The 115,343-nt window shown below is 36.7% G+C and carries 118 protein-coding genes (1 of these 118 cut by a window edge); 76 read left to right on the top strand and 42 right to left on the bottom strand.

Features of this window, described 5'->3' with window-relative positions; genetic code table 11:
• The 3 genes from LK994_RS00950 to LK994_RS00940 all read left to right on the top strand — a co-directional run.
• On the top strand, positions 1-1,337 hold the 3' portion of the coding sequence (locus tag LK994_RS00950) for a phospho-sugar mutase (protein WP_229761006.1). Its footprint begins 382 nt before the window's first position; only the last 1,337 of its 1,719 coding nucleotides appear in the window; its start codon lies beyond the left edge, outside the window; it ends in the stop codon at positions 1,335-1,337.
• A 33-nt stretch (positions 1,338-1,370) separates the two neighbouring features.
• Complete coding sequence (locus tag LK994_RS00945) at positions 1,371-3,449, top strand: carboxy terminal-processing peptidase (protein WP_229761005.1); 2,079 nt, start codon at positions 1,371-1,373, stop codon at positions 3,447-3,449.
• Positions 3,450-3,519: 70 nt separating this feature from the next.
• Entirely contained in the window at positions 3,520-4,521 is a 1,002-nt protein-coding gene (locus LK994_RS00940; RefSeq protein ID WP_229761004.1) for an LIC11966 family surface protein, read from the top strand.
• A gap of 18 nt (positions 4,522-4,539) precedes the next feature.
• Here the strand turns inward: LK994_RS00940 and LK994_RS00935 are convergent, their stop codons facing one another.
• The 7 genes from LK994_RS00935 to LK994_RS00905 form a co-directional block, all read right to left on the bottom strand.
• Complete coding sequence (locus LK994_RS00935) at positions 4,540-6,054, bottom strand: NAD(P)H-hydrate dehydratase (protein WP_229761003.1); 1,515 nt, start codon at positions 6,052-6,054, stop codon at positions 4,540-4,542.
• A 5-nt stretch (positions 6,055-6,059) separates the two neighbouring features.
• Positions 6,060-6,947: a S1 family peptidase gene (locus LK994_RS00930; protein ID WP_229761002.1), complete on the bottom strand. Its 888-nt coding sequence runs from the start codon at positions 6,945-6,947 to the stop codon at positions 6,060-6,062.
• A 208-nt stretch (positions 6,948-7,155) separates the two neighbouring features.
• On the bottom strand, positions 7,156-7,377 hold the full coding sequence (locus LK994_RS00925; protein ID WP_229761001.1) for a hypothetical protein: 222 nt from the start codon (positions 7,375-7,377) through the stop codon (positions 7,156-7,158).
• A gap of 286 nt (positions 7,378-7,663) precedes the next feature.
• Positions 7,664-7,885 carry a hypothetical protein gene (locus LK994_RS00920; RefSeq protein WP_229761000.1) on the bottom strand — a complete coding sequence of 74 codons (222 nt, stop codon included), beginning with the start codon at positions 7,883-7,885 and terminating at the stop codon, positions 7,664-7,666.
• A gap of 230 nt (positions 7,886-8,115) precedes the next feature.
• The gene (locus LK994_RS00915) at positions 8,116-10,254 is read right to left on the bottom strand and encodes a prolyl oligopeptidase family serine peptidase (RefSeq protein ID WP_229760999.1); all 2,139 of its coding nucleotides are present in this window, start codon (positions 10,252-10,254) and stop codon (positions 8,116-8,118) included.
• Positions 10,255-10,379: 125 nt separating this feature from the next.
• On the bottom strand, positions 10,380-11,681 hold the full coding sequence (locus tag LK994_RS00910; protein ID WP_229760998.1) for a hemolysin family protein: 1,302 nt from the start codon (positions 11,679-11,681) through the stop codon (positions 10,380-10,382).
• 6 nt (positions 11,682-11,687) lie between these two features.
• The gene (locus tag LK994_RS00905; RefSeq protein ID WP_229760997.1) at positions 11,688-12,254 is read right to left on the bottom strand and encodes a phosphatase PAP2 family protein; all 567 of its coding nucleotides are present in this window, start codon (positions 12,252-12,254) and stop codon (positions 11,688-11,690) included.
• 62 nt (positions 12,255-12,316) lie between these two features.
• Between LK994_RS00905 and LK994_RS00900 the strand changes: the two genes are divergently transcribed.
• Positions 12,317-14,302, top strand: coding sequence for an LTA synthase family protein (locus tag LK994_RS00900; RefSeq protein WP_229760996.1), 1,986 nt, complete (start codon positions 12,317-12,319; stop codon positions 14,300-14,302).
• Here the strand turns inward: LK994_RS00900 and LK994_RS00895 are convergent.
• The 6 genes from LK994_RS00895 to LK994_RS00870 form a co-directional block, all read right to left on the bottom strand.
• Complete coding sequence (locus LK994_RS00895; protein WP_229760995.1) at positions 14,299-15,045, bottom strand: RluA family pseudouridine synthase; 747 nt, start codon at positions 15,043-15,045, stop codon at positions 14,299-14,301. The genes LK994_RS00900 and LK994_RS00895 overlap by 4 nt on opposite strands.
• Positions 15,045-16,190: a pseudouridine synthase gene (locus LK994_RS00890; RefSeq protein WP_229760994.1), complete on the bottom strand. Its 1,146-nt coding sequence runs from the start codon at positions 16,188-16,190 to the stop codon at positions 15,045-15,047. The genes LK994_RS00895 and LK994_RS00890 overlap by 1 nt, the downstream gene beginning before the upstream one ends.
• Positions 16,191-16,198: 8 nt before the next feature.
• The gene (locus tag LK994_RS00885; RefSeq protein ID WP_229760993.1) at positions 16,199-16,831 is read right to left on the bottom strand and encodes a hypothetical protein; all 633 of its coding nucleotides are present in this window, start codon (positions 16,829-16,831) and stop codon (positions 16,199-16,201) included.
• A gap of 92 nt (positions 16,832-16,923) precedes the next feature.
• A complete protein-coding gene (gene rlmN, locus LK994_RS00880; RefSeq protein WP_229760992.1) occupies positions 16,924-17,973 on the bottom strand; it encodes a 23S rRNA (adenine(2503)-C(2))-methyltransferase RlmN in 1,050 nt (349 codons plus the stop codon).
• Positions 17,974-18,008: 35 nt separating this feature from the next.
• Positions 18,009-19,379, bottom strand: a complete 1,371-nt coding sequence (gene hisS, locus LK994_RS00875) for a histidine--tRNA ligase (protein WP_229760991.1) — start codon at positions 19,377-19,379, stop codon at positions 18,009-18,011.
• Between the two features lie 20 nt (positions 19,380-19,399).
• On the bottom strand, positions 19,400-19,864 hold the full coding sequence (locus LK994_RS00870) for a low molecular weight protein-tyrosine-phosphatase (protein WP_229760990.1): 465 nt from the start codon (positions 19,862-19,864) through the stop codon (positions 19,400-19,402).
• 121 nt (positions 19,865-19,985) lie between these two features.
• On the opposite strand from LK994_RS00870, the gene LK994_RS00865 reads away from it, so the two are divergent.
• The 27 genes from LK994_RS00865 (at position 19,986) to mnmE (ending at position 45,202) form a co-directional block, all read left to right on the top strand.
• On the top strand, positions 19,986-20,798 hold the full coding sequence (locus LK994_RS00865) for an energy transducer TonB (protein ID WP_229760989.1): 813 nt from the start codon (positions 19,986-19,988) through the stop codon (positions 20,796-20,798).
• Between the two features lie 47 nt (positions 20,799-20,845).
• Entirely contained in the window at positions 20,846-21,106 is a 261-nt protein-coding gene (locus LK994_RS00860) for a hypothetical protein (protein WP_229760988.1), read from the top strand.
• On the top strand, positions 21,106-22,059 hold the full coding sequence (locus tag LK994_RS00855; RefSeq protein WP_229760987.1) for a PstS family phosphate ABC transporter substrate-binding protein: 954 nt from the start codon (positions 21,106-21,108) through the stop codon (positions 22,057-22,059). Before LK994_RS00860 ends, LK994_RS00855 begins: the two co-directional genes overlap by 1 nt.
• A 62-nt stretch (positions 22,060-22,121) precedes the next feature.
• On the top strand, positions 22,122-23,804 hold the full coding sequence (locus LK994_RS00850) for a tetratricopeptide repeat protein (RefSeq protein ID WP_229760986.1): 1,683 nt from the start codon (positions 22,122-22,124) through the stop codon (positions 23,802-23,804).
• A 114-nt stretch (positions 23,805-23,918) separates the two neighbouring features.
• On the top strand, positions 23,919-24,314 hold the full coding sequence (locus LK994_RS00845) for an NADH-quinone oxidoreductase subunit A (protein WP_229760985.1): 396 nt from the start codon (positions 23,919-23,921) through the stop codon (positions 24,312-24,314).
• 128 nt (positions 24,315-24,442) lie between these two features.
• Positions 24,443-25,006, top strand: coding sequence for an NADH-quinone oxidoreductase subunit B (locus LK994_RS00840; protein WP_229760984.1), 564 nt, complete (start codon positions 24,443-24,445; stop codon positions 25,004-25,006).
• A gap of 64 nt (positions 25,007-25,070) precedes the next feature.
• Positions 25,071-25,574 (top strand): NADH-quinone oxidoreductase subunit C, encoded by a 504-nt coding sequence (locus LK994_RS00835; protein ID WP_229760983.1) that lies wholly within the window; start codon positions 25,071-25,073, stop codon positions 25,572-25,574.
• Between the two features lie 183 nt (positions 25,575-25,757).
• Positions 25,758-26,987 (top strand): NADH-quinone oxidoreductase subunit D, encoded by a 1,230-nt coding sequence (locus LK994_RS00830; RefSeq protein WP_229760982.1) that lies wholly within the window; start codon positions 25,758-25,760, stop codon positions 26,985-26,987.
• A gap of 89 nt (positions 26,988-27,076) precedes the next feature.
• Positions 27,077-27,568, top strand: a complete 492-nt coding sequence (locus LK994_RS00825; protein ID WP_229760981.1) for an NADH-quinone oxidoreductase subunit NuoE family protein — start codon at positions 27,077-27,079, stop codon at positions 27,566-27,568.
• 5 nt (positions 27,569-27,573) lie between these two features.
• On the top strand, positions 27,574-28,014 hold the full coding sequence (locus LK994_RS00820) for a nuclear transport factor 2 family protein (RefSeq protein WP_229760980.1): 441 nt from the start codon (positions 27,574-27,576) through the stop codon (positions 28,012-28,014).
• A gap of 20 nt (positions 28,015-28,034) precedes the next feature.
• Positions 28,035-29,390 (top strand): NADH-quinone oxidoreductase subunit NuoF, encoded by a 1,356-nt coding sequence (gene nuoF, locus LK994_RS00815; RefSeq protein WP_229760979.1) that lies wholly within the window; start codon positions 28,035-28,037, stop codon positions 29,388-29,390.
• Positions 29,391-29,420: 30 nt separating this feature from the next.
• Positions 29,421-30,488, top strand: coding sequence for a 2Fe-2S iron-sulfur cluster-binding protein (locus tag LK994_RS00810; RefSeq protein WP_229760978.1), 1,068 nt, complete (start codon positions 29,421-29,423; stop codon positions 30,486-30,488).
• An 18-nt stretch (positions 30,489-30,506) separates the two neighbouring features.
• The gene (nuoH, locus tag LK994_RS00805; protein WP_229760977.1) at positions 30,507-31,571 is read left to right on the top strand and encodes an NADH-quinone oxidoreductase subunit NuoH; all 1,065 of its coding nucleotides are present in this window, start codon (positions 30,507-30,509) and stop codon (positions 31,569-31,571) included.
• A 51-nt stretch (positions 31,572-31,622) separates the two neighbouring features.
• Complete coding sequence (locus LK994_RS00800; RefSeq protein WP_229760976.1) at positions 31,623-32,168, top strand: NuoI/complex I 23 kDa subunit family protein; 546 nt, start codon at positions 31,623-31,625, stop codon at positions 32,166-32,168.
• A 34-nt stretch (positions 32,169-32,202) separates the two neighbouring features.
• On the top strand, positions 32,203-32,718 hold the full coding sequence (locus LK994_RS00795; RefSeq protein WP_229760975.1) for an NADH-quinone oxidoreductase subunit J family protein: 516 nt from the start codon (positions 32,203-32,205) through the stop codon (positions 32,716-32,718).
• 1 nt (position 32,719) lies between these two features.
• A complete protein-coding gene (locus LK994_RS00790; RefSeq protein WP_229760974.1) occupies positions 32,720-33,250 on the top strand; it encodes a hypothetical protein in 531 nt (176 codons plus the stop codon).
• An 8-nt stretch (positions 33,251-33,258) separates the two neighbouring features.
• Complete coding sequence (nuoK, locus tag LK994_RS00785) at positions 33,259-33,588, top strand: NADH-quinone oxidoreductase subunit NuoK (RefSeq protein WP_229760973.1); 330 nt, start codon at positions 33,259-33,261, stop codon at positions 33,586-33,588.
• Positions 33,589-33,672: 84 nt separating this feature from the next.
• The gene (gene nuoL / locus LK994_RS00780) at positions 33,673-35,577 is read left to right on the top strand and encodes an NADH-quinone oxidoreductase subunit L (RefSeq protein ID WP_229760972.1); all 1,905 of its coding nucleotides are present in this window, start codon (positions 33,673-33,675) and stop codon (positions 35,575-35,577) included.
• A gap of 6 nt (positions 35,578-35,583) precedes the next feature.
• Positions 35,584-37,062, top strand: coding sequence for a complex I subunit 4 family protein (locus LK994_RS00775; protein WP_229760971.1), 1,479 nt, complete (start codon positions 35,584-35,586; stop codon positions 37,060-37,062).
• 37 nt (positions 37,063-37,099) lie between these two features.
• Entirely contained in the window at positions 37,100-38,491 is a 1,392-nt protein-coding gene (locus tag LK994_RS00770; protein WP_229760970.1) for an NADH-quinone oxidoreductase subunit N, read from the top strand.
• An 80-nt stretch (positions 38,492-38,571) separates the two neighbouring features.
• Positions 38,572-39,855: an ABC transporter permease gene (locus tag LK994_RS00765; protein WP_229760969.1), complete on the top strand. Its 1,284-nt coding sequence runs from the start codon at positions 38,572-38,574 to the stop codon at positions 39,853-39,855.
• A gap of 214 nt (positions 39,856-40,069) precedes the next feature.
• Entirely contained in the window at positions 40,070-40,918 is an 849-nt protein-coding gene (locus tag LK994_RS00760; RefSeq protein ID WP_229760968.1) for a MotA/TolQ/ExbB proton channel family protein, read from the top strand.
• Positions 40,919-40,973: 55 nt separating this feature from the next.
• Positions 40,974-41,648, top strand: coding sequence for an ExbD/TolR family protein (locus LK994_RS00755; RefSeq protein ID WP_229760967.1), 675 nt, complete (start codon positions 40,974-40,976; stop codon positions 41,646-41,648).
• A gap of 25 nt (positions 41,649-41,673) precedes the next feature.
• A complete protein-coding gene (locus tag LK994_RS00750; RefSeq protein ID WP_229760966.1) occupies positions 41,674-42,225 on the top strand; it encodes an ExbD/TolR family protein in 552 nt (183 codons plus the stop codon).
• A 46-nt stretch (positions 42,226-42,271) separates the two neighbouring features.
• On the top strand, positions 42,272-43,099 hold the full coding sequence (locus LK994_RS00745) for an energy transducer TonB (RefSeq protein ID WP_229760965.1): 828 nt from the start codon (positions 42,272-42,274) through the stop codon (positions 43,097-43,099).
• Between the two features lie 131 nt (positions 43,100-43,230).
• A complete protein-coding gene (locus LK994_RS00740; protein WP_229760964.1) occupies positions 43,231-43,746 on the top strand; it encodes an ExbD/TolR family protein in 516 nt (171 codons plus the stop codon).
• Between the two features lie 49 nt (positions 43,747-43,795).
• On the top strand, positions 43,796-45,202 hold the full coding sequence (mnmE, locus tag LK994_RS00735; protein ID WP_229760963.1) for a tRNA uridine-5-carboxymethylaminomethyl(34) synthesis GTPase MnmE: 1,407 nt from the start codon (positions 43,796-43,798) through the stop codon (positions 45,200-45,202).
• Between the two features lie 4 nt (positions 45,203-45,206).
• On the opposite strand, the gene LK994_RS00730 is transcribed toward mnmE, so the two are convergent.
• Positions 45,207-47,756, bottom strand: a complete 2,550-nt coding sequence (locus LK994_RS00730; protein WP_229760962.1) for a T9SS type A sorting domain-containing protein — start codon at positions 47,754-47,756, stop codon at positions 45,207-45,209.
• Between the two features lie 380 nt (positions 47,757-48,136).
• Complete coding sequence (locus LK994_RS00725) at positions 48,137-48,652, bottom strand: hypothetical protein (RefSeq protein ID WP_229760961.1); 516 nt, start codon at positions 48,650-48,652, stop codon at positions 48,137-48,139.
• Between the two features lie 184 nt (positions 48,653-48,836).
• Here LK994_RS00725 and LK994_RS00720 point away from each other — a divergent pair, with 184 nt between their 5' ends.
• From LK994_RS00720 to LK994_RS00690, 7 genes are all read left to right on the top strand, one after another.
• On the top strand, positions 48,837-50,072 hold the full coding sequence (locus tag LK994_RS00720; RefSeq protein WP_229760960.1) for a DEAD/DEAH box helicase: 1,236 nt from the start codon (positions 48,837-48,839) through the stop codon (positions 50,070-50,072).
• Positions 50,073-50,429: 357 nt separating this feature from the next.
• Positions 50,430-52,580: an elongation factor G gene (gene fusA, locus LK994_RS00715; RefSeq protein WP_229760959.1), complete on the top strand. Its 2,151-nt coding sequence runs from the start codon at positions 50,430-50,432 to the stop codon at positions 52,578-52,580.
• Positions 52,581-52,710: 130 nt separating this feature from the next.
• Entirely contained in the window at positions 52,711-53,337 is a 627-nt protein-coding gene (locus LK994_RS00710; protein WP_229760958.1) for a porin family protein, read from the top strand.
• 404 nt (positions 53,338-53,741) lie between these two features.
• Positions 53,742-55,595, top strand: a complete 1,854-nt coding sequence (locus LK994_RS00705; RefSeq protein ID WP_229760957.1) for a DUF6923 family protein — start codon at positions 53,742-53,744, stop codon at positions 55,593-55,595.
• A 314-nt stretch (positions 55,596-55,909) separates the two neighbouring features.
• Positions 55,910-56,383 (top strand): DUF6923 family protein, encoded by a 474-nt coding sequence (locus LK994_RS00700; RefSeq protein WP_229760956.1) that lies wholly within the window; start codon positions 55,910-55,912, stop codon positions 56,381-56,383.
• Complete coding sequence (locus LK994_RS00695) at positions 56,337-57,728, top strand: T9SS type A sorting domain-containing protein (RefSeq protein WP_229760955.1); 1,392 nt, start codon at positions 56,337-56,339, stop codon at positions 57,726-57,728. The genes LK994_RS00700 and LK994_RS00695 overlap by 47 nt, the downstream gene beginning before the upstream one ends.
• Positions 57,729-57,901: 173 nt before the next feature.
• The gene (locus tag LK994_RS00690) at positions 57,902-58,618 is read left to right on the top strand and encodes a ribonuclease H-like domain-containing protein (RefSeq protein WP_229760954.1); all 717 of its coding nucleotides are present in this window, start codon (positions 57,902-57,904) and stop codon (positions 58,616-58,618) included.
• 72 nt (positions 58,619-58,690) lie between these two features.
• Here the strand turns inward: LK994_RS00690 and LK994_RS00685 are convergent, their stop codons facing one another.
• Positions 58,691-59,077 (bottom strand): hypothetical protein, encoded by a 387-nt coding sequence (locus LK994_RS00685; protein ID WP_229760953.1) that lies wholly within the window; start codon positions 59,075-59,077, stop codon positions 58,691-58,693.
• Between the two features lie 74 nt (positions 59,078-59,151).
• Here LK994_RS00685 and LK994_RS00680 point away from each other — a divergent pair, with 74 nt between their 5' ends.
• The 25 genes from LK994_RS00680 (at position 59,152) to map (ending at position 73,019) form a co-directional block, all read left to right on the top strand.
• On the top strand, positions 59,152-59,517 hold the full coding sequence (locus LK994_RS00680; protein ID WP_229760952.1) for a VOC family protein: 366 nt from the start codon (positions 59,152-59,154) through the stop codon (positions 59,515-59,517).
• A 108-nt stretch (positions 59,518-59,625) separates the two neighbouring features.
• A complete protein-coding gene (locus LK994_RS00675) occupies positions 59,626-59,814 on the top strand; it encodes a hypothetical protein (RefSeq protein ID WP_229760951.1) in 189 nt (62 codons plus the stop codon).
• Positions 59,815-60,180: 366 nt separating this feature from the next.
• Positions 60,181-60,486, top strand: coding sequence for a 30S ribosomal protein S10 (gene rpsJ, locus LK994_RS00670; RefSeq protein WP_123122649.1), 306 nt, complete (start codon positions 60,181-60,183; stop codon positions 60,484-60,486).
• A 107-nt stretch (positions 60,487-60,593) separates the two neighbouring features.
• A complete protein-coding gene (gene rplC / locus LK994_RS00665) occupies positions 60,594-61,211 on the top strand; it encodes a 50S ribosomal protein L3 (RefSeq protein ID WP_229760950.1) in 618 nt (205 codons plus the stop codon).
• A gap of 87 nt (positions 61,212-61,298) precedes the next feature.
• Entirely contained in the window at positions 61,299-61,928 is a 630-nt protein-coding gene (rplD, locus tag LK994_RS00660) for a 50S ribosomal protein L4 (protein WP_229760949.1), read from the top strand.
• Positions 61,929-62,004: 76 nt separating this feature from the next.
• A complete protein-coding gene (gene rplW, locus LK994_RS00655; protein ID WP_229760948.1) occupies positions 62,005-62,304 on the top strand; it encodes a 50S ribosomal protein L23 in 300 nt (99 codons plus the stop codon).
• Between the two features lie 59 nt (positions 62,305-62,363).
• On the top strand, positions 62,364-63,206 hold the full coding sequence (gene rplB / locus LK994_RS00650) for a 50S ribosomal protein L2 (protein ID WP_229760947.1): 843 nt from the start codon (positions 62,364-62,366) through the stop codon (positions 63,204-63,206).
• Between the two features lie 103 nt (positions 63,207-63,309).
• Complete coding sequence (gene rpsS / locus LK994_RS00645; RefSeq protein ID WP_229760946.1) at positions 63,310-63,582, top strand: 30S ribosomal protein S19; 273 nt, start codon at positions 63,310-63,312, stop codon at positions 63,580-63,582.
• A gap of 85 nt (positions 63,583-63,667) precedes the next feature.
• On the top strand, positions 63,668-64,012 hold the full coding sequence (gene rplV / locus LK994_RS00640; RefSeq protein ID WP_229760945.1) for a 50S ribosomal protein L22: 345 nt from the start codon (positions 63,668-63,670) through the stop codon (positions 64,010-64,012).
• A gap of 59 nt (positions 64,013-64,071) precedes the next feature.
• Positions 64,072-64,881 (top strand): 30S ribosomal protein S3, encoded by an 810-nt coding sequence (rpsC, locus tag LK994_RS00635; RefSeq protein ID WP_229760944.1) that lies wholly within the window; start codon positions 64,072-64,074, stop codon positions 64,879-64,881.
• 122 nt (positions 64,882-65,003) lie between these two features.
• On the top strand, positions 65,004-65,423 hold the full coding sequence (gene rplP, locus LK994_RS00630; protein ID WP_229760943.1) for a 50S ribosomal protein L16: 420 nt from the start codon (positions 65,004-65,006) through the stop codon (positions 65,421-65,423).
• An 82-nt stretch (positions 65,424-65,505) separates the two neighbouring features.
• Positions 65,506-65,715, top strand: coding sequence for a 50S ribosomal protein L29 (gene rpmC, locus LK994_RS00625; RefSeq protein WP_229760942.1), 210 nt, complete (start codon positions 65,506-65,508; stop codon positions 65,713-65,715).
• Positions 65,716-65,737: 22 nt separating this feature from the next.
• Positions 65,738-66,010 carry a 30S ribosomal protein S17 gene (rpsQ, locus tag LK994_RS00620; protein ID WP_229760941.1) on the top strand — a complete coding sequence of 91 codons (273 nt, stop codon included), beginning with the start codon at positions 65,738-65,740 and terminating at the stop codon, positions 66,008-66,010.
• 93 nt (positions 66,011-66,103) lie between these two features.
• Complete coding sequence (gene rplN / locus LK994_RS00615; RefSeq protein WP_229760940.1) at positions 66,104-66,472, top strand: 50S ribosomal protein L14; 369 nt, start codon at positions 66,104-66,106, stop codon at positions 66,470-66,472.
• Between the two features lie 69 nt (positions 66,473-66,541).
• Entirely contained in the window at positions 66,542-66,877 is a 336-nt protein-coding gene (rplX, locus tag LK994_RS00610; protein WP_229760939.1) for a 50S ribosomal protein L24, read from the top strand.
• Position 66,878: 1 nt separating this feature from the next.
• Positions 66,879-67,445, top strand: a complete 567-nt coding sequence (gene rplE, locus LK994_RS00605; RefSeq protein ID WP_229760938.1) for a 50S ribosomal protein L5 — start codon at positions 66,879-66,881, stop codon at positions 67,443-67,445.
• Between the two features lie 18 nt (positions 67,446-67,463).
• Positions 67,464-67,733 (top strand): 30S ribosomal protein S14, encoded by a 270-nt coding sequence (gene rpsN, locus LK994_RS00600; protein WP_229760937.1) that lies wholly within the window; start codon positions 67,464-67,466, stop codon positions 67,731-67,733.
• Positions 67,734-67,771: 38 nt separating this feature from the next.
• Positions 67,772-68,170 carry a 30S ribosomal protein S8 gene (gene rpsH / locus LK994_RS00595; protein ID WP_229760936.1) on the top strand — a complete coding sequence of 133 codons (399 nt, stop codon included), beginning with the start codon at positions 67,772-67,774 and terminating at the stop codon, positions 68,168-68,170.
• Between the two features lie 127 nt (positions 68,171-68,297).
• Positions 68,298-68,852 (top strand): 50S ribosomal protein L6, encoded by a 555-nt coding sequence (gene rplF / locus LK994_RS00590; protein ID WP_229760935.1) that lies wholly within the window; start codon positions 68,298-68,300, stop codon positions 68,850-68,852.
• Positions 68,853-68,977: 125 nt separating this feature from the next.
• Positions 68,978-69,331 carry a 50S ribosomal protein L18 gene (gene rplR, locus LK994_RS00585; protein WP_229760934.1) on the top strand — a complete coding sequence of 118 codons (354 nt, stop codon included), beginning with the start codon at positions 68,978-68,980 and terminating at the stop codon, positions 69,329-69,331.
• Between the two features lie 26 nt (positions 69,332-69,357).
• Positions 69,358-69,876, top strand: a complete 519-nt coding sequence (rpsE, locus tag LK994_RS00580) for a 30S ribosomal protein S5 (protein ID WP_229760933.1) — start codon at positions 69,358-69,360, stop codon at positions 69,874-69,876.
• A 30-nt stretch (positions 69,877-69,906) separates the two neighbouring features.
• Positions 69,907-70,089: a 50S ribosomal protein L30 gene (gene rpmD / locus LK994_RS00575; protein WP_229760932.1), complete on the top strand. Its 183-nt coding sequence runs from the start codon at positions 69,907-69,909 to the stop codon at positions 70,087-70,089.
• A 133-nt stretch (positions 70,090-70,222) separates the two neighbouring features.
• Positions 70,223-70,672: a 50S ribosomal protein L15 gene (gene rplO / locus LK994_RS00570; RefSeq protein ID WP_229760931.1), complete on the top strand. Its 450-nt coding sequence runs from the start codon at positions 70,223-70,225 to the stop codon at positions 70,670-70,672.
• 100 nt (positions 70,673-70,772) lie between these two features.
• Positions 70,773-72,113, top strand: a complete 1,341-nt coding sequence (secY, locus tag LK994_RS00565; RefSeq protein WP_229760930.1) for a preprotein translocase subunit SecY — start codon at positions 70,773-70,775, stop codon at positions 72,111-72,113.
• 99 nt (positions 72,114-72,212) lie between these two features.
• Positions 72,213-73,019 (top strand): type I methionyl aminopeptidase, encoded by an 807-nt coding sequence (map, locus tag LK994_RS00560; RefSeq protein ID WP_229760929.1) that lies wholly within the window; start codon positions 72,213-72,215, stop codon positions 73,017-73,019.
• Between the two features lie 9 nt (positions 73,020-73,028).
• Here the strand turns inward: map and LK994_RS00555 are convergent, their stop codons facing one another.
• Positions 73,029-73,619 carry a YiiX/YebB-like N1pC/P60 family cysteine hydrolase gene (locus LK994_RS00555; protein WP_229760928.1) on the bottom strand — a complete coding sequence of 197 codons (591 nt, stop codon included), beginning with the start codon at positions 73,617-73,619 and terminating at the stop codon, positions 73,029-73,031.
• A 59-nt stretch (positions 73,620-73,678) separates the two neighbouring features.
• Between LK994_RS00555 and LK994_RS00550 the strand changes: the two genes are divergently transcribed.
• A complete protein-coding gene (locus LK994_RS00550; protein ID WP_229760927.1) occupies positions 73,679-74,914 on the top strand; it encodes a BaiN/RdsA family NAD(P)/FAD-dependent oxidoreductase in 1,236 nt (411 codons plus the stop codon).
• Positions 74,915-74,936: 22 nt separating this feature from the next.
• Here the strand turns inward: LK994_RS00550 and gcvP are convergent, their stop codons facing one another.
• The gene (gcvP, locus tag LK994_RS00545) at positions 74,937-77,807 is read right to left on the bottom strand and encodes an aminomethyl-transferring glycine dehydrogenase (protein WP_229760926.1); all 2,871 of its coding nucleotides are present in this window, start codon (positions 77,805-77,807) and stop codon (positions 74,937-74,939) included.
• A 240-nt stretch (positions 77,808-78,047) separates the two neighbouring features.
• Between gcvP and LK994_RS00540 the strand changes: the two genes are divergently transcribed.
• The gene (locus LK994_RS00540) at positions 78,048-78,530 is read left to right on the top strand and encodes a YkgJ family cysteine cluster protein (RefSeq protein WP_229760925.1); all 483 of its coding nucleotides are present in this window, start codon (positions 78,048-78,050) and stop codon (positions 78,528-78,530) included.
• Between the two features lies 1 nt (position 78,531).
• Here the strand turns inward: LK994_RS00540 and LK994_RS00535 are convergent, their stop codons facing one another.
• The 7 genes from LK994_RS00535 to parS form a co-directional block, all read right to left on the bottom strand.
• Positions 78,532-79,800, bottom strand: a complete 1,269-nt coding sequence (locus tag LK994_RS00535; RefSeq protein ID WP_229760924.1) for an MFS transporter — start codon at positions 79,798-79,800, stop codon at positions 78,532-78,534.
• Between the two features lie 106 nt (positions 79,801-79,906).
• Positions 79,907-81,100 (bottom strand): S1/P1 nuclease, encoded by a 1,194-nt coding sequence (locus LK994_RS00530; RefSeq protein WP_229760923.1) that lies wholly within the window; start codon positions 81,098-81,100, stop codon positions 79,907-79,909.
• Positions 81,101-81,204: 104 nt separating this feature from the next.
• The gene (locus LK994_RS00525; RefSeq protein ID WP_262907845.1) at positions 81,205-82,434 is read right to left on the bottom strand and encodes an MFS transporter; all 1,230 of its coding nucleotides are present in this window, start codon (positions 82,432-82,434) and stop codon (positions 81,205-81,207) included.
• A 61-nt stretch (positions 82,435-82,495) separates the two neighbouring features.
• Positions 82,496-83,128: a deoxynucleoside kinase gene (locus LK994_RS00520; RefSeq protein WP_229760921.1), complete on the bottom strand. Its 633-nt coding sequence runs from the start codon at positions 83,126-83,128 to the stop codon at positions 82,496-82,498.
• Between the two features lie 40 nt (positions 83,129-83,168).
• A complete protein-coding gene (gene folK, locus LK994_RS00515) occupies positions 83,169-83,648 on the bottom strand; it encodes a 2-amino-4-hydroxy-6-hydroxymethyldihydropteridine diphosphokinase (RefSeq protein ID WP_229760920.1) in 480 nt (159 codons plus the stop codon).
• Positions 83,645-84,100 carry an RES family NAD+ phosphorylase gene (locus tag LK994_RS00510; RefSeq protein ID WP_229760919.1) on the bottom strand — a complete coding sequence of 152 codons (456 nt, stop codon included), beginning with the start codon at positions 84,098-84,100 and terminating at the stop codon, positions 83,645-83,647. The genes folK and LK994_RS00510 overlap by 4 nt, the downstream gene beginning before the upstream one ends.
• Positions 84,097-84,555: a type II RES/Xre toxin-antitoxin system antitoxin gene (gene parS, locus LK994_RS00505; RefSeq protein WP_229760918.1), complete on the bottom strand. Its 459-nt coding sequence runs from the start codon at positions 84,553-84,555 to the stop codon at positions 84,097-84,099. The genes LK994_RS00510 and parS overlap by 4 nt, the downstream gene beginning before the upstream one ends.
• 105 nt (positions 84,556-84,660) lie before the next feature.
• Here parS and LK994_RS00500 point away from each other — a divergent pair, with 105 nt between their 5' ends.
• On the top strand, positions 84,661-85,770 hold the full coding sequence (locus LK994_RS00500) for an ABC transporter permease (protein ID WP_229760917.1): 1,110 nt from the start codon (positions 84,661-84,663) through the stop codon (positions 85,768-85,770).
• Between the two features lie 4 nt (positions 85,771-85,774).
• Positions 85,775-86,284, top strand: a complete 510-nt coding sequence (locus tag LK994_RS00495) for an SRPBCC family protein (protein WP_229760916.1) — start codon at positions 85,775-85,777, stop codon at positions 86,282-86,284.
• Position 86,285: 1 nt separating this feature from the next.
• Here the strand turns inward: LK994_RS00495 and queG are convergent, their stop codons facing one another.
• The 3 genes from queG to LK994_RS00480 are packed head-to-tail and all read right to left on the bottom strand — an operon-like array spanning position 86,286 to position 88,715.
• Positions 86,286-87,218, bottom strand: coding sequence for a tRNA epoxyqueuosine(34) reductase QueG (gene queG / locus LK994_RS00490; RefSeq protein WP_229760915.1), 933 nt, complete (start codon positions 87,216-87,218; stop codon positions 86,286-86,288).
• Positions 87,208-87,564 carry a hypothetical protein gene (locus tag LK994_RS00485; protein ID WP_229760914.1) on the bottom strand — a complete coding sequence of 119 codons (357 nt, stop codon included), beginning with the start codon at positions 87,562-87,564 and terminating at the stop codon, positions 87,208-87,210. Before LK994_RS00485 ends, queG begins: the two co-directional genes overlap by 11 nt.
• 35 nt (positions 87,565-87,599) lie before the next feature.
• A complete protein-coding gene (locus LK994_RS00480; RefSeq protein WP_229760913.1) occupies positions 87,600-88,715 on the bottom strand; it encodes a serine hydrolase domain-containing protein in 1,116 nt (371 codons plus the stop codon).
• A gap of 71 nt (positions 88,716-88,786) precedes the next feature.
• Between LK994_RS00480 and clpB the strand changes: the two genes are divergently transcribed.
• Together clpB and LK994_RS00470 are read left to right on the top strand one after the other, a co-directional pair.
• Positions 88,787-91,423 (top strand): ATP-dependent chaperone ClpB, encoded by a 2,637-nt coding sequence (gene clpB / locus LK994_RS00475; RefSeq protein WP_229760912.1) that lies wholly within the window; start codon positions 88,787-88,789, stop codon positions 91,421-91,423.
• 252 nt (positions 91,424-91,675) lie between these two features.
• Positions 91,676-92,245, top strand: a complete 570-nt coding sequence (locus LK994_RS00470) for a DsbA family protein (protein ID WP_229760911.1) — start codon at positions 91,676-91,678, stop codon at positions 92,243-92,245.
• A 33-nt stretch (positions 92,246-92,278) separates the two neighbouring features.
• On the opposite strand, the gene LK994_RS00465 is transcribed toward LK994_RS00470, so the two are convergent.
• The 3 genes from LK994_RS00465 to LK994_RS00455 form a co-directional block, all read right to left on the bottom strand.
• Positions 92,279-93,226, bottom strand: a complete 948-nt coding sequence (locus LK994_RS00465; RefSeq protein ID WP_229760910.1) for a transglutaminase domain-containing protein — start codon at positions 93,224-93,226, stop codon at positions 92,279-92,281.
• A 183-nt stretch (positions 93,227-93,409) separates the two neighbouring features.
• Positions 93,410-94,498: an agmatine deiminase family protein gene (locus LK994_RS00460; protein WP_229760909.1), complete on the bottom strand. Its 1,089-nt coding sequence runs from the start codon at positions 94,496-94,498 to the stop codon at positions 93,410-93,412.
• A gap of 75 nt (positions 94,499-94,573) precedes the next feature.
• Positions 94,574-95,449 carry a carbon-nitrogen hydrolase gene (locus LK994_RS00455; RefSeq protein WP_229760908.1) on the bottom strand — a complete coding sequence of 292 codons (876 nt, stop codon included), beginning with the start codon at positions 95,447-95,449 and terminating at the stop codon, positions 94,574-94,576.
• A gap of 65 nt (positions 95,450-95,514) precedes the next feature.
• Between LK994_RS00455 and LK994_RS00450 the strand changes: the two genes are divergently transcribed.
• A complete protein-coding gene (locus LK994_RS00450; protein ID WP_229760907.1) occupies positions 95,515-96,036 on the top strand; it encodes a YdeI/OmpD-associated family protein in 522 nt (173 codons plus the stop codon).
• Positions 96,037-96,159: 123 nt separating this feature from the next.
• On the opposite strand, the gene LK994_RS00445 is transcribed toward LK994_RS00450, so the two are convergent.
• The 7 genes from LK994_RS00445 to mgtE all read right to left on the bottom strand — a co-directional run bounded on the left by LK994_RS00445 (position 96,160) and on the right by mgtE (position 105,643).
• On the bottom strand, positions 96,160-96,792 hold the full coding sequence (locus tag LK994_RS00445) for a peptidylprolyl isomerase (protein WP_229760906.1): 633 nt from the start codon (positions 96,790-96,792) through the stop codon (positions 96,160-96,162).
• Between the two features lies 1 nt (position 96,793).
• A complete protein-coding gene (locus LK994_RS00440; RefSeq protein ID WP_229760905.1) occupies positions 96,794-98,911 on the bottom strand; it encodes a DUF4954 family protein in 2,118 nt (705 codons plus the stop codon).
• 141 nt (positions 98,912-99,052) lie between these two features.
• Positions 99,053-99,601: an HPP family protein gene (locus LK994_RS00435; RefSeq protein ID WP_229760904.1), complete on the bottom strand. Its 549-nt coding sequence runs from the start codon at positions 99,599-99,601 to the stop codon at positions 99,053-99,055.
• On the bottom strand, positions 99,585-101,507 hold the full coding sequence (locus tag LK994_RS00430; protein WP_229760903.1) for a chloride channel protein: 1,923 nt from the start codon (positions 101,505-101,507) through the stop codon (positions 99,585-99,587). The genes LK994_RS00435 and LK994_RS00430 overlap by 17 nt, the downstream gene beginning before the upstream one ends.
• Positions 101,508-101,585: 78 nt before the next feature.
• Positions 101,586-102,176 (bottom strand): Crp/Fnr family transcriptional regulator, encoded by a 591-nt coding sequence (locus LK994_RS00425; RefSeq protein ID WP_229760902.1) that lies wholly within the window; start codon positions 102,174-102,176, stop codon positions 101,586-101,588.
• A 128-nt stretch (positions 102,177-102,304) separates the two neighbouring features.
• Positions 102,305-104,140, bottom strand: coding sequence for a glutamine--fructose-6-phosphate transaminase (isomerizing) (gene glmS, locus LK994_RS00420; RefSeq protein WP_229760901.1), 1,836 nt, complete (start codon positions 104,138-104,140; stop codon positions 102,305-102,307).
• A gap of 96 nt (positions 104,141-104,236) precedes the next feature.
• Entirely contained in the window at positions 104,237-105,643 is a 1,407-nt protein-coding gene (gene mgtE, locus LK994_RS00415) for a magnesium transporter (protein WP_229760900.1), read from the bottom strand.
• Positions 105,644-105,714: 71 nt separating this feature from the next.
• Between mgtE and LK994_RS00410 the strand changes: the two genes are divergently transcribed.
• The gene (locus LK994_RS00410) at positions 105,715-106,098 is read left to right on the top strand and encodes an SET domain-containing protein-lysine N-methyltransferase (RefSeq protein ID WP_229760899.1); all 384 of its coding nucleotides are present in this window, start codon (positions 105,715-105,717) and stop codon (positions 106,096-106,098) included.
• A gap of 52 nt (positions 106,099-106,150) precedes the next feature.
• On the opposite strand, the gene LK994_RS00405 is transcribed toward LK994_RS00410, so the two are convergent.
• On the bottom strand, positions 106,151-106,687 hold the full coding sequence (locus LK994_RS00405; RefSeq protein WP_229760898.1) for a YceI family protein: 537 nt from the start codon (positions 106,685-106,687) through the stop codon (positions 106,151-106,153).
• Between the two features lie 93 nt (positions 106,688-106,780).
• Positions 106,781-107,830, bottom strand: a complete 1,050-nt coding sequence (locus tag LK994_RS00400) for a Gfo/Idh/MocA family oxidoreductase (RefSeq protein ID WP_229760897.1) — start codon at positions 107,828-107,830, stop codon at positions 106,781-106,783.
• A gap of 269 nt (positions 107,831-108,099) precedes the next feature.
• Between LK994_RS00400 and LK994_RS00395 the strand changes: the two genes are divergently transcribed.
• Entirely contained in the window at positions 108,100-108,522 is a 423-nt protein-coding gene (locus tag LK994_RS00395; protein WP_229760896.1) for a DoxX family protein, read from the top strand.
• Between the two features lie 68 nt (positions 108,523-108,590).
• On the opposite strand, the gene LK994_RS00390 is transcribed toward LK994_RS00395, so the two are convergent.
• Complete coding sequence (locus LK994_RS00390; protein ID WP_229760895.1) at positions 108,591-110,867, bottom strand: aconitate hydratase; 2,277 nt, start codon at positions 110,865-110,867, stop codon at positions 108,591-108,593.
• A gap of 168 nt (positions 110,868-111,035) precedes the next feature.
• On the opposite strand from LK994_RS00390, the gene LK994_RS14580 reads away from it, so the two are divergent.
• The 3 genes from LK994_RS14580 to LK994_RS00380 are packed head-to-tail and all read left to right on the top strand — an operon-like array spanning position 111,036 to position 113,310.
• Positions 111,036-111,257 carry a PspC domain-containing protein gene (locus LK994_RS14580; protein ID WP_394799434.1) on the top strand — a complete coding sequence of 74 codons (222 nt, stop codon included), beginning with the start codon at positions 111,036-111,038 and terminating at the stop codon, positions 111,255-111,257.
• A 53-nt stretch (positions 111,258-111,310) separates the two neighbouring features.
• Entirely contained in the window at positions 111,311-112,312 is a 1,002-nt protein-coding gene (locus tag LK994_RS00385) for a helix-turn-helix transcriptional regulator (RefSeq protein ID WP_229760894.1), read from the top strand.
• A gap of 11 nt (positions 112,313-112,323) precedes the next feature.
• Positions 112,324-113,310, top strand: a complete 987-nt coding sequence (locus tag LK994_RS00380; RefSeq protein WP_229760893.1) for a helix-turn-helix transcriptional regulator — start codon at positions 112,324-112,326, stop codon at positions 113,308-113,310.
• 240 nt (positions 113,311-113,550) lie between these two features.
• On the opposite strand, the gene kdsA is transcribed toward LK994_RS00380, so the two are convergent.
• On the bottom strand, positions 113,551-114,372 hold the full coding sequence (gene kdsA, locus LK994_RS00375) for a 3-deoxy-8-phosphooctulonate synthase (RefSeq protein ID WP_229760892.1): 822 nt from the start codon (positions 114,370-114,372) through the stop codon (positions 113,551-113,553).
• Positions 114,373-114,728: 356 nt separating this feature from the next.
• On the opposite strand from kdsA, the gene LK994_RS00370 reads away from it, so the two are divergent.
• Positions 114,729-115,247, top strand: coding sequence for an outer membrane beta-barrel protein (locus tag LK994_RS00370; RefSeq protein ID WP_229760891.1), 519 nt, complete (start codon positions 114,729-114,731; stop codon positions 115,245-115,247).
• Positions 115,248-115,343 lie beyond the last annotated feature (96 nt).

Raw genomic sequence — 115,343 nt, 5'->3', positions numbered from 1 at the left:
CGATCAGGCATTTTGGTTGTAAAGGTGGTGTGGTTTGTACGGCATCTCACAATCCTAAAGAATACAATGGGTACAAAGCATATTGGAATGATGGCTCTCAATTGGTGCCACCGCATGATAAAAATGTAATTATTGAGGTAGATAAAATTGCTTCTGTTGATGATGTGAAATGGAGTGGTGGCGAATCTAATATCATCCCCGTTGGAAAAGAGTTTGATGCTATTTATATCGACATGGTAAAAGGATTAAGTGTGTATCCTGAAGCATGTGCGGCACAACATGATCTGAAAATTGTATACACTTCTATTCATGGTACAGGTATTGTGTTAGTACCGGATGTGTTGAAAAAATTTGGGTTCACCAATATCAATGTTGTTGAAGAGCAAATGGTACCTGATGGAAACTTCCCTACTGTAGTATATCCTAATCCTGAGGAAACAGAGGCAATGAGCATGGGGTTGGCAAAGGCAAAAGCTATCAATGCAGATATCTTATTAGGCACTGATCCGGATGCCGACAGAGTTGCGATCGGTGTAAAAAATCATAAAGGAGAATGGGTATTGCTGAATGGTAACCAAACAGCCATGATCGCATTTAACTATATGATAGAAGCCCGTAAAGCGAAAGGCATTGCACAACCGAATGATATGGTAGTGAAAACAATTGTTACTACTGATATGATCGATATTATTGCTAAGGAAAATAATGTGGCCTGTTATAATGTACTGACCGGATTTAAATGGATCGCTGCTGCTATCCGTGAAAAAGAAGGTAAAGAAAATTATATCATTGGTGGAGAAGAAAGCTTTGGTTTAATGATCGGAGATAAGATCAGGGATAAAGATGGTATCAGTGCGGTGGCATTGGCTTGTGAGATGGCTGCATATGAAAAAAATAAAGGTCGTAGTTTGTTCGATAAATTAATTGACCTGTATCTTCAATATGGTTTTTATAAAGAAAGCCTGGTGAACATTGTTCGCAAAGGAATGAACGGGGCTAAAGAAATTGCAGAGATGATGGAAGGCTACAGAAAAAATCCGCCAACAACAATTGATGGAGCTCCTGTTGCTAAATTGTATGATTATGAATTGCAGGTAGGTAAAAATTTACAAACTGGCGAAAGCTTTAAAATTGATCTGCCAAAAAGTAATGTGTTACAATTTGAATTAGCAGATGGAACAAAGATCAGCGCAAGACCAAGTGGTACAGAGCCTAAAATAAAATTCTATTTCAGTGTAAATACAAAATTGCTTGCTGCTGCAGAGTTTGATGCAACAGAAAAAATATTGGATGATAAAATTGAAAGAATAATCGGAGAGATGAAATTGAGAGGATAATAAGCATCAATCAAGAAATTCATCCTGCCCTTTATGAAAATATTTTTTATAATTTTTCTATCGTTGGTTACGAAAGTTTCTTTTTCGCAATCGGTTCGTGCTGATGTACTCAGACAGAAAGTGGTTACATTAAGGAGGTTTTTAGAACAAAATCATTATCAACCAATAACATGGAATGATTCTTCTTCTATGATGTTATATGATCGTTGGATAAATGAACTAGATGATGATAAATTATTGTTTTCAAAATCAGCTACCAACCAATTAGCGGGGTTTCGTACAAAGTTGGATGATGAGTTGTTGGGCAATGGCTGGGGATTTTTTGATAAGAGCATCCAATTATACCGAACGGGTTTATTGAAAGCAGATAGTGCGATCAAATTACTTACAGATAAACCTTTTGATTATACAAAGCCAGATAATATTGTCTGGCCTTACACAGACTATACAGATAATGTCTCCCAGGGATGGCAGTCATATTTAAAATGGCAAACACTCCAGGCCATTGTTGATCTTGTTTCATCAGACAGTACTAGATATAAGATGATGTCTGCGGCTAAAGCACCTGCAGATTTTGCCGCATTGGAAATTAAAGCAAGAGCAAAAGTTAAAAACAGGGAATTGCTTTGGGTGAAAAAAAATCTGGCAGAGATCGATAGTTCGATGTCGGATGTTGAAAATAATTATCTGAATGCTGTTACTTATTGTTATGATCCTCATACTGCATACATGGATATGAGTGATAAGAATGATTTTGAAACAGAGATGAGTGCACTTGAATTTTCTGTAGGTTTTGAAATTGAGAAGGATGATAAAGGAGATTGGGTAGTATCTTATTTAGTACCGGGAGGTGCTGCATGGAAAAATGGTGAATTGCATAAAGGTGATGTGTTGATAAAAATAAAACCCGAAGGCAAACCCGAAGTTACATTAGATGAATTATCGGAATACCAGGTCAGCAGTGCATTAACGGCTGGTAGTAAAGGGAAAATAACTGTTACCGTTAAAACTCCTGAAGGAACACAAAAATCAATATCTCTTTCTCCGCAGAAAGTAACGAATGAAGAGGAGATCGTAAAAAGCTATGTAATAAAAGGAGCGAAAAAAATAGGGTATATCAATTTGCCTGGTTTTTATGTAAAAGAAGGAGAGGAAGAAAATGCGAACGGTTGTTCAAATGATGTGGCTAAAGAAGTGGTTAAATTAAAGAGAGATAGTATAGCAGGTTTAATATTAGACCTCAGGTATAACGGAGGAGGTTCTTTAGGAGAGGCATTAGAATTGGCCGGAATATTTATTGATGAGGGTACACTTACTTCAACAAAGAATAAAGCAGGGAAAGTGCACTTTTTGAAAGACCCTAACAGAGGTACAATTTATGATGGCCCGATGATCGTTTTGGTAAACACTATGAGTGCTTCTGCTTCTGAATTGGTGAGTGCTGCATTGCAGGATTATCACAGGGCATTGATAGTGGGTAGCCCAACCTACGGCAAAGGGTCTGCCCAACAGATCCTTCCTATGGATACAACAGGAGTTTTCTCCAAAAATCTTACGTATGATAGTTATGTAAAGGTTACAGATCAGAAATTTTATAGGGTCGATGGTTCTACGGTACAGTGGAAAGGAGTAATACCTGATATTATACTGCCTGATTATTATGCAATAGACAGATTAAGAGAGAAAGCTAATGTATCGGCATTGAAGCCTGATAATGCCAAGCAAGCTATCTATCAACCAATGCCTGCAATTCCGGTTTCAGCTCTACAGGAAAAAAGTAAGGCCAGGGTGGATGCTAATGTGGGTTTTAAACTGGTGAACAAGTTTACCGAATGGTATAAAAATAAAAATGCCTCCAAAACTATTCCGTTGCAATGGCAAGGATACATGAACTACACTAGAAATATCAAAGATCTGTATGATGAAATTGATGCGATAAAAGATAGTAAAGAAGATGCAACCATAGAAGTAGATAATAACGTCATGGATAAAGAAAGGAATCGGGTAATAACAGAAGAGAGTAAGGCCATAAATGACGATAACCTGGAAGATCTGAGTAAGAATGAATATGTAAAAGAAGCATATAGAATTATGCTGGATTGGGTTAAATAGTTTTTAATTTTCACAATAAATAAAAATGCAAATGAGAAAAGGCTATCTTTTTTTAATTACAATGGTTTTTATGACCATTACCGAAACTTTACATGCACAGGATTTTGACAATGTGATCACTTACATGGATTATATTGGTAAGCAACACCAAACAATTGCAAAAAGATTTCTGACATATAACAGTGCTGCTTCACACGGAAAGAGGGCAAAAAAAGTAGAAAATTTAAGGAATAAAGTATTGAATGAGATTGATGAAAGCAGAATGAATATCAGCGGCATGCCTTCATTTAAAGGCGATAAGGAATACAGAGATTCCGCTGTTTCTTTTATGAAACTTTACTACAATGTAATGAATGGCGATTTCAGCAAAATTGTAGATATGGAAGAAATTTCAGAGCAGTCTTACGATATGATGGAAGCCTATTTACTGGCAAAAGAGATGGCCAATAAAAAACTAGATGATGCCAGTGAGGCACTGCATCTTGCAGAAAAAAGATTTGCATTGGCACATAACGTTAATCTTATCGATGGTAAAGATGAAATAGGTAAATTAATGGAAGAAGTAAGTGAAGTAAATCATTATTATAATCCGATCTATCTCATCTTTTTTAAAAGCTATAAACAAGAGGCTTATTTAATGGATGCAATAGAAAAAAAGAATATTAATGGGATAGAGCAAAGTAAAAACACACTTTTAAAAAATGCAGAAGAAGGATTGGCTAAGTTAGATACGATGAAAGGATTTAAAGGTGGTGACAGGAGTTTGATCATCAGTTGTAAAAAGGTATTGGAGTTTTATATAAAAGAAGTAAAAGAAAAAATACCGGTTATTGCAGATTTCTTTTTGAAGAATGAAGCTTTTGAAAAAATGAAAATTGAGTACGGGAAAAAATCTCAGCCAACGCAAGCTGATGTGGATCTGTACAACAAAGGGGTGAAAGAAACCAACAATGCAGTAAATGCATATAACGAAGCGAATAATTTTTTAAATAATTATAGGAAAGATCTGGTCAATAACTGGAACCAGACGGTAGATGCTTATTTTGATAATCACATGCCAAGTTATAAATAGAGTAAAAAGAAACAGGACCTAGTGTCCTGTTTCTTTTTTAAATGCCTGACCGATATGATCTATCATATCGGAGGCCAATAAAGAATATTCTCCGGTAGTTTGTACGGCTATATCTGCGGCCAGTCCATGTAAATACACCCCGGTAATACATGTATCCTTAGATGAGTAACCTTGCGATAGTAAACCGGTAAGCATTCCGGTCAATGTATCTCCGCTACCGCCTTTTGCCATTCCCGGATTTCCGGTGGGATTAAAATAACAAGAGCCATCCGGACAACTGATGCAAGTGTAACGGCCTTTTAATACAATAAATACATTGTGTTTTGTAGAAAATTCAATTTGTAATTTATTTCTTTCGAAATGATCGTTGGTTTTACCAACCAATCGTTCAAACTCTTTAGGATGGGGAGTGAAAATACTCTCGGGTGGAATGAGATCCATCAATTCTTTATTCGCAGCAATGATGTTGATGGCATCCGCATCAATTACAATTGGTTGCTTATAATGTTGAAGTATTTGTTTAAAAACATTCACGGTTTCATTAGCAGTGCCTATGCCAGGGCCAATGCCAATTGTATCGAATGTGTCGAGTGAATATTCTGATGAGATCATTGTATCATTTTCATCACAGATCACCATTGATTCGGGTACAGTAGTCTGCAGAATATCATACCCACATTTTGGAATGATCATCGTCAGTAATCCGCATCCCGTTCTCAGGCAGGCTTTTGCTGCTAATACGGCAGCTCCCATTTTTCCATAACTGCCTGCAATGATTGCAGCTTTTCCATAATTTCCTTTATGTGAAAAAAAGGGCCTTGGTTTAATGATGTGTTGAATATGTGTTGTTTCAATCAGCTCATAATTGCTTTGGCAGGAATCAATGAACTGCTCATTTAATCCGATTGGGAGAATGATCACTTCGCCGGTGTATGGTGCATTTTCTGCAAAGAAAAAAGCCAGTTTATGTAATTGAAAAGAAAGGGTATAAGTGGCTTTAATGATTTGATTAGATGATACGCCTGATGGTTGGTCTGCAAATAAGCCTGATGGCATATCTATAGCGATCACTATTGACCTACTATGATTGATGTATTGTATTAGGTCTGCAGCAACTCCTTTTATAGGCTTATTTAAACCGGTGCCAAATAATGCATCAATAATAATATCATTTGTTGAAATTAGCGGAAGTTCAGTGATAGACGTAATATCGATACATATTGCTTCGTCAATATTTTTTAACCTGGTTTCATTGGTCAAAAAGTCCGCCGATGCTTTTGATTCGGAATGAACAATATATGTTGTGACCGGGCATCCGAATTGATGCAACATTCTTGCAATAGCCAATCCATCGCCACCATTATTTCCTGTTCCGCAAAAGATGGTGAATCGAACTCCGGGGTTAGTGTTTTCAATGATCCATTTAAAACAGTTTGCTGCAGCTCTTTCCATCAAATCGATTGAAGCAATAGGTTCATGCGCTATGGTATAGGCATCTGCTTCTTTGATCTGTTTTGCTGAAAGGATCTTCATGATATTTAGTTTTCTTCGTAATACTTCACATTCATTTCCTTTAAAAATTCTTTGATGATATCAGCATGTATGCATTGTCCTAAATGAATGAAGGAATAGTCCGAAACTTTTTTGGCTTCGTTATTTATCATGATCTCTTTATCCATAATGTCAAAACCGAGGTGCAGATGTTTGGTAGAAAACTGCATACCGCATACAACACCTGTTTTGTCAAATAGAGGTCCGCCGCTCTGGCCTTTTAATCCCGGCGTGCTAAGCTCTATTCCATATAGTCTATTATCTTCTGCCAGGAATCTTGTTACCATTCCTTCAATTGGAAATCTGGGAGAGCCTATTATTCCTGTACTTGTCCACTCTATATCATCAGTTGATTCATTATATGTAAAATTGGTGAATTCAGGAAAAGGAAATCCCAGCCTGCATAAAAATTCACCTTGCTTTATCTGTGTAGTATCTTTCTTAAATACAGCATGGCCTTTGTAACTGATATTTTTATAATTATTAAATTTCAAAATAGCGAGGTCATATTTCGGATGCACATTCCATGTAAATCCCGACATAGAATCTACGCAATCGAGAAATGAATTTTTTATTTGAATGATCGTGTCGCTGTTGAATTTATATTTTAGTTCAAGACCTTTAAGATTGGTTTTGTATTTGCCGTCTTTTGGCAGCCTGTCTCTTTCAGCTTTGAAATTAGTAAAGTTGTTCATTATGTTATCTGAATGTGACAATAACTCGATCACATGTTTACAGGTTATAGCATAGCCTTCCTCATTCACAAAAAAGATAGTAGATGAACCGGGGATGATTTGTTTTCCTCCATATGTTCTAAGTATTGTATGAATCGGTCTGGTGTAATTGGCTGTTTTTTCAATTGCTTCTATGAACATATGTTTCTTGTTTCTATTGTCTTAAATGTAAACACTAAATGCCTGTGTTGTTATCAACTATGAAGTTAATTTAAAAAGATCAACTTATGGAGAGTAACTCTAATATTGGGACAAAGATTGAGGGGATTATTATCAGTACAATGACAATACGCAAACAGGAATCTACATCAGCAGATACGCTGAAGTTGAAGAGGATAAAATAAAAGGTCTATACCCTGGTATCATCAAAATCGAGGTCACGTTGGTCGCCATTAGACCATTCTTGTAAAGCTTCCTTGATCTTTTTAAAAATTGACTTGTGCTCTTCTTTTTTGTTTGGAGGATTTTGCTCTGTCTTGTCTTTTATTTCATCTTTTACACCCGAAGACTTATTGCTGCTTTCATTTTCACCCCATGGGTTATATATGAAATGGTTTTTTACGTGTATCATTTTGTTTCTTTTAAAGGTTAAAAACAGAATTGAATGACAACGGAACTGGTACTTAAATTTACTGATTTTTTTTTAAAAAATATCAATAAATAACCATCAACCACACCCTCAAAATGTGTATGAACAGGAAATATTTTTTCTTAATTTGTTACTGTATGATCAATAGTTGATTCGGGAGAAATATACAAACTACTGCTTTCCTTTCTGCAGCTAAAAATCAGCAGAAAGGAGTATATCGGCTTCTTATACTAAGATAAGAGCTCAATCAGTTTACGATGTTAATTGACTATACCTTAGTATCGTCATATTCAAGATCACGTTGATCGGAGTTTGACCAATCCTGTAAAGCTTCTCTTATTTTTTGCCAAAGGGTCTTTTTTTGTTTGGTCTTTTCTGTATGTTCAGCATCGGATACATCTACTTTTGTTTTTTGTTGATCATTGTTTTCGCTGCTGCCTCCGTTTTCGCCATCCGGACTATATGCAAAGTGATTGATTACGTGTATCATCTTATTTGTTTTAAATTAAAAATTGATTATGATTGATATAAGCCTGATCCGTATATTTTATTAATACAATGAAACTCATTGCTGTTTTTCAAAATTGCTTTTTATATGGAGCAAAAAAAATGACATTAATCATCTTTCGAAATGATAGATATTGCAGGTGAGTTATGGGATAAAAAAATCAGTGAAGGATCGCTCCTCCACTGATACAGCATTAGTTATAGGAAATAGATCTATTTAGATTGCGTTTGCCATAAAATGAAAGCCCATTTTTTTGCTTCTTTTTTCATGCCTGCAAACTTATCTTCACTATCTCCGTGGCCACCATTGTAATCTACCTGCAATAGGGTTGGTTTGCCAGATGTGTTAGCTTTTTGTACGGCCGCAGCAAATTTTGCAGGCTGCCAACTGATCACACGAGGATCGTTCCAGCCGGTGGTGATCAGCATTGAAGGATACTTTGTGTCTGGTTGAACATGTAATGTGGCATCCATTTCCATCAGAGCAAAAAATTCGTTGATGTTTTTTACGCTACCGAATTCAGGAGTATTGATCGGACCGTTTGGTGCAAATTCTTGTCTGATCATACTCAAACAACCTACCTGAGGAACGGCACATGCCCATAGATCCGGTCTTTCAGTTATTGCTCTGCCAATCAAGATGCCGCCGGCGCTTCCTCCTTCACAGGATAAATGCTCAGGGCTTGTTAGTCCTTTGTTTACCAGGTATTCTGCACAGCTATTCAGGTCTTTCCATGTATTAGGTTTGCTTTGTTTATAGCCAGCCAAGTGCCAATTTTCTCCCTTCTCACCACCACCACGAACGTGGGCAATAGCTATGATCATTCCTTTGTGTGCCATTAAAAGGAAGTCGGAACTGAAGCCTGCACCTGTGCTATATCCGTAAGCGCCATAACTATATACGTACGCAGGATTTTTTCCGTTCAACTTCAGGTCTTTTCTGTATACAAGAGATAAAGGGATCATCACGCCGTCGTGACCCGGTATCTCAATTTCTTCAACTTTTAATTCATTTACGTATGGATAGGCAACAGTTTTTCTGAAAGAGAATTTCTTTTCGCCTTTTGCAGGTTCTGCAAGGTTAGCATAAGTAAATTGCAATGGAGTGATCCAGCCTGTACGTGCAATATGTATATCGTCGTTGTCTTTATTGAATGGAGTTAAGTAGGTTAAATTAGTACTCTCTGCAAATGGATTTTTTGATACTTTGTTTGAACGCATATCTATAATGCTATGCGACATCAATACACCATTTTTTATATAAGTGGCAATCAAAAAATTCTTAGACTGAGTAAGAGATCCTTCACCTTCAAGGGGTATATCTTTTTCAGGAATAATTGTCTTTGCTTTTTTTATATCAGGGTTATTCAGGTCCATTACCAGGATCTTGCCGTTGGGTGCATTTTTTTTAGAACCCATATATACTTTATTGCCGTAAATGTTCAGCATATATATATCGTCTTCTTCCATACTGATTATCTTTTTCCATGCTGCTTTAGAATGTAGAGGACGATAATAGAAATCGCTGTAAGGAGATACACTCGATCTTACTATAAATTCATATTTACAGGCCGGATCATCTGACCAAAAAGGAGAAACATATTTTGAGTTATCTAAAGTGTATAACTCTGGATTAGTTTTGTAAGAAAGATAAATATTGTCTTGTAAAGTATCAGAACCCAGCAAGTGTGTTTTAAATACTTTGTCTTTATCCTCTATGGCTACATGTACATCATAACTCGGTTGCTGCATGTATAAAATTTCATAAGGCTTAGCGGTAAATCCGGCGAATAGTCCGGGGATGCTATCAGGTAGAAATTTGTTTTTTGCGATATCGTAAAATTTCACCACATTTTTTTCTTTACCACCTTCTCCTGCACTGATAGCGAGGTATTTTTGAAATGGTTCAATATAATAATCTGCTATGTTATAGTTGTTGCCCCACATAGCAGGTTCAGCAACTAATTCTTCTTTACCGAACTCTCCGTTTCTTTTAAATAGTTTTGCTTTAGGTTCTCCTAATTTGAGGTTAAAATAAAAAAGTGTTTTTCCTACCTGACGGATTTTATAAATTTTGTCAGGTTGTATAGAGTCCAGCATCAGCATTTGCTTATACAGCTCATCTGTTTGCGGCAAATTGTCTACAATGCTGTTGGTATAATCCGATTGTTCTTTAAACCATTTGGTCACGGAAGAATCTTTTAAATTTTCCAACCAACGGTAAGGGTCATGAACAGTAATTCCGTGCCAGGTGTCGCTACTGTCAACAGTTTTGGTAGCAGGGTAATTGTATTGAGCCCTTGCTGAAAATGCAAGAAGCAAACATAAGTTTGCAATGAGTATTTTTTTCATAAAATTATTTACAAAGAAGTGAATGTAAAAGCAACAATATTGCATGCAAGGGGTATTAAGATTACCTCACAGTATATTAGTTGCTGATTTTCCAAGACCGATATTGAAGATAATTAAAAAATTAATTACTCTTCATCCATATTGTCTTTAATTTCTTCGGAGATCTTAACAAGGAGTTTGTCGATCCGTTGGCTATCCATATCAATTATTTCAAATTGAAAGCCACGCCAATCAAATGTTTCGCCTGTGGTGGGGATATGTTCTAATTCATGTAATACAAATCCTGCAAGGGTATCAAATTCATGCTCGCCTTCGTTCATCCATTCTGTTTTTTCAAAACGGCTAAGGAAATCATAAAATGGTATTTGTGCATCTACCAGATAAGTGCCGTCAGCTCTCTCTACTACTTCGTATTCGTCCTGTCCGGTTTGCGGTACGTCACCAACAATGGCCTCTAAAATATCGTTGAGGGTAATCAAACCTTCCAATGTACCATATTCATTTACAATAAAACAACTGTGAATTTTTGTTTCTTTTATTTTTTCTAAGAGCTGGTACGGATTATTATTTTCAGGAACAAACAATGCAGGTTTAATTAGATCTTTCAATGGTGTATTTGCTTCAGCTTTTAACAGATCTTTTATATAAATGAGTCCCTTAATATCATCAACTTGTTTTTCACAAACAGGATAAGTTGAATAGGTGATTGCATCAAATTTATCTTTTACAGTTTGTACAGTATCATCAATATCAAACCATTCAATATCTGTTCGGTGTGTCATCAACGATGTAATGTTTCTATCACCCAGATGAAAGACCCTTTCAATAATTTCCTTTTCTTCTTCTTCAATTGTTCCATGTTCACTTCCTTCGGTTATCATGGCTTTGATCTCCTCTTCCGTTACCGCACTGTCCGGAGATTTTTTTACATTAAATAATCGGAACAAAAAGCCACTGATCGTTGTCAAGAGCCAAACGATGGGGCCGGTGAGTTTTGAAAAAAGATCCATCGGCCCAGCAACTAATCTTGCAATCTTTTCTGCTTGCATCATACCCAATCTTTTTGGCATTAGTTCTCCAAAAATGATTGATAGAAAAGTTACGATGATAACAATGATAGTGGTGGAGAGAGTAGAGGCATATGGTCTCAGTGAATCGAATTTTTCTACATATGGCCTCAGGTCATCACTGAATTTTTCTCCCGAATACAAACCCGTTACAATTGCGATCAACGTAATGCCTATTTGAGCTGCGGATAAAAAAACTTCGGGATTCTCAGCTAATTCTAATGCTTTTTTTGCTTTGAGATCACCTTTATTGGCCATTGATTCCAGCCTGGATTTTCTGGCACTAACCAGCGCTATCTCACTCATCACAAAAAGCCCGTTAACAATAATAAGCAGTAATAATATAAAAACTTCTGTCATGATAAGTTATTCCAAACCGAATTGTTTGTTGAACGATTTTCCTGACAAATATCCGATAAGTATTCCAATTATAGCACCTCCGGCCACATCAAGTGGATAATGTACACCTACATACACCTGTGCATATGAAATAGCAAAGGCCCAAATGAAGAATAAAATGGACACCCATTTGGGAGAATATGGTTTTAAACTAAGGTATAAATACATAGCTAATGCAAAATGATTAGCAGCATGCGAAGAAGTAAAACTTGAACTTTGAGGTCTGTAACCAACCAAAACCCTTACCCAGCTTGCAATTGAAGGGTCGTTGCATGGCCTTAGTCGATAGATATTTTCTTTAATCAAGTTGCTGCTGACATAATTGCTTAAAATGACGGTTAACGTGCCTATACCAATCCACCACCAAACGTTTTTTTTAAAATTTACAATGATCAATAAAAGTAAAAATAAATAAAAAGGATACCACATTACGCTGTTTCGCAACAAGGGCATTAGCCAATCCATCGCGGAATTGTGCCATTTACTATTGATCAGGTGAAAAAATTGCTTATCCCATTCAATTAAAGTGTGCATGTTGCAGTAGTGATTTTAGCAAAAATAATTAATCTAACTTTGCCACACATTAAATAATTGCTATGCAGTTTTATAGTAAAATACCTCGTTTGATCCGCTGGATAATAAGTGTGATGATAAGTTTCTTGGTTGTAATGAGTGTATTAAGGCTCCTTTTTTATTTTCAGTTCAATCCTCCCAAAAAAGCATTTTCCGGAGGAACCTTTTTAATGGGTCTACGATTTGATCTGAAGTCGATTTGCATATTAGCCCTTTCTATATTTCTTTTATGTAGCATTCCATGGATCAATCCTTTCAAAAAGATGTATGCCAAAAGAATTTGGAATATTTTACTGACTGTTGTATTTGCAATTTTGATCATTTTTTATGCAGCTGATCATTATTATTATGATTACTTACATCAACGATTAAACGCAAATATTTTGAGTTATACAGAAGATGCAGGAATTTCTGCAACAATGGCCTGGCAGTCGTACCCGATAATAAGTTTTTTAATAGGTTTCATAGTACTTGTATTTGTTGCAGCAATATTTTTTAGAAAGAGATTGGCCAAATATGTGCAGGAGGATGCAGCAGTTGTAAAGAGAGCATGGTTATATAAGCTAGTGTTTTTTTTACTTTTAGGGTTGGGTATTTTTGGTAAGATCGGTCAGTTCCCGTTAAGATGGAGTGATGCATTTACTTTAAGTGATGATTTTAAAGCAAATCTTGCATTGAACCCATTTGAAAGTTTTGTGAGTACACTAAAGTTTTCTGATCTGCAAATTGATGTAAAAAAAGTTAGAAGGCATTATCCGTTTATGTCTGCCTATATGGGAGTACAGCAACCGGATAGCAACAAATTGAATTACAAAAGATATTATTCTTTCAACGATTCATTGGTTAATAAACCAAATGTGGTATTAGTGATCTGCGAAAGTTTCAGCATGTATAAAAGTAGTATGAGTGGCAATCCTTTAAATACTACTCCCTATTTTAATCAATTGTGTAAGAACGGGATCTTTTTTGATAGATGTTTTACTCCGGCATACGGAACTGCAAGAGGCGTGTGGGCAACGATTACAGGCTTGCCGGATGTATTAGGTTCCAGTAAACAAACGGCAAGTAGAAACCCAGCTGCTGTAGATCAGCGTGTGATCATCAATGATTTTAAAGGGTATGATAAATTTTATTTTTTAGGAGGGGATCCTACCTGGGCAAATATTCAGGGATTATTAAAAAATAATATTGAGGGGTTACGTATTTATAGTCAGGATGATTTTAAAGCAAAAAAAATAGATGTTTGGGGAATAAGCGATAAGAATTTATTCTTAGAGGCCAATAAGACGTTGGCAGAAAAGAAGATGCCTTTTTTTGCTATCATTCAGACAGCAGATAATCATCGTCCATATACCATTCCTTCAGAAGATCAGGCAGTATTTAAAAAAGTGTCTTTTCCTAAAGATTCTATAAAAAAATACGGCTTTGAAAGTGAGGAAGAAATGAATGCATTCAGGTATACTGATTTTAGCTATCAACAATTTATCGAAGCAGCTAAAAAGGAGAAATATTTTGACAATACCATTTTTATTTTTGTTGGTGATCACGGAATTAATGGGAATGCAGATAATATATACCCAAAAAGCTGGACCAATCAGCGGCTTACCGGTGAACATGTGCCATTATTATTTTATGCACCCAAATTGATACAACCTAAATGGGTAAACAGCATTTGTTCACAAATTGATATTTTTCCAACCATTGCAACTATGCTAAGAATTCCTTACACCAATAATGCGTTGGGAAGAAATATAATTGACACTGTTGCGGCAACCAATAAATGTGCTTTTGTGATGGATCATGACCTAAAGACAATAGGTGTTGTTACTGATCAATATTGTTTTCAAACAAATTTACAATCAGGAAAACAAATTTTTGTATCAGTTCTTAATAATGAACCGATACAACCATCTGCAGAAACAGACAGCATGAAAAACTACCTTAGTGAATTGACAAGCGCTTATTACGAAACAGCGAAGTATCTGATCCTTAACAACAAAAAAAATTAATGTATTTTTTTTAATTGTTGCATCAGTGCTCTGATGTCTTTTGGCAATTCGGCAGTAAGATCAAACGGTTTGCCTGCCGCATCTTTAAATTTTAACTGGTAGGAGTGTAGCGCAACCCTGTTAAGAATTGGTCTTTCTTCTTCATCATGTTTACTTAGTTTGAATTTCTTTTTGAAAGAAGAAAGTAATACGGGCTTTCCATCGCCATATAAGGGGTCGCAAACAATGGGATGGCCAATATTTTTTGCATGTACTCTAATTTGATGAGTACGTCCTGTATGAATTTGGAATTTGACTAAACTGTATTTTCCCAATTCTTCAATTACTTCATAATCTGTTACAGAAGGTTTCCCTTTTTTATTGATCACCATTTGTCCTTTGAAAACTGGGTTCTCCATGATAGCGGCATCAATTGTACCGGTTTTATGAATGGGGGTTCCGTGTACAAGGCCCATATAGAATTTTTCTACACCTCGTTCTTCAAACTGCTTAGAAAAATATTTGTGAGCCGTTTCATTTTTGGCAAATAAAATAATACCGCTTGTTTCTCTGTCAAGTCGATGAACGGTAAGGATGCTGCCGTATTTTTCAATCAGCATATCTTTTAACGATGGCTCTGATTGGGTTCTGTCGGGTATTGACAATACGCCGGCCGGTTTATTGAGGATAACAAAATCTTCATTCTCAAAAATAGTGATGTCTGATATCCCCTTAAAAGATTTAGTAGTTCTTAGCGGTTCCATTATTTATCAGCAGGCTTTTTTTTGTCTTTCGGAGTTGCTTTCTTAAGCGATGCATTTAAATATTTAAGCAGACGAACTTCTTTTTCGCTGAGATAACGCCATTTACCTCTGTCTACATTCTTCTTTGTTAATGTGGCATACATCACCCTGTCTAATCCTTTTACATCATAGCCCATACTCTCAAAGATCCTGCGGACAACACGATTACGACCACTATGTATTTCAATGCCAATTACCGATTTATCTTTTGGGTCTACATAACCAAGAGAGTCGGCTTTGATTTCACCATCTTCTAATTTTATACCTGTTAAGATCTTGTCGAAATCGGCTTTTAATAAAGGCTTATCTAATTTAGCTTCATATAGTTTTGTGATATTATAACTAGGGTGAGATAACTTTTGCGTAAGTTCACCATCATTCGTTAATAATAAGACACCAGAAGTATTTCTATCTAATCTTCCAACAGGGTATATCCTTTCAGTAGTAGCTTGTTTTACCAATTGCAAAACAGTTTTTCTTCCCTGAGGATCATCGGTTGTAGTGATATAATCTTTCGGTTTATTTAGTAAGATGTATACCAGGTTTTTAGCAATGAATAATTTTTTTCCGTTAAAGATCACCTCGTCTTTCTCCGTAACTTTAAAAGCAGGTTCAAGTATAACGTTGCCATTTACTTTTATTTTTCCTCCTTTAACTATCTCCACAGCGTCTCTGCGACTGCATACGCCACAATGAGCCAAGAATTTATTCAAAGGCATTTCAGCGAATTTTTTTACGGCTACCTCTTTATTTTCTTTATCTGCTGTTTTTACAGGTGATGCAACTCCGGCAGCTTTTGGTTTGCTAACAGCTACTTTAGCTTCCTTAGGATGCAGGTTTTGGTTAGTAGGTAAACGACCTTCAGCCTTCATTCTTCTCTTTTCTTCAAAGCGTTGATTAATAGCTGCGGCACGTTCTTTTTTTGCTTTCTTTTTTGCTTGTTTGAACTCTTCCTTTATGGCGCTGTTCTTTTTCTTCTTGGCAAATTTTTGGAAATGCTGATTGCTCATGGTTGTAGTAGTTTGCTGTTTTTTCAACAGTAGTGAGGTATAAAGGTAAAACAAAAAAGGCGAACCATGAGGATTCGCCTTTTTATCTGAGATCATAGAGAATATTATCTTACTGTCTTTTTGCCTTTATGCTGCTTCATTTCTTCCATTTTCTTTATCTGTTCAGGAGTAAGGTATTTTTTGATGCTTTCTTTGTTTTGTTCTTTCAGTGCCATTAATTGCTCTTTTCTTTCTGTACGACTAAGTTTTTCATTATCTCTGATCGCCTGCATTTTAGCATGATTAGCAGTTCTTTCTGCCTTTATTTTAGCAAATTGATCGTCCGAAAGACCAAGATTGGTTCTCATTTTCTCCATTTTTTGTGCAAATTTCAATTCACGTTGAGCCTGCTTATCTTTCTTCATCTGTTCCATTTTAGCTTTCTGATCGGGAGTCAATATTGCCATCATTTTAGCTTTCTGCTCTTTTTTCAATGCTTCTTTTCTGTCACGTTGCTCTTTTACAGTAATGTTTTCATTTTTGTTCAATTCCTGCATTTGCTTTTTGAACGCTTCACGATTAGCTTTCATTTGTTGTTGTTGCGTATCAGAAAGATTCAATTCTTTCATCATCATTTGTTTGTTGTTTTTTTCGTGATGACGATCTACACCCTTCATCATTTTTCTGCCTTCCTGTTGAGCGTTAGCTGATAATGTAATAGCAGCAAATGCAAATAAGCTTAATAATATCTTTTTCATTTTCAATATTTTTTTTGTTCAGGTATATAGACGATAACATAGGTTCATAGTTTAACTATGAACCTAAAATTATTTTTAAAGAAAAATTTTTGTTATTTACCCTTGTTGGCTAATTGTCCGCAGGCGGCATCGATGTCCTTGCCACGACTACGTCTTACTCTTACATTGACTCTGTTCTTAGCCAGATGATCGGTAAAGCTTTGTGTAGTGTCTTCATCTGGTTTTACAAACTTTTCGCCTTCGATAGAATTGTATTCTATCACATTAACCAAATGTGTAGGCACTTTTCTATAGATCTTGATCAGGTCATCTGCATCTTCAATAGTGTCGTTAACACCCTTTAAAAGAATATATTCCAGTGTGATATCGTTCTTTGTTTTTTCGTAGAAATAATTCAAAGCATCTACCAATTCAGCAATATTGTTTGTTTCATTGATAGGCATTATTTCATTTCGTTTCTTGTCGTTGGCTGCATGAAGTGATAAGGCTAAATTGAATTTCACGCCATCATCTCCCAGTTGCTTGATCATCTTTGCCACACCCGCTGTAGAAACGGTAATACGTTTAGGGCTCATTCCAAATCCATCAGGAGCAGTTATTTTTTCAATGGCTCTTAGTACATTTTTATAGTTGAGCAAAGGCTCCCCCATACCCATAAAAACAATGTTTGATAATTTTTTATCAAAAGTTTTTTCCGACTGCTGATTGATCAATGTTACCTGGCTGTAGATCTCATCAAAATCAAGGTTTCTTTTTCGTTCCATTTTTCCGGTAGCACAAAACTTACAGGATAGACTGCAACCGATCTGTGAAGAGATACAAGCTGTATTTCTTTTTTCAGTTGGAATTAAAACACCTTCGATCATATGACCATCTACGGTTATGAACCTTGATTTAATAGTGCCATCGCTACTGAATTGAGTTGCATTTACTTTTAATGGAGTAAGGGTGAATTTTTCAGCTAATGTTAGTCTTAGTTCTTTAGAAAGGTTGGTCATTTCATCAAAACTCTGCACATTCACTTTCCACAACCAATCATATACCTGAATGGCTCTGAATTTCTTATCTCCCATTTTTTCAAAATATTCTTTCAGTTCGGGAAGTGAGAAGTGACGAATGTTGGGCTTAACTGCTGTTTTCATGTTATTGCAAAGATACGAACGTTACCGCTTGTTATTTATTTAGTACTCAAATAGTCAAATAGGTTATCCAATATTACCAGCTCCTGAACACCAGTAGCCAGTTGTTTAACCTGGCAGTAATTTTGTTCAATTTCTTTACTTCCGATAATGACAGCGTATTCAATATTTTTCTTTTCCGCATAGCTGAATTGCTTACTGATCTTTGCAGATTCATAAAAAAGTTCACATGCAATGCCTTTACTACGAAGTTGTTGCATGATGCCGAACGAAAAATTGGCCTCCTGTTCGCCCATGTTAAAAAATATAGCTTTTACAGATTTTCCTATGTTTTCAGGGAAAAGATTCAGCTCTTCCATCACATCATAAATTCTGTCAACACCAAAACTGATACCCACACCCGGCATACTTTCTTTTACACCAAAAAGGCTGGTAAGGTCATCATATCTTCCTCCACCACCGATACTGCCTATCGATACCTCTGCCGGAGCTTTGGCTTCAAAAATGATTCCAGTATAGTAGTTGAGACCTCTGGCCAAAGAGAAATCTACTGTAATATTCGCATCCGTTGCTTTTTTTACTACGTTGGTTATTTCTTCCAGCCCTCTGTTAGCTTCGGCACTGTCGCCAAATAATGCAATTGCTTGTGCTATTTTTTCATCATTGCTTCCGGATATGTTCAGGTATTTTTCAACAGTGTCGATCTGCTCCTGAGTAAGCCCTCTCTCAGACAATTCTATCTTTACTTTATCAATACCAATCTTATCGATCTTGTCAATAGCAACTGTGATATCAGTCATTTTATCGGCCCCGCCACAAAGTTTTGCTAAAGCAGATAGGATTTTTCTGCTATTGATCTTAAGTTCGTAGTTTTTAATACCAAGTTGTACAAATGCCTCGTGATAAATATTTGCCAATTCTACTTCTATCAAAAGAGAATGACTACCTACAATATCCGCATCACATTGTGTAAACTCTCTGTAGCGACCTTTCTGCGGTCTGTCTGCACGCCACACAGGTTGTATCTGATAGCGTTTATACGGAAATGTTAGTTTCCCTATATTCATAGCCACATATCTGGCAAAAGGGATAGTAAGGTCATATTTCAAAGCCCTTTCAGTCAATTCATTGGAACTTTTTCCTTCTAATAATTTTTCAAATCCAATTTTAGCTTTGTCGATATTCTTAGGATCACTTAATCCGTTGTTTAAAATTTTAAAGATCAATCTGTCTCCCTCCTCGCCATATTTTCCCATCAATGTATCCAGGTTTTCCATTGCCGGCGTTTCTAATGGTTCAAAAGCATATTTTTCAAATACATTTTTTATTGCAGAAAATATATAGTTGCGTTTACGCAATACTGTTGCATCAAAATCTCTCGTTCCTTGCGGAATGCTTGGCTTACTCATTATCTAATTTGTATTGTAGGTTAAATTGTTTTTTTGTATTTGGCGATGATAGCATCACACGCTTTGTCAATCAGGTCAAATGCTTTGTGGTATTCAGCTTCAGGCCTGCTCCACGGATCGGGTACATCTACGTTTTGGTTTGGATAAATTTCATCCAGTAAGAGAACAGCTCTGTCAGCATCGAACTTTTCTCTTGCAATATATCTAATGTCACCCAGCACATCATCTGCCATCGCATATATTTTATCAAAATTATCAAAATCTTCTTTTACGAAGGATCTGGATATTTGTTTGCTGATATCTATTCCGTTTTGCATAGCTACCTTTTGCGATAACTGATGCGGATGTTCACCGATATGATAACCATTTGTTCCGGCGCTGTCAATAATCCAGTTCAATCCTGCCTTAGCAGCTTTGTCTTTCAGAATTCCTTCTGCAAGAGGACTGCGACATATATTTCCCAGACAAACCATCAGAATTTTCATGTGGCAAAGATAAGATACGGATAGTAAGCTGCAAGTGGCTTTATGGAATTTATGTAATGCAGCATCTTAATACAAACGGCGCCGGTTTTGAAAATTATTGATTAACTCAAAACCAACTAAAATGAATAGCGATCAAATTATGAAAAGCGATATCCTGGATATCCTTTTCGAAAAGCGTAATAAATTATACGGTGCGTATATACTTCGCAAATTTTATACGAGCCGTTTAACCGTGTCATTAGGTATTATGCTGATGCTGGCAACCGTTCTATGCGCCTTTACCTTTTTACCCGGAGAAAAATTTATGCAGACATCGGGTGTATTTGCAATAGAAGACATCCGAACAGGAAAGATTGACGTTAGAAAACCAGTGGTACAGGAATTTAAGCAAAAGATAAAAACGACGGCGGCTCCTGCATCGAGTATTCCCTCAAGTAAGTTTACCAATAACATAGTGATCACAAAAAACGATGTTGGAGATAAGTTACCTGACAATTTAGATCAATCATTGATTAGTAGCGTTACAACACCAGGAGTCTCTGGAGGTAAAATCTCTTCTGTGGATTCAGGGAAAGGGGCTTATAAACCCATTGAAAGTACAAAACCTATGGATGTAACAACGGCATTGGATGAGGCGGAAATTATGCCTTCTTTTCCCGGTGGTACGGAAGGACTTAGAAGATTTTTGGAAAAAAACCTTACAAATCCTGCTTCCATGGAGGCGGGAGAGGAGATTAGTGTTAAGGTGAGATTCGTAGTTGGGTTTGATGGAAAATTAAAAAGCTTTGTGATCGTCCAAAATGGAGGAGAAGAATTTAATAATGAAGTAATTAGGGTGTTGAAAAAAATGCCGCAATGGATACCCGGGAAATCAAACGGGCAAAATGTATCTGTTTACACAACTATTCCGGTAAAATTTGTTGGTGCCGACTAAATAAACGATAATATTTGAGTAATTTGCCAACCCAATAAATAAGTGATATGGCTTTAGAAGAATTTGAAAATAAAGAACTCAGCGAAAGAGATAAAGGGATCATTCAGATGCGTACCATTACCAATTATGGTATGGGAGCGTTTATGATCATTGCCGGCTTCTTTTTTATGTTTCCGATCAAAGGATATACCGCTTCATTTGTAAATCAATACGACCCGGTGCTTATTAAGATATTTGCCGCAGTTTGTTGGTTGTATGGTGCCTTCAGAATTTACAGAGGGTATAAGAAAAATTATTTCAGAAATTAATGAAACATAAAAAATATTCTTCGGTATTGCAGAAGCTTTTATGTTTTCTGTTAGTGTTATTGCTGAACGCTTGTAATAATGAAGGGAAAAATAAACCTGCAGATGATACACCTACATCAGGAACTATACATATCAGTGTAGATGAGAGTTTTAAGCCAATCATTGATGAGCAGATAAAAGTGTATGAAGCCTCTTATCCCGGAACAAGAATTATTGCTCATTATAAGCCTGAGGCTGAATGTTTCAGGGATCTTTATTCAGATACAGCCAATAGGATGATCATAGTTACCAGAGGGTTAAATACCAAAGAGGATAGATTTTATAATGACTCACTTAGTTATTCTCCTGTAAGTGATAAGATAGCCTCTGATGCTATTTCTATTGTGGTAAACAAAAATAGTAACGATACGTTATTTACTATTGAGGGGTTAAAGAAGCTATTGGCAGGTGAGATGGGGAAAAATAGATCTGTAGTTTTTGATGGGTTGAATGCAACCAGTACGGTACGTTTTGCTATCGATAGTATTTTGAAAGGTCAGAAGTTTGATACAGCGGTAGTAAAAGCAGTAAAAAATAGCCAGGAGGTACTTGATTATATTGCCAATAGTCAAGATGCGATCGGGTTGGTAGGGATCAGTTGGATTGGGAATCCTGAAGATACAGCACAGGTGAATATGTTAAAGAAGGTGAAAATTGGTTATGTGCAATGTAGTATATGCAAGGATTCTCCATATATAAAGCCCACGCAATATAGCATTCAGACCAGAAGATACCCTTTGGTACGTGGTTTGTATTATATACTGAAAGAAAATTACAGTGGGCTAGGGTCGGGATTTGCGTCGTTTATGAAATATGAAAGAGGGCAGTTGATTTTTAGAAGAGCATATCTGGCACCTGTAATGGATTTCGACATCAGAAATGTTAAGGTTAACGAAAAATTAAAAAAAGAATAAGACTTTTTTAAAACAATACAGTCAATATTAAATATCATTGCAAAGCTTAAAAAGTACGAAAGATGAATACAATTAAAACAGGATTTTTGATTTTAACGGCGTTTTTATTTACAACTACAGTAAAGGCGCAAAACCTGGAAGACGGAAAAAAATTATTCTTTTACGAAAAATATAAAAGTGCAAAGGATTTTTTCAGTCAAATGACCAATAATGTTGATGCAACTTATTGGCTGGGCCAAACATTACTTGCTACTGAGGATATTACAGGTGCAAAAACCTTGTATCAGCAAACACTTTCGGCAAACCCCAACAGTCCTTTGTTAATAGCAGGTATGGGGCATATTGAATTGCTGGAAGGTAAAACACAGGATGCTCGTCAACGTTTCGAAACAGCTATCAGTCTTTCGCAGGGCAAAAATGCGGCTGTGTTGAATGCTATCGGTTTTGCCAATGTGGACGTAAAAAATGGAGATGCGGATTATGCCATAGATAAATTGAAACAAGCAACTGCATTAAAAGGAATGAAAGACCCTGATGTTTATATTAACTTAGGGGACGCCTATAAAAAGAATGTTGATGGAGGGTTAGCGCAAACAGCGTATGAATCTGCACTTGCGTTGAATAAGAATTATGCAAGGGCATCTTATAAAATTGGCAAGATCTATCAAACACAAGGAGCTTCTCAGGAAGATATTTTTATGAAGTACTACAATGAGGCTATCGCAAAAGACCCTTCATTTGCTCCGGTTTACTACAACCTATACGATTACTACTACAAGATCAATGTTTTAAAATCCGGTGAATATTTAGAAAAATACCTTACAGCTAAAGGAGATGATGAACCTAATGCATGTTACTATAGAGTATCTATGAAATATGCCCAAGGTCAATTCGCAGATGCTATCAGCGGAGCAGATGCTTGTATTGCTGCATCAGCAAGCCCTTATCCTAATCTGTATGGATTGAAAGCATATGCATATAGTCGTTTACAAGATTCTGCGAAAGCAAAAGCATCATTTGATGAATATTTTATCCATCAAAAAGCTGACAAGATAGGAGCTGGTGATTATGCGGCTTATGCGGCTGTTTTACTTAAGTTTCCTGGAAATGATAGTTTAGCAGGTACTTATACCGACAAAGCAGTTAGTTTGGATAGCACAGAGGCTGGCAAAGTTGCCTTACTAAAGGGAGCGGCTGAATATTATGAGTCCAGAAAGAAATTTGATGTAGCTGCTATTTGGTACAATAAGATACTATCTGTAAAGAAGAATTTGACAAAAACAGACATTTACAATGCTGGGTATAACAGTTTCCGTTCAGGAAATTATCAATCTGCCATCAGTGCTTTTAATACCTATTCTCAGAAATTCCCTGAAGATGCTTTTGGTTATTACATGAACGGGAAAGCTAATTGGGCAATAGATTCAACTATGGCTCTGGGAGCCGCCAATCCTTTCTTTGAGAAAGCGATAGCGGTCGGAATGGCTGATTCAGTAAAGTACAAGAACCAGATAATAGGCAGTTGCAGATATTTTGTGGCCTATTATGCAAATATTAAAAAAGATAAGGCCAGTGCTATCGCTTATTGCGACAAGATCTTATCAATTGAGCCAACCGATGCAGAGGCCTTGGCAAACAAAACAGCTATTGCAAACATGAACATGAGTGCACCTGCTACAAAACCGGCAACGAAACCTGCAGCACCTAAGACAACAGGAGCGAAAACACCGCCAAAAAAAAAGTAAACACTAAAACAAAATAATTTCAATCCCCGTCTTTTAAGAAGTACGGGGATTTTCTTTTAAATTCTAAGTTGTTTTTTGACCTACCTGCCTTATTTTTGCGTATCAATTACATATATGGATTTTTTCTTGCTCCAATCATCTCAGGCGAATAGTGCAGCAAATTATTTGCCCATCGGTATACAGTTAATTTTTGCAATAGGATTTATTGCAACAATGATGGGGCTTACGCATTATTTTGGCCCTAAAAGAAAGACATCTGATAAGCTTCAAAATTTTGAAAGCGGAATAGAAATAAAGGGTAATGCCCGACAACCTATGGCTATTAAATATTTTTTGGTAGCCATTTTGTTTGTGTTGTTTGATGTGGAGGTTATTTTCTTCTATCCTTATGCTGTAAATTTCAGAGAATTGGGCTGGCACGGTTTTACGGCTGTATTATTGTTTGTAGGACTGTTTGTGTCAGGACTGATCTACATCTTTAAAAAAGGGGCTTTGGATTGGGAGGATTAAGGAATTGAGCCGATTTATGAATGTGCTTATTTGTAGATCGTGGAAATGCTAATTATAAAAGTGTTAACCAATTAATAATAATGTTCACCAATTAGCACATTGGCGCATTGGTAAATTTTAAAATTATTATGTCACGTCCGGTACAATATAATACTAAACTTAAAATGGTTGAAGCTCCTGAGGGCTTCATGGGTGATGGGTTTATGGCAACTTCATTAGAAAAAGTTGTTGGCCTTGCCCGTAAAAATTCTATCTGGCCTCTGCCATTTGCTACTTCCTGCTGTGGTATCGAATTTATGGCTACCGCCGCCAGTCATTACGATATTGCCCGATTTGGTGCAGAGCGTATGAGCTTTTCCCCCCGTCAGTGTGACCTGTTGATGGTAATGGGAACTATTTCTAAAAAAATGGGGCCCGTTTTACGTCAGGTATATCTGCAAATGTCAGAGCCACGTTGGGTACTGTCTGTAGGTGCATGCGCCTGCAGTGGAGGTATTTTTGATACATATTCTGTTTTACAGGGTATAGATCAGGTAATTCCGGTGGATGTTTATGTGCCAGGCTGTCCCCCAAGACCGGAAGCTATTTTAGATGGTTTTTTAAAGATCCAGGACCTGATCGGTAATGAAAGTTTAAGAAGAAGAAACGGTGAAAAGTATAAGGATATGTTGGCAGAGTATGGAATACAGTAACAATGAATAACTTAAAATTAAAAATCTTCGTCAAGTGAAGTTTTTACTTTTTACTTTTTAATTTATGGGATTGACTAACGAGATAATTAAATCAAAACTAACCGAAAAATTCGGTGATCAGTTAACAGATTGGGAAGAGCCGTACGGTATGCTTACGTTTACTGCTGCAAAGGATCTTAACCTGAAAGTATTACAGTTTTTATATGATGATCCCGAATTAAGATTTCAATTTTTGACCGACCTGCAGGCAGTACATTATCCTGATAGAAAAGGAGAGGAATTGGCTGTGGTATATCATTTGCATAATTTGGTAGATAATGTGAGGGTCAGGTTGAAAGTGTTTGTTAGCATTGAAAAACCTGATGTGTTTAGTGCAACAGCATTATTTCAGTCGGCTAATTTTATGGAAAGAGAAACCTATGACTTTTTTGGTGTAAACTTTTTAGGTCATCCGAACTTAATCAGAATATTGAATGTTGATGAGATGGATTATTTTCCAATGAGAAAAGAATTCCCGTTAGAAGATCAGACAAGAATTGATAAGGATGATGATATGTTTGGAAGATAATGAGGCGATCTGAAAATTTGGTGATGAGTAGGAGAAAGAAGTTCAATGAAGGGATGAGGTACAAGAGAGTGACACAACGATCCCCAATTAGTGGGGGATGAAAAACAAATGTTGGCAAAATAACAACAGCAAAACATAATCAATTTTCCGCCACGGCGGAGATAGGTAAAAAATAAAAAATTAATGTCAGATATCGGAAATCATATTTTATTACCTGAAGGCTCGATAGAGAAACAAACTAATACATTAAACCTTGGACCAACGCACCCTGCTACGCATGGCGTTTTTCAAAATATTTTGGAATTAGATGGAGAACGTATCCTTAAAGCTACGTCTACTGTTGGTTACATACACAGAGCCTTTGAGAAATTGGCCGAACGCCGACCATTATATCAGATCACTCCCATCACAGACAGGTTAAATTATTGTTCATCTCCACTAAACAATATGGGATGGCACCTTACCTGCGAAAAATTATTAGGCGTTAAAACTCCCAAAAGAGTTGATTACTTACGTATCATCATTATGGAGTTGGCTCGTATCAGCGATCATTTAATTTGTAATTCAATTGTTGGTGTAGATACCGGAGCGTTCTCCGGCTTTTTGTACTTGATGCAATACAGAGAATTGATCTACGAAATTTATGAAGAAGTATGCGGAAGCCGCTTAACAACAAATATTGGTCGTATCGGTGGATTTGAAAGAAATTTCACCAACACCGCTTTTGAAAAATTGGAAAAATTCCTGAAAGAATATCCGGCAACTTTGAAAGAGTTTGAAAAACTATTCAATCGTAACCGTATTTTCATGGAACGTACTATTGGCTGCGGCCCTATAAGTGCAGAAAGAGCGTTGAACTATGGTTTTACTGGTCCTAACTTACGTGCAGCCGGTGTAGACTATGATGTACGTGTTCATACGCCTTACAGCAGTTATGAAGATTTTGATTTTACTGTGCCTGTTGGTACAACCGGAGATTGTTATGATAGGTTCCTGGTGCGTAATGAAGAAATGTGGCAAAGTTTAAGCATCATCAATCAGGCGTATAAAAAAGTGAAGGAATTCAAAGGAGCTGAAGCTGAAGTGTATCATGCAGATTCTCCTGCATATTATTTACCGGAGAAAAAGGATGTGTATACAAAAATGGAGGCACTCATATATCACTTTAAAATTGTGATGGGTGAAACGGATATTCCTGCAGGAGAAGTATACAGTAGTGTTGAAGGAGCAAATGGTGAATTAGGTTTTTATCTGATCAGCGATGGTGGTAGAACACCGTACAGACTTCATTTCCGCAGACCTTGCTTCATATATTATCAGGCATACCCTGAGTTGATAAAAGATGGAATGTTGAGTGATGCAATTATAACAATGAGTAGTCTGAATTTGATTGCAGGAGAACTTGATGCGTAAAATAAAAAGTAAAAGCTCAAAAGAAAGCAGTGCTTTAAACTTTTGAATTTCTTTTTTGAATTTTAATTTTTGACTTTTGATTTTAAAACATGATTCAGTTTAGTAATAAAAGTTTAGAAAAAGTAGCAGAGATAATTAAACGTTATCCTGAAGGCAAACAGAAGAGTGCATTGTTGCCTGTGTTACATATGGCCCAGGATGAGTTTGGCGGATGGTTAGATACACCTGTAATGGATTATGTAGCCTCTTTATTGAGTATAGAACCAATTGAAGTGTATGAGGTGGCAAGTTTTTATAGCATGTATAATTTGAAACCTGTTGGCAAGTATTTATTTGAAGTGTGTCAGACAGGACCTTGTATGTTGAACGGAAGCGATAATATTATTGACTATATCAAACAAAAACTAAATATTGGTGTTGGTGAAACAACGGCTGATGGTATGTTTACGTTGAAGACAGTTGAGTGTTTAGGAGCTTGCGGGTATGCGCCTATGATGCAGTTGGGTAAACATTACAGAGAACATCTAACCAAAGAAAAGGTTGATGCGATCATTGAAGAATGCAGAAGTAAAGCAAATTAAAAATTATGTGTAAGAAAATATTTTTCACGTTTCTTTTCTCGGCAATAATGGTTGTAGCTTTTGCGCAATCATCAGTAGAAGCAAAAGTTTGGAAAAATGTAGAAGCTTTAAATAAAGCAATTTTTGTAGATAAAGATAGTGTTGCATTAGAGAGTCTTGTTAACAGTGATGTTACTTATGGTCACTCTGGCGGTAATGTGGAAGATAAAAAGTTAATGATCAAAAAAGCATTAGCTAATATTTCAACTTACAAAGATGTAAAAACAGAAAGAATCAGTATTAAAATTGTTGGTAATACAGCTGTAGCAAGGCATATTATATCAGCAACAGAAAATAGAGAAGGGAAAGAATCTTTGTTGAAATTAAATGTGTTGCAGGTTTGGCAAAAATTATATGGTAAATGGAAATTGATTGCCAGACAAAGTGCAAAAGTTCCAACAACATAAATAAATAATTATCAGGATCAATGGGTAGAAAATTATTGTTAGATAAAGCAAATGTTCCGGGTATCCGCAGCTTCGAAGTATATCGTCGTGAGGGTGGTTATCGTAGTGTTGAGAAGGCGTTGAAAATGTCTGAGGCAGATATAGTTGAAGAAGTGAAGAAAAGTGGCTTGCGTGGTAGAGGAGGTGCAGGTTTCCCTACAGGAATGAAATGGAGTTTCATTGCAAAACCTGAAGGTGTACCTCGTCATTTAGTGGTGAATGCAGATGAAAGTGAACCGGGAACTTTTAAGGATAGGTATCTGATGGAATTCATTCCTCATATCCTGATTGAAGGAATGATCGTTTCTTCGTTTGCGCTTGGCAGTAATGTTAGTTATATTTATATCCGTGGAGAATATGCATGGATCGTAGATATTTTAGAAGAAGCCATTGCAGAGGCAAAACAACATGGATTCTTGGGTAATAATATTTTAGGGTCAGGGTTTAATTGTGAAATTTACGTACAACGTGGAGCCGGTGCTTATATCTGTGGTGAAGAAACTGCACTGATAGAAAGTTTGGAAGGTAAAAGAGGTAATCCAAGAATTAAACCTCCGTTTCCTGCGGTAAAAGGTGTTTGGGAAAGACCAACAGTGGTAAATAATGTAGAAACTATTGCGGCAGTTGTACCGATCATCAATGAAGGAGGAGAAGAATATGCGAAGATTGGCGTGGGTAAGTCAACAGGGACAAAATTGATCTCTGCCTGTGGTAATATCAATAAACCGGGTATTTACGAAATAGATATGACCATCTCTGTAGAGGAATTTATTTACAGTGATGAATATTGTGGAGGAATACCTAATGGTAAAAAATTAAAAGCTTGTATTCCGGGAGGATCATCAGTACCTATTTTACCAGCTAATTTGTTGTTGACTACAGCGAAAGGCGAGAAAAGAATGATGAACTACGAAAGTTTGGCTGATGGTGGTTTTGCGACTGGTACAATGATGGGTAGTGGCGGATTTATTGTAATGGATGAAGATCAATGTATCGTTCGTCATACATTAAGTTTGGCAAGATTCTATCATCATGAAAGTTGCGGACAGTGTAGCCCTTGCCGTGAGGGTACAGGCTGGATGGAAAAGATATTGAAGAAGATCGAATACGGAAAAGGAGAAATAAAAGACATTGATCTGTTGTGGGATATTCAACGGAAAATAGAAGGTAATACAATCTGTCCTTTAGGAGATGCGGCGGCCTGGCCGGTTGCAGCTGCTATCAGGCATTTCAGGGATGAGTTTGAATGGCATGTGTTGAATCCGGAAGAATCACAAAAAAGGAATTATGGATTGGCGCATTATGCAGATCCGATTCATGTTCCGAGTGCAGTATAATAAAATTGACAAGATTTTTAATTTATAAAAATGGCTGAAGAAGTAAAAGCACCACCGGCAAACTTTAAAGTAACGATCGATAATATCACTATCGAAGTGGCACCTGGTACAACGGTGTTGAATGCTGCAAGACAAATAGGCGGAGATGTAGCACCTCCTGCAATGTGCTACTATAGTAAGTTGCAGGGCAGTGGGGGTAAATGTCGTACTTGTTTGGTTGAAGTAGCTGCAGGTTCAACTGCTGATCCAAGACCAATGCCGAAATTAGTTCCATCATGCAGAACCAATGTGATGGATGGGATGGTGGTAAAAAATATTACCAGCGAAAGAGTAATTGATGCAAGAAACGGAGTGGTTGAATTTTTATTATTGAATCATCCGTTAGATTGTCCGATCTGTGATCAGGCAGGAGAATGTCATTTACAGGATCTGGGATATAGCCATGGTAAAGAGGGTACTCGTTACGAATTTGAAAGAAGAACATTTGAGAAAGAAGATATTGGTCCATATATTCAGTTACACATGACAAGATGTATACTTTGTTATCGTTGTACTTATGTGGCAGACCAATTAACCGATAAGAGAGTGCATGGTATTTTGGACAGAGGTGATCATGCAGAGATATCTACTTATATTTCCAAAGCAATCGATAATGATTTCAGTGGTAATATGATAGATGTATGTCCTGTAGGTGCATTAACAGATAAAACATTCAGATTTAAAAACAGGGTTTGGTTTACAAAACCAATAGATGCTCATAGAGATTGCGACAATCCTAAATGTTGTGGTAAAGCAACTTTATGGTTACGTGGTGATGATGTTTACAGAGTAACAACACGTAAAGATGAGTGGGGTGAAGTACAAAGTTATGATGGTAAGCCCGGCTGGATATGCAATACCTGTCGCTTTGATAAAAAGAAAACAAGTGATTGGGTAATTGAAGGACCGACCAAGATCAATCGTCATTCTGTGATCGCTCAGGGACATTATGAGAATGGAGTAATACCTAAAGACACAACCAAAGAAGTAATGGGGGGCAGAGCACCTAAATTATTGATGGACATCCATAGTGTAAGTGAAGTTAACCCCAATAAATAAAATTCGAACAAAAGGAACATGTTATTGAATATAGATATCGCTTTAATAATTGAAAAATTAGCACTGATTGTAATTGTGGTTATGTCTTCTTTAGTGATAGCCATGTATGCGACTTTTATGGAACGTAAAGTGGCTGCCAGTTTGCAGGATAGACGTGGACCCAACAGGGCAGGTCCTTTTGGATTGCTGCAACCATTGGCAGATGGGTTGAAATTGTTTTTTAAAGAAGAGATCATTCCTAATTTTTCTTCTAAATTTTTATTCATCCTGGGACCATGTTTGGCTATGTTAACAGCAATGATGACAGGAGCTGTCATTCCATGGGGAGATAAAGTGCACTTTTTTGATAGGGATATTTCTTTACAGATTGCAGATGTTAATATCGGTATATTATATGTTTTTGGTGTAGTAAGTATGGGTGTATACGGTATCATGATCGGTAGCTGGGCAAGTAATAATAAATACTCTTTGATGGGTGGTTTAAGAGCTGCTTCGCAAATAATCAGTTATGAGTTGGCAATGGGTATTGCATTGATCGCTTTACTGATGGTAACGGGAACGCTTAGCCTGAAAACAATGGTGGGCTATCAGGTAGATGGCTGGTGGAATATATGTAAACAACCACTCGGATTTTTGATTTTTTTAATTTGCGTTTTTGCAGAATGTAACCGTACACCGTTTGATCTGGCAGAGGCAGAAAATGAATTGATTGGTGGTTATCATACAGAGTATTCTTCTATGAAACTGGGCTTTTATCTATTTGCAGAATACATTAATATGTTTATCAGCAGTTCGGTAATGATCAGTTTGTTTTTTGGAGGATATGATATTCCTTTTGTAAACGATGCACATCTTTTAGAAAAACTGGGAACGAACTGGATGGCATTGGTGCATGCAGGTGTGTTCTTAATAAAAGCAGTCATGTTCTTGTTCTTCTTTATGTGGGTACGTTGGACGATTCCACGTTTCCGCTATGATCAATTAATGAACCTGGGTTGGAAGATTTTAATACCATTGGCATTGATAAATATGCTGATAACTGGCGGGCTGATTTTGTTACAACAAAATCACTGGCATTTTTAAACAATAAAAATATATTTGCGCAACTTTTGTGTTGCAACAAATAAAAATAATATGCAAGCATTAACTAACAGAGTAAAGCAAGTAGACCGTAAGCCAATGAGTTGGATGGAGAGGGCTTACCTGCCTGCTATTTTTAAAGGTATGATCATCACATTTGGTCATATGTTTAAAAAGAGACCGACAATCAATTACCCGGAAAAAACTCGTCCATTTAGTCCTGTTTTCAGAGGTTTACATATCCTGAACAGAGATGAAGAAGGAAGAGAAAATTGTACCGCTTGTGGTTTATGTGCAGTAGCTTGTCCGGCAGAAGCCATTACAATGGAGGCGGCAGAAAGAAAACCTGGAGAGGAGAATTTATATAGAGAAGAAAAATACGCTGCTAAATATGAGATCAACATGTTGCGTTGTATTTTTTGTGGTTTGTGTGAAGAGGCTTGTCCGAAAGATGCGATCTATTTAAGTGAAACATTTGCTCCGGCAAATTATCAACGTAAAGGATTTATTTATGGCAAAGAAGATCTGTTGATACCGCATCCGATCACAGAGAAAGAAGCGTACGAAAAAGCGAAAGGCGGAAGGGTTTCAGTAAGATAGAAAATGATTGATAATTGATAATTGATAATTGATAATGAGTGTAACAGAAATATTATTTTGGTTTTTAAGTGTACTTGCATTAGGCTCTGCTGCAATGGTGGTAGTTAGTAAAAGTCCTGTACACAGTATTTTATATTTGATCATTACTTTCTTTGCCATTTCCGGTCATTATATTTTATTGAATGCACAATTTCTGGCCATCGTAAATATCATTGTTTACGCAGGGGCCATTATGGTGTTGTTTTTATTTGTGGTGATGTTGATGAATTTGAATGCTGATTCTGAACCGCCACAAAAAAATAAATATTTATTGTTTGGAGGTACAATTGCAGGAGGTAGTTTGATAGTTGTGTTGGTAGCAGCTTTAAAACAAAGTGCTGTTAGTAATCAGTTAGCACAGATGAAAGATGGCGATGTTGGTTTGATCGCTAATTTAGGAAAAGCGTTATTTACAGATTACGTTTTCCCTTTTGAGATAAGTAGTGTATTGTTTTTGAGTGCAATGGTTGGGGCGGTAATTATATCTAAAAAAGAAAATGAAGTTATCTAGTATGAAAAAAATAATGATAATTATATTGATGACAGGATTTATGGTAAATAAGTCGTCTGCTCAATTTGATCTGAATAAAATACTTGATATAAATGATATTGTAGGTAAAGTAATGCACGTGAAAAAAGGCTTTGCTCCTAAATTTTCTCTTGGGAATGTATCAATACCTAAGATCAACAAAGTGGGTGAAATCTTCGGACTTAAAAAGAATGAGCAGGTAAATAAATTATTCAAAACTTTCAAGACCGGCAGAACAGTTTACAGGATAGCATCTTATGCCGGTGGGGCAATCGCTTTATATGGAACGATAAAAGCGGTAGACAAAGCTTCTATCGCTAAAGATTATAAAGGCGCATTGGTTGGAGGCTTAAGTACAATTGCATCCGGACTGATAACGAAGTTTTTAACGAAAGGAGCTGCATATAAGGCAACTGATGTGTTTAATGGAATTGTTACAAAAAAAATCAAAAATATCTTTTCAATACAACCAGCATCCAGTACAATGGGAATGGGGGTTTATGTAAAATTATAAATTTATTTATGCCGGTATATTATTATATAGTTCTTGCGATTGCATTATTTAGTATTGGCGTGATCGGCGTATTGACCCGCCGTAATGCCATCATTATTTTTATGTGCATCGAGTTAATGTTAAATGCAGTCAATTTATTATTGGTAGCATTTTCAAAAATGCATAACCTGGCAACAGTGGCTATTAATCCTACGGCTGCTAGCGATGCTCAGATTTTTGTTTTTTTTATAATGGTAGTGGCTGCAGCGGAAGTAACTGTTGGGCTGGCTATTATTGTAATGTTGTATAGAAACACACATTCGGTTGACGTAAATTTTTTAAACAGGTTGAAAAACTAAAAACTAAAAACTAAAAATTAAAAATTGAAAATGTGAACCAGATATGGTTTTTTCATTTTAGATTTTTCATTTTGATTTTCATGTATGAATAATGTTTTGCAAATAGTTTGGTTGATTCCAATTTTGCCGCTGATCGGATTTTTGATCAATGGGCTGGGAAGAAAGCAATTATCAAAAACGCTTACTGGCATTATAGGTAGCGGGGTAATTTTAGGCTCTTTCCTGATCAGTTTATTTGTTTTCTTTAATGTTAAAAGCGGCAATACACATGTTGCTCACTATTTTAATTTTATCAATACAGAATCGATCAAAGTCGGCTTCGATTTACAGATAGACCAATTGTCTTCTCTTTTCTTATTAATAATTACAGGCGTGGGCTTTCTTATTCATGTATACTCAACTTCTTACATGCATGAAGAAGAGAGCAAAGATTTCGCTAAATACTTTTCGTACCTGAATTTATTTGTGTTTTCAATGTTATTGTTGGTGATGGGTGGTAACTACATCATCATGTTCATTGGTTGGGAAGGTGTTGGTCTGTGTTCTTATTTATTGATCGGATTCTGGTTTACCAATAATAATTATAATGATGCTGCTAAAAAAGCATTTGTGATGAATCGAATTGGAGATCTTGGGTTTTTATTAGCCGTATTTTGGTTGATATCAAAAACAGGTACTGCAGATTATCACGAGGTATTCGCCAATGTGTCTAAATTATCAACCTTTGATATCACAGGTATCACTCTATTATTATTTGTTGGTGCTACTGGTAAGAGTGCACAGATTCCTTTGTATACCTGGTTGCCAGATGCGATGGCGGGTCCTACACCAGTGAGTGCATTGATACATGCCGCTACGATGGTTACTGCCGGTATTTACATGATAGCACGTAGTAATATCTTGTTTACAATGGCTCCTTTTACACAATGTGTAATTACTATTATAGGATTGGCTACTGCTGTATTGGCGGCAACTATTGCATTAAAACAAAATGATATTAAAAAAGTATTGGCATATTCTACCGTAAGTCAATTAGGGTATATGTTTGTAGGCTTAGGAGTAGGTGCTTATACAGGTGCGGTATTTCATGTAATGACACATGCATTTTTCAAAGCATTATTATTCCTTGGGGCCGGTAGTGTGATACATGCAATGGGAGGAGAACAGGATATGCGTAATATGGGGGGATTGAAAAAATACATGAGCATTACTCATATCACTTTCTTAATTGGCTGTATTGCTATTGCAGGGATGCCACCTTTCTCCGGGTTCTTTTCTAAAGATGAAATATTAGCAGAAGCCTTCGCCAAAAATCCTGTTTATTGGGGAGTAGGGGTGTTAACTGCATTCATGACTGCTTTTTATATGTTCCGTTTGTATGCAATGACCTTCACAGGAAAGTTCAGAGGAACACACGATCAGGAACACCATTTACACGAAAGCCCGGTAGCGATCACTATACCACTTGTAATTTTAGCGATATTGGCAATCATTGGTGGATGGGTAGGAGTGCCGGAAGCATTGATGCATGGAGGACATAGATTAGAAGCTTTTTTAGAACCGATATTTACCGGTAGTAATGCCATTGCCGCAAAACATGAATTGACTCACAGTACCGAATATACGCTGATGGCAGTTTCAGTTGTTGGTGCACTGATGGCTTTATTATATGCCTGGAACAAATTCAGTAAATACGAAAAATCGACTGCCGAAGAAACCGGGTTGGGTAAAGTACTGGAAAACAAATGGTATGTGGATGAATTATACGATGCTATTATTGTAAAACCACTTCAGTCTATTGCCGCATTCTTCAACAATGTTGTAGAGAAAAAAGGAATAGATGGTTTTGTGAATGGTGTTGGCAAAGCTGTCAATTACGGAAGCCGTCAGATACGTTTATTACAAAGCGGACAAGTAAGTGCTTACGTATTAATGATGGTTATAGGTATTTTGGTATTATTTATTATTCAATTGTTTTTTATAAAATAATTTTTAATGTTTGGTAATTATATAACTCTTCCACATTTGCTGATCTTTATACCGTTGTTAACGGGATTGGTTACTTTTTTTCTGAAAAAAGAAACTACAGCAAGATCATGGTCATTACTATCCGCTATCATTACGCTGGGTGTTTCCGTTTTAAGTTTGGTTTATGCAAATAATAGGGAATTAAGCGGTACCACTTTTAGTTATGAGTGGCTAAAATATATTGGAAGCAGTTTTGCGGTAGGGCTGGATGGTATGGGTAGATTACTTACTTTCCTTACTGCGATCGCATTTCCTTTAATTTTTGTTTCTACGTATAAAAGTAGTTACAAGAACTCCAATGCATTTTACGGATTGATGTTGTTATCTCAGGCAGGGTTAATGGGCGTGTTTATGTCAATGGATGCATTGCTGTTTTATTTCTTTTGGGAATTGGCATTAATTCCGGTTTACTTTTTATGCAGTCGATGGGGCGGAGAAAGACGCATACAGGCAACATTTAAATTTTTCATATACACATTTGCCGGCTCATTATTAATGCTGTTGGGTATCATATACACTTATCTGCATACAGCACCAACACAATTTGCTGAACATAGTTTTTCTATGAGTGCATTTTACTCGGTCGTGTTGAATGCTCATCAGCAAAACTGGTTATTCTGGTTATTTTTTATAGCCTTTGCTATCAAGATGCCGATATTTCCTTTTCATACATGGCAACCTGATACATATGAACAATCACCGACTGCTGTTACCATGGTGTTAAGCGGAATAATGGTAAAGATGGGGTTATTTGCAGTGTTGCGCTGGTTGTTACCGGTTTTCCCCCAAGCTGTGTTGAAGTTTGATAATGTAGTGATCGGCTTATCTGTTATAGGGATCATTTATGCAAGTTTGATCGCTATAAAACAGGATGACCTGAAAAGACTGGCTGCTTATTCTTCCATTGCTCATATCGGATTAATGTGCGCTGCAATTTTTACTACAAAATCTATTGGCATAGAGGGTGTAATGATACAAATGTTCAATCATGGTATCAATATCATTGGCTTGTGGATAGTGATCGAATTGATTGAAAGACAAACCGGCGTTCGTAAAATATCACAATTAAGCGGCGTTGCTCACAAAGCTCCGGTGCTCACAATTATGTTGGTGGTAATTGCATTTGCAAATATTGCTCTGCCTTTGACCAACGCTTTTGTAGGAGAGTTTATGATGTTTAACGGTCTCTTTAAATTTAATATCTGGTACACTGCTTTTGCTGGTATCAGTATCATTTTAGCAGCGGTATATACATTGAATATGATCAAAAAAGTTTTTTACGGAGATGTAAATACTGTTACTACATTAATGAAAGAAATTTCATGGAATGAAAAACTAGTATTAAGCGTAATAGTTGTAGCTGTATTTATAGTAGGAGTGTTTCCTCAACCAATGTTGGATCTGACAAAGGATACAGTAACAGCAATAATGATAAGATTTAAATAATTAAAATAAAACTATCCGTTTCAAACGGAACAAGGGCATGAATGCAATAATATTTACAGCAGCGATGGGTGTACTGATGATGTTTGGAGGAGTATTCTTCAAATCTAAAAGCACGCCTAAATATGCAGCGATAGCAGGGTTGATTTTGACATTGATCGTAAACTGTCTGGAACTTAGGTCCGGAGAATCTTTATTCGACATCAATGTGATGAATATGCTGCATTTTAATAGTTTTAACCTGACTTTTTTAACTATCATCTTTGCATGCACATTGTTGTTTTTTCTTTTGAACGGAAGAGATATTGAAAAAGTTGGCAGTAATGTGTCTGAATATTTTTCACTTATATTTTTTGTGCTTTGTGGTGTGTCTATTGCCGCTACATACAATTCTCTGTTAACATTGTTTTTGGGTATTGAAATAATGTCAATTCCATTATACATACTAACTGGTAGTGATAAACGCAATTTAAAAAGCAACGAGGCGTCGTTGAAATATTTTTTAATGGGAGCTTTCTCTACAGGTATTATGTTAATGGGTATCGCATTTATTTATGCCGGAAATCCTACAGGATCATTTTATATAGATAGTATAGCATTGGGTGTAGGTAAAATGCCTGTGATGATAGCAGTAGGGCTAGTGTTTTTACTGATCTCCATGTCATTTAAAGTATCAGCAGCACCTTTTCATTTCTGGACGCCGGATGTATATGATGGGGCTCCGACAGTATTTACCTCCTTCATGGCAACGATTATAAAAGCTGCCGGATTCATAGCATTTATTCGCTTATTTGATAATGCATTTGGTAAAGCTCACGAACAGTGGCAAACATTATTGGCGATCATTACTGCTGCAACATTAATTATTGGTAATCTTACAGCAGTATTTCAACAAAGTGTAAAACGGATGCTGGCTTACTCAAGTATCGCACAGGCAGGGTTTATGTTATTAGCTATTTTTTCGCTCAATCAGTTCGCTAAGGAAGGATTAGTTTTATATACAGCGGCATATTGCCTTGCTTCTATCGGTTTATTTGCTATCCTTATAAAAATGAATGATTATACCATTGATGGTTTTAATGGATTGGCAAAACAACAACCATTGTTGGCTATTACAGCAACTGTATTTTTATTGTCATTAACAGGTATCCCGCTTACCGCAGGGTTTCTTGGTAAATTTTATATGTTGATCGCTGCTTTGCAGGACGGACATCAAAAATGGCTGGTTGTATTAGCTGTGCTATGTGCTGCTATTAGTGCCTACTATTATTTCAGGATCATTCAGGCGATGTTCTTTAAAGAAAGCACAGAAACAGTAACGCAGGAATGGGATATTACCTCAGGGTTTAAATTGCTGCTGATAATAGTTGCCACCTCTATCATAATACTAGGATTGTATCCTTCGTTAATAACGGACTGGTTACATTATTAATTTTCAACCCTTTTACCGCTCGTAATTTTTTGTATGGCAAATGCTTTCGCATGTATACCTTTGGGTAGAATACGTTCAGCATGACCACCGTCGATACAATATCAATTTCTTATCGCACCATAAAGAGCAATAAACTTCGTACAGTCATTACTGTTATAATAATGGCATTGGGTATTATGGCTTTGATTGCAATCATTACAGCTGTGGAGGCAGTGAATCAGAGTCTTACACAAAGCTTCAGTACAATGGGAGCCAATTCTTTTAGTATCCGCTTTAGAGAACGAAATGTGCGATTTGGCGGTGACCCTAACAGAGGGATCACAAAAAAGACCACCCGTAATCTGTTAAAACAAAAAACTTCCAGCGAAGGCAAAGCTATTTCATTTGACGAGGCAAGAGAATTCAAAAAAAGATATTCTTTTCCTGCAACTGTTGGCATTGCATTGTCGGGACCTAACGGGATCATTGTCAACACCGGAGATAAGAAAACAAACCCTGATATACGTGTATTAGGCGGGGATGAAAATTATTTGCAATTAAATGGATATGAATTAGCGGCGGGAAGAAATTTCAGCAATGCAGATGTAGAGTCGGGCAGAAGTGTTTGTATAATGGGAAATGTAGTAGCTCAAAAATTGGTTGGAGAAAATATTGAAAAAGCGATCGATAAGATTGTAACGGTTGCAGGAAACAAATATCGTATCATAGGTGTAACAAAAGATAAAGGTAGTAGTGCCTTTATGAATGCTGATAAAGTAGTGATCACCACTTATAATAATATCCGCAGGATTTATGGAACCGAAGGTAAGTCATATAATATTGCTATAATGGTACCTGATCTGAAAATGATGGATGTGGCCATAGGAGAGGCAAAAGGGGCATTCCGGCCGGTTAGAAAACTGGATGTAAAAGAGGAAGATAATTTCTACATTGATAAAAGCGATAGTATAGCACAGACCCTAATGACCAATCTCGGTTTTTTAAAATATGCAACATTGGCAATTGCACTTATCACCTTAATAGGAGCTGCAATTGGATTAATGAATATCATGTTGGTGGCAGTAAATGAAAGAACAAAGGAAATAGGTTTGATCAAATCATTGGGAGGGAAAGCAGTCGAAATAAGAGCCCAGTTTTTGTGGGAATCTTTGTTAATAAGCCTGATGGGGGCTGTAGCCGGAATTTTAACAGGGATTCTATTCGGAAATATAGTTGCAATTATGTTAAAAACCGGTTTCGTTATTCCCTGGGCATGGGTGATTACAGGAGTAATAATTTGCTCTTTAGTGGGGCTTTTGGCCGGTCTTTACCCTGCTTACAAGGCATCAAAATTAGATCCGATAGTGGCACTCCGCCACGAATAGACTACTCTTTTTTAGTCAAATTCCACACATAGATCATACTTCTTTAAAAAAAACTTTTATTGGGGGATTACATTAAATTATTTTACTAACTTGTGCATCCCAATAAAAATATTTAACGATAAAATTTTATTGCGGAAATGCTTTTTTTTCTTAGCATTGTAAAATAAAATATTTTTAAAAAGAATCTAATTTCATTAATTAAAATTTGAATGTTATGGCAGCATCTGCAACTGTAAAACCAGCTAGTACAGTACAAGTAAAGAAATCGAGTAATGCAATCTCCCTTTTAGCACCAATAATTTGTGTAATAGCAGGTTATATTATCTGGAGATTCGTGTTAGGTAATCCAGCAGGATTTTCCAAACCGGGAGAAGGTTGGTTTTGGCCTTCACATGATGGCCCTAAGAATGCGCTGAACAAAATGTATTTGGGAGGAATTATCGTACCACTTCTTTTGGGTACTTTCTTAACCATGATAACTTTTGTGATCGAACGTTTTTTAACTATTCAAAAAGCTGGTGGTAGCGGAAACAATGCAGATTTTATCCGTAAAGTGCAATATCATTTGGCTAACAAAAATGTTGATGCAGCTTTGGCAGAATGCGACAAGCAAAAAGGAAGTGTAGGAAATGTAATGAAAGCAGGTTTACATCGCTACAAAGACATGATTTCTAATACAGAATTAAATACTGAACAAAAAGTATTAGCAATACAAAAAGAAGTAGAAGAAGCAACTTCGTTAGAATTGCCAATGTTGGAAAAGAACCTGGTTTTCTTATCTACAATCGCTTCAGTAGCAACTTTATTAGGGTTATTAGGTACGGTATTAGGTATGATCCGTTCATTCTCTGCTTTAGGTGAAGGAGAAGGTGGTGGTGATGCAGCCAGCAAATTATCTGTAGGTATCTCTGAGGCCTTGTATAATACAGCATTAGGTATTGGTACATCAGCTTTTGCGATTATTTTCTATAACATTTTTACTACAAAAATCGATGGTATCACTTATGGTATAGATGAAAGCGGATTTACATTAACACAAAGCTTCGCATCTCTTTACAAATAATTTGTATGGAATTTACGCAGAATTGAATCTTAATTAAGTAAACTTTTATACAATCATGGGAAGAGCTAAAATACCTCGTAAGAGTACAACGATAGATATGACGGCAATGTGTGACGTTGCCTTCCTGTTACTTTCGTTCTTCATATTGGCTACAAAACAAAAGCCGCCGGAAGCAGTAACAGTTGCTCCGCCGAGTTCTGTTTCTTCAAAAGCAGCTCCCGAAAAATCAATTTTAATTACGCTCACAAAAGAGGGGAAATGTTTTTTGATGTTGGGGGATGAAACAAAGAAAACAGAAATACTAAACGATATTAACACTACAAGAGGCTTAGGTTTGTCTGGCGCAGAAATTAGTAAACTGAAAAAATTACCTTTTATCGGAATGCCTCTTGGGCAGATCAAAGGTATACTTGCATTGGATCAAACCATACCTCCTGATAAATTATCTGGTATACCTATTGCAGATTCCGCTAACAATGAATTAGTAGACTGGATACGTAGTGTTACTAACGCTTATGCCGGTGGAGATCAAAGGGAATTAGAAGAAAAAATTCTGATCAAAGGTGACCAGATGGCTAAATACCCTGCATTTACCAACATTAAATATGCGTTGAAGAAAAACGACATATTTAAATTCAGAATTGTTACTAATGGTGAGGCTGCTCCAATTGGGTCCGAACTATATAATAACAATAAACTGGGAGTAGATGCTACCGGTGAAAAGAAATAATATCTAAGAATTTAAAATATTTTTTATGGCAGAAATGGATACTTCGTCGGGTGGCGGTCACAAGAAAGGCGGTCCCGGCGTCAAAAAACCTAAGAAATTATCTACCAGGGTGGATTTGACACCAATGGTGGATTTAGGCTTCCTGCTTATAACATTCTTTGTGTTTACTACTACAATGAGTAAGCCCACAGCAATGAATATGAACGAACCAAAAGATGATCCGGATAATCAATTAAAAGTGAAAAATTCGGGTGCAATGACAATACTTTTAGGTAAAGCAGATCAGGTGTATTATTACATGGGAGAACTTACTGCAGAAGGTGCTTCACAACAGTTCAAAAGCACTAATTATAAAGATATTCGTCAGATCATTTTGGATAAAAAGAAAGCTACTCCATTGGGAGATCTGATGTATATCATCAAAGCAGATAAAGAAGCGGTATTTAAAAATGGTATTGATATTTTGGATGAAATGAGTATCAATGCAGTGCCTCCTGGTCACTATGCAGAAGTTGATATTTCTGATACAGAAGCACAGTTGATCAAATTGACGGAAGAGGCAAATGGAATTAAATAGTTATGGATTTTAAGAATAACTGAATCTTAATAATAAAGCATTCACAATGGATATAAATAAAATTTTAAGTGCTGATATTCTTGATATTATCTTCGAGGGTAAAAATAAAGAGTACGGTGCTTATGACTTAAGAAAAACATACAACAGCCGCTTAAAAAAATCATTGATCTTAACAGCTATTTTCGCATTATTGATTTTTTTAACCAGCGTGTTTGCAAGCGTATTTAAAAAATCTGGTCCGGACAAATTAGATGTGTTGGATACGCAAATGGCAGAGATTAAAAAAGATGCGCCTCCGCCACCTCCACCACCGCCACCTCCGCCACCAAAAGCTCCACCACCACCGGAAATCAATCAGGTGAAGTTTACTCCTCCGAAAATTGTGAAGGACGAAGAGGTAAAAGAGGATGAAAAAATTCAGGAGATCAAAGAAGATCAGGTGATTAGTACAAAAACTATTGAGAGTGAAAATACTCAACAAATAGTTCAGGCTCCTGTTTCGGACGAAGGCTCTAAAGTGGTAGAAGCACCAAAACATGATGAAAATGAGATCTTTACTAAAGTAGAAAAGGATGCTGATTTTCCCGGAGGACCAGGTGCTTGGGCTAGATACTTACAAAAGAACCTGAATGCCAATACTCCAATTGATAATGGTGCACCGGAAGGAACTTACACCGTAATGTTGAACTTCGTGGTAAACCTTGATGGAAGTATTACTCAGGTTGAATGTACCAGCGATCCGGGGTATGGAATGTGCGAAGAAGCTAAAAGAGTTATTAAACGTACATCTAACTGGACTCCGGCTTTGCAAAACGGACGTAATGTAAGGGCTTACCGTAAGCAACCTATTACTTTCGTTGTTCAGGATCAATAAAAATAAAAGACTTTTAAACTGTTTTCCCTCTTCGTTTTCGGAGAGGGATTTTTTTATGCAACAATGAAGGAAATAAATAGTTGAGGCATTATGGAATATTGAATTTTACCAATCTTATTTAAAAATATTTTATGGCAGAAATACAATCTAATAAACATACGGTAAAAGGAGAAAGTACGAGCTTGCATAAAAAGAATACAAGGGTTGATCTTACACCGATGGTTGATCTTGGTTTTTTGTTGATCACTTTTTTTGTTTTTACTACAACAATGTCACGGCCAACGGCAATGAATCTTGTAATTCCAAATGATACAAATGATACTGTACGCAATCCAGTTTGTAATTCTTGTGTGCTTACAACTATCTTAACTGCCAACAACAAAATAAAATATTACGAAGGGGATATTGCAACAGCTTTAATAAAGGAGACAGATTATTCTTCGGAAGGAATAAGAAAAATATTGGTAGAAAAAAAGAAGAAAGTACAATCAGTCAGAGGAAAATCTGATGCATTTGTATTGGTTATTAAACCATCAAAAGAAGCAACCTTTAAAAACTTTGTTGATATGACGGATGAAGTTGCTATCAATAATATCAAGCAATATTATATTGATGAAATTAGAGGAGACGAAACAAAAGTATTATAAAATGGAATAATTTTTTTCCTATAGTGTATTGAGAGGGTATCTTTGTCCAATGTTACAGGAACTTACAGGGTGGGATGATACAATTGTTGCGATAGCCACACCACCGGGTGTGGGGGCTATTGGTGTGATTCGTTTAAGCGGTAAAGATGCCATTGGTATTGTTAATCAATTATTTCCATCTAAAGATCTGTTGAAGACTGCTTCACATACTATTCATGTAGGACTGATCAAAGAGAATGATACGGTGTTGGATGAAGTAGTTGTTTCAATTTATAAAAATCCTAAAAGTTATACCGGCGAAGATGTAGTTGAACTTGGGTGCCATGGTAGTCCGTTTATACAGCAACAGGTATTACAGGCGTGCATTCGTAAAGGAGCAAGATTGGCTAAGCCAGGAGAATTTACACAAAGAGCATTTCTAAACGGGAAGTTGGATCTTACACAAGCCGAAGCAGTAGCTGATCTGATTGCATCTGAAAGTGAAGCGGTTCATCAAACAGCTTTGCAGCAAATGAAAGGTGGTTTTAGTAATGACATAAAACTATTGAGGGAGCAATTGATAAATTTTGCCGCATTAATAGAATTAGAATTAGATTTTGGAGAAGAAGATGTTGAGTTTGCCGATAGAAACAAATTGGAAATATTAGTGACAGAAATTTTATTGTCAATAAAAAAATTGATTCAGTCTTTTAAGTTGGGTAATATCATTAAAAATGGAGTAACAACTGTAATTGCAGGAAGACCCAATGCTGGCAAATCAACGTTGCTGAATGCAATGCTTAATGAAGAGCGTGCGATCGTAACCGACATAGCCGGTACAACAAGAGATACTATTGAAGAGAAACTGATCATAGACGGAATTGTCTTTAGGTTGGTAGATACTGCAGGAATCAGGGAAGCCACAGATGTGATTGAAAAAATAGGAATTGAAAGATCAATTGAAAAGATAAATACTGCCGGTATATTGATTTATGTGTTTGATGCAAGTACAAGTTCAGAGTTGGAAGTATTGGAAGATCTGAAAAAATTACAGCAACCTTCTCAACAGGTATTATTAGTAGCTAACAAAATTGATAAATGCCACGAACATCAATTAGGGATGTTGCAATTCAGTATAAATGAAATGAGTGGAGAAGCTCACACTATATTTGAGGTGTCTGCGCTTAATAAAACACAGGTGGATGATCTGATCGATTATTTACCTTCTTTAGTGCTGTCTGAAAAAATAAATACCAATCAAACAATTGTAGTTAACTCTCGTCACTATAACTCTTTAATAAGTTGTGAACAATCTTTATTGAAAGTTCAAGCCGGCCTTCAGTCAAATATCAGCGGAGATCTATTGGCTATGGATATTCGCTATGCTTTACAATCTCTTGGTGAAATAACCGGAGAGATATTACATGATAGAGACATATTAGGAACGATCTTTGGGAAGTTCTGTATCGGGAAGTAATATCTTATAGTTTAATGAATTTGTTCTGATATATTATTTTGCCATTTTGTATCACACGTATTTTGTATAGTCCTCTTAGAAGTTTTGATGTTTCTATTTTCGTGTATACATTAATGTTATTTTTCTGATATAAAACAGTTTGTCCGATACTATTTGTTAGTATTATCACAGCATTTTGTAAATTACCCGAAGTGGTTATTATAAGCTTGTCATTTACCGGATTTGGATAACTCGTGATATTGGATATGTGTTCTTTACAGGTTGGTGTTATACTAACAGTTTTTGAATATTGTATGTTGCCGTTGATGGCTGTTTGTTTAATGCGATAAAAAGTTGGTTCATCTAAAATATTTACATCTGTATATTGATATTTTTTAACTGTATTGCTGTTGGATGAAGTGGTGATTTTTTCAATACTCCTCCAGATGTATCCGTCGTTACTTCGTTCGATTTCGAAAGAGCTATTTCTTTGTTCATAAATTGTTTCAAAACTTAGAACTGTTGTACAATTTTTTTCTTTCGTACTAATTGCCCCGAAAGTAACGGGCAAAATAACCAACGGCAATTGATAGTCTTCAACTTCTCCATTACTAAAGAAATAATTGTATTGTGAAAAAGATATGGCAGAATCGCTTACGATCAATCTTACTTTATAATCACCTACCGATACACCTCCCGGTTCTATAGCGTCAGTAGGTACGCAAACACTAACAGGAATTGATGTTATTCCTCCTGCAACAGGAGTATTACCATTACCAGTATAAAAAGCAGGATTTCCATAGCAGTCTACATCATCTGAAAAATTCCCATTATTATTCCAGTCAAACCAAAGCGCATAATATATTGTTTTATTGGATGCATTGCTATTGATGTTTGGTATGTAAGTGTACTTACTGCCACGATTAACTGATCCTGGAGGGAATGACATGCCGTCATCGTAATTGTCACTCGTTGCATTGATAGCGCTGTTTTTTGGTGCGCTTTCAAAATCTACTCCTGCGCCGGCCCAAACGGATGTTGTATTACCCACGTCATTATTGTCAATTACGCAGTCGCCATTTGTGTCCTGGCCTTTTGTATTAGCGGCAGCAATAGGCCAACCGGTTGGGAGGTCGCCAAAATCAGGAAGATGAATGGCTGGCACATTAGTGGTATACGTAACTCCCGTTGGAAGAAGGTAGGTCCAGTTGTCAATTAAGCGTTGATTACCCCAGGCTCCTAAATTTGGCGTTGCATTATTGGTACTCCCTCCTGAACTGGGTGGGGACGCTGTGCCACATTGATTCCAGCCATGTACCCCGCCTGTACTGTTTACGCCGGCCCGACCATCAACAATACTTGTTAACGAGCAGTTGGATGCCGACAACAGATTGGTATCATCCCAATAAATAGTTTTATTAGGAGACCCTGGTCCATTTAATCTTGTTACCTCAATACCTCCAAATATTTCAATATCGCTCATCACAAAATGTGTTTCACCAACTTTATCAATACTTACTTTAATATTGATCGCTTGTGAAATGGGGATTATTTTTCCATATCTATCCAGGCCGTTGAAATAAATACTATTGGCACCTGTGCTGAAAACCGTATCAGTTCTGTCTGCCGAATCTGTAAAAATACCGTTGCCATTAACATCAAAAGCAACATATACACTTCCGTAGAAATTATTGGTGGAGAAATATACATTTCCTTGTTGAATACAACTTCCAGTTCTGACAAAAGTAGCAGCTGAGAGTGTTGGTGTAAGTGGTGTAAATATTAATGCCTCTGTTATTTGCCCTATTCCGGTAGTCGTATTAAATCTTACAGATGATGCAGGAAGTGCTGCATTGAATGCGTTAAAAAATATTTTGTTTCTTGCTCCGCAGACTGCGGAGTCGGGACCGAGATTACTCCATTTGCCGGAGTAGGATACACTTTTGTAACTGGAAATACAGGAGTTGCCTGAAGTTCGTACACCAAAATTATCTGAAACAATGGTGTAGTTTAATCCGTTCAATCCTTTATAAAGTCCGGAGTATTGGTATCCATCCGGATTGAGAAAATACAATGTAAAATTCGCTTCCAACGGAGAACTTTGATCTAAGCCATGTAAACTGTATGTGTATACTCTTCCCGTTAAAGGAGAATTAGCAGAAGTGTATACAGTCAGATCAAAACTTACCGCATCATTATTGGCATTAGAAGTGGGGATGGCTAGGAGTGTCCATATGCCGGCAGTTGTGCTGGTAATCGTAATTTTGGGCATAGTGCAAGTGGTGCCGATGATAGAACTATTCAATAAAAATTTATCAACAAGTCCTAAAGGAGAAAAGATCTTTATCGTCCACGAACCATCTGTAGAGATACCGGCAGATCTTGTTCTTTCAATTCTGAAGTCGATTTTCTCTCCGGCTTGTGCATACCCATATAATGCAATAATACCCTCCTGAGCTGCAGCTCCAAATAGCGGATTACCGGCACTACTGCCCCTGCCTTCTGCATGTGTATCATGAGGAGTAATAAAAAAGATCAAAATTAAAACTACGAGTAGTAAATTTCTTATCATCATTTTCAGGTTTTCAGGATCGTTAAAATGTAGAAATAGATAAAAGACCTATCACACATTTTAAAGTAAGGATATCAGTATAAGTAATAAAAAATGTATCGGAAGACCCGACAAACTCTTAAGGGGAGAGGTAGATGCTGGTCAGGATTTATTTTCAATAAAAGAAAAATAAAAACTGATCATTGCGATATCAAATGTACAGTCTATTTTTTTTAAATAATAACAGGAAGAAAGAATCAGTAAAACTACTTGCAGCAGAAAGGATAGGAATTTACGGAGAGAAATATTTAGTAAGAGGGATAACACTAAATAAAAACACCTGTGATTCTTGCGGTTAGTTTACAAGAAAAACAGGTGTTACTAATTTCGTATATACGTAATCGTTATGCTGCTTTTACGTCAACCTTGAAAGCAAGGCTGAAATAAGAGAATGCATCTCCTTTTTGATTATTTTTTGTGAATTTCCATTCTTGTCCTGCTGTGAAAGGAGGGTGAGAATGACTGCCGACCGCTTCTCCAACGCCAATAAATGTTTCAGTACTTTCTAATTTAAAGCCGTACGCTTCACCTTTTTTCAAATGAAGTCCGGGTAAATTAAATGCTACCCATTTACCGGTATCTGCTTTATTGAATTCTACACTTGCGCTACCTAAGGCAGGTCCCCAGCTATTTTGATTAAGGTCAAAATTATGCAAGGTCATTACTACTTTTCCAGCATCTGTAACAATGCTTGAAAATACTTCAATTGCTTCCAAATCGCTTTCTGCGGTAGCAATAAAGGTCTGACCGCCAACAACATCTTTGTTATCGCCGGGACGATGTCCAATCCAACTGGTAGTGTTATTTGTCACTTGCTGTACAATAGGATGTAACGAAGAAATCTTTGTGTGAGTGCTCATGGGATTTTATTTTAAATTGAATAATAAAGCTACACCTTGGTCGGTTTTACCCTGGTGTACCTTTTATAACAAACATCTACGACAAATATTGTGCAACCCCTATGAATTTTTTCCGAAAGTCAAGTTAAAAATATTAACTCTATCTTTACTGCAATTTAGTAATCAATCCCTTACAGAGTATATTGTGAAGTTCACAGAATTCAATTTTAACGAAAATTTAGTAGAAGGAATTCAGGCCTCAGGCTATGAAGATGCTACGCCGGTTCAGGAACAGGTAATTCCCCTTGTATTACAGGGTAAGGATGTGATTGCCTCAGCACAAACAGGAACTGGTAAAACTGCTGCTTTTTTGTTGCCACTGATCAATAATATTATCTCTGCACCTATTGATCATCATAGCATTACGGCACTGGTGATTGTTCCCACAAGGGAGCTGGCTGTTCAGATAGCTCAGCACATGGAAGGGCTTTCTTATTTCACCTCTGTTAGTTCAATTGCCGTATATGGTGGTGGAGATGGGAACGCCTTTGTACAGGAGAAAAAAGCACTCAGTGCCGGCGCTGATGTAGTAATCTGTACTCCGGGGAAAATGCTGGCCCATATTAATATGGGCTATGTAAAATTACAGGGGCTTAAATACCTTGTATTGGATGAGGCTGACAGAATGCTGGATATGGGCTTTTATGATGACATAATGCGTATCATACAAGCATTACCTGCCAAAAGACAAAATTTGCTGTTTTCCGCAACCATGCCGACTAAAATAAGAGAGTTGGCTCGTAAAATTTTACATCATCCCGAAGAAGTAAATATTTCCATTAGTAAGCCCAATGAGAAGATCATTCAATTGGCTTATGTGGTATATGATACGCAGAAGATACCACTGGTAAAATATATTTTGGGGCAAAAAGAGTTTTCGTCAGTATTGATCTTTTGCAGCAGTAAGATCAGTGTAAAGCAATTGAACAGAGAGTTGCGTCGAACCACTTTGAAGGTAGACGAGATACACAGCGATCTGGAGCAAAGCAAAAGAGAAGAGGTGTTGATGCATTTTAAGAGCGGAAGGTTAAATATTTTAGTTGCCACTGATATTTTAAGCAGGGGCATCGATATTGATAATATAGGATTAGTGATCAATTATGATGTACCACATGATGGGGAAGACTATGTACATCGTATTGGGCGTACTGCCAGAGCAGCGGCTGATGGGACAGCGATCACCTTTATCAGCGTAAAAGAGCAACGTAAGTTTGGGCAGATAGAAAAACTTTTAGGGAGAACTGTAACCAAAGTCCCTGTGCCTGAACAGTTTGGGGAAGCCCCCGAATACAATCCAACTGCATTTATACCTCGTGATGGCAAAAAATCCGGGAAAAAGCCATTCAGGCATAATAAGGATAGATCTGTCAATAAAAGGTAAGGGAACCACCTTTCACAAGCCACCCGAAAACCCCTTTGTAAATCAAAAAAATGGTGTATCTTTGCCGCCGCTAAAGAGGTACTGTAAGTATTGTGCGTAGTACAATTTAGCATATTATGAGAGCAAAATAAATCATATCAAACCCCGAACGGCAAAGAAAAACGGCTGTTCAACTACGGGGAAGCTATGCTCAATAAAGATATAAAGTACAAGAGTGCGACGCCAATGAAGCTTAATAGTAGCACAAAGGTCAAGTACAAAAAAAGCAAAGTAAAAAGTTAAAAGGCAAAACCCAAATGGAAAGGTCTTTAGCTTGACAAATACAAATTTTTAATTTTTAATTTTTAATTTAAAACAATGGCAGATTTACGTTATCAACGCAACTTTGGTATTGCCGCTCACATCGATGCCGGCAAAACCACTACAACAGAGCGTATTCTTTATTATACCGGTGTAAACCATAAAATTGGTGAAGTACATGACGGTGGCGCTACAATGGACTGGATGGCTCAGGAACAAGAAAGAGGTATCACTATTACAAGTGCTGCTACTACTTGCTTTTGGAACTTTCCAATGGTACAGGGTAAAAAAACACCTGATACTAAACAATACAAATTTAACATTATCGATACTCCAGGTCACGTGGATTTTACTGTAGAAGTAGAACGTTCACTTCGTGTATTGGATGGTTTATTAGCTTTGTTTTGTGCTGTATCTGGTGTAGAACCACAATCTGAAACTGTTTGGAGACAAGCTAACCGTTACAAAGTACCGCGTATTGGTTTTGTAAATAAAATGGATAGAAGTGGCGCTGACTTTTTGAACGTGGTAAAACAAGTTCGTGAAATGTTAGGTGCTAAAGCGGTACCATTACAATTACCGATTGGTGCTGAAGATAGCTTCAAAGGTGTGGTTGATCTGATCACCATGAAAGGTATCGTATGGAATGAGCATGATATGGGGATGACTTTTCAGGAAGTGCCTATTCCGGAAGATATGGCGGAAGAAGTTGCTCAATACCGTCAGGAATTGATCGAAGCGGTAGCGGAGTATGATGAAAAGCTATTGGAAAAATTCTTTGATGATCCTAATACGATCACTGAAGATGAAGTACATGAAGCGATTCGTAAAGCAACGATCGATATGTCTATCATTCCGATGATGTGTGGTTCGTCTTTCAAAAACAAAGGTGTACAAACAGCATTAGATGCAGTAGTAAGATATTTGCCTGGTCCGATGGATATTGAAGCAATCAAAGGAACAAATCCTGATACAGACGAAGAAATATTCCGTCATTGTGATCCTAAAGAGCCATTCAGTGCATTGGCATTTAAGATCATGACTGATCCTTTCGTAGGTCGTCTGGCTTTCTTCCGTGCATATAGCGGACGTTTAGATGCAGGTTCTTATGTTTTGAATACCCGTACAGGTAAAAAAGAACGTATCAGCCGTATCATGCAGATGCATGCAAACAAACAAAACCCGGTTGATTTTATCGAAGCAGGTGATATTGGAGCAGCGGTAGGATTTAAAGATATCAAAACAGGAGATACTTTATGTAATGAAGAAAATCCGATCGTTTTAGAATCTATGACCTTCCCTGAACCAGTTATCTCAATTGCTATTGAGCCTAAAACTCAGGCAGACGTTGATAAAATGGGTATGGCAATCGCTAAATTGGTAGAAGAAGATCCTACCTTACGTGTACGTACAGATGAAGAAACCGGTCAAACTATTTTGAGTGGTATGGGTGAACTTCACTTAGAGATCATCATCGATCGTATGAAACGTGAGTTCAAGGTTGAAATTAACCAAGGAGCTCCGATGGTTGCTTACAAAGAAGCATTCAGAACAACTGTTCAACATAGAGAGACATATAAGAAACAAACGGGTGGTCGTGGTAAATTCGGTGATATTGCATTTGACCTTGGCCCTGCTGATGAAGAATGGTTGAAAGCTAATCCGCTTGGTGGTATGCAGTTTGTAAATGAAATTTTTGGTGGTAGTATTCCAAAAGAATTTATTGCACCGATCATTAAAGGGTTTACAACTAGTATGACTTCGGGTGTGCTTGCTGGTTATCCTGTAGTTGATATGAAAGTTAGAGTACACGATGGTAGCTACCATGATGTGGATTCTGATGCTATCTCTTTCGAACTTTGTGCTAAGCAAGGTTTCCGTGAAGCAGGTCGTAAAGCAAAACCTGTTTTACTTGAACCAATCATGAAAGTAGAAGTATTAACTCCAGACCAATACATGGGTGATGTTACAGGTGATTTGAACCGTCGTCGCGGTATGCTAGAAGGTATGGATAGTAAACATGGAGTACAGGTAATCAAAGCTAAAGTTCCATTAAGCGAAATGTTTGGTTATGTAACTCAATTGCGTTCATTATCTTCAGGTCGTGCTACTTCAACCATGGAATTTAGTCATTACGCTCCGGCACCAAACAACGTTGCGGAAGAGGTAATAGCTAAAGCAAAAGGTAAAATGAAAGTAGAAGAGTAATCGAATACATTCACAGTTTTAATAAAACCCCCATTCTTATTGAATGGGGGTTTGTTTTAGCATACCGTTTGGATTAAATGGTATAATTATTGGTACTTTTGCGGCAGAGATGAAAAAATCTCAACACTTTATGAAATATATTACACTACTACTTATTACCTTTTCTATATGCCTGTTGAGTGTTGCTCAAAAAAATAACCACCTTGATCAGGATCATGAAAATTTTTTCAGGATCGGAGCAAAAGCAGGAGTGAATATAAATAAGATCCAAGGTTCTTCTTATAAAGATGGGTACAATTATAATTACCAGGCGGGCTTATTTCTTCAGTTCAATTTTAGTAATCGTTTCGGAATACAGCCCGAGGTGAGTTTAGTGCAAACCTCTACAGAATTCTCTGATGATAATTCCAATATTTATAATGATCTCTTCAGAGGCGGTACGCAGAAAAATGCAAAACTGAATTATCTGGAAATACCAGTTTTATTGAACATCAATGTTGGGCCGAGTAAACGTGTGAAGCTTCAATTAGGGCCATCATTCGGAAACCTTTTAAAAGAAACAGTCGATAGCCTCAAAACACCACAGGCATTCTTTAAAAAATCTGAAGTAAGTGCTATAGGTGGTTTGTGGTTACAGTTACCTGTAGTAAATATTGGTGCCCGGTATAAAATTGGCTTGAATAATATCAATGCTATTGATGATAAACAAGTATGGAGAAACCAGGCTTTTCAAATTTTTATTGGTCTTTCTTTTTAGAGAATACTATAGGTTTAAAAATTCCTGATAAAGTTTATTAGATGCCGATTCGTATTGAGTTTATAGCTTATAATTGGTTAGGCCTGATGGTCATAAGCAAGTAGAAATTCAAAATGAGCTTTTTTCTTTTTTAAAAATGTTTGGATTTTTAAATATGTTTTATATCTTTGTGTCACACTACACTACTTTTACTAGCAAATAAATCCCCCCTTACGTTTTGTTTGCCTTTATATCCACCTATTACATTAGCCAATTCACACGTTTACATTTAGTTATTTATCCCATCCTTTGAATGTCCGGAATTAAGAGTATTCTCTTAACTCATCCATCCTTTATTTCCTGAATTACCATAATCCGGTTGAGTGTATACTCAACACGTACCTTAAAAAATAATTTTTTTAGAGATGGGAAATAGTTGGACAAAGGTTATTGTAGTTTTTCTGCTTATGTTTTTTGTGGGTGATCTTGCAGCTCAAACACCATGGAAATGTGATGGCAGAGCAATCGGGACATATAATCCGGGAAGCAATAGTTATACAGATGATACTAAATTATACTCTGCAGTTTTTGATGCAGCAGGTAATGTTACTTATATAGACAAAACAGCAACTGCCGGTATTGGGCTAAATGCTATTGGTTACAGAAAACAGGATGGTTTCGTTTATGGCGTACGTTATACAAAAGGAGATAATACTGTTAATGAACTTTGCCGTATAGACTCTGCAGGTTCTATCGTTTCAGTAGGAGACATTACTGGGCTTAAAGCGAATGTTCAATATTTCGCCGGAGCTGTTGATGCTAACGGTTACCTATATGTGTCATCCGGCAGCGGAAGTTCCCCATATCAATTATATAAAATTGATATTGCAACCAGAGTGGCAACCGATTTAGGAACACTTACTTATCGTTTGATCGATATGGCGTTTGATCCTATCACCAACGAATTATATGCAACGAGTGCGGCAGCAGAAACCAATACAGGTAATCTTATCAAAATAAATACAGCAACAAATCCGGCAACGATCACTGACCTTGGCAGTATGCAGGTATTTATGTTTGGTATTTTCTTTACAGATGCGGCACAATTATACGGCTTTGGTAGAGCGGCAATTGATAATAGCACTGCATACTATAAAATGAGTAAAACCAGTTCAGCTATTATATCAGCTGGCGCAGGTCCTTCTGCTACCAATGCTGATGCATGTAGCTGCCCTTACAGGTTATCTCATACATTGCAAAACAAAGCAACTTGCTTAAATCCCGGACAAGATTCTTCATTTACTGTGACGGTTACCAACATTACCTCTACTACTGTTAGTGCAAGGTTTACCCTTACTATGGATAAAAGATTTTTCTTTACTGAAACTGCTACACAAATTCAGAATAATGTAAAAGCGTCTTTTCCAGGTTCAACAGCGGCTGTTAATATTACCAACTCAAATGGGGGTACCAACAATGCGATCGTTATTTCGGATATAGCAGTTTCTGCTACTAGTTTAGCAACTGCTGCAGCTTCGTTTAAGCTTGCTTTTAAAACAAAAACATCCGGATTTATTGCCGGTGAACATATTTCGTTTCAATCTGTCTTAGATGTACCAGGAGGAGCCCTTAATCTTGGTGCGGATGTCTCTGACAACCCTCTTACTGCACAACTTGATGACGCCACTACACTTACTATTTGCGGTCCCGAAGATGGCTCATTACCCGTTTCTATTACTGATTTCAAAGGTCAGTTAAATCAAAAAACTACCAACTTAAGCTGGGATGCTGTTCAGGAACTGAACATCCAACGCTATGAAGTTGAAAGAAGCTTCAATGGTGAAAGCTTTGCTAAGTTGGCTGATGTAACTGCCAAAGGGATCAGTAATAGAACTTCTTATCAATTCGCTGATGTAAATATTCCTGCGAATGCGGTTGTTTATTACAGATTAAAAATTGTTGAAAACAGCGGCTTAATTAAGTACTCATCTATCATTGCATTAAAAATGAATGATCTTACAATACAAACTACAGTGTATCCATCTCCATTCAAAGACAAGTTGGCCGTTAATACTTATGCACAAACAAAAGGTAATATGTTGATCGAAATTATTGATGGTACCGGAAGGAAACTGATTGAAAAGAACACGAATGTAACAGAAGGGAACAATACAATAACATTAAACGGGTTAAATGGGATGCAGGAAGGTTTTTATTTCATAAAGGTGTACAATAATGGAAAATTGATTCAGACCAAAAAGACAATGAAGATGCAATAACAATAAATCTTTTAAGGAAGTAGAGTCCGAAAGCGACCTTCCTTATTTCAAAATAGATCACATTTCTGCTTAATACCATTTTTATTATGGTAATTATCTGATCGATAAAATTTTATCGATAGCAAATTGAATTCTGTTAAAATAGCTTTTACTTTTTGTAGTCTAAAGACGACTACAGCATCTATCTGTATATCCTCCATAAATTCCATAAATCGGCTTAAGCTGCCCGATTATTAATTTCCTCTATTCTTGACAAATCACCGAACCAATAGAAAATTTATTTTTTAAACCCTTATTACACAAAAGATCAACCAATGAAACAAATTTCAACAAAACAACTTTTATCATTAGTATTAGTATTTCTTGCATTTAACGCCTTTGCGCAAACACCCTGGAAATGCGATGGCAGAGCCATTGGTACCTGGAGTGCCACAGAGGGTTACAATGTTACAACTAATCTTTACACAGCTTCTTTTACTCCTTCGGGTAATGTAGTTTATGTAAACAAAACTGCTACTACCGGTATAGGCTTAAATGCCATTGGTTTTAGAAAGCAGGATGGTGTTGTATATGGTGTCCGTTATTTAAATGGTAACAACAACGCTCTAATTCGTATTGATTCTGCAGGTACTATGACCAATATGGGGAATATCAGCGGTATGCCGGGTGATGCATACTATGCCGGAGCATGTGATGTAAATGGCTATTTGTATGTTATAAGAAATGGGGGGGGCGAATCAGTTGTACAAAATAGACGTTACTACCAGAGCGGCTACATTAATTGGTAGTACCAATGAGTCTTTTATTGATATTGCATTTGATCCGCTTACAAATATTTTATATGGAACAGTAGGTGCAACTTTATATACAATCGATATAAACAACGGTACGGCAACACAGGTAGGAAGCTCCTTTACGGGGTCTATTTTTGGCCTTTTCTTTACTGATGGAGCTGAATTGTATGGTTTTCATACTGCAAACATTAATTCCAATAGCGCTACTACTACTTATTATAAGATCAATAAAATAGATGGTACAAGAGTTTCTGCTGGCTCTGGTCCGCAGGCTACCCGTGCAGATGCATGTAGCTGCCCTTTCAGGTTATCACATACATTAAAAACTAAGGCTGCTTGTATGCGTCCAGGACAAGACACTGTGTTTACAGTTTCGCTAACAAATATCACCACCTCTTTCCAAAGTGCAACTTTCGATCTTACGATGGATAAAAGATTTTCTTTTACTGAAACAGCTTCGCAAATTCAGGCAAACGTTCAGTCTTTATTTCCAGGTTCTTCTGCAGTTGCAACAATAAGCAGTGTCAACGGTGGTACCAATAATGTAATTTCAATTAACAGTATTAAAGTGCCCGTAACTACTTCTACACCTCCATCCTTTAACTTAGCTATAAAAGCAAAAGTTTCAGGTTTTAATGCCGGTGAGCAAATTTTATTTCAATCTGTTATCGATGTGCCGGGAAATACCCTTAACCTCGGCGCTGATCTTTCTGACGACCCTCTTACTGCACAATTAGATGATGCTACCACTATTACTATCTGTACTCCTAATAATGGTCCGCTGCCTGTTTCAATTTCCGACTTTAAAGGACAATTGAATCAAAGTAATGCTATATTAAACTGGACAACTCAACATGAATTGAACACCAATAAATTTGAAATTGAAAGAAGTTTTGATGGGGTAGATTTCGATAAATTAGCAGAATTACCTGCCAAAGCAAGTGGTGGAACTGCTACTAATTATCAATATACAGATGCCTATGTATATGGTGGCACTATAGTTTATTACAGGTTAAAAGCAATTGATAACGATGGGATCTTTAAATACAGTTCTGTTGTGACCTTAAAAATGAATGGAGCATTGTCACAAACGATCGTTTATCCGACTTCATTTTCTGATTTTTTATCAGTATATGCTAATATTGTTAAAAGAGGTAAAATAACCATTTATCTTTCTGATGCTGTTGGTAAAAAAGTTGCGGGTAAAACTGCTTTACTAGAGACAGGAAGCAATACAGTCACTTTAAACGGATTGGACAAATTGCAAAAAGGATTTTACTTTGTTAAGATCTACAATGAAAATGAATTTGTAGAAATTAGAAAAGTAATAAAACAATGAGGATATTTTATTGCTACTAGAGAAAAAAGGGTTGCCGTCAAAAGCAACCTTTTTTTATTTTTTTGCTTCTATATAATATTATCTGAATCAAAGTTTAAAGGTCATAAAATTCGCAATGAACAGGCGTAGTTGAATTCTAATCAAAAGAACGAACAATTAAAAAATCATACAACATGCAAAATATATCACTCCAAAATCTTCTATTGATTGATATAGAGACTGTTTCAGAAAAATCTGATTTTGACCAACTTGATAAAGACTGGCAAATACTTTGGGAAGAAAAAACAAGCAGAACTTTGCCTGAAGGAATTAACGCAGCCGCTTATTACCAGCAAAGAGCAGGCGTAATGGCAGAATTTGCAAAGATCGTTTGCATAAGTATCGGTTATTTTAAAAAGGAAGAAGGCTGGCAATTGCGTATCAAATCATTTTATCATGATGACGAGAAAGTGCTGCTTAAAAATTTTATTGACACCATTCAGCAAATTGAATCGATCAATAATAAATGGTGTTTTACCGGGCATAATATCAAAGAGTTTGATATACCTTTTTTGTGTAGAAGATTACTGATCAATAATTTTCCAATTCCTCCTTACCTCGATTTTCAAAATATGAAACCCTGGGAGACTAATATGATAGATACGTTTCAGTACTGGCGTTTTGGGGATTATAAAAATTATACTTCTTTGAAATTACTAGCAGCATCATTAAAAGTACCATCCCCAAAAGATGATATTGACGGCAGTATGGTAGGTAATGTTTATTGGAAAGAAAATGACCTAAAGCGTATTGCTGTGTATTGTCAGAAGGATGTGGTAACAGTAGCGAATATAATTTTACGATTTAAGAATATGGAATTGTTGAAAGAAGAACAGATTGTGTTTGTGTAGTCGAAGACTCCCGGAGTTTAATTTTTTGAGATATCTGAAAGTGGCTGCAAAATATTGAAAGTCTGGATATAACTATACCTGATTTTTCTTCTTTCTTCTCAATCCGATCACCAGCACAACCAGCATTAATATACCAAAGCCTAAGCGCAAATACATTCGTTGTTTGGCTTTCTTTTCCTGTACCTTTCTTTCAGCCATAAATGCATCCATATTTCGGGTCATTTGTTTATTGGTCTCAATCATATTCAATGAATCCATTCTTCGGATACTTTCATTGATGGATTCGTTCATCTTCCTTGTAACGCTATCCATTTTTCTTGCATTGTCCTGCATTTCCTGCAATTGTTTTTGACTCAATTGTGCATTTGCAACGGACGAGAGTAAGAGGGATAAGAATAATAAATAACGCATACTTTTTTCTGTAAATAAACCAATAGGAAAGTAATTATGCAATACCATTATGTGGGTATTTTTCTGTTCCTTTGAAGAGGAGTTAATAAATTTGTCATTCAACGGCTTTTAAAATGCAAAAAATGGAGCATACTACTAAATCAATACGACCATTCATTGGGTCTAAAGACTTTAAAACTTCACAGAATTTCTACAAAGATTTAGGGTTTCAGGAAATTGTACTGGAGCCAAGATTATCTTATTTCAAAACAGGAGAAACAGGCTTTTATCTTCAGGATGCTTATGTTAAAGACTGGATAGATAATACAATGATCTTCTTAGAGGTGGAAGATGTTGATCAATATTGGAATAGGCTGATAGGGTTGGATCTAACTGCTAAATATGAGAATGTAAAAATAGTTCCTATCCGAAAATATGATTGGGGCAAAGAATGTTTTGTGCATGATCCCTCAGGCGTTCTCTGGCATATTGGAGAGTTTAATAAGTAACAATTAGTAGCAATACTGTCAGACTTGTAAAATAATGCCTTCAAATAGGGGGGATAGTAGTCTGGAACAAGTTTTGTGGCGGTAATAGTAGTAATAAACTCTTCTGTTATGTTAAGTACAAAGGAAGATATAAAAAAAGTTGATCATCATTTTGTTGATCCAAAAGACAAAACTGAAGTAGAGTATTTGCATAGCAAATATCCCTGGATCAGTGAAAAAGTGATCAGATCGGCTATTGAAAAACAAGGTCCTGAAAGAAAAAACATTGAGGATTACCTGGATAGGTATCATTCTTGATTTTTTTGTACAGAAAGAACTTGCACACTGACGATATTGTTGTCGGGCAGGAGGCTTCTATTTACCATTTGCTTCAATTCCGGAGCTATTCAATATAAAGCAGCGTTATTTTTGCTACGAGTCAATTTTCTTATTTTATGGTTCATATATTTATTTTTTTATCTATCAGCATCAAACATGGCATAGGGTTAGCGTTTATTTAACTAATTACCAGATATTTACCCTTCTCTTGTCAAGATTCGATCTCCAACTTCGAATAATTTCCTTCTTTTTTCAAAAATCTTTTCAAAACGCTTTGCTATTTGAAACCAACCCCTTACCTTTGCACTCCAAATTCAAAAAAGGGAATTTTAAAGTTCTTTATATATGTCACAAAGAATCAGAATAAAACTACAGTCTTACGACCACAATCTAGTTGATAAATCAGCTGAGAAAATTGTAAAAACAGTACGTAGTACTGGTGCAGTAGTAACAGGGCCAATACCCTTACCTACACACAAAAAGATCTTTACTGTGTTACGTTCTCCTCACGTTAATAAAAAGGCACGTGAGCAGTTTCAATTGTGTACACATAAACGTTTATTAGACATATACACCAGCAGCAGCCGTACGGTTGACGCTCTAAGTAAATTAGACCTGCCAAGTGGTGTAGATGTTGAGATTAAGGCTTAATGAACCATCTGCTGAGAGGCGGAAAGGCAAAAAGTCAGTTCTTATAACAAAATAATGAAACATCCATCTGTTTGTAATTGAACAGCGCTGGATATAAAACAGATACAATGAAAAGTATTATTGGAAAGAAAATTGGCATGACCAGTGTCTTTGATGCAACAGGCAAGCAAACTGCCGTTACGATCATTGAAGCAGGTCCATGTGTAGTTACCCAAAAGAAAACCGTAGAAACAGACGGTTACGATGCACTCCAAATTGCATTCGGAGATAAGAAAGAAAAACACTCCATCAAGGCTGAAATCAACCATTTCGCCAAAGCTCAGACTTCCCCTAAAAAAGTAGTAAAAGAAATACGCAATAGCGAAATCGACAAAAATGTTGGTGAGATCATCACTGTAGACATATTTGCCGAAGGCGATAGCGTTGAAGTAGTTGGTACCAGCAAAGGTAAAGGCTTCCAGGGTGTTGTTAAACGTCATGGCTTCCATGGTGTAGGTGAACAATCTCATGGTCAGCATGATCGTCAAAGAGCTCCGGGTTCAATCGGTAACTCATCTGATGCATCACGTGTATTCAAAGGTATGCGTATGGCAGGTAGAATGGGACAAGACAGAGTGAAAATGAAAGGGTTGAAAGTAGTTAAGATCTTCGCTGAAAAAAATTACATATTAGTAAGTGGTTCAGTTCCTGGTCACAACGGTTCAATCGTTTTAATTCAAAAATAAAAATCGATTTGAAAATTTGAAAATTTGAAGATGTAACAATTAAGCATCACCAAATTTCCAAATCACCAAATCTCCAAATTAAATAAAATGCAAGTAGATATTTTAAATATTAGTGGAGCTAAAACCGGCAGAACAGTTGATTTGCCTGAAGAAATTTTTGGCGCAGAACCTAACAATCATGTTATTTATTTAGCGGTAAAACAATACCTGGCTGCTCAACGTCAGGGAACGCATAAAGTAAAAACAAGAGCTGAAGTACATGGTTCATCTAAAAAATTACACAAGCAAAAAGGAACCGGTGGTGCTCGTAAGGGTAACTTACGTTCTCCGATCTATAAAGGTGGTGGTACTATCTTTGGACCAAAGCCACACTTATACGATTTCAAATTGAACCGTAAAGTAAAAGATCTTGCTAAAATCAGTGCATTAAGTTACAAAGCAAAAGAAAATGCAATCGTAGTGTTGGAAGACGTTACATTGGATACGCCAAAAACAAAACAATTGGCTACTATTTTAAAAGCTTTGAACATCAGCGATAAAAAAGCTTTATTCGTTACTCCTGAACACAATGATAATGTGTACATGAGTTTAAGAAATATTCCTTCAGTAAAAGGAAGTTCTTTAAGCGACGTAAACACTTACGATATCGTAAATGCAAGCGTGTTGGTTTTCACTGAAAGTGTAGCAAAAATATTTAGCGAAGAACAAGCAAATTAATTAATTGATCTGAAAATTTGAAGAAGTAACAATTACTCATCTCCAAATCATCAAATCACCAAATTATCAAATTGATATGAAACTGTCTGAAGTATTAATAAAGCCGATCTTATCTGAAAAGATAAACAAGCAAACTGAAAAAATGAATCGTTATGCTTTTGTGGTAAGCAGAAAAGCTAACAAATTAGAGATTAAGAAAGCTGTAGAAGAGTTTTACGGTGTACAAGTACAGAATGTTAATACAACTGTTATACCTGGTAAAGCAAAATCTCGTAATACAAAAGCCGGAGTAGTTTCAGGTCGTAAACCTGCAAAAAAGAAAGCATTTGTAACAGTAGCTCAAGGCGAAACAATTGATATCTACGGAACAGTATAATAAAATTATTTAAAGGATGGCCTCAGCTGCCGCAAAAGTTGAATAAAAAATAATATAAAATGGCATTAAGAAAATACAAACCTACCACAGCCGGAACTCGTTGGAGAATTGGTAATGCGTATGCAGAAATTACCACCAGCACTCCTGAAAAATCTTTGTTAGAAAAACAAAAGAATACAGCTGGTCGTAACTCACAAGGTAGAAGAGCAATGCGTTATATGGGTGGCGGAAACAAAACCATGTATCGTTTGATCGATTTTAAAAGAGATAAAAAAGATGTACCTGCTACTGTTAAAAGTATCGAGTATGATCCAAACCGTACAGCATTTATTGCTTTATTGAATTATGCTGATGGTGAAAAACGTTATATCATTGCTCCAAACGGATTGCAGGTAGGTGCTACAGTTTTAAGTGGCGATGCAGTTGCTCCGGAATTAGGGAATGCATTACAATTGAAGAATATGCCTTTGGGTACTATGATTCATAACATTGAAATGCAACCTGGTCAAGGTGGTAAATTAGTACGTAGTGCAGGCGCAAGTGCTCAGTTATCGAATAAAGAAGAAAAGTATGGTGTTATTAAAATGCCAAGTGGTGAGTTAAGAAAAGTATTGATCAATTGCTATGCAACAGTTGGTGTTGTAAGTAACAGCGATCATAATTTGGAAAGTGCAGGTAAAGCAGGCCGTAATCGTTGGAAAGGTGTTAGACCAAGAACGAGAGCAGTTGCGATGAACCCGGTAGATCATCCGATGGGTGGTGGTGAAGGTAGAGCTTCTGGTGGTCACCCACGTAGCCGTACAGGTAAATATGCTAAAGGTGAAGTTACACGTACAAGAGGTAAAGGATCAGATAAAATGATCATCCAAAGAAGAAACGGAAAGAAATTAAGTAACAAGTAAGAAACAGTTAAAATGCTCCGGTGTTTTCGGAGAAATAAACAAGATTAACATTTACGAAAAGAGTTTCAATTCGTAAATCGTAAGTCACAAATCATAAATAAAAATGGCTCGTTCGATTAAAAAAGGTCCTTATATCGATGCTAACTTAGAAGACAAAGTGTTAGCGATCAATGAAGGAAAAAACAAAAAAGGTGTAATCAAAACCTGGTCTCGCCGTTCTACAATCTCTCCGGATTTTGTAGGTCATACACTGGCAGTACACAACGGGAATAAATTTATCCCGGTTTATGTAACTGAGTTTATGGTAGGTCATAAATTAGGTGAATTTGCACCGACAAGAAATTTCAGAGGTCACTCAAGTAAAAAAATAGGATAAGAAGTACTAAGTAATAAGTACTAAGTATTAAGCAATTAGCTTACGACTTACGACTTAAAACTTACAACTTAAAACTTTATAAAAAATGGAAGCAGTAGCTAAACTTAACAATTACCCAACATCACCACGTAAAATGCGTTTACTGGCTGATTTGATACGTGGCATGGAAGTAGAAAAAGCTTTGGGGGTATTACAATTCAACCCTAAGCACCCTGCAGTGCCTATGTACAAATTATTGAAAAGTGCAATCAATAACTGGGAGCAAAAAAATACAGAAGCAAAAGTGGAAGATGCTCAGTTGGTAGTTAAAACAATTATGGTTGACTGCGGAAGAGTAATCAAACGTATGCGTCCGGCTCCACAAGGTAGAGGGTACAGAGTACGTAAACGTAGTAATCACGTAACAATTGTAGTAGACAGCAAAATTTAAACTTTTAAAAATCTTGCGAATCTTTCTTTCAAAAGAATAGCAGGAAATAAATTAACAATATGGGTCAAAAAGTAAATCCGATTGGTATCAGACTAGGAATCATCCGTGGATGGGATAGTAACTGGTATGCAGATAAAAAAGATTTTGGTAAAAAATTAATTGAAGATAACAAAATCAGAAATTATTTAAATGCCCGTATCAACAAAGGCGGTATCTCAAAAATAGTAATTGAGCGTACGTTGAACAAGTTGATCGTAACAATCCACACCTCTAAACCAGGTATCATCATCGGTAAAGGTGGTGGAGAGGTTGATAGAATCAAAGAGGAATTGAAAAAATTGACCGGTAAAGATGATGTTCAAATAAACATTCTTGAAATACGTCGTCCTGAATTAGATGCTCAAATTGTTGCTGATACAATTGCTCGTCAATTAGAAGGTCGTATCAATTTCAAACGTGCTGTTAAAATGGCAATTGCTTCAGCATTACGTATGGGTGCAGAAGGAATTAAAGTTAGATGCGGTGGTCGTTTAGGTGGAGCTGAAATTGCACGTAGCGAAGAGATCAAACAAGGTCGTACGCCGTTGCATACTTTACGTATGGATATCGATTACGCAAATGTATTTGCTCAAACAGTTTACGGAAAGATCGGTATTAAAGTATGGATCTGTAAAGGTGAAGTTTTAGCTAAAAGAGATCTTAACCCAAATATCTTAGCCGGTGGTGGTAAAGAAGGAGATTCAAGAGGTGGTTTTGAAAACCGTGGTGGCGAAAGAGGTGGAGATAGAAGAGACGATCGCAGAGGCGGTGGTGGAGATAGAAGAGGTGGTGGAAACCGTGGTGGTGGAGCTGCTGGCGGAAGACGCTAATTAAATTTACGATTTGCGATGTACGATGTATTTCGGCTTGCAGATCTCAACAAAAAATTAAGTACTGATTCGGATTGAAGAAAATCAAAAATCATCAATCCAAAATCTAAAATAGAAATAAGATGTTATCACCGAAAAGAGTAAAACATAGAAAAGCCCAGAAAGGCCGTATCAGAGAAGTTGCTAAAAGAGGAACTACTATTTCTTTTGGTTCATTCGGATTAAAAGCTTTAGAACCAATTTGGTTAACTAACAGACAAATTGAAAGTGCTCGTCAGGCTATGACTCGTCATATGAAGAGAGAAGGGAATGTTTGGATCAGAATTTTTCCTGACAAACCAATCACTAAAAAGCCAGCTGAGGTGAGAATGGGTAAAGGTAAAGGTAACCCTGAATATTGGGCTGCTGTAGTAGAGCCAGGACGCATCTTGTTTGAAGCTGATGGTGTTCCGATGCAAGTTGCAAAAGAAGCATTTGAATTAGCGGCACAAAAATTACCTATTGCTGTAAAATTTGTGGTACGTAGAGATTATCAAGCATAAACAATTAATCAATTTGAAGATTTGAAAATTTGAAAATGTAATTATCAAATCACCAAATCACCAAATTATCAAATTAATAACAATGTCAAAGAAAGTAGATTTTTTAACGAGCATTAAAGGTTTAGGTCTTGAAGACTTAAAGGCTAAGATCGCTGAAGACGAATTACGTTTGAAGAAAGTATCTTTTGCTCACAGTATTTCTCCTTTGGAGAATCCGGTAAGCTTACGTTTATTACGTAAAGATCTTGCACGTTTAAAAACAGCATTAAGAAGTAAAGAACTAGGTTTATAATTAAACCATAAATTTTGCAACAATGAGTGAAGTAACAACAATAGTAAGAAACTTACGTAAAACTAAATTAGGGGTAGTTACCAGTAACAAAATGGATAAAACTATCACAGTTAATGTAGAAAGAAAAGTAAAGCATCCGCTTTATGGTAAGTTCGTAAAAAAATCTACAAAGTTTCATGCGCATGATGAAAAGAATGAGTGTAGCATAGGCGATACCGTTAAAATTATGGAGGCTCGTCCTATGAGTAAAACAAAACGTTGGAGATTAGTTGAGATAGTTGAAAAAGTGAAGTAAGTTATAAGTTTTTAGTTATAAGTTATAAGTAATAAGAGGTACGATAGCCGGATTAAAAATTCGTAAATCGTAGTTCGTAAATCGTAAATAAAAATGATTCAGCAAGAAAGCAGATTAAATGTAGCAGACAACAGCGGCGCCAAAGAAGTTTTGTGTATCCGTGTATTGGGTAACTCTGGCCAGGATTATGCTAAAATAGGCGATAAAATCGTTGTTACTGTGAAAGATGCAATGCCAGCCGGCGGTATTAAAAAAGGTACTGTTAGTAAAGCGGTTATTGTACGTACAAAAAACAAATTACGTCGTAAAGATGGTTCTTATATTCGTTTTGATGACAATGCAGTTGTGTTGTTAAACAATTCAGATGAACCAAGAGGTACACGTATTTTTGGCCCGGTGGCTCGTGAATTAAGAGACAAAGGGTATATGAAAATTATTTCATTAGCACCGGAAGTATTATAAAGTAAAAGGCGTGAAGCCTGAATAAAATAAAACTTGCCAAGCGTTCAGCGAAGCATAAAGCATAAAAAAATGAGTACAAGATTTAAAGCAAAGTTCAACATTAAAAAAGGCGATAGCGTAATTGTTATCACCGGCGAAGACAAAGATCTTAAAAAGCCACGTAAAGTGTTGGAGGTTATTATAGAAAAAAGTCGTGTATTGGTAGAAGGTGTTAACATCGTAACCAAACATACTAAACCAACTTCACAAAACACTAAAGGTGGTATTGTAAAAGTTGAAGCTCCGATCGCAATTTCTAATGTAATGCTTTGGGATGCAAAAGCTGCAGCTCCGGCTAAAGTGAAACGCACAAGAGAAAACGGTAAATTAATTCGTGTATCAAAAAAATCAGGGGGGGTAATCTAACATGGCAACAACAACATATACTCCAAGATTGGCAGATAAATACTCTAAAGAAGTAGTACCTGCCTTAATGAAAAAATTCGGTTATAAAACCGTTATGCAAGCGCCTAAATTGACCAAGATCTGTTTGAATCGTGGGGTGAACGGTGCCGTTGCAGATAAAAAATTAGTAGACATTGCTGTTGAGGAATTAACAACGATCACAGGTCAAAAGGCTGTACCTACTATGTCTAAAAAAGATATTTCTAACTTTAAGTTGCGTAAGAACATGCCGATTGGTGCAAGAGTTACACTTCGTGGAGTTAAAATGTTTGAATTCTTAGATAGATTCGTATCTGTTTCTTTACCACGTGTACGTGATTTTAAAGGGATCAATGATAAGTCATTTGATGGCCGTGGAAATTACACTTTAGGTATTACGGAACAAATCATTTTCCCTGAAATTGATATCGATAAAGTAAATAAAATTACCGGTATGGATATCACTTTTGTTACTACAGCAAATACTAATGAAGAGGCATATGAATTGTTGAAAGAATTGGGAATGCCTTTTAAAAACGTTAAAAAATAATTTAAATACTAACAAAACATGGCAAAAAAGTCAATAGAAGCCAGGCAAAGAAAGCGTGAAGCAATGAACGCTAAATATGCTGATAAAAGAGCAGCTTTAAAAGCAGCCGGTGATTACAAAGCTTTGGATTTATTACCAAAGAACTCATCTCCGGTTCGTTTAAAAAATCGTTGCCAGTTAACTGGTCGTCCAAGAGGTTACATGAGACATTTTGGATTATCAAGAAACATGTTTCGTGATATGGCGTTACAAGGAAAGATACCAGGTGTAGTTAAAGCTAGCTGGTAGTAGAATTCTTAATTTATAATTTATAATTTTTAATTGATATGGTAACTGATCCTATAGCAGATTTTCTTACAAGAATCCGTAATGCACAGATGGCAAACCATCGTATTGTGGAAATCCCTGCGTCTAATTTAAAAAAACGCATGACTGAGATCTTGTACGACAAAGGTTACATTTTGAAATACAAATTTGAAGATGATAACAAACAAGGTGTGATCAAGATCGCTTTGAAATATGATGCATCTACAAAATTACCTGTAATTCAGAGTTTAGAAAGAGTGAGCCGTCCGGGTTTACGTACGTATGCTAAACCTGAAGAATTCAAAAGAGTGAAAAATGGTTTGGGTATTGCAATCGTTTCTACATCAAAAGGTGTAATGACTGATAAAGAAGCAAAAGCTCAAAATGTTGGTGGCGAAATTCTTTGCAACATCTACTAAGCAACTAACTTCCTGAACTTCTAAACAAGAACGATAGGGAGTAGCGATAAAGAAAATGATTTGATAATTAAGCCGAAGTCGTGGCTGAACACGAATCGAATTTAAAAAACAAAATAAAAAATCGACTATGTCTAGAATAGGGAAAAAACCGGTTGAATTTCCAAAAGGAGTAACCATCACAGTTGGAGCAGATAATGTTGTAACTGTTAAAGGTCCGAAAGGAGAATTGAAACAAGCAATTGATAGAGATATCAAATTAGAAGTGAAAGAAGGAACGGTAGAACTGGTTCGTCCAACTGATCAAATTCGTCACAGAGCAATGCATGGTTTATACCGTTCATTGGTTAGCAACATGGTAAAAGGTGTTACTGAAGGATATGTAAAACAAATGGAATTGGTGGGTGTGGGTTTTAAAGCTGCTAACCAGGGGAATGTATTAGATCTTGCTTTAGGATATTCTCATAATATTATTTTTGAAATACCTAAGGAATTAAAAGTTTCTACTTCTCAGGAAAAAGGACAAAATCCTATCATCACTTTAGAAAGTGTAGATAAACAATTACTTGGTCAGGTATGTGCTAAATTACGTGGCTTACGTAAACCTGAACCATACAAAGGAAAGGGTGTTAAATTTGTAGGTGAAGTATTAAGAAGAAAAGCAGGTAAATCTGCAGGTAAATAATTGATTTGAAGATTTGGAGATGTGCCGATTTGGAAATGGCACACTATTCGAAAGAATTAACAAATCACAAATTATCAAATTTTAAAATTCGTTCCGGCAGTATCGGAATAATAAAATAAAAGGTTATGAATAACAAATCAAGTGCAAGACAAAAGATAAAATTCCGTATCCGCAAAAAAGTAAGCGGAGTAGGTGTTAAACCACGTTTAAGTGTTTTCAGAAGTAATTCTGATATCTATGCACAGTTGATCAATGATGATAATGGTACAACTTTGGCATCGGCATCTTCAAAAGATAAAGATATCCTGGCTCAAAAAGTAAATAAAACTGAAAAGAGCAAATTGGTAGGTAATGCAATTGCTAAGAAAGCTTCTGAATTGGGAGTTACTACAGTTGTGTTCGATCGTGGTGGATATATCTATCATGGAAGAGTAAAAGCAGTAGCTGAAGGAGCAAGAGAAGGTGGGTTACAATTTTAATTTTAAATTTTTAATAAGAACTATACATGTTAAAAGCAAACGATAACAGAGTAAAAGCCGGCGATCTTGAGTTGAAAGAAAAAGTAGTTTCTATCAACCGTGTGGTTAAAACAACCAAAGGTGGTCGTGCATTTAGTTTTTCTGCTCTTGTAGTAGTAGGTAACGGTGCTGGTGTTGTAGGACAAGGCTTGGGTAAAGCTAAAGAAGTACAAGAGGCTATTACAAAAGGTATTGAAGATGCAAAAAAGAATTTGATAAAAGTTCCGATTATGCATGGCACTATACCTCATGATCAATGGACAAAAGAAGGTGCTGCTAAGGTTTTAATAAAACCAGCTGCTCATGGTACCGGTGTAATTGCCGGAGGTAGTATGAGAGCTGTGTTGGAAGCTGCAGGTGTTACAGACGTTTTGGCTAAAAGCCTTGGTTCTGCTAATCCTCATAATGTGGTAAAAGCTACAGTAAAAGCATTGGCTACTTTACGTGAACCAATTGCTGTTAGTAAAGCAAGAAACATTTCTTTAAAGAAAGTATTTAACGGATAAGCCTTAAGTGGTTGCCCAAAAATTATAACAATGGCTAAGATTAAAGTAACACAAATTAAAAGCGTAATCGATAGATCTGAGCGTCAAAAGAAAACTATGACTGCTTTGGGCTTGAGAAAAATTAACGCTACTGTAGAAGTTGAAGCTACTCCACAAATTTTAGGAATGGTTGCAAAAGTCAACCATTTGATCAAAGTAGAAGAAGCTAATTAATTAATTTGAAGATTTGAAAGTTTAATAATTAAAAGCATCTGCTGAATTATTATCTCCAAATCTCCAAATCAGAAAATTATCAAATCAATAACAAGCGAGGGGTGATACCCCGTAAGTACAAAATCAACATAACATGAAATTACATACATTAAGACCAGCGAAAGGAGCAACACATAAAGCAATCCGTATCGGTCGTGGTGAAGCTAGTGGTAAAGGTGGTACATCTACTAAAGGTAATAAAGGTGGACAAAGTCGTGCCGGTTACAAAAGCAAACCAGCTTTTGAAGGTGGACAGATGCCTATTCAACGTAGAGTTCCAAAACGTGGGTTTACAAATATCAACCGTGTTGAGTATAAAGTGATCAACATAGGTAAAATTGATCATTACGCAGAAAAATATGGTATTACAGAATTCAGCTTGCAAAACCTTTACATCAATGGTTTGATCAGTCAATTTGATAATGTAAAGATTCTGGGTGTTGGAGAAATCAAAGGCAAATTTACTTTCAAAGTAAATGCGGTTAGTGCTAAAGCTAAAGCTGCTATCGAAGCTGCCGGAGGTTCTGTAGAAATTATTAAATAAATTAACGATATTTGCGGACGCATTTCTACTTGCTATTAATTAGTAGGTTTGAAAAGCGTCTTTTTTCATTTTACGCAAACATTTAAATTGTCTCAAGTCTGTGAAGAAGTTCATTCAAACACTAAAAAATATCTGGAGCATAGAGGAGCTACGCAGAAAAATACTTTTCACTTTATTGTTGATCTTTATTTACCGTGTTGGTTCTTATATCGTACTTCCGGGTATCGATCCTAATAAATTAGAAAACCTAAGTAATAGTGCCCAAAGCGGTATGCTTGGTTTGCTTGATGCTTTTGTTGGTGGTGCTTTCTCGAAAGCGTCTATTCTGGCATTGGGTATCATGCCCTATATCTCTGCTTCTATCTTTATGCAGTTGATGACCATACTGGTTCCTCAAATGGCAAAAGTTCAGAAGGAAGGTGAAAGCGGCAGAAAGAAGATCAATCAATGGACTCGTTACCTGACAGTTATCGTTACTGCATTTCAGGCAGCAGCTTATATCGGTTACCTGAAAAGTCCGGGTAATGCAGAAGCGTTAATTACTTCTTACAGTTCTTACTTCGTTATTTCTACAGTTATCATTTTAACCGTGGGTACGTTGTTCGTAATGTGGTTAGGAGAGAAAATCACAGATAAAGGATTAGGTAATGGTACTTCTATCATCATCATGATGGGTATCCTGGCCAGACTTCCTCAGGCGTTTATACAAGAATGGTCTTCCAGGGCAGCAAGAGGCGGCGGTGGGTTATTGATCTTCTTAATTGAGATTGCATTTTTAGTGGCTATCATCATGGGGTTGATCATGTTGATACAAGGTACAAGAAGAGTTCCGGTGAATTATGCAAAACAAATTGTTGGTAACAAACAATTGGGTGGAGCAAGAAACTTCTTACCATTAAAAGTGAATGCTTCTGGTGTAATGCCGATCATTTTTGCTCAGGCTATATTATTTTTACCAACCATATTCTCTGGTTTTACAGGGGGTGGATGGGCTAAATATTTTACTGATCACACCAACCTAATCTACATGATCGTGTATTCAGTTTGTGTAATTGGTTTTACTTTCCTATATACAGCTTTGATCTTTAATCCGAAACAAATGGCTGAAGATCTGAAACGCAGTAATGGATTTATTCCGGGTGTTAAACCTGGCCAACCAACTGCTGATTATATCGGTACTATCATGGATAGAATTACTTTGCCGGGTGCTGTGTTATTAGCATTTGTCGGTATTTTGCCAGGTATCTTTCAGTTGGTATTTAAAACTCAACAAGGGTTTGCAAGTTTCTACGGTGGTACATCATTATTGATCATGGTGGGTGTAATTTTAGATACTTTACAACAAATAGAAACACAGTTATTAATGCGTCAATATGATGGCTTAATGAGTAGCGGAAGAGTGCAGGGCAGACAGACACAAACTGTAGCTTCAGGAATATAAATCACCTTTCTCCGAGAAGGGATAAAGAATAAAATTAACAAACCCTGACGCAAAAACGTCGGGGTTTTATTTTAATAACATTTTGTAACAGGTAAACAGATGGTCTATTATAAAACAAAAGAAGAAATTGAATTAATGCGGATCAGCAGTCTGCTTGTCAGTAAGACATTGGCTGAGGTAGCAAAAATTATCAAGCCGGGTATAACTACATTGGCAATAGATAGTTTTGCAGAACAATTCATTTTAGATAATGCTGCTACACCATCCTTTAAAGGATACGGAGTACCTCCATTTCCTTTTGCTTGTTGCATTTCTGTGAATGATGCGGTAGTGCATGGTTTTCCTACAAAAAATGAATTGAAAGAGGGTGATATTGTTTCTGTAGACGTGGGTGTATTTAAAAATGGGTTTCATGGAGATAGTGCATATACATTTGCATTAGCTGGTGTTACAGATGATGTAAAAAAATTGCTGGCTGTAACAAAGGCCTCTTTGTACAAGGGAATAGAAAAGGCTGTACATGGTAACAGAGTGGGTGATATATCTTTTGCTATTCAGGAATATACAGAGAAACAACATGGCTATGGTGTAGTAAGAGACTTGGTAGGACATGGTTTGGGAAGGCATCTACATGAAGATCCGCAAGTGCCTAATTATGGCAAAAGAGGGACAGGAGCCAAACTGGTAGAGGGTATGGTGATAGCTATTGAACCAATGATCAATATGGGAACCAAAGATGTGTATCACGATAAGGATGGCTGGACAATACGTACTAATGATGGTAAGGCTGCTGCTCACTACGAACATAATGTAGCGATACAAAAAAATAAGCCCGATATTCTTTCTTCTTTTACTGAGATAGAGGCTGCCGAGAAAGGAAATGCAAATTTGTGTTCGGATTATTAAAATTTCTATTTACAAAACCCGGTATTTCATTTCAACCCTTTCATCTTTCCAGATGTGATCAGGGCTGATATAGGAATCTCTAAATTTAAAAAGAATTCCTGCTTTTGCGTATATGGCTTGTACTAATTCAGAACAGATGTAAGCCTTGTTTCTTTCACGCTTGCCGATTTTAAAAAGGATTCGTAACATGATCCTGATTATTTCCCAATTATCATATGGCCGCGTTAATTCATCTAAGCCAAAACAAATGCCTTTATTCAGGCTTTCTTTATTAAGTGATACGTTAAGCTTATTGACGAAAATCTTTCCTTTATATGGTCTTTTAGAATCTTTATAATTGCTTAGATATTTAGAGAGAGGAATAAGACGAATGCCAACAGAAGGCTCTGCTTCCAATACCAGTACTCTTTCTAATTCTTCATCCTTATAAATGATCGCTACATGGCTCCAGGTACTTTTAGTTAGTTGTTGAATGACTCCTGAAAAAAGATAATTGCCGCTACAAAATATAATATCACCTGTTTTTAAAAATGGCCTTATTTGTTCATATGGCATTATGGGAATATCCTTTAATTGTTTGGGGGATAATTCGTGTGCCATAATTTGTGTTGTATGTTAATAGTATAACTTTACTGCAATTTAATAATAAGATGAATGTAATGACAAAAAAAAGACTGATCGTTATAGGGGGTGGTGCAGCAGGTTTTTTTTGTGCAGTGAATGCGGCAAGATTAAATAATGCACTGGAAGTTGTGATCATTGAAAAAACAAGTAAGTTGTTAAGCAAGGTAAAAGTGAGTGGAGGTGGTAGGTGCAATGTTACTCACCATTGTTTTAGTATTGCTGAAATGGTGAAAAAATATCCAAGGGGCGAAAGCTTTTTGAAGAAAGCATTCCATCATTTTTTTACAAAAGATACAATTGAGTGGTTTAATGAAAGAGGGGTGAAATTGAAAACTGAGGCTGATGGAAGGATGTTTCCGGCAACAGATTCATCCCAAACAATTATTGATTGTTTAATGAGAGAGGTAAATAAATATGGAGTGGAGATATTGATGAATAGGGAAGTGAAGCAATTGACAAAAAGTAATGGGCAATGGATAGTTGATTTTGGAAATGATAAAGTTGAACAAGCAGATTATGTATGTATTGCCAGTGGCGGATATCCTAAAGCAATGCAATTTGATTGGTTGAAAAAGATGGGGAATACGATACAGGATCCGGCGCCTTCTTTATTTACATTTAACATGCCGGGTAATGCTATTACTGAATTGATGGGGATTACGGTTGAACGGGTGTCTGTAAAGATCATTGGGACAAAACTGTCAGAAAGTGGCCCGTTATTAATTACGCATTGGGGGATGAGCGGACCGGCGATATTGAAATTATCGGCATGGGGAGCTAAGGAATTGGCTATATGTAATTATCAATTTGCAATATTAATAAATTGGTTACCTGACTTTAATGAGAATAGTTTAAGGGAAAAATTTCAACAGATAAGATTTGATATTGCGGCGCAGAAAATCGTAAACAGAAATCCTTTCGGATTACCTCAAAGATTATGGCAATATTTATTACAACAGTCTGGTATAAATGAAGATATGCGTTGGGCTGACCTGCCTGCGAAAGAACAGAATAAATTGATCAAAAATTTATGTGCTCAGGAGTTTGCAGTGAGCGGCAAAACTACTTTTAAAGAAGAGTTTGTAACTGCAGGTGGCATTACGTTAAGTGAGATCGATCATAATACCATGCAAAGTAAAATTGAACCTAATTTATTTTTTGCAGGCGAAGTGATAGATGTGGATGGTGTTACGGGGGGATTTAATTTTCAAAATGCCTGGACAACCGGATTTATTGCTGCAAAAGCTATAGCAAATTCAGCCTCGTCCTAGCGAACGAGGCTGCTTAATATTATTACATGTAGGCTTCAATCGGCTCACAGGTACACACCAGGTTTCTATCGCCATGAGTATTGTTTACCCTGCTTACACTTGGCCAGAATTTATTTCCTTTTACATATGCTAAAGGAAATGCAGCTTCTTCCCTGGTGTAAGGTTTAGTCCAGTCGTTAGCACAAATCACAGCCTGTGTATGTGGTGCATTTTTCAAAAGATTATCTTTCTTATCTGCCTTGCCATCTTCAATTGTTTTTATTTCGTGGTATATGCTGATCAATGCATCACAAAATTTATCCAGTTCATGTTTATCTTCACTTTCTGTAGGCTCAATCATCAAAGTGCCTGGAACAGGAAAAGAAAGGGTAGGAGCATGGAATCCATAATCCATCAAACGTTTAGCTACATCCTCAGCTTCAATGCCGGCACTGGTTTTGAAAGGGCGCAGGTCAACAATGAACTCATGTGCAGCAGTTCCGTTTTTACCGGTGTATAGTATCTTGTAATATTTTTCCAGTCTTGCCTTCATATAGTTGGCATTTAAAATCGCATACTCGGTAGCGTTACGAATGCCCTCTGCCCCCAATAATTTTATATACGCATAACTGATGAGTAAAATACTTGCGCTGCCATATGGAGCGGCTGAAACACTACCACCGGTTTGATTTAAATGACTGTCTGTTTTTGGCAAGAATGGCACTAACTGTTCTGCCACGCAGATAGGGCCAACACCTGGCCCGCCACCACCATGTGGTATGGCAAACGTTTTATGCAGATTTAAATGACATACATCTGCGCCAATAATGCCCGGGCTGGTTAGCCCTACCTGTGCATTCATATTGGCACCATCCATATACACTTGTCCGCCAAACTGATGTATAATACCGCAAATTTCTTTGATACTTTCTTCAAACACACCATGTGTGGAAGGATAAGTAACCATAAGGGCAGACAGATCATCTTTATGTTCTTCTGCTTTAGCTTTCAGATCTTCAACATCAATATTTCCTGCATCATCACATTTGGTAACTACCACTTTCATTCCTGCCATGATAGCACTAGCAGGGTTAGTGCCATGCGCCGAGATGGGTATCAATACAACATTCCGATGCGCCTCACCTCTTGAAATATGATAATTTCTAATAGCCAGTAATCCTGCATATTCTCCCTGTGCGCCGCTATTGGGTTGTAAAGAAGTAGCAGCAAACCCAGTGATAGTGCTTAAATAATTTTCTAGGTCAGTAATTATCTGACTATACCCTTTGGTTTGAGCTGCAGGGGCAAAAGGGTGAAGCTTACTAAATTCAGGCCAGCTAACAGGTATTAATTCTGTTGCGGCATTCAGCTTCATGGTGCAACTACCTAAGCTGATCATCGATGTGTTTAAGCTCAGGTCCTTGTTTTCTAAAAATTTCAAATATCGCATCATCTGGCTTTCGCTATGATGTGTATTGAATACTGAATGCGTTAAGAATGAGGATGTTCTTGTAAGTGCCGATGGTATATTATTTAACGCAGCTTCATTATCAAATTCTGCAGTAGCAGTTTCAATATTTATAGTAGCAGCAAAAATGTACAGGATATCAACAATATCTCTTTGTGATGTTGTCTCATCTACTGAAATACCGATATGGTTGTCATTAAAATAATGAAAATTTATTTCGTGTTGTTCAGCTAATTTTCTAATAATAGTAGTGTCGGGTACTTTTATTTTAAGTGTATCAAAAAAATACCTATTGGTATTTTCAAATCCTAAAGCGCTTAATTCTTCACTTAAGGTCAATGCTAAAATACTTACACGTTTCGCAATATTTGTTAGTCCATCGCTTCCATGATATACGGCATACATTGCAGCCATATTGGCTAACAATGCCTGTGCTGTACAAATATTGCTGGTAGCTTTCTCTCTGCGGATATGCTGCTCTCTTGTTTGCAATGCCATACGTAAGCATCTGTTACCTTGTGCATCAATGCTGATGCCGATAATTCTTCCGGGAATATTTCTTTTGAATTCATCTTTTGTAGCAAAAAAAGCAGCATGTGGGCCACCAAATCCCATTGGTACACCAAAACGTTGTGAGGAACCGATGGCTACATCAGCACCTAGTTCTCCTGGAGGAGTTAATAAAGTTAATGCCAACAGATCAGTAGCCATTACAACCATTGCATTTACTGCGTGAACTTTATTGATGAACTCACGGTAATCAACAACCGAACCGTTACTGTCCGGATATTGAACGATTGCCCCAAAATATGTTTCGTCTACCGTTGCCGAAGAAAAATTGCCGAATACCAATTCAATTCCTATCGGAGCGGCTCTGGTGATCAGAATATCTTTTGTTTGTGCAAATACATTTTGATCTACAAAAAATTTAGGCGCAGTAATGTGGTCGTGATCTTTATTCTTATGATTAAACAACATTGCCATCGCTTCGGCTGCTGCTGTACCTTCATCTAACAAACTTGCATTGGCAATAGGCAAAGCGGTTAAATCGCTTACCAATGTCTGGTAGTTCAATAAACTTTCTAATCTTCCTTGAGAAATTTCTGCCTGATAAGGCGTGTATTGGGTATACCACCCCGGATTTTCAAAGACGTTTCTTAAAATAACGCTAGGTGTAATGGTGTCATAATATCCCTGCCCGATATAGCTTTTAAAAACTTTATTTTTTTCAGCGATATTTTTAAGGTCGCTTAAATAGTCGAATTCACTTATAGCCGAGGGAATAGCCAGTTGTTCTGTTAATCGTATAGAATCGGGAATAGTCTTACTGATCAATGCATCGATAGAGTTTACTCCAATTACCGATAGCATTGCTGCGGTATCTTTCTTATTAGGTCCGATATGCCTGCCTGCAAATTCATTCTGTTGTTTTTCAAAAAGGTTCATTGTCTCGTTTTTTTATGCCGGAACTCATGCATCTATCAAATTACAGCCGCCTTGAGTGGACTAAATTGTACTGTAATGATACTTTTTAGCTTTTAAGTAAGCAGAGATAGCCGAAAAGGACCGGTCAGGATTCTATAAATTCCTGCAAAATTACGTTAACAGAACAAGATTTGATGCCAATATGTTCATTACCTTGCATCTGTGGAAAATTGGGGCATAAACCAGCCCAAAAAATACAACATGAGCGAAAAATTACTAGTTGATTGGGAAAAAAAATCTGCGGAAAGACAAAAGGCATATAAGCAATACTTACATAGAGCGGATAAGAAAAAAGTGCTGAAAGTATTGCCGGACCTGCATGAAGAAGCTTTTAGTAAAATCGATTGTCTGCAATGCGGCAATTGTTGTAAAGGGTATTCTCCCAGATTTAAGACTCCGGATATAAAGCGGATTGCCAAACACCTGAAAATGAAGGAAGGTGATTTGATCAACAATTACCTTAGGGTAGATGAGGATGGTGATTATGTGATGAGGGCGGCTCCTTGCTCGTTCTTAGGAGAAGATAACTATTGCAGTATTTATGAAGTACGTCCTACGGATTGTCAGCGTTTTCCATACACCGACGAAGATGTGTTATTAAAAAGACAGCCATTGACATTAAAAAATTCTACGTTTTGCCCGGCTGTATATTATGTTTTGGAACGTTTGATAGAAATGAAATAGTTTATTCTTCAATAAAATTCAAATCTTTACCAAAGGTTTCTTTGGTATACAAGGCTGCAAGTACTGCTATGAGCATAATAATGGCTCCCGTTATCCAGCCGCCGGTAATATAGTCTCCGGTAAGTGAACGAATTCCTCTGAAAAGAAGTAAGATGATTGGCAATCCCCCACGTACCATATTGGGAATTGATATAGCAGCGGAGGCTCTTAAATTAGTGCCAAACTGTTCGGCCGACATGGTGATATATAATACCGAAAACCCTGATCCAAAACCGAGTCCTGCACATAGCCAGTATAAATTATCTGCGCTGCCACCATGTTGTGTGAAAAATAAGATCATGAACAAACTAAGTATACCAAAGAAAACAAACAATGCTTTTTTGCGGCTTTTTAAAAAATTGCTTAACAGTCCTGCAGATAGATCTCCGAAGGACAGAGCAAAATATTGATACATGATTGCTTTGCCGGGATCAATGTTAGCAATACCCATCTCTTTGGCAAATTTGTCAGAAAAAGTAATTAATACGCCAATAGCAAACCATACGGGTAAACCAATTACCACCCCTTTGATATATCTGAAAAAACGGTCTCTGTTTGTAAAAAACATAAGGAAATTACCACGTTGTACAGTTGAGTTTTTAATTGCATCATACATACCGCTTTCAAAAATACTTACTCTTAATAAAAGCAACAGTAGTCCCATACCACCGCCGATATAATAGCATAGTCGCCAATCGCCAAAAGTTTGATATACCAAAAATGCGGTTACAGCTCCAAATACACCTACGCTTGTAATTACAGATGCAGCGATACCTCTTTTTTCTTTAGGTAAGATCTCTGCTACTAATGTGATACTTGCGCCCAGTTCGCCAGCTAAACCGATACCTGCAATAAAACGGGCAATAATATATTGTGGAATCGTTTGCACCATACCGTTAGCAATGTTTGCCAATGAATATAAAAGGATAGATCCAAACAATACATTCAGTCTTCCTTTTTTATCACCCAATATGCCCCATAGTATTCCACCAATCACCAGTCCGAGCATTTGAATACTGATAATAAATTCGCCCTTGGATAAGATCTGATCAGCATTTAATCCTAATGAGGCCAGGCTTGGTTTTCTTACAATTCCGAAAAGCAGCAGATCATATACATCAACAAAAAGCCCAAGCGCACCAACAATAACAGGTAAGGAAAGAACGCCTAATTGTTTAGGTAGGCCGGCAGTTGCAGCAAATGCAGTTTGAGGGTTTGTATCTTTTATCATAGTAGCTAGCTAATGGCGAAAGATAGGAAATTATATAAAATAATACATACCGGTTGTTCATTTCTTCTGATAATTATAAAGGCCGCAATTGCGGCCTTTATATGTTTTATTGAATGATAATATCTTCAGGCTTCGAAACAATGATCTCGGCCTTACCCTTATATTCCACCACTTTGCCTAGCACACAAATATTTTTATTACGATATAATTCTTCCACTGAAGGTTTGAAATTCTTTATATCTTTTGCAAAAATAACCACGGTTAAAGGACTGCCGGGTGATTTAGCGCCAAGATTAATAAAGGTTACATTTTCCAAAGCTTTTACTCCGTATACATGAGAACAGGCAGTTACATTCTTATCAAGAAATTGTAACGCATCTTTTGCATCTATACCATTTTTATATTTGGCAATGACAGCTTTCATGTCAATCTCAGGAGCATCAGGCATAAATAGTTTATTCAATATAGCGGCTAATCTTACACCACCTATTACTAATTGTCTTTTTACAATTTCAGCACTTCTGTCAACATATGCCGCAGTAATAGTGTAATCATTAAAATCATACACTTTGCCTAGTAACGAACGAGTTTCTTTCATCCATAGGCCGGGGTGTATACCTGCGATGGTATCTACTTTATCGTTTGGCATGCTTCTATATAATGCCATACAATCTTCAAAGCTGATGGCTTTCAGATCAATAATGTTTTCATCCCAAAAATGATGAAGATTTGTTTTTAAAGTATCTAATTGCACAGGGCGTTTGTTGCCCCCCAGATCATAATCATATCCATTATGCAATGGTTGACTCAAATCTCCTAACAGATGCATTAGAATAAGCAGATCCCAACGAACCTGTTCGTCGCAGAGAACTTGTTTATGTTGTAATTCATTAAAAGTATAAATGATCCTGTTAACAATATTCTCATCTGTAGAAGGCGTATATACTTCATCTTTAGGGAAATCTATATAATGCCAAGGTTTCATAAAATCATAGTCCGAATTAGATCGCTGGATATCCATCCAGTTTGCAGCAGTATCGATTGGCATATTATTTAAAATAGCCAATACATTTTTCTTTACTTCCGGATTCAATAATTCCATGGCTATTTGTGCCACGATTGTATGCCCTTTCGGCCCCCATGCTTTTGCATTTTTAGGGCAAAGAAAAAATAATACTAAAAGCAAAGAAATACTCGATTTTAGTATGAATCTGTAATTCGTACCTGTTGTAATAATCGATGCATATTTTTTGATAATAACGGGTATAGGCCCGGTAGAGGAGCAAAGTGTCAATTTCATGAACAAGGTTTGTTCAAATATAACCTTTTATCATAAGGAAAGGCAGTTGTTCAACTGATTTTAGCGAAGCAATAACATAAGTGTTGAACGGGATAAAGCGAGTGCTAATATTCTAACTTCTTCAATGAGGGGGCGCTAATTCGTGTTAAAATAACAACCAGTACTGTCATACAACCGCCAAATACAACAGAAGGTACTACTCCCATTAATCTGGCCGCAACGCCACTTTCAAATTGCCCTATTTCATTTGAGGAGTTAATGAACATAGAGTTAACACTCAAAACACGTCCTCTTAGTTCGTCAGGTGTTTTTAATTGCACAATATTGCCACGTACCACAACACTTACACCATCCAGCACACCGGCAATTAATAATGCGCTAAAGGACAACCAATACCATTTGGAAATTCCAAAAATGATGGTACAAATACCAAAACCAGCTACTGCGATTAATAATTTTATTCCTTGTTTTTTACGCATAGGAGAGAGGGTTAATCCAACTACCATGATGATGGCGCCAATATCAACTGCAGCATTTAGCCATCCAAAACCTATCGGGCCTACCTTCAGGATGTCTTTTGCATAAACTGGAACCATAGCAACTGCACCACCAAAGAGTACGGCAAATAGATCCAGCGATAAAGCCGCTAACACTTCTTTTGTTTTAAAAACAAAACGCAATCCTTCCGCTACGGCGTCCAGTGTTTTTTTTTCGGAAGAGATACCTGGTTTCTTTTCTCTTAATTGATTGAGTAATATCCATCCCAGAAAAATAAATACAGAAATTACAGCGAAGGTGCCGGTTACACCCAATCCGGCAATTAAAAAGCCCGCCATTGCATGCCCGATAATGCTTCCTACCAACCAGGTGGTTGAACTAAGTTGTGATGCTGTTGTCAGTAATTCTCTCGGTACCAGTGAAGCTATGATAGCGCCAAAACTTGGGCCGGCAAAGGCTCTTATGATTCCTGTAAAGAAAATTACACTATAGATGAAAATAATGATGAGCTTATTGCCAAATTCATAATGAAACCAATCGGTAGATGTACCAAGTAAAACAAGCGTGCATACGAGATAAAGAAATGTTGTAAAAAGCAGCAACATCCTTTTTTCAGATCTATCAATTACATATCCTGCATACAAAGCCAATCCTATTGCCGGAATGGCCTCAGCTAATCCTATCATACCAATGTAAAATGCATCACCTGTTAATTCATACATCCACCAGGATACAAGTGTTCCCATCATGCGCAGGCCCATAATAAATACAAATCTTCCCAGAATAAAATTTCTGAATTCGGCGATTTTTAATGCGTTTAAAACAGGTTTGCTCAAAGGTTTAATAATGTAGTTAATATAATAGTAATACCATGAAGATACTTAAACAATTTGTCAATCAAGGCAATGAAAGATAATGTTGCCCTCCTTCATATGTCTTGTCTAATGCATCGGTGATTACTTTTAGATGATCTTCATTCGTCAAAAAATCAGCATTTGATGCATCAACAAACAGTGTGGTAATATTATGTTGCTTTATATACTGGGTATAGGTTTCCTGTAATGTAAAGAGATATTCATTTGGGATACCTTGCTCGTATTCCCTGTTGCGTTTTTTTATGTTTTGCTGAAGTTTATCAACCGGTGTATGCAGATAGATCAAAATATCAGGTTGAACAATTTGCGGATTGATAATATCAAATAGTTTTTGGTATAACCTGTATTCTTCCTCTGGTAAATTTACTTTGGCAAATAAAAGACATTTTGTAAAAAGATAGTCAGATACGGTTATGTGTTGAAACATATCCTTCGTTTGCAGTAATTCTTTTAATTGTTTGTAGCGCTCTGCCATGAAAAATAATTCAAGCGGAAAGGCATACTGCTCTGGATTTTCGTAAAATTTTGGCAGAAAAGGATTGTCAGCAAATTCCTCCAGTATCAATCTTGCATTGTAATGCTTGCTTAATAAATGTGCTAACGTGGTTTTTCCTGCTCCGATATTCCCCTCTATGGTGATAAAATTGTACTGCATAGTTAAGCGTGCAAAATAAGTTGAAACATCACTTGAACAATTAAAACTTTTTCACATTCAATTTATCCTTACAAATCGTTAGTAAATAGTGAATAGTTTTATTCAATACAGGATGTTTCATATTGGGAGAAAGCTCATTTAAAGGTGATAATACAAAGTTTCGATTTTGTATTTCGGGGTGAGGTATTTTTAGGTCGTTATCGTTGATGATTTCCTTATTGTAAAATAATATATCAATATCGATCACCCTGGGAGCATTCTTGACCGTCCTTATCCTTCCCATTTCTTTTTCTATAGACAGAATTGTTTTTATTGTTTCCCGGGCAGATAATCTTGTTTCTACAATGATCACCTGATTAAGAAAATCGGGCTGGTTGGTATTTCCCCATGCGGCAGTTTGGTATAGACTCGAAAGGCGGGTAATCTTTCCGATTTGCTTTTTAATATTTTTTTGAGCTGATAAAAGCTGCTCTTTAGAGTTACCCATATTGCTGCCCAATAATAAATAGGTTTTATTCATAATGCAAAAAGCCTTTTATCAGGCCAAAAAGAGGTTGTTTTAATAATTTTTATTTTCTTAAAATCAGGGTGCAATGGATTTGCAAGATAATTGTATTCCTGGCTTACAACTGCCGAAGGCACTTTTAATAATAAGGATTGCTTTTGTTTGATAAATTCATCTCCCATAAATTTTGTAAAATCAGAATCCTCTCTCCAGTCTGCTTTTAGTTTACCATGCTTGATCTCTGCAATACCGGATGTAACAGGTAATTGTATGTAAAGCAGATCCAAAGCAATATCATAATCCTTGAAATTTGTATTGACGAGCATCTCCAATATGGCCAGAGAAATATGTTCAGCAGTGTACAACATCGCTGTTCCCGCTGAATTCCAACGGGCACCATTTAGTTTGGCACCCATGCCACTAATATCATTGCTGTAAACCTTATTGCTTATCCTGTACACTATCATGCAAACAAACCGTGTTGTATTCTTCCTAATTGTGTTAACACTTTTTCAATTCCTTCATAAGTGGTAAGAGAATTGAAAGATAAGTTTCCTTCCAACATATAAGGATTACGTTTTAGCCAGTTGTAAAAATTATCAATATTCCCAAAAGCAATTTTAGCTTCCTTTAAAACTTTGGCTATTTGTAAGGCTCGTTCGGCATTGATAGGAGCGAAACTACTATTGTTTTTAGCGTAGCGCTGTAAAGTACGTTCGCTAACGTGGAGTATTGATGCCCATTCGGCTTGAGTAAAAGGAGTTTTGTCTGCAATTTTTTTAAATTCGCTATAGGTAAAATCTTTAACCGAAGGAATGAGCTTTATATTTTTGTTGAAGGTAACTTCGGGTTCTTCGGCTTTTGTAATTGCATCATTTCCTTTGTAAGGAGCAGTTTTCTTTGTTTTTGCGTCTTTTTTCATTGTCCGACATTTGTCGTATAAATGTACGACAAATGTCATAAGGTGCAAAAAATTTTTTTACCGTTCCTTTTCCGAATAGCTTTACACTCTTAAACCAATTCTTTCATGCAGGAGTATAGTCAGTTAAGAGCGATGTTAGCAATAACAAAGGCAAGTTTGAGGGCCATTTTCAGAAGTCCTTCGGCAGTGATCTTCAGCTTTGTTTTCCCATTTATTTTTATTTTAGTTTTTGGTTTTGTTGGGAATAACGGCGGTGGAGGTGTTTATAAAATTGCGTTAGACAAAAATTGTGATACAACAAATACATTATTTGATTCTTTAAAAACAAGTGCCAGGATCAGAATAGTGTATTTTGACAATGATAAAGAATTAAGAAGTAGTTTGGTGAAAGGGAAAATTACGGGGGTATTAAATATTCAAAAAACGAAAGATTCAATTCCTGCTTTAACCTATTCAATACAAAGTACTACAGCCAGCAATGATAAATTACCGCAATTAAGACCAGTGATCAACAATATAATAAATACTATCAGCAATAAGCAATATGCTAACAGACCAACATATGCGATAGAAGATGTTGAAAGAAGTCATCTTGAAGTAATAAGAGAATATAAAACGATAGATTTTATATTGCCTGGTCAGTTAGGTTTTTCTTTGTTAAGCTCTGGTGTTTTTGGCGTGGCGTTCATGTTCTTTAGTTTACGAAATACGTTGGTGTTAAAGCGTTTTTTTGCAACTCCGATAAGTAGAACGTATATAGTTTTGGGGGAAGGTTTGGCAAGAGTGCTTTTTCAAATGTTGACCGCCATTGTAATTATCGTGGCTGGTAGATTTATTTTTGGATTTACATTGGTTAATGGACTAGAGACGGTGATAGAACTGCTGGTACTTAGTTTTATAGGGTTAGTAGTTTTTATGGGGCTCGGTTTTATTGTAAGTGGCATAGCAAAAAGTGAAAGTACAATACCGCCTTTGGCCAATATGATCACACTACCACAGTTTTTGTTAGGAGGTACTTTTTTTGGAGTAGATGCATTTCCAAAATGGTTGCAGCCAATCTCAAAGATGTTGCCATTAACTCATTTAAATACAGCGATGAGGGCTGTAGCTTTTGAAGGGCAGAATTTATGGGAAGTAAAAAATGAGATTGCTATCTTGTTGTTATGGGGCGTTGTTGTTTATGCAGTAGCTATTAAAGTTTTTAAATGGGAATAAAATTATGAGAGTTATAAAACCTTTTTTTATCGGCATTATCGGGCTGTTTATTTTCAGTACCCTATTATCATTACTGATACCATCTTCTGTAAAAGTGTCGAGGACAGTAATTGTAAATGACACTGTGAGTAAGGTATATGCACAGGTTTCTGATTTTCATAATTGGAATAACTGGCATCCGATGTTTGTCTCTAAAGATGTGTCAGTGAATTTTTTGAATAACGGGTGCGATGTGGTATATAATAATAAAACCACTCATTTGATATTTCAGTCTGCAGACTCGACATCCATCAAATTTTTATTAAAAGCCGAGGGAGAAAACGATATCAGTAATGAAATAATCGTTCAGTCTGTGCCACAGCAAAAAGTTACGCAGGTTGAATGGAGAGCAGTTACCAAATTGCACTGGTATCCATGGGAAAAATTCTATGCAATATTTATTGACAAGATGACCGGTCCCGGATATGAAGCAGCATTGAATGGTTTAAAAACATTTATGGAAACAGCACACTGATCTATTGTGCTATAAATTGTAGATTTCTTTTTATTCCCTGCCATTTGCTACGCTTTAAAGGCGAATGCCTGAAAATCGTTTTGAAAGATTCTTCTGTTAATTCTTCCCAATCATTTGTGGTGAAATTTAATATCTCCGGTATTGGAGTGAAATTCAATTCTTTATTGGGTGTAGAAAATCTGTTCCATGGACAAATGTCCTGACAAACATCACAACCAAACATCCAGTTGTCAAACTTCCCTTTCATTGTATCAGGTATTAATGCGTCTTTCAATTCGATAGTAAAATAAGAAATGCATTTGCTGCCATCAATAACTTTATCCGGAAGTATTGCATCTGTAGGACAATTATCGATACATTTGGAGCAACTGCCGCAATAATCTTTTGCATACGCATCATCATATTCCAGTTCAATATCAACGATCAATGTGGCAATAAAAAAGAAGCTGCCCATTTGTTTATTGATCAAATTCCCGTTCTTACCTATCCATCCAAGACCTGACCTTTGTGCCCAACTTCTTTCTAATACCGGAGCACTATCAACAAAACCTCTTCCGTTTATTTCTCCGATATCTTTTCTGATCAGTGTTAAAAATATTTTTAGTTTTTCTCTGATTACTTCATGGTAATCGTTTCCAAAAGCATATTTTGCAATTTTTGGAGCATTATCATTTTGTTGTTTATCAGGAAAATAATTTAGCAATAATGTTATCACAGATCTTGCTCCCGGAACTAATTTGGACGGATCGATACGCAGATCAAAATGATTGGCCATATACTGCATGCTGCCGTTCATTCCTTTACTGAGCCAGCTTTCTAATCGGAGTGCATCTTCACTTAACAGCTGCGCTTTTGCAATACCACAAAAATCAAAACCTAGCTGGCTGGCATGTTGTTTTACTAATGTGGTATTATTGGTATTATTATTTATCATCTTCCAAATGTAACTTATGGAAAAATCTGTGTGCAATAGGAGCAATTAAAATACCGATGATTGTTATAAACATTACACCACTAAATAAGGCATATACCGATGCAAATACTTTTGCTGTATTTGTCAATACTATTTTTGAATCAATAACAGGCCCCATACCACTCAAGATCATCGAGGCATTTAATAAACTGTCATACCAATCAAATTCTTTAATAGAAAATTTATATCCTACAACACCTACTGCCAGGCAGAAAGCTAAAATAAAAAAGCTGACTGTTGCATTCTTCCACAAGCGTTGATAGAAAATTTTTCTTGGGGCAAGTTTATCACTTTTACGTTCGTACATACCGGAAAAATAAAATAATAAATTGAGAATTGATATTAATTGCCAATTTCTTCGTCCACTAATTTTTTCAGCTCTCTGTATTTTTCATTTCTGCCCCTACTCTTTATATTAAAGGTCATTAAGAAGGCTGCATATTTTTTGTTGTTATCTACCCAGGGGAAACTTCCGAACAATCCGGGGCTGGAAACTGCATTACTTCTTATTTCGCTTGTTGCACCATCCATTATCCATTCGCCAAACCCATACCCCCAGCTACCGGCTTCTGCAGGCGAGTAGGCAATGGTAGCATCAGCAGGTACCCTGTTCTTTTGCATTTCAACAATGTTGTTTTTTGACAGTATTAAGTTATCATCATAGATGCCTTCATTTAATATCATTGTTAAAAATTTAATATAATCTTCTGCTGTACTTCTTGCTCCTCCTGCTGCCAGGGGTACATTACCATCTCCCCAATCAGTGTTCAACATATTGCATCGATAAGCGATCCTCTCTGAAAATGCAGTTTTAAAATCCAGTCCACTTATCTTTTCTACAACAGCAGCCGCAATCTGTAACCCTACATTACTGTAATGAAAAGCTTTTCCGGGCTCACCTTCCATAGGAAGTTGTGCAATTTTTTCTATGGCATCATCCATAGAAGCAGCGCTGGTTATCTCTTTAACACCTTCTTTCAATGGCGGAGCTTTTATACCGGTAAGATGACTGAGGCATTGCCAGATCTTTATTCCTCCTTTGCCATTAGCTGTCATTACGGGTAAAAATTTTCCAACAGAATCCTCAAGGCTTAAGTTGCCTTCTTCAACAAATGTCATTACCAGTGCAGCAGTCAGCCATTTGCTGCTACTGGCGATCAATTCACGGGTAGTGCTGTTGAAATCCTGGGTACCTTCATTTTTATCAAGCCCTTTTTTCTTAGCAATAAATTTCCCGATCATTTTTTGTTTGCGGCTCATGTTGTTTTCTGCATGATTGTATATTATTTTACCATCTTTATAAATAACCAAAACAGCCCTGCCACCAAGTGATTGCAAATTATCTACTAACCAATCATTTACTTTATTGAAATTTTGAGCGTGGGAAACCTGCAACAATAGCAGAAAAATAGCTATGATACTGCATTTGCGGCAGATTGAGCTTAACTTATACGTCATAATTGCTGAATTTGTTTTTTGGATTACCATTTGCGTCTCAGGTTTAAAATTAACAACATAAATTAACTTATATGAATCTTAATAATTTCACCATTAAAGCACAGGAGGCGGTGGCTCAAGCTCAACAGTTGGCGTATAATAACGCTAATCCTACCATTGAGACGGAGCACTTACTCAAAGCATTGTTAAGTGAGGATGATTCTCCTATAGAATTCTTGTTGAAGAAGAATAATGTGAACGTAAATTTTGTAGAAACCAAACTAGACGAAAGCATTAATAAATTACCTAAAGTGCAAAGCGGAGAGCCTGCTCAGGCGGTTAGCCGTGATATGAATACGGCAATATTAAAAGCGACCTCTTCACTGAAAAATTTCGGAGATCAGTTTGTAAGTGTAGAACATTTGTTGTTGGCTATGTTACAGCTGAATGATAACAGTGCAAAATTATTAAAAGATGCAGGTCTTACTGAAAAGGGATTGATAGCCGCTGTTAAAGATCTTCGCAAAGGTTCAACCATTTCCTCCCAAACACAAGAAACGCAATTTAACGCATTGAATAAGTATGCAAAGAATTTGAATGAAATGGCACGTTCAGGAAAATTAGATCCTGTAATTGGCCGTGATGAAGAGATTCGCAGAACTCTGCATATTTTATCCCGTAGAAGTAAAAATAATCCCATCTTGGTTGGTGAGCCTGGTGTTGGTAAAACAGCCATAGCTGAAGGTTTGGCCATGCGTATAGTAAATGGAGATGTACCCGAAAATTTAAGATCGAAAGTTATTTATGCGTTAGATATGGGACAATTGATCGCCGGGGCAAAATACAAAGGTGAGTTTGAAGAAAGATTAAAATCTGTTGTGAAAGAAGTAGCGTCGAGCGATGGAGAGATCATTTTATTTATTGATGAGATACATACACTGGTAGGCGCAGGCGGGGGCGATGGTGCCATGGATGCAGCAAATATTTTGAAGCCAGCTTTGGCAAGGGGAGAGCTAAGAGCTGTAGGCGCAACTACATTAAGTGAGTATCAAAAATTCTTTGAAAAGGACAAGGCGCTGGAACGTCGTTTTCAAAAGGTGTTGATAGATGAACCATCTGTTGAAGATGCAGTATCTATTTTAAGAGGATTGAAAGACAGGTACGAAACTTATCATCATGTTTTGATAAAAGACGAGGCAATTATTGCTGCAGTAGAATTATCGCATCGATATATCACTGATCGTTTTTTACCGGATAAAGCTATTGACCTGATCGATGAAAGTGCTGCTAAGCTCAGGTTAGAGATGAATTCAATGCCCGAAGAACTGGATAAATTAGAAAGACAAATTCGTCAATTGGAGATTGAAAGAGAAGCGATAAAAAGAGAAAGCGATGAAACGAAGCTGAAAGAATTGAATACAGAGATATCTAATCTTGCAGTACAGCGTGACACATTTAAAGCTAAGTGGCAACAGGAAAAAGAAGTGGTTGAAAAGGTGCAATCTGCCAAGGCAGAAATAGAAAATTTGAAAGCAGCTGCAGAAAAAGCTGAACGTGAAGGTGATTATGGTAAGGTAGCTGAGATACGCTATGGTAAGGTACAGTTACAGGAAAAGATCATCGAAGAGCAAACTAAACTCTTGGATGATATTAGTGAAAAACGTTTGTTGAAAGAAGAAGTGGATGCAGAAGATATAGCAGAAAATGTTGCGAAGGCAACAGGTATACCCGTGATGAAAATGATGCAGAGTGAAAGAGAAAAATTATTGCATCTGGAAGAAGAATTGCATAAAAGAGTGGTAGGTCAGGACGAAGCGATAGAAGCGGTAAGTGATGCAATACGTAGAAGCAGAGCTGGTTTGCAGGATCCTAAAAAACCGATCGGCTCATTTATTTTCTTAGGTACAACCGGTGTGGGTAAAACAGAGTTGGCAAAAGCATTAGCCGATTATTTGTTTGATGATGACAGCATGATGACGAGGATAGATATGAGTGAATACCAGGAAAAACATTCTGTTAGCAGATTAGTTGGTGCACCTCCGGGCTATGTTGGATATGATGAAGGCGGACAATTAACAGAAGCTGTAAGACGTAAACCGTATAGTGTGGTGTTGTTAGATGAAATTGAAAAAGCTCATCCTGATGTGTACAATGTTTTGCTACAAGTATTAGATGATGGCCGGTTGACTGATAATAAGGGCAGGGTGGTCAATTTCAAGAATACCATTATCATTATGACAAGTAATATGGGTAGTCAGATCATTCAGGATAATTTTGAAAATATTACTGATAAGAACAAAGATGAAGTGGTTGAAAGTACGAAAGCTGAGGTAGTCAATTTACTTCGTCAAACAATTCGTCCCGAATTTTTAAACAGGATCGATGAGATTATCATGTTCCAACCTTTAATGAAAAAAGAAATAAAAGGTATCATCACTATACAATTAGAAGGATTAAGGAAACTGGTAGCTCAAAGTGGTATCCAGTTAACCTTTAGTGATTACACCTTGGATTACCTGGCAGAAAATGGATACGATACCCAATTTGGTGCAAGGCCCCTAAAAAGGTTGATCCAAAAAGAGATCATCAACCAGTTAAGTAAGCGGATCTTGGCAGGTGATATAGACAAAACAAAGCCTGTTTTAGTGGATGTATTTGACGGAACAGTAGTCTTTAGAAACGAGGTTAATGAAGAGGCTAAAAAGCAAACTAAGACCAAAACAGTGTAAATGGAATGTTAAGGATTTTAAGGCAACATTTTTAATGGATTGATTATCAATATATTAACGATGGTTGTTAGGAAATATTCCACTATTGGTAACTGATAAATGGCAAAAAAGAGTACCTTTCGTCGCTTGTTAAACCATTTGTGCTTGCTTTTTGTATTTTAATACATTGCATTATAAGATGAACTGACAGGTCATGTGATATTACACAGAGTAGGTTTTTAACCTAAAAACATATAAAAAAAGGATAAAATTATGGCATTTAAGAAAGAAGTAGTAGAGATCATTGAACCAAGAGACGTTTTTGTTGGTGATAAAAATGCACCGGTTACATTAGAAGAATTTGGCGAATATGAAAGTGAAGCATGTGCAAAGGCAAATGAAGTTGTAAAGCAATTGCTGGAAGAATATGAAGGCAAGATACGTTTTAACTTTCGTCATTTCCCTATGACGAATATTCACCAACGTGCTTTAAAAGCAGGTGAGGCTGCAGTAGCAACTGCACAAACAGGGAAGTTTTGGGAAATGCACAATATTTTGTTTGCAAACCGTAGAAACTTAGGTACTACAAGTTTAAAATTACATAGTAAAGAAGCCGGTGTAGTTAACAAACACTTTCTGGATGAATTAGTGAATGCAACTTATGGTTGGCAGGTACAAGGCGATATCAGAGAAGGAAAAGACAGAGGTGTTACTGATGTACCAACCTTCTTTATTAACGGTGAAAGATTTACCGGTAAAGTTTCTTACGATGAATTAAGTAAAGCGATTGAAACTTCATTGAAGAAAGTAAAGAAAAAAGCACCAGCTAAACAAAGAGCTTAAAATAATGATCCCCAATGAAAATTGGGGATTTTTTTATTCGGTGATTTCTGCGGAATAGGTAAGTACAGGCTTATTATTAATTAAAACAGTAACCGGGTAAGAGTCTTCTTCATCAAACTTATAGTTAAACGATAAGGTACCTGCTGCAAAGGTATAATCTACAGTTTTAGTTTTCTTCTTTTTATCAGAACCAATCAATAATGCGACAATTTGAACAGTAGCAGTATCTGCTATTTTTAGTGTAAACTGTACAGGCTTGCTTGATTTAGATTTGATAAAACCATTTGCAGGAGTAAAATTTCTCAATCCGAAATCGTATGCAGCCGCTTTGGTGATTGGCATTCCGATAAATTCTTTCAGGCTTTTTGTCCCCGGGCCTAATTGCCAGTTTATATTATCGGGGTAATGCTGAAAATTAAAAACCGGTTTATCGGCAAAAAAGTATGAGTCATTATAACTTTTAGTGAATACAGACATTTTATCGTCTGTAAATCCGCTTCCCCAGGCCGGATCTACATAAAACCAGGTTTCCGGGCTTTGTCCTAATTGTACAACCGCCCAGGTATGGTTAAACTCATCCGGTTTTTCTCCGATCTGTTCAATATTATTTTTTACATAACCATCTACCGTAAGACACCTTATTTTAACCACACTACACATATCCTGAAACAATGCAGCATAGCCAGCGGGAGTTGTCTTTCTCAATTTTAAAATCTCGTCAGAACTGATTTTATCATTGTTGTTACTTTTGGCAGCCTTGCAATCAAAACTGATATTGTAAGCGATCCAATCGAATATAGCCCTTACCTTATCTAAGTTATCCGGAAATTTTTTTGTAACCACATAGCTGATAGTACCCATGTTTAAAGTATCCAATGGGCCTACTGTTTTTACATAATTATCTACTGCAGAAAAATCTTTTTTTTGTGCAGATGCCTGAATCGTTATAATGGAAAAGAGAAGTATAATTAGAGGTTTCATAAAGCTTGTCATGTATTAAAAGTACAAATAGAAACGTTAAGGAATTATCAATAATACCAACTGTGGTTTTCCATAGCATCAGCGTGGCGTCGCAATCACTTCATCTCTATACCTATGGGCATCATTATAGACCATTTTATAAAGAAGTTTTTAATTCGTAACTCAACTTTCGTAATTCGTACATTACACCAATGGTTCCTGCTGACTCAAACAATGAAAGCTTCCCAATCCCCAAATGATCTCTGTAGAGTCAATACCTACTACCTTTCTATCAGTAAAACAAGATTGTATGATCTGCAATGCTTCATCATCTTTTTTACATCTGAATGTAGGCACAATGATTGCATGATTAGCAATATAAAAATTAGCATAAGATGCAGGCAATCGTTGGTTTTCATACACAACAGCATCAGGCATTGGTAACTCAGCAATATTTAATTGCTTGCCATTCAGCAAACGCATTTTTTTAAGTTGATGTAAATTGTCCTGTAGTAACTCATAGTTCTCATCCTGTTTGTCTGTTTCAATAACGGTAAGCACAGTGTCTTCATTTACAAAACGTACAGTATCATCAATGTGCCCATCGGTATCATCACCAACAATGCCTTCATCCACCCATAAAATTTGTTCGGTACCATAATAATCATACAAATAGTTTTCTATTTGCTGCTGATTCAAATGTGGGTTACGATTCTTATTTAATAAACAGGCTTTTGATGTAAGTATCGTCCCTTTACCGTTGAATTCTACAGAACCTCCTTCCATTACAATACCCGGATGGTATACAGGCAAATTAAATTGTTTGCCGATCAATGTAGGTACTACATCATCCAGATCGAAAGGAGGATATTTATTTCCCCATGCATTGTAATTCCAGTCTACAATTATTTTTTTTTCTTTAGCGGAAGGATTAATTAAAAATGCCGGCCCATGATCCCGGCACCAGGCATCGTTAGTTGGATGAAAATAAAATTCAATTTTAGAAAGGTTTGCTGATGCTTTTTGTAAATGGCCGATCGCAAATTGTTTCATTGCTTCATCGCTTACATTGATACGTACTTTCTCACTTTTGCTTACCTCTTTTATAAATTCACAATAGTAAGGATATATCTCATCTATTTTCCCCGGCCATGAAGCTTCTTTATGAGGCCAACTTAACCACATGGCTTCATGCTGTGCAAATTCAGCAGGGAAATAGTAGCCTAAGTCTTTTGGAGTTTTACCCCAAACCCCTAAAGGGGAGTTATGAAGTTTATTTTTATTGTCAGTCATTTATTATTCTGTATAGCTTTAGGGATTTCAAGATATTTTACTCTTCCAAGTTCCCCTTTTAGGGGGCTGGGGGTATTAATCCTCATCAATAAATCTTTTTGTAATAGGTTGATAACTGTCAATTCTTCTATCTCTCAAGAAGGGCCAATGCGTACGATAGCTATCAGTTTTAGCTGTATCGATTTCTACGATGGCAACTTCTTCTTCTTCGTGAGATGCTTTGTATAATAATGTTCCAAACGGATTGGAAACAAATGATCCACCCCAGAATTTCATCGCACCATTCTGTTCAAAACCAACCCTGTTCACACTTACTACATGTACACCATTTGCAACAGCATGACTGCGTTGGATGGTTTGCCATGCATTGTATTGTTCCGTATTGGTTGCTTCATCCTGCGATGTTGCCCAACCTATTGCAGTGGGGTAAAATAAAATTTCGGCACCCATCAATGCGGTAATTCTTGCAGCTTCCGGATACCATTGATCCCAGCAGATAAGAATACCGAATGTGGCAAATTTTGTTTTAAAAATTTTGTAGCCAAGATCACCGGGAGTGAAATAAAATTTTTCGTAAAAAGCCGGATCATCAGGAATGTGCATTTTTCTATACTTGCCTAAATATTTTCCATCAGCATCAATTACTGCGGTGGTATTATGATATAATCCTTGTGTTCTTTTTTCAAAAAGCGAAGCAATGATCACCACTCCCGTTTCAGCAGCTACTGCACTCAATGCTTCAGTTGATGCGCCGGGAATAGATTCTGCTAATTTAAAATGTTCATAATCTTCTGTATCACAAAAATATAATGAGGTAAATAACTCCTGCAGGCAAACAATTTGTGCGCCTTTTTTTGCTGCTTCTCTTACTTTACTAATCGCTTTATCCAGGTTGGCTTGTTTATTTGCAACACAACTCATTTGTACCAAAGCAATATTTACTTTTGCCATATTCATTTTTTAAGAGGACAAAGATATAGCTTTGTTTTTAGGTAAATTATCAATGTACAGGCATTATGGTAAAATTTACAACTACTATTCAGCAGTTTGCAAAACAAGGTGAAAAGACAGGCTGGACATACGTGTCCATTCCTGCTGATATTGCTACTGCGATCCATTCCGGGGATAAAAAAGGCTTTAGAGTAAAAGGTAAACTGGATGATTTTGCCATAAGTGGAATAGCGGTTTTGCCCATGGGAAATGGAAGCTTTATTTTACCCTTAAATGCGGCCTTAAGGAAAGGAATCGGTAAACGTAAGGGGGCAATGTTAACGCTTCAATTAACCGAAGATAAAAAGGGGTATGAATTGAATAAGGAATTTATGGAATGCCTGGAAGATGATCCGGATGCGTTGACTTTTTTCAAAACCCAAACCCGGTCAATGCAAAATTATTTCAGTAAGTGGATAGAAACAGCGAAAACTGATGCAACCAAAACAAAGAGAATTGCAATGGCAGTGTCTGCATTATCGCAAAAACTAAATTATTCTGAAATGATCCGAAAACAGAAGAAAGATAAAGAAGATCTTCTAGGTTGATGACATTGAGAGCACAAAGAATACTGAAAGATTCATGGAGAATGGCGGTTAGCAGTATGTTGAAATTAAAGATGCTCTCATTGAATTTTACTACTTAGTGGATCTTTATGAAAAAAGAAAAAGTTAAAGCAACACTCTCAATAGCAACGCAAACCCATCATCTTTTTTGGGATTATCTTTTATGGTGACAATGTGTAAACCCACATCGGTCCATACTTTAAAAATATCTCCCTTTTTGTGTGCAGCAATAGCTTCGTCTAACTGAGGCAGCATGATACCTCTGATGAACCAACCCAGATCCCCACCTTTTGTAGAAGAGGCATGATCAGAGCTGTATGTAAGCGCCATGTTATCAAAACCAGCTCTTCCTGTTTTTATTTTAGCTATAATGGTATCTGCTAAATTATTGGCGAACTTTACATTAAAGGTGCTGGTATCTAAAACAATGTGACTAACATGATAAAACGTGTTAGGCAATTTTGCCAGCACTTTCAAAAGATAATTTCCTTTTTTAAAGGGGCCATACACTTTCCCCAGTTTTCCTTTGTAGGCAATGCTATCGGAGATACCTACAAAATTTGTGGTGGTTACAACAGTTACAGTGTCGATCTTAAATTTTTTCTTCAATTTATATTTTACATAACCGATAGGGTCCGGTGTAGTTTCCAATTCTTTTTTAATGACAGCGATTTGCTGGCAAAAAACTGTAATATAAATGCTGGAAAAAACAAATAGCAACAATAATTTTTTCAACATATTACAGTTTAAATTTTCTTATGAGAGATTTTATTTGTTTGGTCATTGTATCTAATTCAGCCATCTGCTCCTGAATAAATGTATTGTCTTCTAAGCGGCCGATAACTTTATTCATTTCTTCGTTGGTCTCATACACCATTTTACGGAATGGATTGCTGTAATCTTTTGCCCTGCTGTTATAAATACCCTTACACATCCATTCCTGTGTTTTCAATACCTCAAGTAATAATTGTTTAAAAAGCGCTGCAGTAAATTGCTTTGGAGTGATATGAAGTATTTCCAGCAGAGAGGTGTATGCATGATTCAATTTGTTATTAGCATAGGCGGCACCTTCTTTACGATAGAAAGTATGCACTTCATCCCAGTTTTTTATTTTATCTTTTTTAATTGAAATTTTTAAGTTTTCTACAGAAGTTTTTTGAATTAATTGTCCGCCGATATTCAGCCATTCTGTTCGTTCTATTTTAGCCGAAAGGCTTTTCTTCAGGTCATCAAAACTTTTTACACGATTTTTTTCAATATGATTCAATATTTCTGTTACACCATAATATTGGATCACTTCTTTAAAAACTTCAATAGCTTTTGGTACTTTTAGGATCAATGTTTTTCTGTCGGTGTTTTCCCAATTGGCAACTTCTGCAGTGCCACTGGCATCAGGTTTTAATTTTTCTAATAATTTTAAACCGTCAAATAATTCGTTGATTGTGTCGGGGGCTAAAAAATTATATTCGATCAGTTGGATCTTTTCAGTGCGGCGGTCCCTGTCTACATATTTTCTGGAATTACGAACCAGGGCATACATGTTGTACATGAACCAATAACCCGGTATTACAACCAGATTATCTTTGCTTACATCATTACCAATTAAACTAAACGGGATCGGTATATTTATTTCGGCAGGAAAATCTCCTTTGGCAATGATACAGAATGAAGCAAATTTAGAATTGTGTTTAAGGCTTACACACAACCCCGGCCAGAAGCCACGTCCGGCAATAATTTCACCATCTGCCGCTCTGCTGTTATGGTTGCTTCCGATAGTAGCCCCTGCGGCCATATTGCTTTGTCCCATTATTAAAGAAGCACACAAAAAAGAATTATTATGATGTTGTTCGTGTGCAGGAAATATTAAAGAGTTCAGTACTTCACAACAGGAAATAGTTGAGTTATTGCCCAGATAAGAATTCAATAATCTTGCTCCATATTTTAATTGTGAGTGAGATGCCATCACAAAACGTACGGCTTTAACACCGTAAAATATCCGGCAACCAAAACCAATGATGCCGTTCACAATTTCGCAACCTTCACCTATCTGAGTGGTTCTTTCTCTATCACTGTTGATGGTAAGATTTTTAAGTTTATTAGCTCCTTTCAAATATGCATCAGAACCAATCATTACATCTTTAATGATCTTACAATTTTTGATCACTGTTCTGTCTTGTATCTTTCCGTAATACCCTCTTTTCGTATCAAATTTGTTTTCTGTAAAACTTTTAAACTTATTCATTAATGCAGTATCACTTCTGTATCTGCTCCATAAATATGCGTCACCTGTAAGCATACCGTCAAACAGTATAACTTTCCGGCCTCCGTTTTCATTACATAATTCCATCCATACTCTGCTCCTCTCTTCTTCTCCATCGGTTAAAATACCATTACCGAATTTTGCTTTATCGGTTGTAGCCAGCTCGTTTACATTGGCGATCATTACTTCATTGCCGATGATATAACGACTTAGGCAATTCACATTATCGATACATACATTGTCACCAAAATCCGAGCTGATTATTGTGCTGTTATATAAGCCCACCGGCATTCTTAGATTATGGAATTCCAGGTAAAGAGATTCCAGTTTACCGATTCTGATGATGCCATAAAACTGGCAATTTTTTACCAACTCAGGGTTGAAGGACTCTGAAACAAAAATTTTATTCCAATCGTCTGAAGTATTTCTGTTGCGAACCAATACCTGAATTTCAAGTGCATTCAGTTTTCTGTATTTTACTGTTTTGTCTCTTTGTAAATTACGAAGATGGTATTCGTCTTTTCCTTTTGGTATATATTGGGGCTCAATGAAATTGTATCCGAGTTGACTTAGAGGTTGCTTCTTAATAATGTTCATTGCTTAAAAGATAATGAGGGTCTAAAGTAGTAAATTTCCCTGAATATAAACTTTTCTTATGGGAGAGTGGTACTGATTTGGTATGGCTACCAACTACGAGATTAGGGTTACCCTAACTGTGTATAGATAAGTCACACTAACTTATTCCCTGCTTGGGTATTTTCTGTTGGTGGGGATATTGTTTACGATCACTGCTACAATAAAAAGTAACAATACGCCTGTTAATACCGGCGAAAGTACATATCCATACCCCAGCGTTTTTATTTTGATACTGCCTATGTTGGCAATCAATGCGGTTGCGCCACCTGGAGGGTGCATCGTTTTAGTGATCTGCATCAATACAATGGCAAGTGAAACAGAAAGGGCTGCGGCAAGCCAGGTAATATCAGGTATTAGCTTATGAAAAGTTACACCTATGATGGCACAGATCAAATGACCTCCTATAAGATTTCTTGGTTGTGCAAGAGGACTATCAGTTGAGCCAAATATCAATACGGCAGATGCTCCAAACGAGCCTATTAAAAACAAGTTGTCACTTTGAGTTAATTGTATGCTCTGTAAAAGCCCAATACAACTAATGCCTAAAAATGCACCGATAAATGTCCAAAAATGATCTGAAGGGTCAATAAGTGTTTGTTTATACACCACATATTTTGTAACCCTGTAAGTACGTTTAATTTTTTTCTTCAAAACGATTGTATACTTGATTATTATTTTTTCTTGTAACCGCTTTTATCAATCTCTTACCGTGTACTAAAACAGTAAGTCCATAGTTTCGTAAAGAAATATGTGGAGACTTTTTTTCATGTTCATCTTTACCATGTTTATAAGCAGTAATAATATCTTTATAAGATACTACTCCGATAATATCGTTGGAAGTAGCAACAACTGGTAATACATCAATGTTTTCTTCTGCCATTTTTTCTACCGCAGCTCTCAGGCTGCTGTCGAGGTAAATGGCTGTATGTTTTTGTTTGATCAATGATCCTATCGGGTCGGCAGGTATATGCCCGGTACTTAGCAGGTCTGATGTACTGATAATTCCTTTAAATGTATTCTCAGCACTAATCACAATAAAATAATTATTGTTGATCGTCTCTTCTGTTTTTAACCATGTTCTAATTTCCTCGATCGTGTTTTCTTCACTCAGTAGCGTAGCATTTTCATTCAGAACATCGGCAACAGTTTTTCTTTCCAATATATCGGGTTCGTAAGAATCTGGTGTGCTTACGCCTCTTCTTCCAATTTTTTCTGTCATGATGGTATTCTTCATCAAAAAGAAAGAAACAAAATAGGCTGCGGTGCAGGCTGCCAATAATGGCAGTAATGCATTGGTCTGTCCGGTAGTTTCTAATGCAAAAATGATAGAGGTAAGCAAGGCTCTGGAAGCTCCGGCAAACATAGCAGCCATACCTACAAGTGCAGCTAGTGAAATGGATATTCCTGAGGAAGGGAAGAAATGGAGAATAAGAGCACCTACTAACAGTCCCGTAGCAGCGCCGATGGTAAGTAGTGGAGCCAATGTACCGCCTGAAGTGCCGCTGCCCAATGCAATAGCCCAGGAAATAAATTTTAATATACACAATGACAAAACAATTTGAACAGGAAGAGTGCCGGATATGATATTGGTGATATTCTCATAACCTACTCCCAATGTGTGAGGATTAAAATAGCCTACTGTGCCAACTGCAATGCCGCCAATTGCCGGCCACCACATCCAGTGTATCGGAATTTTTTCGAATAAATCTTCGATGAAATAAACAGACTTTGTAACACCAACAGCAAGTAATCCGATCGTAATACCAATAATACTATAAGAAAAAATAGCCGTATTAGATGCTGCCTGAATAGTTACAATGAGCGGAAAGACGGGCCCTTTTTCAAACAACAAATAATGCCCGGCAGCACCGGTTATACAGGCAAGTGCTACGGGTATGATCGATCGGGGAGAGAACTCAAACAATAATAATTCAATAGCTAAGAATACTGCAGCAACAGGGCTTCCGAAAATTGCCGACATCCCGGCTGTAGCCCCGGCTGCTAATAATATTTTTCTTTCGTTGTGAGTTATTTTTAATAGTTGCCCGATGGTAGAACCCAATGCCCCTCCTGTAGCAATTATGGGACCTTCGGCACCAAAGGGGCCACCGGTTCCGATAGCGATTGCTGCTGAGATCGGTTTTAAATAAGTGATGGTTGGTTTTATTTTACTTTGATTTGTTAGTATCTGCTCCATTGCTTCGGGGATACCATGACCACGGATTGCCTTAGAACCATACAAGGCCATAAGGCCTACGATGATGCCTCCAATGACAGGGATCACTATTACCCAAACACCCAATGTGTTGCCTAAAGGACTTACATGTGTAATAGAAAAATTTCCATGAAAAGAAATATTTGTTACCAGGTTGATCAATGATACCAGCACTTTTGCCAGCAGGCTGGTAAGCACAGCAATGCCTATAGCCAATAAGGCAATAGTAATAATTCTTTTTTTATCCCTTATCTGCCTGGGATAAATATTTTCTGCCTCTAACGTTTCGGTTAAGGAAATTGAAACAGGAATAGGAGTATCCCTCATACTATGTTTTGACATTAACGTGCTAATAAATGAGCAGCAAAGTTCTGTCTGATACTTTGGATAAAAGTTGCCATTTGGCAAATAATGTAATTCTTATATTTTTTTTGCAAACTCTTTCCTGATCCTGCTTAAGGAAGTATTGGTGACCCCAAGATAGGAGGCAATGTTTTTTAATGGAGCATTCTGGAATATATCCGGACTATGCTCTATTAAAAGACTATAGCGTTCTTCGGCAGTATTATGCAGCATAGATAACATTCTTTGTTTCAGATCAGCATAAGCACTTACCAGCATTGATCTGCCAAATTCCCGAAACTCGGGCATAGAATGAAAAGCGATCTGTAATTCATCAAAAGTGATACACCATATGTGGCAATCAGTAATAGCCTGGAAATTTTCTTTACTGGGAATCTGTTTGAAGAAAGAAAATAATTCACATACAACTTGTTTGTCGGAGTAAAAGTTAGTGGTAATATTATTGCCTTTGATATCATGGGTAGATGACCATGCAAAACCCGTTTCTAAAAAGCAAAATTCTTTACATATTTTTCCTTCTACCAAAAAGTAATCATTCTTACGAATTATTTTTTCTGTAAAACGAGCTGCAATTTCTTCTGCTTTATTAGTAGAGATGGGAAATGTTTTTTGTATGTATTCCAGTAAAAGAGTATTGTTTCCGGGCATTATTACAAATCGTTTACATCAAAACTACTGTTTTAGGTAATACAAACACAATGAATATTTAGAAGGTGGTTACGTAAAAAATGACCCGTAAAAAACGGGCCATTGTATAAATATTGTTTTATTTTTTATTATTCTACAGTAACACTTTTTGCCAGGTTTCTTGGTTTATCAACGTCAACTCCTTTTGCAATACCAACATAGTAAGAAAGTAATTGTAAAGGAATACAACTTAATAATGGTGCTATCAATTCATCAGCTGATGGCACATAATATACATCATCAGCTAATCCAGGGATAACTTCATCGCCTTCTGTTATGATAGCAATTACTTTACCCTTTCTGGCTTTGATCTCCTGGATATTACTTACTATCTTTTCGTGGTAGCTATCTTTGGTAGCTACAAATATTACAGGCAAATTCTCATCTACCAATGCAATAGGACCATGTTTCATTTCGGCAGCAGGATATCCTTCTGCATGTATGTAACTGATCTCTTTTAATTTTAAAGCACCTTCAAGAGCAATAGGGAAGTTGTAGCCTCTGCCTAAAAATAAAGCGTCGCTTGCTCCTTTATATTTTTCTGCTATAGCTTTAATCTGGTCGGCACTTTTTAACAATGCATCTACTTTTTCAGGAACAGCTTCTAATTCATACAATAAAGCTGAATAGCGATCATGGCTGATCGTATTTTTTTCTTTAGCGATCTTTAATGCCATCATGGCTATAACCGCTAATTGTCCGGTAAATGCTTTTGTTGAAGCTACACCAATTTCAGGACCGGCATGTGTATAAGCACCGCCGTCACTGATACGTGCAATAGATGAGCCTACCACATTTACAATACCAAAGATCACAGCACCTTGTTGTTTAGCATTTTCAATCGCTACTAGTGTATCAGCCGTTTCGCCACTTTGTGAAATAGCAATAATGATATCTCCTTTATTGATGATAGGATTTCTGTATCTGAATTCTGATGCGTATTCAACTTCCACAGGGATCCTGCATAATTCTTCAATTACATATTCGGCTACCAAACCGGCATGCCAGCTGGTACCGCAAGCCAAAATAATAATACGGTTGGCTTGTTTAAATGCCTCTATATTATTTTGGATACCACTCATGGTAATGGTTCCTGCAGCAGCGTCTAACCTTCCACGTAAGCAGTCATGTATAGTGCTGGGTTGTTCAAAAATTTCTTTTAACATAAAATGTTCATAGCCGCCTTTTTCAATAGCCGCTAATTCCATATCAAGTTTGGTAATGAACGGAGTTACCTTCTCATTACCCAGATTCTTAAGTATTAATTCATCCGGTTTTACGATTGCTAATTCGTAATCATTTACATATACTACCTCTTTTGTGTACTCTAACATCGGGGTGGCATCACTTCCTAAAAAATGTTCTCCCTTACCAACGCCAATTACCAGGGGACTTCCTTTTCTTGCAGCAATAATAGTTTCAGGGTCATCTTCATCAATCAATAGGATACAATAAGCTCCTGTAATCCTTTTTAATGCAATTCTTGTAGCTTCTTCTAAATTACAGTTGTTATTATTCTTAATATCCTCAATAAAATTCAGCAGAACCTCTGTGTCAGTATCACTTGTAAATGTGTATCCTTTATTAATCAGCTCTTTTTTTATCTGAGCATAGTTTTCAATGATACCATTGTGGATCATAGCTAATTTACCGCTGGCAGAAGAGTGAGGGTGTGCATTTCTATCACTTGGCTCACCATGTGTGGCCCAACGAGTGTGCCCGATACCAATGTGAGCGTGCATATCTTTGCCAACTACAGATTCTTCCAGATCGGCAACGCGGCCTTTCTTTTTATATACTTTTAATGCACCGTTCATCAATGCTACACCAGTACTATCGTATCCTCGGTATTCTAAACGTTTTAAGCCTTTAATTACAATAGGGTAGGCTTCTCTGTGCCCCGTATATCCAACTATTCCACACATAATTATATTTTTTTAGCCCAGTACGGCAGTTAAGTGAACTCAGGCGTAGTTTATCTTGCAAAATAGTAAAAAAAGAGGAAATACGCCTTTTATAAATTACAGTAAAATACCTTTTAAGAACAGGTAAGCCACTGAGAAATAAATAATCAGACCCGTTACATCCACCAGCGTTGCTACAAATGGCGCTGATGAAACCGCAGGGTCTGCTCCTAATTTTTTTAATAAAAGCGGTAGCATTGAACCGGTCACTGATCCCCACAATACTACTCCTATAAGCGATATGCCAACACTTATGGCAATTAAAAACCAATGAACACCATAAAGATCCTGCATGATGCCATGCGCCATTAAACTATGCCACAGGCAGATTCTGAAAAAACCAATGATGCCTAAGATACTTCCCAAAGTAAAGCCGCTCAAAATTTCTCGACGCATAATTCGCCACCAATCTGCTACGGTTATTTCACCTACTGCCATTGACTGAATAATTAGTGTAGAAGCCTGTGAACCACTGTTACCACCGCTGGAGGCGATTAATGGCATGAACATTACCAAGACGGTCGCTTTAGCTATTTCATCATTGAAAAATGCTAAAGCAGATGCTGTTAAAAATTCTCCTAAGAACAATACTACCAGCCACCCTGCCCTTTTCTTTACCAATTTAAAAAATGGTGTATCAAGATAGGGTTCATCCAATGCCTCGGTTCCCCCCATTTTCTGCATATCCTCACTAAATTCTTCATTAGCTACCCACAACACATCATCGATAGTAACAATACCCAATAGTTTATTGGTTTTGCTTACCACAGGCAAAGCCACACGATTGTTCATTTTAAATGCTTCGTTTGCTACTTCCTGGTCATCATCGGCATGTAAGGTAATGAAGCGGCCGTCCATTAATTCATTCACCTTTTTATCAGGAGTAGCCATAATAAAATCCTTAATGCGAATATCATCCAGCAATTCTCCTTTTTTATCGATTACATAAATCACATCGATTGTCTCGCTGTTCTTAGCATATTTCCTGATAGTGTTTAATACATCTTCTACGGTATCATTTTCGTACACGTAAATGTAATCAGGGGTCATCAGTCTTCCTACACTTCCTTCGGGGTATCCCAAAAGAGATAAGGTTACCTTTCTTTCATCGGGATTCAATGCTTTTACCAATTCTCTCACTGCACTGCCAGGTAATTCACTTAAGAAAGCTGTACGGTCATCCGCAGGAAGTTCGTTCAATAATTCTGCTGTCGTAAATGCGGGAAGATGTTTGATAATTCTTTTTTGAGTTGAGAGCTCAAGTATCTTAAAAACACTGGCAGCTCTGTGCAAAGAAAGATGACTAACTATTTGGGTTTCATAATCTTCATTTTCGTATATCAATTCGGCAACATCACTGATATTCTGATGATTCAGAAACTCCTGGATCTTCAGTTTATCTTCTGAGGCAATTACTTCCTCAAACTGTTGCTGTATCGATATTTCTTCTATCTCTAACGACATGACAATGTTGTGCTTAAATTTGTAACGATGAATTCAGCGCAATTTACTCTATTTAACTTTAATTAATTGTTATGATAAAACCTTACTTGTATTTACGGCAAACAGCAAACATGGGAAGAGGGGTATTTACTAAAGAAAGAATTCCTGCAGATACAGTGATAGAGATATCTCCGGTGATAGTGATGAGTAAAGCTGATAAAGAGCATCTTGATAAAACATTATTACATGATTATATTTTTGACTGGGGAAAAGGTAAAGACCAATGTTGTATGGCTTTGGGATTGATACCAATGTACAATCATAGTTATAAAAGTAATTGCGATTATATAATGGACTATGAAGACGAGGTGATATTTATACAAACCGTAAGAGCAATCGAAAACGGGGAAGAGCTAACGATCAATTACAATGGAGATTGGGATGATGCTACCAAGATATGGTTTGATGCAAAATAAAAAGAGCGGAATCTTTCTGAGATCCCGCCTTCTTAACCATAACCTAACTGTACTATTGTTGTTCTATCAATTGAATTTCTGCTATCAATCTTACTTCATCACTTACCACTACACCACCTGCTTCGGTAACTGCATTCCATGTTAATCCAAAATCTTTACGGTTGATCTTACCATTAATGGTAAAGCCAGCTTTTGTATTGCCGTAAGCATCCTGAACAACACCGCCAAATTCAACAGATAATTTGATATTTTTTGTTACATCTTTAATGGTGAAATCGCCATATAGTTCATACGATCCATCATTATCAATATTTTCGTATTTGGTAGCCACAAATTTTATTTGTGGAAATTTTTCTGCATCAAAAAAGTCTGCACTTTTTAAATGCCCGTCTCTTTGTTCATTACCAGTTGAGATAGAGTTTACATCCGCAGTAAAGCTGATTGCCGCCTTTGTGAAGTCTTCGTTCTCTGTTTGAACAGACGCATTGAAAATATTAAAACTACCCGTGACATTAGTTATCATCAGGTGTTTTATTTTAAATTGTACTTCGCTGTGTGAGGGGTCTATAACCCAGTTTTTTGTTGCCATGATTTTTAATTTTAATGCAAGATACAATAATTAATGTTTAAACATTGAATATTGTGTGATTTTTTTTTGTTAAAATTTTTAATAACTTAATAATCAATTGAAATTGATGACTTTTTGGCCTGCATTACTTGTAATCGCAGCCTCGATGATCCGCATTACATTGATCCCGTCATCTGCTGAAACGGGCATTGGGAGACTTTTCGTAAGGCCTTTGTATACCTCATCATAATAATCGTAGTAGTTTCCCTGTAATGAAGGAATTTTCTCTCTTATAGATGTTCCATCTTTTTCAATATGCAGCAAACCTTGTTCACTAGCAGGTTCGGTGCCCCAATCTGTAAGATTGGGTTTCATACCTGCTAATAGATTGGGCTCCTGTATATCTGCTCTGCTTTTTAAAAATGAGCCTTTGGTGCCGTGAAATATATAGGAGGGCAGCGGTTCTTTTACAATATATCCAGCTTTTAATCTTATTCTGAATGATGGATAATATAGAAGAATATCAAACCAATCGTCTACTGATGACTCTTTTCTGGTAATTCGTATGTCTGCAAATAATGATTGCGGCATACCAAATAAACATAGAGCCTGATCGATCAAATGTGGTCCGAGATCTTTTAAAATTCCGGCTCCGGGCCCCGGCACCTCCTTATGTTGTTTGGGGCTTAATGCTAAATTGTATCTATCAAAATGAATTTCAGCTTCATTAAGTTCTCCTAACAATCCATCTGTAATAACTTTTTGCACTGTCTTGAAATCGCTGTCCCACCTGCGGTTTTGAAAGACTGCAATTTTTTTATGTTGCTTTTCTGCAAGTATTTTTAATTCAATGGCTTCCTCAACGGTAGTGGTAAATGCTTTTTCTACAACAATATGTTTATCGGCAAGAAGTGCTTTTTTTGCATACTCATAATGTGAGTATGTAGGTGTATTTACAATTACCAGTTCTATTGTTTCATCTGCTAATAATTCTTCTAATGTTTGGTATGATCTGGTATCAGGATAATGTTGCTGAATTGCTTTTGTACTTCTTTCCCATGCACCCATAAGTTGAAAGCCGGGATGTAAGGAAATGAAAGGTGCATGAAAAACTCTGCCAGACATACCAAATGAAAGCAGAGCGGTTTTAATAGGTGTTGCCATAATTATTTTTTAAATCTTCCTGCTAATATAGCAGGTATTATTCTTTTTAAAGGGCAATCAATAAAATAATACATAAGTAAGAGTAGAATGTGGTTTTTAAACAAAATGTTAAACATTCTTATTTTTAAATTTTCAAGAAATGTATCTTATTAATAATCAATTTATATCTGAGTTTGTTTTTGAGGGCATAAAAATTAGCTTGACAAATTCAATTCAGTTTTGTAGGTTTACATCAGTTCTTATTACCTCATTTATTTTGTATGCATTTAATGAGTCAAATACAACACTGGAGTACTACCCACCATCCCAGATGGCTTGTTTTTTTACGAGTGATTCTTGGACTTTGTCTCTTTGCGAAAGGTGTAGCATTTTTAAGTGATAGCTTACAGTTGCAGCAATTGATAGAAGGTAGTAGTTTACAGAATTATCCGTGGTTACCACAGTTCATTACCTGGGCTAATTTGTTGGGAGGAGCCTTAATAGTAATGGGGTTGTTTACAAGGATATCTTGTTTAGTACAAATACCTATTCTGATCGGAGCGATCGTTTTTATACATTTTAAAAGAGGCATGTATGCAGTAGATACCGACTTAAACTTTACTATTGTTATTTTACTATTGTTGTTGGTTTTTCTGGTAGAAGGAGGAGGTCGTATTTCACTGGATAATTATTTTGAAACAAATAAGAAGTAGATATAGATAATCTGAAAATGAAAGAGTCCCGCTGTATAGCAGGACTCTTTTTTTGCATTCAATAGTTTTTATTTATTACTGGCAGCAAATTCTCTGCGAATAATATTCAACGCACCACCTGCTTTGAACCATTCTATTTGTTGTTCATTGTAAGTGTGGTTTACCTGAATAGTTTCATTACTTCCATCTGCATGATTCAATACGATCTGCAAAGGTTTGTTTGGCTCAAAAGCTAATAATCCTTCTATGTCAATTGTATCATCTTCCAATATTTTATCGTAATCTTCTTTGTTGGCAAAAGTTAATGCTAGCATACCTTGCTTCTTCAAATTGGTTTCGTGAATACGAGCAAAAGATTTTACCAATACAGCTCTAACACCTAAGTGACGAGGTTCCATTGCGGCATGTTCTCTTGAAGAACCTTCACCATAGTTTTCATCACCAACAACGATCGTTCCGATGTTAGCAGCTTTGTAAGCTCTTTGTGTTGCAGGTACCGGGCCGTATTCTCCGGTCAGTTGATTTTTTACATTGTCAGTTTTTTCATTGAAAAAATTCACTGCACCGATCAACATATTGTTACTGATATTATCTAAGTGTCCACGGAATTTTAACCATGGCCCAGCCATACTGATATGATCAGTTGTACATTTTCCTTTTGCTTTGATCAACAATTTCAATCCTTTCAGATCAACACCTTCCCATGCAGCAAATGGATCTAATAATTGTAAACGTTTGCTCTCAGGAGAAACTTTTACAACCACACCACTGCCGTCTTCTGCAGGTTGTTGATATCCGGCATCCTCTACATCAAATCCTTTGATAGGTAATTCAAAACCTGAAGGAGCGTCTAATTTTACTTGTTCGCCTTTATCATTGGTAAGAGTATCCGTTAATGGGTTAAAAGAAAGATCACCGGCGATAGCCAATGCAGTCACTAATTCAGGACTACCAACAAATGCAAAAGTATTAGGGTTACCATCAGCACGTTTTGCAAAGTTTCTGTTGAAGGAATGTACAATAGTATTTTTTTCAGCTTTTTCAGCACCAACTCTTGCCCACATACCGATACAAGGTCCGCATGCATTCGCAAAAACATTAGCTCCAATTTTATCAAATACGCCTAAAAAGCCATCTCTTTCAATGGTATATCTTACCAACTCACTACCCGGCGTGATATTAAATTCGGCATTTAATTTAAGTCCTTTCGCACTTACCTGTTCAGCCAAACTTACTGCACGGCTGATATCTTCGTAAGAAGAGTTGGTACAGCTACCGATCAAACCAACTTCAATTTTTGTAGGCCATCCGTTTGCAGCTGCCGCCTCTTTCATTTTAGAAATGGGTGTAGCAAGATCCGGAGTAAATGGTCCGTTTAAGTGTGGTTCTAATGTATTTAAGTCAATCTCAATTACCTGGTCAAAATATGCTTCAGGATTGGCATATACTTCAGGGTCGCCAGTTAAGTGTGAAGCAATTGCATCAGCAGCAGCAGCAATTTCTTCTCTTCCTGTTGCTTTTAAATAGCGGCTCATACTTTCATCGTATCCAAAAGTAGAGGTGGTTGCACCAATTTCTGCACCCATATTACAGATTGTTCCTTTTCCTGTACAACTCATACTGGTAGCACCTTCTCCAAAATATTCAACTACAGCACCAGTACCACCTTTTACTGTAAGGATTCCGGCAACTTTTAAAATAACATCTTTAGGAGCTGTCCAGCCATTTAATTTACCGGTCAATTTTACACCGATCAATTTCGGCATTTTCAGTTCCCAAGGTAAACCTGCCATTACATCGCAGGCATCAGCACCACCAACACCAATTGCGATCATACCTAAACCACCTGCGTTAACAGTATGACTATCAGTACCGATCATCATACCACCCGGGAAAGCATAGTTCTCTAATACTACCTGATGAATAATCCCGGCTCCCGGTTTCCAGAAACCGATACCGTATTTATTACTTACAGAAGCCAGAAAATCATATACTTCACTACTTTCATGAACGGCTCTGTCAAGATCTGTTTTGCTGTTTACTTTTGCTTCGATCAGGTGATCACAATGTACAGTACTTGGTACGGCAACCTTACTACGGCCACTTTGCATGAATTGTAACAATGCCATTTGTGCAGTAGCATCCTGCATAGCCACACGGTCCGGTGCAAAATCTACATAATCCTTGCCTCTGGCGTAAGCCTTTGTAGCATTACCTTCGGTAAGGTGGGCATATAATATTTTTTCTGTAAGTGTTAGAGGTTTACCTGTTACTTTACGGGCTGCCTCAATACGTGTAGCGAAGTTGGCATACACTTTTTTAATCATTTCGATGTCGAAAGCCATAGTACTGTTTTGATGAGTGGATAATTGACTATTTGGGGTAGATGCAGAGTCCCTTTTGTTAAAAGATGTCTAACATCTTCCGAAATATGCGGCGAAATTACGACAAAACAGTTTAGCATTTCATCAAACTTTGCTGATATTTCATTTTATTTTTTGTAAATTAGCAGTATGAATAAGTTTAAGCACTTTATTGAATGGCATGTGTTTGGTGTTTGTTCGGCCATAGGAGAGCGGATGGGTGTAGCTACGTCTACTATACGTAAAAATTTTATATATATATCCTTTCTTACAATGGGGTCTCCCGTAATTATATATTTGTTCATAGCGTTTTGGATGAATATTAAAAGATATATATTAAATGCACGGCGAAATCCATTGCGATATCTGTGATACTCCACTTTATTAGTGCCCGCTGATTTTTTCTTCACTTCTCAACCTTTGTTATGGTTGTATTTAATATTGATCATACTAATTATAAAAAGCTGATCAGTGATCTGGCATCAGTACTTGGACTTACTGTTCAGCAGGAAGATCTCTTGATTATTTCAGATCCGGTAGGAAGCGGTATGATAAAAGTGTTTAGTTTATTTGATGAACTGGAAGTATTACTGATAGATGCTGTTTTTTACGAAAGATTAATTACAATCAGGGAAAAATCAGATAACAGGTATTATATCTTGCATTTCGATAATATTGCTATTACTGATGCTACAAAGTTTACAGTAGGAGAAGAACAACTGCAAAAAACAAATACTCATCATTCAGTAGCAAGACTTACGAGTAACATTTTTCTTAACAAAGAAGAGATCCCTGCGAATACACGAATAAGATCTGTAAAGATTCTATTTAATAAAAAATGGTTAAAGAAATATCTTCATTTGGATAGCGATGCGGATGTTTTGCAAAAATATTTATCACTCAAAACAGAAAGTTTTGATATAGAAAAGCTGGATGATGAGTACCAAAAATTATTAGATGATCTGTGGCGAATTGAAAAGGATGACCCGATGAAAAATATATTTCTTCAAAACAGGGTTTCACTGTTGGTAGAACGTTTTTTTTCCAGATTGTATAGTAAGATGGATTTGCTGGAAGGGAAATTCAATCTTACAGAAGATGAAGTAAGGCGTTTAGTAAAAGTGCAGCAGTTACTGGTTAGTAATTTCAGTGAACAGCCCCCAACCATAGATGAGTTTTCCAAATTAGCCTCAATGAGTGTTACTAAATTAAAAAAGAATTTTAAAGATATTTATGGGGATAGTATTTACGCATATTATCAAAAAATCAGACTGCAGAAAGCCAGAGAATTATTGGCAACTGGCAAATATAATGTGAAAGAAACAGCCGAAGCGATAGGATATGCCAATCCGTCTAATTTTATTAATGCGTTTAAGAAACAGTATAAAGAATTGCCTGGAGATATTGTGGCGAAGGATGCTGTTTAATAGCTGGTGTTATGTTTTATTTCAATTATAACCATACCGATTATACCTCTTTTTTGCAGGCCTATGCAAAAGCAATGGGAACTACCTTTGGTAAGGATGGTGTGTTACATTTCCCTTCAGCTTATGGAGAGGGGTATCATAAGTTGGTTGTGCTGCCAAATGGATTGCAGGCGATCATCATAGATGTAAAACTTAATCAGGATTTTTGCGTTACAAGAACTAAGTCCGATAAAGAATTTTACGCACTTAGATTTGACGAAGTGCAGATCGCTAACTCTATCACTGTAAAATTCGGGAGAGAACATTTTTCAGAAGACGAACACAATCGTTCTGCGGTATTGCTTACGAGTTCGCTTTTTGATTTTGGATTTGTTTTAAAAAAAGGGAGTATTGCAAGAGGCGTCAACATAATGATCACTAAGGAATGGTTAGCAACTTATCTTGGAATTAAATCAACAGATAAGGTCATTCAAAAATACCTTGCTTTAAAAACAGCCAGTTTTAATTTTGAACCTTTTGATGCAGAGTACCGGCAGTTACTTACCGAAATAATGGAAGAAGAGAAAAGGCATAATCCTATGAAAGCAGTAGTGATTCAGAACAGGATCATGCTCTTAATAGAACGCTTTTTTATGAGACTCTATCAAAAAATGTCTTCGAAGACTATCCGGAATACTTTGACCAACCATGAAATTCAACGCTTAATGAATACAGAAGCCTTGCTTGTAAGTGATTTTTCTGTAACCCCACCAACTATTCCGCAGTTGGCCCGTAAAGCCGCAATGAGTGAAACAAAACTCAAAACGCTGTTTAAAAAAATCTATGGATTAAGTATTTATGAATATTATCAGAAAAACAGAATGTTGAAAGCCAGACATTTATTAACTACTAGAGAATATTCAATCAAAGAGGTGGGAACCATGCTCAATTTTAAAAATTTGAGCAATTTTACTATTGCATTTAAAAAAGAGTTTAATATTTTACCCAGTGATCTGTAGAATTTGGCATATGTAAAAATAAATTCATGATTTATTAATTTGACTTTTACAATTATCAAACAGTCTGAATTGATTATAATACCGGCCTCAATCGGGTGTAACTTGCACTAGTGTTTTTTGTGTACATGATACATTATTTGTACTTCCGCTTTTGTTCAACCTGTGGATGACTTTATGTGTTTTTTGATTTCTTGATTGATGGTTTTGATGTAATGAATTGTCCTGCCTTGGCGGGACAATTTAATTTACAGCCTTCCTGATGCGTAACAATTTTTCCAACAGCGGTTCCAGTAAGTGTAAAGCCAGCATATTAGCTCCATCACTTTTTGCTACAGCAGGATTCGGATGTGTTTCGATGAACAATCCATCTGCACCGGTAGCAATTGCTGCTTTAGCAATAGTTTCTATTAGTTGAGGATTACCTCCGGTAACACCACTTGTTTGATTGGGTTGTTGTAAACTGTGGGTGCAGTCCATTACCACAGGAACACCATGTGCTTTCATCCAGGGGATATTTCTGTAATCTACTACAAGGTCCTGATAACCAAAAGTATTGCCTCTTTCTGTTAGTAGTATTTTTTTATTTCCTGCAGCAATTATTTTTTCTGCAGCAAATTTCATAGAGGGGCCACTAAGAAACTGCCCTTTTTTTACATTTACAATTTTGCCCGTTTCGGCAGCTGCAATTAACAGATCTGTCTGGCGACACAAGAATGCAGGTATCTGAAGGATATCTACATATTGAGCGGCTATTTTCGCTTCTTCGGCAGTATGTATATCGCTGGTAGTTGGCAGAGAAAATTTCTCGCCTGTTTTCTTTATTAATGCCATTGCATTTTCATCACCAATGCCGGTAAAAGAATTTGCACTGGTTCGATTGGCTTTTTTATAAGAAGCTTTAAAAACATATGGTATACCGAAGTTTTTACAAATGCCGGAAACCTTTTCTGCTATCTCCATAACGATCTCTTCACTTTCTACAACGCAGGGACCGGCAATTAGAAAAAAATTGTCTTTACTAAATGTTTGCTTACTGAATATGTCTTGTAAATATTTTTCCACGCTACAAATTTACTGAATTTCGGTTTGTATTACTATCGAAATTGATCAAACCAAAATAATTGTGGTGTAGTGTACTGTTTATGCAAGTAGTATTATAGTAGTATGGGATAGCGTTCATGGGTAGGCGTAAGCAGTGATCAGTATGTAAAAAAGGATCAAAAGTTTTCAACAAATGCCGTTTTTTTGTTGAAAACCCGCTCAAATCGGTTAAATACCCGTTAATGGGTATAACTGTCTTATAAATTTTATTAATCTTTGCCTATCGGTATGAATTAAAAAGATAACAAAAAAATTTGTCTTTAAAATTTATAATGGTAATTTTGCACTCAAATTAAAAAATCAAAAAATCAAGTAACATGAAAAAAGTAATTTTAAGTTTAGCGATCGTAGCTTTAGCTGCGTTTTCTGCTAATGCACAAAGCAAAGAAAAAAAATCAATGCAATCTTTAAGATTCAGCGTAGGTGTTGATGCTGGTCTTCCAATTGCTGATGCTGGCGACGTTTACAGTTTAGCTATCGGTGGTGATGCTCAAGGTGAATACGCTGCAACTCCAGAAGTTGGTATCACTTTAAGTGCTGGTGTTAGTAGCTGGTCTATTAAAAGCGCTTTCGGTGGTGGTTCTACAACTTCTATTCCAGTTTTAGCTGGTGGTCGTTACTACTTCTCTGACAGAAAAGTTTACGCTAGTGTTCAAGCTGGTGTTACAATCTTTACTGCTAAAGGTGGTGGTTCTTCAACTTCAGGATTTACTTATGCTCCAGGCGTAGGTTATTACATCACTGACAACATTGATGCAATGTTGAAATATCAATCTGCTAGCGTAACTGGTGGAAATATTTCTCAAGTTGCTTTAAGAGTTGCTTACAACTTCTAATTTAATTAGATACAATATTAAAAAAGCTGTTCCTTTTGGAACAGCTTTTTTAATGGGACTATACGAAAATAAAAACTCCGAAGTGTTGATTACTTC

This window comes from Ferruginibacter lapsinanis (assembly GCF_020783315.1).
GTDB lineage: Bacteria > Bacteroidota > Bacteroidia > Chitinophagales > Chitinophagaceae > Ferruginibacter > Ferruginibacter lapsinanis.
This window is presented reverse-complemented; position numbering and strand designations above follow the sequence as displayed.

Excerpts from the sequence above, each read along its gene's own strand:
- LK994_RS00760 (WP_229760968.1), top strand. The coding sequence starts at position 40,070 with ATGGCAGCATCTGCAACTGTAAAACCAGCTAGTACAGTACAAGTAAAG.
- LK994_RS00795 (WP_229760975.1), top strand. The coding sequence starts at position 32,203 with ATGAGTGTAACAGAAATATTATTTTGGTTTTTAAGTGTACTTGCATTA.
- LK994_RS00915 (WP_229760999.1), bottom strand. The coding sequence starts at position 10,254 with ATGAAAAAAATACTCATTGCAAACTTATGTTTGCTTCTTGCATTTTCA.
- LK994_RS00685 (WP_229760953.1), bottom strand. The coding sequence starts at position 59,077 with ATGGTATTGCATAATTACTTTCCTATTGGTTTATTTACAGAAAAAAGT.
- LK994_RS00480 (WP_229760913.1), bottom strand. The coding sequence starts at position 88,715 with ATGACGTATAAGTTAAGCTCAATCTGCCGCAAATGCAGTATCATAGCT.
- LK994_RS00850 (WP_229760986.1), top strand. The coding sequence starts at position 22,122 with ATGAATACAATTAAAACAGGATTTTTGATTTTAACGGCGTTTTTATTT.
- rlmN (WP_229760992.1), bottom strand. The coding sequence starts at position 17,973 with ATGAAAACAGCAGTTAAGCCCAACATTCGTCACTTCTCACTTCCCGAA.
- rpsQ (WP_229760941.1), top strand. The coding sequence starts at position 65,738 with ATGAGTGAAGTAACAACAATAGTAAGAAACTTACGTAAAACTAAATTA.
- LK994_RS00790 (WP_229760974.1), top strand. The coding sequence starts at position 32,720 with ATGAAAAAAATAATGATAATTATATTGATGACAGGATTTATGGTAAAT.
- parS (WP_229760918.1), bottom strand. The coding sequence starts at position 84,555 with ATGAAAAAAGACGCAAAAACAAAGAAAACTGCTCCTTACAAAGGAAAT.
- LK994_RS00860 (WP_229760988.1), top strand. The coding sequence starts at position 20,846 with ATGGCTTTAGAAGAATTTGAAAATAAAGAACTCAGCGAAAGAGATAAA.
- LK994_RS00485 (WP_229760914.1), bottom strand. The coding sequence starts at position 87,564 with ATGTACGAACGTAAAAGTGATAAACTTGCCCCAAGAAAAATTTTCTAT.
- LK994_RS00730 (WP_229760962.1), bottom strand. The coding sequence starts at position 47,756 with ATGATGATAAGAAATTTACTACTCGTAGTTTTAATTTTGATCTTTTTT.
- LK994_RS00770 (WP_229760970.1), top strand. The coding sequence starts at position 37,100 with ATGAATGCAATAATATTTACAGCAGCGATGGGTGTACTGATGATGTTT.
- rplB (WP_229760947.1), top strand. The coding sequence starts at position 62,364 with ATGGCATTAAGAAAATACAAACCTACCACAGCCGGAACTCGTTGGAGA.
- LK994_RS00390 (WP_229760895.1), bottom strand. The coding sequence starts at position 110,867 with ATGGCTTTCGACATCGAAATGATTAAAAAAGTGTATGCCAACTTCGCT.
- LK994_RS00870 (WP_229760990.1), bottom strand. The coding sequence starts at position 19,864 with ATGAAAATTCTGATGGTTTGTCTGGGAAATATATGTCGCAGTCCTCTT.
- LK994_RS00845 (WP_229760985.1), top strand. The coding sequence starts at position 23,919 with ATGGATTTTTTCTTGCTCCAATCATCTCAGGCGAATAGTGCAGCAAAT.
- map (WP_229760929.1), top strand. The coding sequence starts at position 72,213 with ATGGTCTATTATAAAACAAAAGAAGAAATTGAATTAATGCGGATCAGC.
- nuoH (WP_229760977.1), top strand. The coding sequence starts at position 30,507 with ATGTTATTGAATATAGATATCGCTTTAATAATTGAAAAATTAGCACTG.
- LK994_RS00740 (WP_229760964.1), top strand. The coding sequence starts at position 43,231 with ATGGCAGAAATACAATCTAATAAACATACGGTAAAAGGAGAAAGTACG.
- rplV (WP_229760945.1), top strand. The coding sequence starts at position 63,668 with ATGGAAGCAGTAGCTAAACTTAACAATTACCCAACATCACCACGTAAA.
- LK994_RS00755 (WP_229760967.1), top strand. The coding sequence starts at position 40,974 with ATGGGAAGAGCTAAAATACCTCGTAAGAGTACAACGATAGATATGACG.
- rplP (WP_229760943.1), top strand. The coding sequence starts at position 65,004 with ATGTTATCACCGAAAAGAGTAAAACATAGAAAAGCCCAGAAAGGCCGT.
- LK994_RS00895 (WP_229760995.1), bottom strand. The coding sequence starts at position 15,045 with ATGGAACCGCTAAGAACTACTAAATCTTTTAAGGGGATATCAGACATC.
- LK994_RS00425 (WP_229760902.1), bottom strand. The coding sequence starts at position 102,176 with ATGCCCGGAAACAATACTCTTTTACTGGAATACATACAAAAAACATTT.
- hisS (WP_229760991.1), bottom strand. The coding sequence starts at position 19,379 with ATGAGTAAGCCAAGCATTCCGCAAGGAACGAGAGATTTTGATGCAACA.
- LK994_RS00675 (WP_229760951.1), top strand. The coding sequence starts at position 59,626 with ATGTTAAGTACAAAGGAAGATATAAAAAAAGTTGATCATCATTTTGTT.
- LK994_RS00830 (WP_229760982.1), top strand. The coding sequence starts at position 25,758 with ATGTCAGATATCGGAAATCATATTTTATTACCTGAAGGCTCGATAGAG.
- LK994_RS00855 (WP_229760987.1), top strand. The coding sequence starts at position 21,106 with ATGAAACATAAAAAATATTCTTCGGTATTGCAGAAGCTTTTATGTTTT.
- LK994_RS00530 (WP_229760923.1), bottom strand. The coding sequence starts at position 81,100 with ATGAAATTGACACTTTGCTCCTCTACCGGGCCTATACCCGTTATTATC.
- rpsJ (WP_123122649.1), top strand. The coding sequence starts at position 60,181 with ATGTCACAAAGAATCAGAATAAAACTACAGTCTTACGACCACAATCTA.
- LK994_RS00725 (WP_229760961.1), bottom strand. The coding sequence starts at position 48,652 with ATGAGCACTCACACAAAGATTTCTTCGTTACATCCTATTGTACAGCAA.
- LK994_RS00550 (WP_229760927.1), top strand. The coding sequence starts at position 73,679 with ATGACAAAAAAAAGACTGATCGTTATAGGGGGTGGTGCAGCAGGTTTT.
- rpmC (WP_229760942.1), top strand. The coding sequence starts at position 65,506 with ATGTCAAAGAAAGTAGATTTTTTAACGAGCATTAAAGGTTTAGGTCTT.
- rplC (WP_229760950.1), top strand. The coding sequence starts at position 60,594 with ATGAAAAGTATTATTGGAAAGAAAATTGGCATGACCAGTGTCTTTGAT.
- LK994_RS00495 (WP_229760916.1), top strand. The coding sequence starts at position 85,775 with ATGAGAGTTATAAAACCTTTTTTTATCGGCATTATCGGGCTGTTTATT.
- rpsS (WP_229760946.1), top strand. The coding sequence starts at position 63,310 with ATGGCTCGTTCGATTAAAAAAGGTCCTTATATCGATGCTAACTTAGAA.
- rplE (WP_229760938.1), top strand. The coding sequence starts at position 66,879 with ATGGCAACAACAACATATACTCCAAGATTGGCAGATAAATACTCTAAA.
- rpsN (WP_229760937.1), top strand. The coding sequence starts at position 67,464 with ATGGCAAAAAAGTCAATAGAAGCCAGGCAAAGAAAGCGTGAAGCAATG.
- LK994_RS00680 (WP_229760952.1), top strand. The coding sequence starts at position 59,152 with ATGGAGCATACTACTAAATCAATACGACCATTCATTGGGTCTAAAGAC.
- rpsE (WP_229760933.1), top strand. The coding sequence starts at position 69,358 with ATGTTAAAAGCAAACGATAACAGAGTAAAAGCCGGCGATCTTGAGTTG.
- fusA (WP_229760959.1), top strand. The coding sequence starts at position 50,430 with ATGGCAGATTTACGTTATCAACGCAACTTTGGTATTGCCGCTCACATC.
- LK994_RS00745 (WP_229760965.1), top strand. The coding sequence starts at position 42,272 with ATGGATATAAATAAAATTTTAAGTGCTGATATTCTTGATATTATCTTC.
- queG (WP_229760915.1), bottom strand. The coding sequence starts at position 87,218 with ATGATAAATAATAATACCAATAATACCACATTAGTAAAACAACATGCC.
- LK994_RS00765 (WP_229760969.1), top strand. The coding sequence starts at position 38,572 with ATGACCACCGTCGATACAATATCAATTTCTTATCGCACCATAAAGAGC.
- LK994_RS00430 (WP_229760903.1), bottom strand. The coding sequence starts at position 101,507 with ATGTCAAAACATAGTATGAGGGATACTCCTATTCCTGTTTCAATTTCC.
- LK994_RS00555 (WP_229760928.1), bottom strand. The coding sequence starts at position 73,619 with ATGGCACACGAATTATCCCCCAAACAATTAAAGGATATTCCCATAATG.
- LK994_RS00455 (WP_229760908.1), bottom strand. The coding sequence starts at position 95,449 with ATGGCAAAAGTAAATATTGCTTTGGTACAAATGAGTTGTGTTGCAAAT.
- LK994_RS00885 (WP_229760993.1), bottom strand. The coding sequence starts at position 16,831 with ATGAAAAAGATATTATTAAGCTTATTTGCATTTGCTGCTATTACATTA.
- LK994_RS00820 (WP_229760980.1), top strand. The coding sequence starts at position 27,574 with ATGTGTAAGAAAATATTTTTCACGTTTCTTTTCTCGGCAATAATGGTT.
- LK994_RS00405 (WP_229760898.1), bottom strand. The coding sequence starts at position 106,687 with ATGGCAACAAAAAACTGGGTTATAGACCCCTCACACAGCGAAGTACAA.
- rplX (WP_229760939.1), top strand. The coding sequence starts at position 66,542 with ATGAGTACAAGATTTAAAGCAAAGTTCAACATTAAAAAAGGCGATAGC.
- rplR (WP_229760934.1), top strand. The coding sequence starts at position 68,978 with ATGAATAACAAATCAAGTGCAAGACAAAAGATAAAATTCCGTATCCGC.
- rpsC (WP_229760944.1), top strand. The coding sequence starts at position 64,072 with ATGGGTCAAAAAGTAAATCCGATTGGTATCAGACTAGGAATCATCCGT.
- nuoK (WP_229760973.1), top strand. The coding sequence starts at position 33,259 with ATGCCGGTATATTATTATATAGTTCTTGCGATTGCATTATTTAGTATT.
- LK994_RS00905 (WP_229760997.1), bottom strand. The coding sequence starts at position 12,254 with ATGCACACTTTAATTGAATGGGATAAGCAATTTTTTCACCTGATCAAT.
- LK994_RS00750 (WP_229760966.1), top strand. The coding sequence starts at position 41,674 with ATGGCAGAAATGGATACTTCGTCGGGTGGCGGTCACAAGAAAGGCGGT.
- LK994_RS00465 (WP_229760910.1), bottom strand. The coding sequence starts at position 93,226 with ATGAAACCTCTAATTATACTTCTCTTTTCCATTATAACGATTCAGGCA.
- LK994_RS00500 (WP_229760917.1), top strand. The coding sequence starts at position 84,661 with ATGCAGGAGTATAGTCAGTTAAGAGCGATGTTAGCAATAACAAAGGCA.
- LK994_RS00840 (WP_229760984.1), top strand. The coding sequence starts at position 24,443 with ATGTCACGTCCGGTACAATATAATACTAAACTTAAAATGGTTGAAGCT.
- LK994_RS00800 (WP_229760976.1), top strand. The coding sequence starts at position 31,623 with ATGCAAGCATTAACTAACAGAGTAAAGCAAGTAGACCGTAAGCCAATG.
- LK994_RS00925 (WP_229761001.1), bottom strand. The coding sequence starts at position 7,377 with ATGATACACGTAAAAAACCATTTCATATATAACCCATGGGGTGAAAAT.
- LK994_RS00775 (WP_229760971.1), top strand. The coding sequence starts at position 35,584 with ATGTTTGGTAATTATATAACTCTTCCACATTTGCTGATCTTTATACCG.
- LK994_RS00890 (WP_229760994.1), bottom strand. The coding sequence starts at position 16,190 with ATGATCTCAGATAAAAAGGCGAATCCTCATGGTTCGCCTTTTTTGTTT.
- LK994_RS00380 (WP_229760893.1), top strand. The coding sequence starts at position 112,324 with ATGTTTTATTTCAATTATAACCATACCGATTATACCTCTTTTTTGCAG.
- glmS (WP_229760901.1), bottom strand. The coding sequence starts at position 104,140 with ATGTGTGGAATAGTTGGATATACGGGGCACAGAGAAGCCTACCCTATT.
- LK994_RS00705 (WP_229760957.1), top strand. The coding sequence starts at position 53,742 with ATGGGAAATAGTTGGACAAAGGTTATTGTAGTTTTTCTGCTTATGTTT.
- LK994_RS00370 (WP_229760891.1), top strand. The coding sequence starts at position 114,729 with ATGAAAAAAGTAATTTTAAGTTTAGCGATCGTAGCTTTAGCTGCGTTT.
- LK994_RS00930 (WP_229761002.1), bottom strand. The coding sequence starts at position 6,947 with ATGTTCATAGAAGCAATTGAAAAAACAGCCAATTACACCAGACCGATT.
- LK994_RS00400 (WP_229760897.1), bottom strand. The coding sequence starts at position 107,830 with ATGGCAACACCTATTAAAACCGCTCTGCTTTCATTTGGTATGTCTGGC.
- LK994_RS00945 (WP_229761005.1), top strand. The coding sequence starts at position 1,371 with ATGAAAATATTTTTTATAATTTTTCTATCGTTGGTTACGAAAGTTTCT.
- rpmD (WP_229760932.1), top strand. The coding sequence starts at position 69,907 with ATGGCTAAGATTAAAGTAACACAAATTAAAAGCGTAATCGATAGATCT.
- LK994_RS00865 (WP_229760989.1), top strand. The coding sequence starts at position 19,986 with ATGAATAGCGATCAAATTATGAAAAGCGATATCCTGGATATCCTTTTC.
- rplD (WP_229760949.1), top strand. The coding sequence starts at position 61,299 with ATGCAAGTAGATATTTTAAATATTAGTGGAGCTAAAACCGGCAGAACA.
- nuoL (WP_229760972.1), top strand. The coding sequence starts at position 33,673 with ATGAATAATGTTTTGCAAATAGTTTGGTTGATTCCAATTTTGCCGCTG.
- mnmE (WP_229760963.1), top strand. The coding sequence starts at position 43,796 with ATGTTACAGGAACTTACAGGGTGGGATGATACAATTGTTGCGATAGCC.
- nuoF (WP_229760979.1), top strand. The coding sequence starts at position 28,035 with ATGGGTAGAAAATTATTGTTAGATAAAGCAAATGTTCCGGGTATCCGC.
- LK994_RS00535 (WP_229760924.1), bottom strand. The coding sequence starts at position 79,800 with ATGATAAAAGATACAAACCCTCAAACTGCATTTGCTGCAACTGCCGGC.
- LK994_RS00835 (WP_229760983.1), top strand. The coding sequence starts at position 25,071 with ATGGGATTGACTAACGAGATAATTAAATCAAAACTAACCGAAAAATTC.
- rplN (WP_229760940.1), top strand. The coding sequence starts at position 66,104 with ATGATTCAGCAAGAAAGCAGATTAAATGTAGCAGACAACAGCGGCGCC.
- LK994_RS00910 (WP_229760998.1), bottom strand. The coding sequence starts at position 11,681 with ATGACAGAAGTTTTTATATTATTACTGCTTATTATTGTTAACGGGCTT.
- gcvP (WP_229760926.1), bottom strand. The coding sequence starts at position 77,807 with ATGAACCTTTTTGAAAAACAACAGAATGAATTTGCAGGCAGGCATATC.
- LK994_RS00920 (WP_229761000.1), bottom strand. The coding sequence starts at position 7,885 with ATGATACACGTAATCAATCACTTTGCATATAGTCCGGATGGCGAAAAC.
- rplO (WP_229760931.1), top strand. The coding sequence starts at position 70,223 with ATGAAATTACATACATTAAGACCAGCGAAAGGAGCAACACATAAAGCA.
- LK994_RS00700 (WP_229760956.1), top strand. The coding sequence starts at position 55,910 with ATGAAACAAATTTCAACAAAACAACTTTTATCATTAGTATTAGTATTT.
- clpB (WP_229760912.1), top strand. The coding sequence starts at position 88,787 with ATGAATCTTAATAATTTCACCATTAAAGCACAGGAGGCGGTGGCTCAA.
- LK994_RS00445 (WP_229760906.1), bottom strand. The coding sequence starts at position 96,792 with ATGTTGAAAAAATTATTGTTGCTATTTGTTTTTTCCAGCATTTATATT.
- LK994_RS00440 (WP_229760905.1), bottom strand. The coding sequence starts at position 98,911 with ATGAACATTATTAAGAAGCAACCTCTAAGTCAACTCGGATACAATTTC.
- LK994_RS00690 (WP_229760954.1), top strand. The coding sequence starts at position 57,902 with ATGCAAAATATATCACTCCAAAATCTTCTATTGATTGATATAGAGACT.
- LK994_RS00470 (WP_229760911.1), top strand. The coding sequence starts at position 91,676 with ATGGCATTTAAGAAAGAAGTAGTAGAGATCATTGAACCAAGAGACGTT.
- LK994_RS00810 (WP_229760978.1), top strand. The coding sequence starts at position 29,421 with ATGGCTGAAGAAGTAAAAGCACCACCGGCAAACTTTAAAGTAACGATC.
- rpsH (WP_229760936.1), top strand. The coding sequence starts at position 67,772 with ATGGTAACTGATCCTATAGCAGATTTTCTTACAAGAATCCGTAATGCA.
- rplW (WP_229760948.1), top strand. The coding sequence starts at position 62,005 with ATGAAACTGTCTGAAGTATTAATAAAGCCGATCTTATCTGAAAAGATA.
- mgtE (WP_229760900.1), bottom strand. The coding sequence starts at position 105,643 with ATGTCGTTAGAGATAGAAGAAATATCGATACAGCAACAGTTTGAGGAA.
- LK994_RS00450 (WP_229760907.1), top strand. The coding sequence starts at position 95,515 with ATGGTAAAATTTACAACTACTATTCAGCAGTTTGCAAAACAAGGTGAA.
- LK994_RS00710 (WP_229760958.1), top strand. The coding sequence starts at position 52,711 with ATGAAATATATTACACTACTACTTATTACCTTTTCTATATGCCTGTTG.
- LK994_RS00520 (WP_229760921.1), bottom strand. The coding sequence starts at position 83,128 with ATGCAGTACAATTTTATCACCATAGAGGGGAATATCGGAGCAGGAAAA.
- LK994_RS14580 (WP_394799434.1), top strand. The coding sequence starts at position 111,036 with ATGAATAAGTTTAAGCACTTTATTGAATGGCATGTGTTTGGTGTTTGT.
- LK994_RS00410 (WP_229760899.1), top strand. The coding sequence starts at position 105,715 with ATGATAAAACCTTACTTGTATTTACGGCAAACAGCAAACATGGGAAGA.
- LK994_RS00510 (WP_229760919.1), bottom strand. The coding sequence starts at position 84,100 with ATGATAGTGTACAGGATAAGCAATAAGGTTTACAGCAATGATATTAGT.
- LK994_RS00935 (WP_229761003.1), bottom strand. The coding sequence starts at position 6,054 with ATGAAGATCCTTTCAGCAAAACAGATCAAAGAAGCAGATGCCTATACC.
- LK994_RS00900 (WP_229760996.1), top strand. The coding sequence starts at position 12,317 with ATGCAGTTTTATAGTAAAATACCTCGTTTGATCCGCTGGATAATAAGT.
- LK994_RS00460 (WP_229760909.1), bottom strand. The coding sequence starts at position 94,498 with ATGACTGACAATAAAAATAAACTTCATAACTCCCCTTTAGGGGTTTGG.
- rplF (WP_229760935.1), top strand. The coding sequence starts at position 68,298 with ATGTCTAGAATAGGGAAAAAACCGGTTGAATTTCCAAAAGGAGTAACC.
- LK994_RS00385 (WP_229760894.1), top strand. The coding sequence starts at position 111,311 with ATGGTTGTATTTAATATTGATCATACTAATTATAAAAAGCTGATCAGT.
- LK994_RS00540 (WP_229760925.1), top strand. The coding sequence starts at position 78,048 with ATGAGCGAAAAATTACTAGTTGATTGGGAAAAAAAATCTGCGGAAAGA.
- folK (WP_229760920.1), bottom strand. The coding sequence starts at position 83,648 with ATGAATAAAACCTATTTATTATTGGGCAGCAATATGGGTAACTCTAAA.
- LK994_RS00940 (WP_229761004.1), top strand. The coding sequence starts at position 3,520 with ATGACCATTACCGAAACTTTACATGCACAGGATTTTGACAATGTGATC.
- LK994_RS00395 (WP_229760896.1), top strand. The coding sequence starts at position 108,100 with ATGAGTCAAATACAACACTGGAGTACTACCCACCATCCCAGATGGCTT.
- LK994_RS00825 (WP_229760981.1), top strand. The coding sequence starts at position 27,077 with ATGATTCAGTTTAGTAATAAAAGTTTAGAAAAAGTAGCAGAGATAATT.